Source organism: Subtercola sp. RTI3 (assembly GCF_035018625.1).
GTDB classification, from domain to species: Bacteria; Actinomycetota; Actinomycetes; order Actinomycetales; family Microbacteriaceae; genus Subtercola; species Subtercola vilae.
The window spans coordinates 1-105853 of the sequence record NZ_JASJXO010000007.1; the positions used below are offsets into that span (position 1 = coordinate 1).

Sequence of the window (105853 nt, forward strand, 5' to 3'; positions counted from 1 at the left end):
CAGATGTGTATAAGAGACAGCCCACGATCGCTCCACTGCACGGCGGCGCGCAGTCGGGTGGTTCCGGGCCCGTCGGCACGCTGCCCTCCACGGGACTCACCCCGCCGGCGATCCCCGTCATCGTCGCGGTGTCTGGCGCGATGATCGTCGGTGCTGCCCTCTTCCTGCTGCCTCTTCTCAAGCGCGGTCGTCTGCGAGGCGGCCGTCGCGCCGGTCAGAAGCCGCACGCACGCGCCTGAGCGCAGGCGTCCGCGTTCGCGTACCCGAACGCACGTGCAACCTCACAAAGCGCGCATAGGCTCGAACCATGAGCGTGTTCACTGACGTAGCGGCCGAGGCTATCCTGCTGGCCGGCGGCGGGCGGGCGATCCTGTTGCAGATCGCCCACCCCGCCGTCGGCTACGGCGTCGCCGACCACAGCGACTTCGCCAATCGCCCCCTCGACCGCTTCCACAACACCGTCACGTACACCTACACCACCGTCTTCGGCTCCCCCGAAGAACGCGCCGAGGTCGTCCGCCGCGTCACCGCCGCTCACCTCCCCGTGCACAGCTCCCGCGCCTCCACCTCTGACACCGCCCCCTCATTGGCCTCGCACCCCACCCCCGACACAGCCCTCTCATCACCCCCGCGCCCCACCTCCGGCGCGGCGTCCCTCGCGGCTGCCACCGCAGCCGGCGCCCACGCGCGAAGGAGCGCGGGTACGAATCCGCGGGTGTACAACGCTTTCGACCGGCGGGCACAGCTGTGGGTCGCGGCCACGCTCTACCAGACGGCCGCCCAGGTCTACGAGAGGGTGTTCGGCAAACTCGGCGAGGTGGAGGCCGTCGAGGTCTACCGAGGGTTCGGAGTGCTCGGAACCGCCCTGCAGGTTCCAGCAGAACTCTGGCCGCGCGACCTCGCCGCATTCGAGCTCTACTGGAACACCGCCCTCACCGAACTGCACGTCACCGACGACGCACGCCGAGTGGCGCACGACCTGCTGCACCCGCGCACCGCTCCGCTGTGGTTGCGCGCCGCGATGCCCCTCGTGCGGCTGTTGACCGCGGGCCTGCTCCCACCCGAACTCCGCCGCGCCTTCGTGCTGCCCTGGAGCGCCCGCGACCAGCGACGCTTCGACCGCATCTTCGCCGCCCTCGCGCTCGTCTACCCGCGCCTGCCCCTCAGCGTTCGCCACTTCCCCCGCGACCTGTATCTCCGCCGGCTCCGCGCCTCTCTCTGAACGCCTCCCTGTAACCGCCGCCGCTCCCCCGCCGAGCGCGCAGCGAGGCCACCCGCCGCGGCCGCTGGTTCGACAGCTGAGACCTCTGCGACGAAATGAGACCGATGTGCGCACCTCACTTCGCCGCACCGGTCTCACGAACGGAGGCGAAAGGCGCGCGGGTTACGCGATTTTTTCGATGGGGGCGATTTTGATGAGCAGCTTCTTCGAGCCGGCGGCATCGAACTGCACGTGGGCCACGCGCTTGGTGCCCTCACCGGTGACGGCGTTCACGCGGCCCTCACCGAAGTCGGTGTGCCGGATGCGGTCTCCGGGCTGCAGCTCGAGGTCACCGTTGTCGCGCACCTGCGCAGTGATGCGGTTCGGCCACTCGGCTTTCGTGCGCGGGGCGGGCGGCAGTGATGACTCGCTGAACGAGAGCGAGTCGCTCGCTCGAATAGACGAACGAGTACTGAATCCGCCGGGCCGGTTCGCGTTCAGGGCTCGAGGCTGAGTGCCGCCCCGCGAGGTGGCCATACCCGGAGACTGCCGCCAGTCGATGAGGTCGGCAGGGATCTCCTGCAGGTAACGGCTCGGCATCGCCACAGCAGTCTCGCCGTACTGCGCGCGCGTCATGGCCAGCGACAGGTAGAGCCGCTTTCGGGCACGGGTGATGCCCACGTAGAACAGGCGTCGCTCTTCGGCGGGCCCGCCCGGCTCCGATGCCGACATGCGGTGCGGCAGCAGGTCTTCTTCGACACCCGTCAAGAACACCGCCTCGTATTCGAGCCCCTTCGCGGTGTGCAGGGTCATGAGTGACACCGTTCCGCTGGTGTCGTCGAGTTCGTCGGCGGCGGCAACGAGTGAGACCTCGGTGAGAAAGTCGACCAGCTGGCCGCCCGGATTGTTCTTCGCGAACTCTTTGGTGACGGCGAGCAGCTCTTCGACGTTCTCGGCGCGCGCCTCGTCTTGCGGGTCACGCCCGGCCCGCAACGCAACGACGTAGCCGCTGCGTTCGAGCAGCAATGCCAGAACTTCGCTGACCGGTGCCGGTCCTTCAGCGCGGTCGGGGTCGATGAGGGCCGTGGCCTCGTCGAGCAACACCGCGAGATCGAGGATGGCCGTGGTCACCTTCGGCCCGAGACCGAGTTCACTCGACCGGCGCATCGCATCTCGGTAGCTGACCTCGTTCGTCTCCGCGAAGACCGCGAGTGCCGTCTCGGTGGCGGGCCCGATTCCACGCTTGGGGGTATTCAGAATGCGCCGCAGCGCCATCGCATCGAACGGGTTCGCCACCGCAATGAGGTACGCCAGCACATCTTTGATCTCGGCTCGCTCGTAAAATCGGGTACCACCCAGCACCCGATACGGAACAGCGGCTCTGATGAAGATCTCTTCGAGCGCACGGGTCTGGGCGTTGGTGCGGTAGAACACAGCCACGTCTTTGTACGGGGTGCCGCTCTCGTGCAGCGTCGCGATCTCGTCGGCCACGAACTGCGCCTCGTCGTGCCCGCTGTACCCTGTGAACCCGATGATCTTCTCGCCGTCACCCACGTCGGTCCAGAGTTTTTTGTCTTTGCGGTCGAAGTTGTTCGAGATGACGGCGTTGGCGGCCGTGAGGATGTTCTGGGTCGACCGGTAGTTCTGCTCGAGCAGCACCGTGGTGGCGCCGGGGAAGTCGCGCTCGAACTCGACGATGTTGCGGATGTCTGCACCGCGGAAGGCGTAGATCGACTGGTCGGAGTCGCCCACCACGGTGAGCGAGGCACCGGGCAGCCCTGCGGTTCGCTGGCCGTCGAAGCCGTGCACCAGGGCATAGCTGTCGTCGTCGTTCTCTCCGACCGGCAGGGTGAGCTCGCGAATGAGCGCGTACTGCGCGTGGTTGGTGTCTTGGTATTCGTCGACCAGAATGTGCCGAAACCGTCGCCGATACGTCTCTGCGACGTGCGGAAACGCCCGGAACAGGTAGACGGTCTGCCCGATGAGGTCATCGAAGTCGAACGCGTTGGCCGCGCTCAGGCTGCGGGTGTACTGGCGAAAGATCTCGACGAAGATCTCTTCTTGCGGGTCGTTGAAGTTCGCGGTGCGGGCGTAGCTGTCGGCGTCAGCCAGCTCGTTCTTCAGCTTCGAGATCTTGCCGGCCACACCCGACACGGTGAAACCGAACGTGTCGGCCTGCAGGTCTTTGATGATGCGCTTGATGAGCGTGCGGGAATCGTGCGAGTCGTAGATAGTGAAGCTCTTGGTGAAGCCGAAGTTCTCTGCCTCGCGGCGCAGGATGCGCACGCACGCGGAGTGGAACGTCGAGATCCACATGCCCTCAGCCGTCTGCCCGAGCAGTGCGCCCACACGCTCGCGCATCTCGGCCGCGGCCTTGTTCGTGAAGGTGATGGCGAGAATCTGGCTGGGCCAGGCCTCCCGACTGTCGATCAGCCCGGCGATGCGGCGGGTGAGCACACTGGTCTTGCCAGAACCAGCGCCCGCCACGATGAGCAGCGCCGGCCCGCGGTACTCGACCGCGACACGCTGCTGGGGGTTCAGCCCGTCGAGCAGGGCGTCGTGAAAGCTCGCCCCCCCGCCAGAACCGCCGGCTGCGCCACCCGAACCGGGGCCGCCGACGATGACGGGCGTCGAGCTGTGGGCGTGCGGGTCAGAAGGCGAGTTCATATCCACTCAAGTTTAGGCGACCCCACCGACAGCGACCACCGAGCGTGAAACTCAGGGCGATCGTTAACAGATGTGAACATCCAGCAAATCTGCGGAACCACCCGATAGATTTGTGCCTACACAACGACCGCAGTCGAGGCACCGAGAATGCTCGACGCACTGACACTCGACACACTGACAAGGGGAACCCATTGGCAAGCCAGAATCCGGCCTTTTCACGAAATCCCGTGTTCAACGGTAAGGCGCCGGTGAAGCCCTCGGCCACACTTTCGGCCGACGGCCTGCAGGCGATGTACGACGCGCCTACCGCGACCGCCGCCGACACTGATCGCATGAGCTACGACGATGTCATCGTCAAGACGGGCATCAGCTTCATCGTGCTGCTCGCGTTCGCTGCGGTGGGTTGGCAGATTCCCGCGCTCGCCATCCCTGGCGCGCTCATCGGCTTCGGCCTCGCCATGGTCAACATCTTCAAGCGCGAGCCGTCGGCTCCGCTGATTCTGCTCTACGCGGGCGCCCAGGGTCTGTTCATCGGTGCGATCTCCTCGTTCTTCGAGAGACTGTTCCCGGGTGTGGTTGTTCAGGCTGTCATCGCCACCATCTGCGTGTTCGCCGTGACGCTGGCCCTGTTCGCGAGCGGCAAGATTCGCGCCTCGAAGCGCAACACCAAGATCTTCATGATCGCCCTGATCGGCTACGCGGTGTTCTCGCTCGTGAACTTCGTGCTTGTCATGACCGGCGTGAACAAAGACGCGTTCGGCCTCAGCAGCTCGGTTCATCTCTTCGGCATCCCGCTCGGCGTGGTGCTGGGCGTCGTTGCCACGCTGCTTGCGGCGTACATGCTGGTGCTCGACTTCGACCAGATCAAGACCGGCGTCACTGCGGGTGCGCCCCGCAAGTACGGCTGGTCGGCTGCGTTCGGCCTCGTGGTCACGCTCGTCTTTCTGTACACGCAGCTGCTGCGCATGTTCGCCATCGCACGCAACTAGTCTGCTGCCGCTCACCGGCAACACGAAGGGCCCGTCGGGAGACGGGCCCTTCGTCGTTCGGGGCCGCTCAGTCGCTCAGCGCCGCCGCGAACTGCGCGTTGTACAGGTTCGCGTATGCCCCACCCGCCGCCAGAAGCACCTCGTGCGTTCCCTGCTCGACGATGCGCCCCGCCTCCATTACCAGAATGAGGTCAGCGTCACGAATGGTCGACAACCGGTGCGCGATGACAAAGCTGGTGCGGTCTGCCCGCAGCGCCGACATCGCGCGCTGAACCAGAACCTCGGTTCGCGTGTCGACCGACGACGTGGCCTCGTCGAGAATCAGCACCGACGGCTGAGCGAGAAAAGCCCGCGCGATGGTGATGAGCTGCTTCTCACCCGCGCTCACGTTGTCGGCCTCATCGTTCAGCACGGTGTCGTAGCCCTCGGGCAATGAGTGCACGAAGCGGTCGACGTAGGTCGCCTGCGCGGCGGCCAGAATCTGCTCTTCTGTCGCGGCGGGGTTGCCGTAGGCGATGTTGTCGTGAATCGTGCCACCGAACAGCCAGGTGTCTTGCAGCACCATTCCGGTGCGGCCCCGCAGGTCGTCGCGTGTCATCGAGGCGATGTCTGTGCCGTCGAGTGTGATGCGGCCGGAGTCGAGCTCGTAGAACCGCATGATCAGGTTCACCAGAGTGGTCTTGCCGGCCCCTGTCGGCCCGACGATGGCCACGGTCTGGCCCGGCAACGCGACCAGCGAGAGGTCGTCGATGAGGGGGCGGTCGGGCGTGTAGCGAAACGAGACGTTCTCGAAGACGAGCCTGCCCCGGTCGCCCGCGGGAGTTTCGGCCGGCACCGGGTCAGGTATCTGGTCGTCGGCATCGAGCAACTCGAAGACGCGCTCGGCCGAGGCAACACCCGACTGCAGCACGTTGGCCATCGACCCGAGCTGGCTGAGCGGCTGGGTGAACTGCCGCGAGTACTGGATGAACGCCTGAACGTCACCCAGGCTCAGCGACCCGCTCGCAACCATGAGCCCGCCCACCACAGCGATGGCCACGTAGACGAGGTTTCCAATGAACATCATTGAGGGCATGATGATGCCCGAGACGAACTGCGCCCCGAAGCTCGCCTTGTACAACTCGTCGTTCTTCTGGCGGAACACCTCGGTGATCTCGCGGTGCCGACCGAACACCTTCACGAGCGCGTGGCCGCTGTAACTCTCTTCGATACGCGCGTTCAGGGTACCCGTGTGCTTCCACTGCGCCACGAACAGCTTCTGCGAACGCTTCGCCACCATGGTGGTCACGAACAGCGTCAAGGGAATCGTCACCAGCGCGATGAGCGCGAGCAACGGCGAGATGACGAACATCATTGTGATGACGCCGATGACGGTGAGCAACGACGTCATGATCTGCGACAACGACTGCTGCAGGCTCTGCGACACGTTGTCGATGTCGTTCGTCACGCGGCTGAGCAGCTCGCCGCGCGGCATGGTGTCGAAGTAGCCGAGCGGCAGCGTGTTGATCTTGTCTTCGACGTCGCCGCGAAGACGGAACACGGTGCGCTGCACCACCCCGTTCAGCAGATACGACTGCGCCCAGCTGAACACCGATGCGGCGATGTAGATGAGCAGCACGGTCGTCAGCACCACGCTCAGCTGCGTGAAGTCGATTCCCGCACCGGGCGTGAGCGTCACCCCGCCCAGGAGATCGGCCTGCGACGACTTTCCGGATGCCCGCAGCGCCGCAATGACCTGCGCCTGTGTCTCACCGGCCGGCAGCTGCTTCGAGAGTACTCCCGCGAAGATGAGGTTCGTGGCGCTGCCGAGCATGCGCGGCCCGAGCACCGACAGGGTCACGCTGACGACCGCCAGCAGCGTGACGACCACGATGAGGGCGCGTTCGGGGCGAAGCCGGCCGAGCAGCCGCTTCGCCGACGGCCCGAAGGCCTTCGACTTCTCGGCCGGCATGCCCGCTCCGCCGAAGGGCCCACCCCCGCCCGGCCCACGCCGCACAGGAGTGCGCACGGGCGCGGCATCGTCTGCCGCCGTGCCGCCGGCACCCGCGCTGGTACCGCCACCGACCTCACGAGCAGGCCCACCGGCGCCCGCGCCTGAACCCCGCGCCTCACTCATGCCGCCTCCTCCGCCGTCAGTTGCGACTGAACGATCTCGCGGTACGTCTCCGACTGCTCGAGCAGCTCGGAGTGGGTTCCACGGTCGACGATCTGCCCGTCTTCGAGCACGAGAATCTGGTCGGCGTCAATGATCGTCGAGACGCGCTGCGCTACCACGACCATCGTGGCCCCGCGCACGTCGCGCCGCAACGCCTGCCGCAGCCGGGCATCCGTCGCCAGGTCGAGCGCCGAGAACGAGTCGTCGAACACGTAGATCTCGGGCCGCTTCACGAGCGCCCGCGCAATGGCGAGGCGCTGCCGCTGACCGCCCGACACGTTGGTGCCGCCCTGCGCGATGGGCGCTTCGAGCCCGCCCTCCATCTCGGCGACGAAGCTGCGCGCCTGCGCAGTGTCGAGCGCCGCCCACAGTTCGTCGTCGCTCGCGTCGGGCTTGCCGTAGCGCAGGTTCGAGGCCACCGTGCCCGAGAAGAGGTACGGCTTCTGCGGCACGAGACCGATCTTGCCCCAGAGCAGGTCGGGGTCGAGGTCTCGCACATTCACCCCGTCGACCCGAACCTCACCTTCGGTTGCATCGAAGAGTCGCGGCAGCATGTTCACCAGCGTGGTCTTGCCCGACCCGGTGCTGCCGATGATGGCCGTGGTCTTGCCGGGCGACGCCACGAACGTGAGGTTCAACAGCACCGGCTGGTCTGCTCCCGGGTAAGCGAAGCTCGCATTGTCGAGCTCGATGAGACCGTGCTCGAGAACCGACGTCACCGGATTCGTCGGCAGCACCACGGTTGAGGGGGTGTCGAGCACCTCGGTGATGCGGTCGGCACACACCGACGCCCGCGGGATGAGAATGGCCATGAACGTGGCCATCATGACGGCCATGAGAATCTGCACGAGGTAGGTGAGAAACGCGGTGAGTGTGCCGATCTGCATCGATCCCTCGTCGATGCGAAAGGCGCCGAACCACAGCACGGCCACACTCGACACGTTCATCACGAGCAGAACGATGGGAAACATCAGCGCGAAGAGCCGCCCGGCCCGCAGCGCCGTGTCGGTCACGTCGCGGTTCGCCAGCGCGAAGCGAGACGTCTCGACCCGCTCGCGAACGAACGCTCGAACCACCCGGATGCCCGTCAGCTGCTCACGCAACACCCCGTTCACTGTGTCGATGCGCTTCTGCATCAGCCTGAACAGCGGCACCATACGCACGATGATGAGCGCCAGCACCACCAGCAGAACAGGAACTGCAACCGCGATGATTCCCGACAGGGGAACGTCGAGCGAGAGCGCCATGATGACCCCGCCCACCGCGAGGATGGGGGCCGACACCAGCAGCGTGCAGGTCAGGAGCACCAGCATCTGAACCTGCTGTACGTCATTGGTCGTGCGCGTGATGAGCGACGGTGCACCGAACTGTGACACCTCACGCTCGGAGAACTCCCCCACCCGGGTGAACACCGCGAGCCGCAGGTCACGCCCAAGGGCCATCGCCAGCTTCGCCCCGAAGTACACCGCGACGATGGCGCACACCACCTGCACCAGTGTGATGGCCAGCATGAGGCCGCCGATGCCCAGGATGTACCCCGTATCGCCAGTGGCCACGCCCTGGTCGATGATGTCGGCGTTCAGCGTGGGCAGGTAGAGCGACGCAATGGCCTGGGCAAGCTGAAAGACCACGACACCCACGATGAGGTGCCAGTGCGGCCTGACGTACGCCCAGATGAGGCGGATCAATTTCATGTGATGCTCACTTTCATGCGCTCACTCTAGACCCGGCGTGCGACACCCATCATCACCCCGTGGGAGTACTTCTAGACACCCCCGAAAAACCTCGCCTGTGAGCGAGTGGCTACAGGCCACTCACTCCCACTCGATGGTTCCCGGCGGTTTCGACGTGACGTCGAGCACGACCCGGTTGACCCCGGCCACCTCGTTGGTGATGCGGTTCGAGATGCGCGCAAGCAGGTCGTACGGCAACCGCGTCCAATCCGCTGTCATCGCGTCTTCGCTCGAGACCGGCCGCAATACGATCGGATGCCCATACGTGCGCCCATCGCCCTGAACGCCAACCGAACGAACGTCGGCCAACAGCACCACGGGGCACTGCCAGATCTCGCCGTCGAGGCCGGCCGCTGTCAGCTCGGCCCGCACGATGGCATCGGCCGCACGCAGCAGCTCGAGCCGCTCGAACGTCACCTCGCCCACGATGCGAATGCCGAGACCGGGGCCGGGGAAGGGCTGGCGCCCCACGATGACCTCTGGCAGCCCGAGCTGGCGCCCGATGGCGCGAACCTCGTCTTTGAACAGTGCACGCAGCGGCTCGACGAGCTCGAACTGCAGGTCTTCAGGAAGCCCGCCCACATTGTGGTGGCTCTTGATATTGGCTGTGCCCGTTCCGCCGCCCGACTCGACGACGTCGGGGTACAGCGTGCCCTGCACGAGAAACTTCACCGGCTCACCGTCGGTCGCCGCGGCCTCGAGAACGAGGGCCTCTGCTGCCGCTTCGAAGCTGCGGATGAACTCGCGCCCGATGATCTTGCGCTTCTGCTCGGGGTCGGTGACGCCCGCGAGAGCGTCGAGGAACTGCTGCCGGGCATCCACTGTCACCAGTCGAACGCCCGTCGAGGCAACGTAGTCTTCTTCGACCTGGCGGCGCTCGTCTGAGCGCAGCAGCCCGTGGTCGATGAAAACGCAGGTGAGCTGGTCGCCCACGGCCTCGTGCACGATTGCCGCGGCCACGGCCGAGTCGACCCCGCCCGACAGCCCGCAGATGACCTTGCCCGAACCGACCTGCGCACGGATCAGCGCGATCTGGTCGGCGATGACGTTGCCGCTGTTCCAGTCGGCCGGGATACCCGCGGCCGTGTGCAGAAAGTTCTCGAGCACGTCTTGACCGTACTTCGAGTGCTTCACCTCGGGGTGCCACTGCACGCCGTACATGCGCGTGGCATCGTTGCCGAATGCGGCGACGGGGGTGGATGCACTGCGGGCCAACACCGTGAACCCCTCCGGTGCCTTCGAAACAGAATCGCCGTGGCTCATCCACACCGTCTGGTCGTCGGGCTGGTCGCGCATGAGCACGCCGCCGTCGCCCGTGAGGGTCATGTCTGTGGCGCCGTACTCACGGAGCCCCGTGTTGGCGACCTCGCCGCCGAGCGCCCGTGCCATGACCTGAAAGCCGTAGCAGATGCCGAGCACAGGAACACCGAGTTCGAAGATGGCCGGGTCAAGCCCGGGTGAACCCTCTTCGTAGACGCTCGAGGGCCCGCCGCTCAGCACGATTGCGACGGGTGACTTGGCCGCCACCTCGGCAGCTGTGATGTTGTGCGGCACGATCTCGGAATAGACGCTGGCCTCGCGCACACGACGGGCGATGAGTTGCGCATACTGCGCACCGAAATCGACGACCAGAACCGGTCGGGCGGTGGGGGTGCTAATGGGAGGCCTCCACGGGTTGGGTGGCAGCCGCAGATTCGCGGCCGCTCAGGTAAGCGATGATCTCACGGGCGATGCGACCCTCGAGAAAGTACGACAGCAGCGGGATGATGCCACCGAGTGCCAACAGAATGAAGCGGTTGAAACCCCAGCGCATGCGCGACCAGAGCTGGAAGCACGAGAAGAGGTACACCACATAGAACCAGCCGTGCACGATCAGGATGCCCGTGCTGACGTTGACGCCCTTCACGGTGCCGTCGGGCACGAACGCCAGAAAGCCGTGCGAGCCGCCGAGTTCGAGCTCGACGCCGATGGCCGTGTACTTGAGAATGACCTCGACGCACAGCAGGAGCAACAGGGTTCCCGTGATGATGGAGCAGACCCGGTAGAACGTCAGGCCCGACCGGATGCGCGGAAAATCCTTGCGTTTGGGCTCGAGTGGCATACCTGAATCCTACCTTTGTGTACGCGAGGGCGCGCTGTACGCCTCTTCGAGCTGGCTCTCTTCGGTCTCGCGTTCCCACGCGTCTTTGACCAGCCGATACCAGAAGAAGATGGCGAAGCCGGCGAAGATGACCCACTCGATGGCGTAGAAGATGTTCAGCCAGTTGAGCTCAGTGGTGCGCTGCGGCACCGGTGAGTCGATGGTGGTAAGACCCGCGGGAGGGGTGGATGCGACGATGTAGCCGCCGAAGACGGTGGCCGTGTCGGGAAAGTCGGTCCAGGTGTTGATCAGCGCGGAGATGGCCATGGTGGTCGGAACATATGCTGCGGTGGCCTTCTTCTGGGCATCCGTCACGACCGGCCCGTCGGTGCCAACGTAGCGGCCCACCAACTGGTCGGCGGGGTAGCTCGCGGTCTGGTTCATGCGGTCGGCCGAGGTCTGTGCCGTGGCCTGATCGGATGCCCAGCCCAAGGCCACCGCCACGCTCGTGAGCGGCGCAGAACCCTGCGGCGTGCTCAGGTCGTAACGCCCGACCACCCAGTAACCCTCGACGCCGCCGTTCAGCCGGGTCGACACGATGGAGAAGTCGCCAGAGACGAGGGCCCCGTCGACCGAGACCATCTGGCCGTCTTGTGTCTCGAAGACCGGCTGGCCTGCGGTGGCGATCTGCTCGAGTGGCACGACGACCTCCGTGGTGGCATTCGGGTTCGGTCCGTTCGACGTCACCGCGCGGCTCAGCTGCCACTGGCCGAGGGCCGCGAAGGCTGCCGCGAGAATGAGCGCGAACACCAGTGCCCTGATCCACTTGGGCCGGCGCATCACACTGAACACCGTCAGTGTGCTCTTCGCCTGGCCACGATCGTCACTCACAGGTCACCACTCACTCGCTCTGGTACTCACTCACTGTTGCCCGACGGCAGTTGCCCGACGCGACTTGCCCGACGCGATTTGCTCGACGCCACGTGCTCGACGCCACTTACTGCCCGCCGTCAGTACTCGCCGTTCGTGCCACGGGCCGCGTCGCTGTTTCTGTCGCTGTCGCGGCGGTGCTCGGCGTCGCTCTGGCTGTTGGCCTGCTCGACGACTCGATCAACATACTCCTCGGTTCCTGAGTTCTCGCCGGGGCTGAGCGTGGCCGTGGCCGCTTCGACCAGTGCGATCTCTTCGAGCAGCATCGGGTCGCGCTCCCGCTTCGCCTGCTGCGCCGCCGCTGCCAGACGCTTCTTCTTGGTGCCGAGGAGGGCACCACCGATCTTCTCCGAGTTCGCAGCCAGAATTGGACCCGCCACCGCCATGATGAGCACGTAGAGCCCCGCGAAGGCCTGTATTCGCGGGTCAAGACCGGCCGCCAGGGCAAGCGTCGCCAGAATCAGGGCGAACTCCCCCCGGTTCTGCAGGATGACCGTGGCATTGATGCCCGCCTGAACGCCAAGCCCGTTGAGCTTCGCCACGAACTGCCCGGCGCCGATGTTGAGCAACATGGTCATTGCGACCGCGCCGATGACCGGCCAGATCACTTCGGGAAACTGCGAGGGGTCGAGCCCGAGCCCGAAGTTCAAGAAGAAGAAGGCGCCGAAGACATCGCGCATGGGGATGGCGATGTGCTCGATCTTGTTGCGGTAGCGCGTGGCGCCCAGCACAAGGCCGATGAGGAACGCGCCGATGGCGTCGGTGACGCCGAGGATCTCGCCGATGCCGCCGAACGCGATGGCCAGCCCGAAGAACAGGATGGTGAAGAGCTCATCGTCTTTGGTTCGGAACAGCCGCGAGACCCATTTGCCGCCGAACCGCGCCACCGAGAACATCACCACCAGGAACAGGAACGCGATGCCCAGTTTGCCGATCACCGGCCAGATGGCCGTCTCGCCGCTCAGTACCACCGAGACGATGGCCAGGTAGATGGCGATGAAGATGTCTTCGACCACCGTCACACCGAGAATCATGGGGGTCTCACGGTTCGCCAGCCGGTTGAGCTCGATGAGCAGCTTGGTGACAATGGCGCTCGACGAGGTCGCCGTGATGCCCGCGATGACCAGCGCCTCACGGGTACCCCACCCCACGAGGAAGCCGAACGCGAAGCCCGCGATCATGTTGATCGCAATGTAGGAACCACCCGAGATGATCAGTTTTCCCGCGTTGGCGAAGAACTCGTCTTGATCGAACTCGAGCCCGAGGCTGAAGAGCAGCATGATCAGCCCGAAGACGGCGATCAGTTCGATGTAGTCGGTGTGGATGAAATCGAGGGGAAACAGGTGGAAGTTCGGGCTCGCCAGAAGCCCGACGACCATATAGATCGGGATCGCCGGCAAACCGATCGCTTTGCCGAGGCGACCCAGTACGTACGCAATGACGAACAGGATGCCGAGAACGAGGAGGTCGGGGCCGAAATGCACGGTTACCCCCCGGGCGGAGCGTCGACGACGCTCTTGGTCTTGTACTGGCCACTGCGGAAGAAATTGAAGACCTTCGCCACTTTCTCAGGCGAACCGGCCACCACGAGAGTGTCGCCGGGAAAGACTTTGAAATCAGAGGCGGGTGCTGGGTTTGCCGACTCGCCGCGCACGACGGCGACCACGGTCACACCGACCACGCCCCGGTCGGCGGGGTCGCCGAGCTCCTGGCCCGCTATGTAGTCTTCGTAGTCGACCGTGAACCAGTCGATGCTGAGCCCCGGAATCTGGTCGAGCGCTGTCAACGACTCGGTGATCTGCGTGCCGCCGAGCAGTTCGGCAAGGGTGTGGGCCTCGTCTTCGCTGAGTCGGAGCGACACCTTGGTCGATTCGGCACCGTCTTCTTCGTCGGCGAAGGTGATGAGGTCGCTGTGACCCGAGCGATGGGCGATGACGCCCACTTTGCCGCCGTCGTCGGTCACGAAGGTGTGCAGTACACCGACCCCGGGCAGCTTGACCCGTCGAACGTCAACCATGAAGAAACTCCCTGTTTGTCTGGATCAATTCTACCGGAGCCCTCCTGAGCAAACCCTCAGGAAGCAGGCCCTCAGGGAGCGTACGGCGCGACGACGACCTCGATGCGCTGGAACTCTTTGAGATCTGAGTACCCGGTCGTCGCCATCGAGCGGCGAAGCGCCCCGATGAGGTTCGCAGTACCGTCGGCCACCGGTGACGGCCCGAACAGAATCTGCTCGAGCGGCGCCACAGCGCCCACGTGAACCCGGTTGCCGCGGGGCAACTGCGAATGGTGTGCCTCAGGGCCCCAGTGGTACCCGCCGCCGGGTGCGTCGGTCGCCCGCGCCAGTGCCGAGCCGAGCATCACGGCGTCAGCACCAACAGAGATGGCCTTCACGATGTCGCCCGACGTACCGAGGCCGCCATCGGCGATGACGTGCACGTAGCGGCCGCCCGACTCGTCCATGTAGTCGCGGCGAGCGCCGGCCACATCGGCCACCGCGGTCGCCATGGGCGCGTGGATGCCCAGCGTCGCCCGCGTCGTCGACGCCGCTCCTCCGCCGAAGCCCACCAGCACCCCGGCAGCACCGGTTCGCATCAGGTGCAGTGCCGCTGTGTATGTCGCGGCCCCGCCCACGATGACAGGAACATCGAGCTCGTAGATGAACTTCTTGAGGTTGAGGGGCTCGACGGACTTCGACACGTGCTCAGCCGACACCGTGGTGCCGCGGATGAAGAACAGGTCGACGCCCGCAGCCACGACGGTCTCGTACAGCTCTTGCGTGCGCTGCGGCGAGAGCGCGCCTGCAACGGTGACACCGGATGCCCGGATCTCGGCCAGCCGCGCCGTCACCAGCTCGGGCTTGATGGGCTCGGCGTAGATCTGCTGCATGCGTACCGTGGCCGAGTCGGCCGGCAGCGACCGGATCTCCTCGAGCAGAGGTTCGGGGTTCTCGTACCGTGTCCACAACCCCTCGAGGTCGAGCACTCCGAGGCCGCCGTGCTTGCCCATGGCGATGGCGGTGGCCGGGGAGACCACCGAATCCATCGGAGCAGCGATCACGGGGATCTCGAACTGGTACGCGTCGATCGCCCAGTGAACCGAAACGTCTTGGGGGTCACGGGTTCGACGCGACGGTACAACGGCGATGTCGTCGAATGCGTAGACCCTGCGGCCTCGTTTCGAACGGCCGATTTCTCTTTCCATACTCACCCACCCAGTCTAGGGCGAGGCACCGAACCCGCAGTGGTCGGCCAGCCAGCTGTACACCTCGGCCTTCTCTGCGTCGCCGAGAGGCAGGTAGTACGTTCCCGAAACACCCGCCGGTTGCACCGTCACCGTCAGAGGCAGGTAGGTGCCGCGCTTGTCTTCGGCGATCACGTGCGGCTCGCACCGCCCCGGCTCCACATCGAGCGTGAGCGACGAGGGGGCACTCGCGGCGTCGACCGCCAGCGCCAGCGGCCACGACAGGGCCCCGCCCGCCGGTGCGAGCAGCGTGGTCGGCCCGACACCGTCGATGACCACCGACCCGGCACCACCAGTGGGTGTGAGCGAGAGGTCGATGTGCGCCACACTCGCAGCCCCCGAACCGTCGACGCGCAGGTGCGCCGCCGGAGCGATGTCCACGATGCCGGCCACGCTCTCGGCGAGGCAGTCCTCCCCGTTGATGCGCTTCATCGCCCCGAGCGGGTCAGCCGGCACCACCGTCGACCGGCCGGTCTCGGCGCCCGCCGACCAGTCGAGCGTCACGATCGGCGAAGCAGACCGATCGCCCGAGCACACCGGCGCGGGCAGCAGAACGGGAAAGTCGAGCGAGAGTGCGGGCAGAACGCGCCCGGGCTCGGTGTTACCTACGGGCACCACGAAGTTCGGCGAGCTGAACGTCACATTCGTCACGGCGTAGGGCGTCGCGCCACCGTTCGCGACGCGCACCTGGAGTTGCCTGATGCCGTAGTCCGAGCGCTCCTGCTCGATCTCCACCGACAGATCTGCCGGGAGATCGGCGGGCAGGGGTGTCGCTGCGGCTGACGGGGCCGACGATGACGGCAGAGGGATGACCGCGGTGAACCGCCCCGTCACCGGCTGGCTGCTCGTGCATCCGGTGACCACCGCCACAACGAGCAGAGCGGCACCGGCGCTCCAGAAGAACCGCACGGCACCGCCCCAACCCGCTGGCGTCTAACGCCGATAGTTGGGAGCTTCGACGACCATCTGGATGTCGTGCGGGTGCGACTCCTTCAACCCGGCTGCCGTGATGCGTACGAACTTGCCACGCTGCTTCAGCTCGTCGACCGTGCGGCCACCCACGTAGAACATCGACTGGCGAAGCCCCCCGAGCAGCTGGTAGGCCACGTTCGCCAGCGCGCCGCGATACGGTACCTGGCCCTCGATGCCCTCGGGAATGAGTTTGTCGTCACTTGGCACGTCGGCCTGGAAGTAGCGGTCTTTCGAGTACGAGGTCTTCTCGCCGCGCGTCTGCAGCGCCCCGAGCGAACCCATGCCGCGATAGCTCTTGAACTGCTTGCCGTTGACGAACACCAGGTCGCCCGGGCTCTCGTCGCAGCCGGCGAGCAGTGAGCCGAGCATGACGGTGTCGGCACCCGCCACGAGCGCCTTCGCAATGTCACCCGAGTACTGCAGCCCGCCGTCGGCGATGACCGGAACACCCGTCTCGCGAGCGGCCAGCGACGCCTCGTACACCGCGGTGACCTGGGGCACGCCCACACCCGCGACCACACGCGTGGTGCAGATGGAGCCGGGGCCCACGCCCACCTTGATGGCGTCGACACCCGCGTCGATGAGCGACTGCGCACCCGAACGGGTCGCCACATTGCCGCCGATGATGTCGACACCGGATGCCGCGGGTTCTGCCTTCAGGCGGCGGATGATGTCGAGCACACCCGCGCTGTCGCCGTTCGCGGTGTCGACCACCAGAACGTCGACGCCCGCGTCGACCAGGGTCATCGCGCGCTCCCACGCGTCGCCGAAGAACCCGATTGCGGCGCCGACCCGAAGGCGGCCCTCTTCGTCTTTCGTGGCGTGCGGGTACTTCTCGCTCTTGTCGAAGTCTTTGACCGTGATGAGCCCGCGCAGGTGACCTGCCGCGTCAACCAGGGGCAGCTTCTCGATCTTGTGCTGAGCGAAGATGGCGATGGCCCCATCGGGGTCGATGCCCTCGGGCGCCGTGATGAGCGGAGCCTTCGTCATGACGTCGCGCACCAGCGTGGTGCTCTTCTCCCACGCGGAGACGAAGCGCATGTCGCGATTGGTGATGATGCCCACGAGAATGTTCGCCTCGTCGACGACCGGAAGGCCGGAGACCCTGAACTGCCCGCAGAGCAGGTCGGCGTCGGCCACGGTGGCGTTGGGCGTGATGACCACGGGGTTCGTGATCATGCCCGACTCGCTGCGCTTCACCTGGTCGACGTTCGACGCCTGGTCGTCGATCGAGAGGTTGCGATGGATGACCCCGAAACCGCCCTGGCGCGCCATGGCGATCGCCATGCGTGACTCCGTCACCGTGTCCATCGCGCTCGAGACGAGCGGCGCCGCCAGCGTGATGCGCTTGGTGAGGCGTGAGGAGGTGTCGGCTTCGCTCGGAATCACGTCGGTGTGACCGGGCAGGAGCATCACGTCGTCGTACGTGAGTCCAATGAAGCCGAAGGGGTCGGGCTGATCCATCGTTTCCTCTCAAGCATATAAAGCAGCGGGTAGTCAATCTTAAGTCTTCTGCGGCCCGGGGCATTCCCTCCGAAACAATCTCATGTATCTTTACCTCTCTAGTCAGTTTTCATGATCGAACTGCGCACGAAACATGCTCGACACACTGCCAGCGTAATTTTTCTCACACCGAGGGCATCACAGCAAAGTCGCTGGGTGATCACCACACGCTCGCCGTCACCATGGAGGTTCACCGAAGTGACCACTCGTTCCAGCCCACATTCGCACCGTGCCGTCGTCGGTGCGGCAGTAGCACTGTTGGGAGGGCTGCTCCTCTCCATGGCGCCCCTGTCAGCGACCGCAGCGCCGCTCACGGCCGCTTCGGCGGTCGAGGCACCAGCCAGTGCATCCGTTCGCAGCGCAACAATCGACCCGGCCTCGGCCACCGAGAGCATCGGCGTATGGGTTCGACTCGATTCGAACAAGGCCGCGGTCGCCGGCGTCAAGGTCACGGTCACCGGCAGCGGCGGGTTCAGCTCCGACGTCGTCAGCGGTGCCGATGGCAAGGTCACGGTGGGTCTTCCTGGCGCGGGCGACTACACGGTGAAGCTCGACGAGACCAGCGTGCCAGCCGGAGACGGTGTACCGCGTGCCGGCACCAACCCGCGCACGGTGACCGTGGCTGCGAACAGCACCGGGGTTCCGGCCTACTTCCTGCTCACCACGGCGACCGGCGGCTCCTCGACCAGCGCCCCCGGATCGACAACATCGCCTGGGTCGAGCTCGTCTGATGCCAGCAGCGGCCCGAGTCTGTTCGACCTTCTCGTACCCCGACTCGCCAGTGGGCTCATCTTCGGCCTGCTGCTCGCGCTCGCCTGCATCGGCGTCTCGCTCATCTACGGCACCACGGGCCTGAACAACTTCGCCCACGGCGAGCTGGTCACCTTCGGTGGCCTGATGGGCTGGGTGCTTGCGGGCCCCCTCGGCCTGCCGGGCCCCATCGCCGTCATCGGTGCCCTGGTGTTGGGCGGCGTGATGGGCTACGTGCAAGACCTCGGTCTCTGGCGGCCCCTTCGAAAGAAGGGTGTGGCGCTCATTCCGCTCATGATCGTGAGCGTCGGTCTCTCGCTTGCCCTGCGCTACACGTTCCAGGTCATCTTCGGCCCCGGCACCCTGGTCGCGCCGAACGACACCTCAGCCGCTGTCAACTGGGGGCCCGTGCACCTGCGTTCGAGCGACCTCATCGGTGCGATCGTGTGCATCGTTCTGCTGCTGCTGGTCGCGTTCGTACTGCTGCGCACCCGCATCGGCAAGGCCACCCGCGCGGTGTCTGACAACAAGGCACTCGCCGCGGCATCCGGTATCAACGTCGAACGGGTCATCCGCCTCGTCTGGATCGGCGGTGGGGCGCTGGCCGGCATTGCCGGTGCACTGATCGGCTACTACCAGACCATTCGGTGGGACACGGGGGCGAGCATCCTGCTGCTCATCTTCGCGGCCGTCACCCTCGGTGGCCTCGGCACGGCGTTCGGCGCCCTGGTCGGGTCGATCATCATCGGCCTGTTCATCGAAGTCTCGACCATCTGGCTGCCCGCCAACCTCAAGTTCGTGGCGGCTCTCGTGGTGCTCATCATCATTCTGCTGATCAGGCCCCAGGGCATCCTCGGCAAACGCGACCGGATCGGTTAGGTACGAATCATGGACTTCACCTTCATTCCTCTTGCCTTCGGCCAGCTGCTCTCGCCGCAGACCATCGGTTTCGCCCTCGCCGCACTCGGGCTCGCCGTGCACTTCGGTTTCGGTGGCCTGCTGAACTTCGGCCAGGCCGGCTTCATGTCGGTGGGCGGGTACTTCTTCGCCATCACGGCCGTGAAGTTCGGTTTTCCGTTCTGGCTGTCGCTGGTCGCCGCCATCATCGGCGCGGTGATCTTCGCGTTCATCCTCGGTATCCCCACGCTGCGACTGCGAGCCGACTATCTCAGCATCGTCACCATCGCGGCGGCGGAGATCGTGCGCTACACCGTGCAGACCCCGCAGATCGCGCCCTTCACCGGCGGCTCCGACGGCATCAACGGCTCGAGCGCCGCGTTCGACGCGCTCAACCCCATTCCGCCGGGCCGGTACGGCATAGCGCCGCTGCTCTACAGCGCGAGCGACCTGTGGATCATCATCTGCGGCTGGGGCGCCGTGCTGGTGCTCGGCCTTCTGGTCTGGCAGCTCATGCGGAGCCCCTGGGGCCGCGTCATCAAGGGCATTCGTGAAGACGAGGATGCCGTGCGCAGCCTGGGCAAGAACGTGTACGCCTACAAGATGCAGGCCCTCATCCTCGGTGGTGTGCTCGGTGCGCTGGGCGCTGTGGTGGCGATCATCCCCACCTCACTGCAACCCGAGAACTTCGGCACCCAGACCACGTTCTTTCTGTTCACCATCATTCTGCTCGGTGGCGCGACCACGGTTCTCGGCCCCATCATCGGGTCGATCATCTTCTGGGTCGTGCTGTCGCTCTCCGACGGAATTCTCTCGATTCTCGTCACCAACCACATCGTGCCGCTCAGCACGGTTCAGCAGGGCCCCATCCGGTTCATCATCGTGGGTGTCGCACTGATGCTCCTGGTGATCTTCAGGCCGCAGGGCATTCTCGGCAAGAAACGGGAGACGTATTTCAGTGTCTGATCAGAGCGCAACAACCGACGTGAACGTGAACGACGCAAAACAGATCTATATCGGCGATGTAGGCCCCGGCGTGAAGAAACGCGACCCGATTCTCATCGCCGACTCGGTGACCCGAACCTTCGGCGGCAACACGGCCGTCAACGTGGAGCACGTCGAGATTCCCCGCAACATGATCACGGCTCTCATCGGCCCGAACGGCGCCGGCAAGACCACGTTCTTCAACCTGCTGACCGGCTTCGACAAGCCCAACAGCGGCAACTGGACGTATGACGGCCAGAAGCTCGCCGGTGTGCCCGCCTTCAAGGTGGCCCGCCGCGGAATGGTGCGCACCTTTCAGCTCACCAAGTCGCTTGCTCTGCTGAGCGTCATGGAGAACATGCGCCTCGGGGCCACGAAGCAGAAGGGCGAGAACATCTTTCGCGCCATGCTGCCCTTTCTCTGGCGCGACCAGGAGAAGGCCAACACCGCGAAGGCCATGGAGCTGCTCGGCCGCTTCAAACTCGACACCAAGAAAGACGACTACGCGGCCAGCCTCTCGGGCGGCCAGCGCAAGCTGCTCGAAATGGCGCGAGCCCTGATGAGCGACCCCGACCTGGTGATGCTCGACGAGCCGATGGCCGGGGTGAACCCGGCGCTGACGCAGTCACTGCTGGGGCACATCCTGGGTCTGAAAGACCAGGGCATGACCGTTCTCTTCGTCGAGCACGACATGCACATGGTGCAGACCATCGCCGACTGGGTGATCGTGATGGCCGAGGGCAAGATCGTGGCCGAAGGCTACCCCAGTGTGGTCATGCAAGACCAAGCCGTCATCGACGCCTACCTCGGCGCGCACCACGATGTCGACCTCGGCACCCTCACTGGCCAGCTGGCCGTCGCTGAAGACATCGACCCGCACCTCGTCGAAGAACTGCGCGAAGAGGTGTCGGCCGACCCGGAGCTGGCCGAAGAACTCGCCGAAGAACAGAACCGAACGGAACAGTGACCATGGATATCGTTCTCGAAACCACCGACCTGGTGGCCGGCTACCTGCCAGGCGTCAATATTCTGAATGGTTGCAACGTGTACGTCGAGCGCGGCGAGCTCGTGGGTATCATCGGCCCGAACGGCGCCGGCAAGTCGACACTGCTCAAGGCGATCTTCGGCCAGGTGAACATCCGGTCGGGCACCGTCTCACTGAGCGGCGAGGAGATCACGGGCCTCAAGGCCGACAAGCTCGTCACCAAGGGTGTGGGCTTCGTGCCGCAGTCGAACAACGTGTTTCCGAGCCTGACCATCGAAGAGAATCTGCAGATGGGCACGTATCAGAAGCCGAAGACCTACAAAGAGCGCATCGAGTTCGTCACGAACCTGTTCCCTGAACTCGGAAAACGCCTGAAGCAACGCGCGGGGTCGCTCTCGGGCGGCGAGCGCCAGATGGTTGCCATGTCGCGCGCGCTGATGATGAACCCGTCGCTGCTGCTGCTCGACGAGCCGAGCGCCGGCCTCTCGCCGGTGCGCCAGGATGAGACGTTCATCAACGTGGCGCAGATCAACCGTGCCGGCGTCTCTGTGATGATCGTGGAGCAGAATGCGCGCCGCGCTCTGCAGATCTGCGACCGCGGCTATGTGCTCGACCAGGGCCGCGACGCCTACTCGGGCACGGGCCGCAGCCTGATGAGCGACCCGAAGGTGATCGAGCTCTACCTCGGCACGCTGGCCACCGACCACACCGCCACCACCAGCACGCCCACGCAGGGCGGCTGAAGCCCGTCTCTGCACGCGAGCGCTCGTTGCTCGCGCACGCCTGCTGTTGAGGTACGGATTCTGTGCACTTGACGGGTCTGTGACCGTGCAAAAGCCGTACCTCAATGGGGTGCTCGGTGCACTGCGAGCCGAGCAGGGGCGGGGGGGCGGGGCCGCAGGGACGAAAGAAGGGCCCCAGCCGAAGCTGGGGCCCTTCTTGGTGAGGGTAGCCGCCGCGGGGTACTACTTGCTCAGGTCGCCGAACTCCTGCGACTCGTAGGCGTTCGTGTTACCGGTGCCGTACTTGTAGATCGAGATGTAGGCCTGCTGCGGGTCACCGTTGGCCGCGAACGAAATCGGGCCAGAGAGACCGTCGTAGTCGACATCGGTACCAGCCGCAATCAGCTTGGCCGCATCGGCGAACGACGTTGCCTTCGTTCCACCCTCAGAGACCTTCTGTAGGTTGTTCTTCAGCGTGGTGCCATCGGTCGCCTTGCCCTGCAGAGCAGCGAGTGCAAGCAGCACAACGGCGTCGTATGACTCCGGAGCATAGCTGTACACGCTCAGCGCCTTCGCGCCGTCTTTGCTGGTCTGCGCGGCAAGCTTCGACACGAAGTCATCGCTTGCCTTCACGCCCGGGTTGGTGAACTGCGCGCCGGCGATGTCGACGTTGGTGTACGTCGGGTCGATGACACCGTAGTTGCCGTCAGAACCGTAGAACTTCGTGAAGTCGAAGCCGGCGGTCTTGAACTCGGGAACGATCTGCTTGATCTGGTCGAACGAGATGACGACGACAGCGTCGGGCTTCGGTGCGAGCGTTGCGCCCACCTCTGCCGAGAAGCTGGTGGCCTTCGGGTCGAAGCTGGTGTCAGCCACAATGGTTCCGCCGCCATCGGTGATGGCCTTCGTCACGTTGTCGTGCAGGCCCTGGCCGTACGAGTCGTTCTGCCAGAGGATCGACACGTTCGTCGCGCCGTCTTTCAGAACCTTCTGGCCGAGCACGCGGCCCTGCAGAACGTCAGACGGTGCCGTGCGCCAGTAGAAGTTGTTCGAGTTGTAGGTCGAGAACGTCGGCGACGTATTGGCGGGTGAGATCTCGACAACACCCGCTTTCGCGATCTGGTCGATGACCGTCAACGACACACTCGACGACTCAGCGCCGATGATGGCCGAGACGTTGCTCGCCAGAAGGCTGGTCACCGACTGGGTGGCGATGTTGGTGCTGGTGTCGCCCGAGTCTTTCTGCGTCACGTTCACGGTGATGCCGACGTTCGCCGCGTTGATGTCTGCTGCGGCGAGGTTGACAGCCTCGATGGCGGGCGGCCCGAGGGTTGCCAGTGATCCTGTCTGTGGCAGGATCGTGCCGATGTTCAGCGTCAGACCGGTACCTGCAGAGCTGCTGCTGCTGGTTGTCGATCCACCCGATGCACAACCGCTCAAGACAAGTGCGCTGGCGCCAACGAGTGCGATGGCGCTGAGTGCTGTCTTCAGTGATCGTGAGCGGGGAGCACGCGGTGCCCGAATAAATTCGCTCATGTTACTCCTAGTCGAAATGTGATGAGAACAAAGCTGCGAGCAGCCTGCCTACCCTGTGAGATTAGCCCGAGAATGCACCCAGATGAATACAGCGGCGTTACATCTATGTAACGAGCGCCCGGGGGCGACGCGCACGCACGAGGTCGACGGTGAGCACAATGAGGGCGATCCACACGATGGCGAAGCCGGCGAGGCGCTCGGGGGGCATGGGTTCGCCCAGGATGAACACACCCACCACGAACTGCATTATCGGTGTGAGGTACTGCACGAAACCGAGGTAGACGAGCGGCATGCGCTTCGAGGCCGACGCGAAAAGCAGCAAGGGAGCGGCCGTGACGACACCGGCCCCGACGAGGCCTGCCGTGTGCCAGCCGCCCTGCGAGGCGAACGTCAGCCCTGTGGTGGCCCCGACCACGCTGAGCTGCACGATCATCAGCGGTGCCAACCAGAGCGACTCTAGCGTGAGGCCGTTGATGGCGTCGATGCGGGGGCCGACCTGCTTCTTCAGCAGACCATAGGTACCGAACGACCCCGCAAGGATGAGCGAGATCCACGGAATGGCGCCGTAGCCGATGGTCAGCACCACCACGGCGAGGAGGCTGATGCCAAGGCTCACCCACTGCAGCATCCGGAGCCTCTCGCGCAAGATGAAGACGCCGAGCAGAATCGTCACGATGGGATTGATGAAGTAGCCGAGCGATGCCTCGAGAATCTGGCCGCTCGTGCTGGCGATGACGTACGTCTGCCAATTGATGTAGATCAGAACGCCGGCGAGGCCCATGACCAGCACGAGCCGGGGCTGGCGGAAGACGGCGAGAAAACGCGGCCAGCCGCGCACGACCGTGAGCAGCACGGCGCAGACGGCGAGCGCCCAGATCACCCGCCAGGCCACGATCTCGAATGCGTTGGCGGGCGCAAGCAAGACGAAGTAGAGCGGCAGCAGGCCCCAGATGAGGTAGGCCCCGAGGGCATAAAAAAGCCCGGACCTACTCGGCCCGGGCTTTTTCAGTGAACTCACTATCGAACGATAACAGCCAGCACGTCGCGAGCCGAGAGTACGAGGTACTCTTCGCCGTTGTACTTGACCTCGGTTCCGCCGTACTTCGAGTACAGAACCTTGTCACCGACCGAAACGTCGAGGGGCACGCGGTTGCCGTTGTCGTCGATGCGACCGGGGCCGACGGCTTCGACGACGCCCTCTTGAGGCTTCTCTTTGGCCGTGTCAGGAATGACGAGACCAGACGCGGTCGTCGTTTCTGCTTCGACCTGCTTGATGACGATGCGATCTTCGAGCGGCTTGATGGAGACCGACACTGTTGACCTCTTCTTTCTTCGGTTCAAAAGTCATGTTTTTGGCACACTCACACTGAGAGTGCTAATAGAAGTTTAGGGGGGTTTCTAGCACTCGGTCAACCTGAGTGCCAATGCGTGACGGCTCACGTCTAAACTGACGAGGTGTTGAGAACCGAGCTCGAAACCCTGATGACGGCCGAGGGCTTGCGGCTGCTCGACTCGCTTCCGCCGTACACGACGGGCACCAATATCGTGCGCTCCGTGGCAGATCTGCGAAAGACCGGGCACTCCGCCGCCCTCGTCGGCGCAGTCATGACCCAAGCCCGGCTGCGCGCCAAGGCGGGCGCGAAGTTCGGCGAGTTCGCCGGGCGCATGCTGTTCACCGACGCGGGCCTCGAACAGGCCACCCGGCTGAACGTCGCCGCGCTGCACGCGGGCCGCTTTCGTGCGGCGGGCCTTCACCGTGTGGCCGACCTCGGCTGCGGCATCGGCGCCGATGCGCTCGCCCTCGCCGCACTCGACATCGACGTCACCGCGGTCGAACGTGACGAGGTCACGGCCGCCATCGCGGCGTACAACCTCGCTCCCTTTCCCAGTGCGAGCGTTGAACAGGGCGACGCCGAGGCATTCGACGTCTCGCGCGTCGACGCGGTGTACCTCGACCCGGCCCGCCGAACCGCCGGCCACAACAACACTTCGCGCCTCACCGACCCGAACGACTTCAGCCCGTCGCTCGACTTCGCGTTCGCACTGGCTGAACGGATGCCCGTGGGGGTCAAACTCGGCCCCGGGCTCGATCGCGCTCTACTGCCGGCCGAGGCCGAGGCGCAGTGGGTCTCCGTCGACGGCAGTGTGGTCGAGACGGGGTTGTGGTTCGGGGCACTGGCCCGCCCGGGCATCCGGCGCTCGGCGCTCGTGATCACGGCGAACTCGCATGACGAGCTGACCGCGGGCGCCGACAGCGACGACGTCGAACCGGGGCCGCTCGGTGAGTACCTCTACGAGCCCGACGGCAGTGTGATTCGAGCCCGACTCATCGGCGACCTGGCTCGGTCGCTCGATGCGCGAATGGTGTCGTCGCAGATCGCGTACCTCACGGCAGACGAGCACCGTGCCACTGCGTTCGCGACGGCGTTTCGGGTGCGGGAGGTGCTGCCCTACACGACCGCTGCGCTGAAGCGCGAGCTGCGGGCACGAAAGATCGGCGCGCTCGAGATCAAGAAACGTGGTGTCGACGTCGACCCGGCGCTGCTGCGACCGAAGCTCGCGCTGTCGGGGCCCGAGTCCGCGACGCTCTTCATCACGCGCATCGACGGGAAGCACGTGGCGATACTCGCCGACCGGGTGTGACGCAGAGCCGAGGCCCCGCACCACACCCGCGTCAACAACGCTGTGATCAGTAGGAGTAGGTGCTCGAACTGGACGCGCTCGCAATAATGACGATCAGCACAGTGATCAGAACGATCGACAGCAGAATACCGAAGAAACCGGTGATGATCGCGGTGAGCCAGAAGCCCTTCGCGGCCGGCTCTTTTTTCATTCCGACAAACCCGAGCACCACCGCTGCGACTGAGAAAATGAACCCGCCGATGCCATAGCTGATGAACGAGATCAGAATGCCGACGATGCCCACGATCATGCCGATGATGCTCAGAATCGGCGTCTTGCCTGCCGTCGGCGCCGCATAGCCGATGGGCGGCGCACCGTATGCCGGAGCACCGTACGCAGGAGCGCCGTAGTTCGGCGTGGCGGCGGGAGCGCCGTAGTTCGGCGCGGCAGCCGGGGCACTGTAGGCCGGGGGCGCAGGAGGCGCAGGAGGAACAACACCGTACGTCGGCGGCGCGACGGGGGGCGCGACCGGGGCCACGGGCGGCACGGGCGGTGCAGGTGGCGCGCTGGGCTCGAAATCAGGCGCGGGGGCCGGCGGCGGCGTGTCAGACCCGCCGAGCGGCAGATTCGCGGGGGTGTTCTCGCCTGAGGGTGTGTGTGGATCGGTCATTGAGACGATTCCTTCCGATTGACAAATCGTAGGGCGCTGTCGCTACAGCGCCGCCGTCGACGCGGAGTCTGTGAGTTTCACAGAGCCTCCTATCACCACAGAGCCTAGCGAGCGACCGACGACGAGCGGCACCCCCATCGGCCTTTCTCTACGTTCTCCTCACCTTTTGGCAGCTGGCCGTCGGCGAACGGTGCACGCTCAGTCGACCAGCGCCACCACAGGTTGCAGCCGCACCATGATCGCCTTCGACACGGGAGTGTTGCTCCGATCGGCCGAGCTTGCGAGTGGAATGAGCACGTTCGCCTCCGGAAAGTATGCCGCCGCGCATCCCTTCGCCGTCGGATACGTGACAACGCGGTAGTTGGGCAGCACGCGGTCGGGTTCACCCGGCCACTCGCTGTAGATGTCGACCCGCTGGCCGTCGGTGAGCCCCAGCTCGGCGATGTCGTCGGGGTGCACGAAGATCACGTCGCGACCGTTCTTGATGCCGCGGTACCGGTCGTTGAGACTGTAGATGGTCGTGTTGAACTGGTCGTGCGAGCGCAGGGTCTGCAGAATGAGTCGGCCCTCCGGCCGCACGATGGGCTCGAGGTGGTTGACGGTGATCATGGCCTTACCCGTGGCCGTGTTGAAGGTGCGCGAGTCGCGCGGCCCGTTCGGCAAGACGAAGCCGCCCTTGCGACGCACGTCGGTGTTGAAGCTCTCGAAGCCGGGAACAACGCGCGAGATGTGGTCACGAATGACGTCGTAGTCGGCTTCGAAGCCCGCCCAGCCGATGCTGGTGTTCTCGCCGAGCGTGGCGCGAGCGAGCCGTGTGACGATCGCAACCTCTGACAGGATGCCCGGCGCAACCGGAGGGATCCGCCCGTGCGACCCGTGCACAGCACACACGCTGTCTTCGACCGAGACGAATTGCGCGCCCGAACGTTGCAGGTCGATCTCGGTGCGCCCGAGCGTCGGCAGAATGAGGGCGGCTTCACCCGTGACGACGTGGGATCTGTTGAGCTTCGTCGAGACCTGAACGGTGAGCTCGGTTCCGCGCATCGCGGCCTCCGCCGCCTGGGTGTCGGAGATGGCGCTCACGAAGTTGCCACCCATGGCGAAGAACACAGCGATGTCACCGCGCTGCATTGCCTCGATGGTCTGCAGGGCATCCGTGCCGTGCTTGCGGGGCGGCTCGAAGTCGAACTCGCGGCCGAGGGCGTCGAGAAAGCTGTCGCTCATCTGCTCCCAGACACCCATCGTGCGGTCGCCCTGAACATTGCTGTGGCCGCGGATGGGCGAGGCACCGGCGCCCGGCCGGCCGATGTTGCCGCGCAGCAGCAGCAGGTTGATCAGGTCGCGCAGCGTCTCGACGGCCTTCTTCTGCTGGGTGAGGCCCATCGCCCACGTGATGATCGTGCGGTCGGCGGCGATGTACCGCGCTGCCAGCTCGTCGATCTCCGCCGAGGCGAGCCCTGTCGCCGTGAGCACATCGGCCTCGTCGAGGTCGATGAGGTGCGCTTTCAGCTCTTCGAGCCCGAGCGTGTATTCGGCCAGAAACTCATGGTCGAGCACCGTGCCGGGCGCCCGGTCTTCGGCCTCGAGCACGCGTTTCGCCACTGCCTGCAGCAGGGCCATGTCGCCGCCCGAACGAATCTGCAGAAACTGGTCGGCGAGGGGCGTGCCGTGCCCGACGAGCCCACGAACGGTCTGCGGGTTCTTGTAGCGAAAGAGGCCCGCCTCGGGCAGCGGGTTCACTGCCACGATGGTGGCCCCTGTCTTCTTGGCATCTTCGAGAGCGGTCAGCATGCGGGGATGATTCGTACCCGGGTTCTGACCCATGATGATGATCAGGTCGGTGTGCTCGAAGTCGTCGTACGCAATGGTCGACTTGCCGATGCCGATGGTCTCGCCGAGAGCGGTTCCGGTCGACTCGTGGCACATGTTCGAGCAGTCGGGCAGGTTGTTCGTACCGAACGCGCGCACGAAGAGTTGGTAGATGAATGCGGTCTCGTTGGCCGTACGGCCGCTGGTGTAGAAGGATGCCCGGTCGGGCGAATCGAGCCCGTTCAGCTTCTCGGCGACGATGCTGAACGCGCGCTCCCAGCTGACCGGTTCGTAGTGATCTGAGCCGGCCGGCTTGAACACGGGTTCGGTCAACCGGCCCTGCATGCCGAGCCAGTACTCCGACTTGTCTAGCAGCGAGGTGAGCGAGTTCTCGGCCCAGAACGCCGTCGGTACGGTCACCGGCGTCGCCTCCCACGTCACCGCTTTGGCGCCGTTCTCGCAGAACTCGAGCGCCTTTCGGTTGTCGGGGTCGGGCCACGCGCAACTCATGCAGTCGAAGCCGTCTTTCTGATTGATCGACGTGAGCAGCTTCGCGGTGCGGCTGGGGCCGAGCTTCGTGAGAGCGGGCTCCATCGAGTGGAAGATGCCCGGCAGCCCCACGGCTTCGTGCTTGTTCGGGCCGACCTTCAGGTCGGGGTAGCTCGATCCGTCGTTCAGCGGCTTCTTACTCATGAGATGGCAACCTTTTCTGAGATTATGCGCTCGTCAGAGCTGTAGACGACCATCGAGGGGCCGCGCAGAAACCCGACCACCGTCATCCCGAGCTCTGCGGCAAGTTCGACGGCGAGCGATGACGGGGCTGAGACGGCCGCCAGAATGGGAATACCCGCCATCGACGCCTTCTGGGCGAGCTCGAAGCTCGCCCGACCCGACACCATCAGAACGGTGCTGCGAAGTGGCAGCAGTCCGTTCGTGACGGCCCAGCCCACCACTTTGTCGACCGAGTTGTGCCGGCCGACGTCTTCGCGAAGCACGAGCATCTCACCCGTTGCCGCGTCGAACAGTGCGGCAGCGTGCAATCCGCCCGTCTTGTCGAAGACGTTCTGGCCTTCGCGCAGGCGGCCAGGGAAGGTCGCGAGAAGCGACGCGTCGATCTGTACGGTGTCGCCCGCGACAGTAAACGCCGAGAGCGTGCGAACGGCGTCGATGCTGGCCTTGCCGCAGATGCCGCACGAGCTCGTCGTGTAGAAGTTTCGCTCGAGGCTCGGGTCGGGGGCGGCAACCCCGAATCCCAGGGTGACATCGAGCACGTTGAACGTGTTCTCGCCGTCGACCTCTGCGCCGGCGCAGTACCGAGCCGCCGCGAAGTCGTCACGGCCGGAGATGACACCCTCGGAGACCAGAAAACCGGCGGCCAGATCGAAGTCGTGCCCGGGGGTTCGCATCGTGATCACGAGCGCCCGGCCGCCCACGCGGATCTCAAGCGGCTCTTCAACCGCGAGCACGTCTTCCTGCCGAAGGGCAGCAGCACCGATCGTTATGCGAGTGACTCGTCTTCGTGCCGTGATTCTGCCCATCCTTCATACATATCATTCCCTGCAAGGGGGCACAACGAAACGCAACACACTCTAAAGTTGCTCGCATGAACTTCGACGCCATCGTTCTTGCGGGTGGGCGTTCGTCGCGCCTGGGTGGCGTGCCCAAATCGGGGTTGATGCTGGGTGGGCAGACACTCTTGCAGCGCACTTTCGAGGCGGTACCGGATGCCCGGCGGTGCGTTGTCGTCGGAGACGTCGAGCTGCCATTGTCACCCCGGCTGCTCGTCACTCGAGAGCATCCGGCGTTCGGCGGCCCCGCGGCGGCCATCGCCGCCGGCCTCGACGCGCTCGATGCCGTCGAACGTGTCGATGCGCTCGGCAGTGCTCGCGTGCTGGCCGGGGCCGACGCGGCCTTCGTTCTCGTGCTGGCCTGCGACATGCCGGCCATCGCCGAGGCGGTCGACGTACTGCGGGCCAGCGCTGCCGAGCTGATGCGATCAGAGCCGGCGCAGCAGTCGGAGCCCAACACCGCTGGGCCTGACACCGCTGGCCCCGACGGAGTCGTCGCGATCGACAGCAGTGGTCGCCGCCAGGTGTTGGCCGGTGTGTATCGACGGGCCGCGCTCGCGCGTGCCGTGGTTCACGCACGTGTCGACGGCCCGATCGACGGGCTCTCGGTTCGGGGCCTCCTCGAGGCTCTCTACCTCACGGAGGTGCCGGTGCCCGACTCGTCGACCAGAGACATCGACACCTGGGCCGACGCGACCGCCGCCGGAATCGACCACATCGCATCCAGAACCCCAGGAGTAGACCCTATGAGCACACCCGCAGGCGTTCCCGTAGCTGAAAGAGACCAGGCCGCCCTCGTGAGACGGTGGGTTGCCGACCTCACGCTCGAGCTGCTGGGAGGCGACCCCGAATCGCCCCACCCCGACCTCACGCAACACATCGACGCCATCCTCGCGCTCGCCGGCACCGCCGCCCATGCCGTCGTGCGCCCAGCCGCTCCGCTCACCACCTTCGTCGCCGGCTACGCAGCAGGCCTCGCCGCGCAGTCTGCGGCAGACCCCGTCACCCAGTACGTCGCCGCTGCTGAGGACTTCGCCACGCGCTGGGTCGACTCGACACAGATTCCCCCGGAGCCCCAACCGTGAACCATTCGGCGTCAGACCAACTCGACGCCGATTCGGGCAGCGGCCGCGCAGAACCGCACCGCACGATCGGCTGGCGCGACGCGATGCGAATCGCCACGGACGCGGCCTCGCCGAATGCAAGCGAGTCGATTCCGATCGACGAGGCCCTCGGCCGGGTGAGCGCAGCCGACCTCCACACGATGCAAGCCGTTCCGCACTTCGCCTCGGCGGCCATGGATGGCTGGGCCGTCGCCGGAACCGGGCCGTGGCTCATCGACGACCCCGTCACCGCCCCGGGCTCTGCCTTCACCACTGCCCGCTCCGGCCTCGAGGCGGGCCACGCGGAGGGGATCGTTACGGGTGGCCTCGTTCCGGCGGGCACCACGGCAGTTCTCCGAAGCGAGCACGCTCTGACCCCGTCGGCTCAGCCAGGCCAGCAACGTCATCTCTCTGTCGGCCCGGGCGCGCGCGCCGGCGAACCACTGCCGGGGCAGCACATTCGTTTACCGAGCGAAGAAGCGCGGGCCGGCGAACTCGTCATCGCAGCCGGTACGGTCATCAATCCGGCGCACATCGCGCTGGCCGCCCTGGCCGCACACGATGAAATCTCGGTGATCCGACGCCCACGCGTTCGTTTCGTCTTCACGGGCGACGAGGTCATCGAACACGGAATACCGGAGCCCGGCCGTGTTCGCGATACGTTCGGCCCTCAGCTGCCCGCCCTCCTCCGCTTGCACGGAGCCGAGGTCATCGGCCGGCTGCGCGTCGGCGACTCACTGCCGGCGACGGTCGATGCGCTCGAGCAGAGCCTCTCCGACAGCCAGCTCGTCATCACAACAGGAGGCACCGGCAGGTCGTCAGCCGATCACCTCCGCAGAGCGGTGGGAGCCGTCGGCGGGGCGACTCTGTTCGACGGAATCAACGTGCGCCCGGGCGGCCCCACTCTGCTCGCAATGGCACCGAACGGCAGCGTCATCGTGTGTCTGCCGGGCAATCCGCTGGCAGCGATGGCCGCACTGGTCATCACCGTCATACCTCTGGTGCGGGTGATGGCCGGGCGGGCATCCACCGACCTGATGACTACCGTTGTCGGAGCCGATACTGCGGGGCGCACCGGCTCGACGCTGCTCATGCCGTTCATGCTGGTCGGGGGGCGCGCCTTCACCAGCGCTTGGCAGGGGTCAGCGATGATGCGCGGCCTTGGTGATGCCGATGGCTTTCTCGAAGTGCCGCCTGAGGGCCTCGTTGCCGGCGACCGCGCCAAGGCCATCGCCGTGCCGTGGCGCTGACCCCACACACGGGAGCAGCCGCGCAGCGGCGTCGGCGAATGGCCCGTCTGGGTCAGTAGGTCGAGACGCTGGTTGCTGCGGCGATGACCACGACGATGTAGATCGCACCGATGATGAGTTCGGCGAAACCGACGATGATGGCCGCGATTGCGATGCCCCGGCCGCTCTCGCCGGTCTTCTTGATCTGGTTCAGACCAACGAACCCGAGAATGATGCCGATCACGGTGAACCCGATGATCGAGAGCACGAGGCCGACGATAGCGAGGATGTTCGTCTTCTGCGCCACGGGTGAACCCGAGGTGTACGGCAGCGGTGCAGTCATGGTGCTGGCTCCTTTGTCACGCGCCGGCAATGACCCTGGTGGCATCGCTACGGCGAAGCCCATAGTGGCAGCACGAATGAACTTCTGTCAATTTCTATTGTGAGACGTTAACTTGAATGTCGGTCACCGGCAGGGTCGAGTCGGCGCCGAAGCCCAGCTCTGACGGCGCGTGACCGCGCATGATGAGCTGCGCGCCGAGGGCAGCAATCATCGCTCCGTTGTCGGTGCAGAGCTCCAGCGGCGGAATGCGCAGCGTCACGCCGGCCGCAGCCGCTCGTTCAGCGGCAAGTTCGCGAATACGAGCGTTCGCAACGACGCCCCCGCCCAGCAGCAGCCGCGGCACCTGCAGGTCGGCACAGGCTGCGAGCGCCTTCGTCAGCAGCACATCGGCCACCGCCTCACGAAAACTCGCCGCCACATCGGCCGCAGAGAACTCTTCGCCGCGGTCACGCCGCGCCTCGACCCACCGCGCCACGGCCGTCTTCAGCCCCGAGAACGAGAAGTCGTAGCGGTGCGCCGCCATGTCTTTGGGCAGGCTGAGCCCGCGCGGAAACCGGATCGCCTTCGGATTGCCGCCCACCGCCACCCGGTCGATGTGTGGGCCGCCGGGATAGGGCAGGCCGAGCACGCGCGCCACCTTGTCGAACGCCTCCCCCGCCGCGTCGTCGATCGTCTCACCGAGCAGCTCGACGTCAGACACCAGGTCGCGCACCAGCAGCAGCGAGGTGTGGCCACCCGAAACCAGAAGCGCGATGGTCGGGTACTCGAGCGGCTCAGAGTCGGGGGTCACCAGGTCAACGCCAACGTGCCCCACCAGATGATTCACCGCGTACAACGGCTTGCCCGTCGCGAGTGCCAGCCCCTTCGCCGCCGCGACGCCCACCATGAGCGCGCCCGAGAGCCCGGGCCCGCAGGTCACCGCGATGGCGTCGATGTCGCTCCACCCGAGCCTCGCTTCGGCGAGGGCCGAGTGGATGGTCGGGGCCAGAGCCTCGAGATGCGCACGCGCCGCTATCTCGGGTACGACTCCCCCGTACCGCGCGTGCTCGTCCATCGACGAGGCGATCGCGTTGGCCAGCAGCGTGGTGCCGCGCACGATGCCGATGCCCGTCTCGTCGCACGACGTCTCGATGCCGAGCACGACGGGCTCGCGGGGTGCGGGTTCTGGCCGTTCGGTCACGTCTGTCATGAGGATGCTCCTGCCGGCAGGTCGAGGCGCATCACGATGGCGTCGACGTTGTCGGGTTGGTAGTAACCCCGCCGCACACCGATGGGGAGAAAGTCGAGCGTCTCGTAGAGGTGCTGGGCGCCCGGGTTGTCGGCACGCACCTCGAGAAAGAGTCGCTTGGCGCCGCGGAGGGTCGCTTCGGCGATGAGGGTGGTCATGAGGGTTCGGCCGAGACCGTTCCGCCGGGCATCCGGAGCCACGGCAATGGTCTGGATGTCGGCGTCTGCTGCTCCCCGAGGGCTCAGCAACCCGGCATAACCGAGCAGAGGCCCGCCGTCGGGCGGCTCGGCGACGAGGTAGTGGCAGTGCGACAGCTCGAGGTCTTGGCGCATCATGCCCACCGACCAGGCGTCGGTGCCGAACGTGCTGGTCTCGAGGGCCATGATGGCGTCAAGGTCGGCCGGGCCGGCGACGCGCAGCTGTGGGGCGGGGGCGTCGGGGTGCACTTCGTCACCGGCTGGCACCGCGCTCACTGCGTCACCCGCTTCGCGCCGGCCGAGAGCGTCACATCGGGCGAACGCAGGTACAGGGCTTGGTCACCGGCGAACTCGCCGCCGCTCGTGAGCAGCTCGAGCGCCACGAGGCCGAGGGAGCCTGCGGAGACGCGTGAGGAGTCCTCTGCCGCCTCGAGAGCGAGTGCGTGCGGGTGCGGCAGGGCATCCGGTTTCGCCAGCCCCGGCCCGTCGACGCGCACAGGAGCGCCCTGGTTAGCCGCCAGGCGGTAGAGCGACCAGTACACCTCGCGGCGGCGCGCGTCGGTGACAACGAGCAGGTCACCCGTGACGCCCGCCTGCGCCTGACTGAACGCAAGAGCGTCGTGGCTCACCACGGAACGCAGCGGCACGTCGGCGCCCAGGGCGAACGCGCGGGCCGCGGCGATGCCGACACGGAGCCCGGTGAACGGCCCCGGGCCCATCCCGGCGACCACACCGGTCAGCTCACTGACAACCACACCGGCCTCGGCGAGCGCCCGCTCGATGAGCAGCCCGATCACCTCGGCGTGCTTCATCGTGTCGAGTTCAGTGGCTTCGCTGAGCACCCGTCGCCCGCCGACCCGTTCGCCGCGCACGACGGCCACACTGGTTCCTGACGACGTGTCGATGGCCAGCAGCAGTTCGCCCCCGGCACTCATGCGCGGCCGCCCCGACGGTAGAGCGTCACCGTGCGCGGCTCGATGGGCTCCTCACCCGCGTCGAACTTTTCGCCCCCGTCGCCGCGCTCGCCCCCGGCACCGCCGCCCACCCCCGCACCACGCGGCCGGTCGATCACCAGCTCGTAGTAGTCGTCGACGAGGTTCTCGACCATGCCCGCTCCCCACTCGACCACCACGATTGACCCGTCGAAGTCGATGTCGAGGTCGTCGAGCTCAGCCGCACTGCCGAGCCGGTACGCGTCGACGTGCACCAGCGCAACCCCGCTCTGGGCATTCGGATGCGTGCGCGCGAGCACGAACGTCGGGCTCGTCACCGATCCACGAACCCCCAGCCCTTCGCCGAGCCCGCGGGTGAAGGTGGTCTTGCCGGCTCCGAGCTCGCCGGTCAGTACGAGCAGGTCTCCGGCCCCCAGCCGCTCGGCGAATCGCACTCCGAACTCGTGCATCGCCTCGGGGTCGGCGATGACCCATCGGTCTGCGTACTCATCGACCGCCAGCGCGTCGCCCGCCACCCCGTCGCTCGCCAGCGCGTCGGCCGCCAGCGCGTCGGCCGCCCGCCCATCGCCGTCGCGCACATACACCCGCTCAACCCGGTGCCCGATGCGCGCCACAATCTCATCGCCGATGGTGCGCGCCCAGCCGGCCCACTCCTCCGCGGTCGGCACGGCACCAGCACCAGCAACACCAGCACCAGCACCAGCACCAGCACCAGCACCAGCACCAGCCGGAGTCTCCCCGAAAACCACCACCTCATCGCCGAGCCCTACCGGCGCCTGCCCCACGTCGACCACGAACTGATCCATCGCCACGCGCCCCGCGATCGGGTACCGCAACCCGGCAATACTCACCTCGGCACGCCCACTCGCCGCCCGCGGAACCCCGTCGGCATATCCGAGCGGCACCAGCACCAGCGTCGTCTCCTCGTCGGTACGGTAGTCGAACCCGTACGACACCCCGTGCCCGGCTGGCACCCTCTTCACCGACACCACCGGAGCGACCAGCGTCATCACCGGCCGAAGGCCCAGCTCGAGCGCCGTCTCATCGTCGAACGGAGTCACACCGTACGCCGCAATACCGAATCGAACCATGTCGAACCGAGCTTCGGGCATCCGGATGCCCGCCGAACTGGCCGCGAGATGCAACCGGGTGAACCGTGCACCGAGCCCCTCAGCGACACTCACCGCCTGCCTGAACTGCCCGAGTGCGGCTTCGTCGTCGGCCGCAGACGCATCAGCCAAGTGCGACCACGCCGCGAACAACTTCACCGAGCCCGCCGCATCGGCCGCCAGTGCCGCCCGCACAAGCCCCGGCCACTGCTCCACCGTGGCGCCGTTGCGGTGCAGCCCGGTGTCGATCTTGAGATGTACCCGCGGCGCGATGCGCGAGCCGGCCGCCGCGATCGCGTCGAGCTGCCAGATCGCCGAGATACCGAGGTCGAGGTCGGCGTCGGCTGCAGCGCCGAAGTCGGCGTCGGGCGCGTGCATCCACGCGAAAATGGGCGCCGTGATGCCGGCCGCGCGCAGCTCGAGCGCCGCCGGAATGTCGAGTACGGCCAGAGACGCCGCCCCCGCCTCGAGTGCGGCGCGGGCCAGAACCACCATGCCGTGCCCGTACGCGTCGGCCTTCACCGCGAGCATGGTCTCGGCCGGCGCGGCGAGCGCCGCCAGCACCCGCACATTGTGCTCGAAGGCGTCGAGGTTGACCCGAGCGACCCGCTCGGGAGCAGCGCCAGAGCGAGCTTGTAGCCGGTCGACACTCACCCGGGCATCCGATTCTGGCGCGATCATGAAACGTACCGCCGTTCGATGCGACGCCCGATGCGCGTCACGATCTCGTAGTTGATGGTCTCGGCGCTCTCGGCCCAGTCGTCGGCCGACGGATGCCCGGCCCCCGCATCACCGAACAACACCACTCGGTCGCCCACCGCCACCGCGGTGTCGCCCACATCGACCACGAACTGATCCATCGCGATGCGCCCCGAGACGCGAAAGCGCCCGCCGTTGATACTCACCGGAGCCCGATTCGACCCCAGCCGCGCAATACCGTCGGCGTAGCCGAGCGCCACCAGCGCCAGCGTCGCCGCACCTTCGGTGCGATACGTGTAGCCGTAAGACACCCCGCTGCCGGGCGCGGCCCGTTTCACCGAGATCACCCGCCCCTCGAGGGTCATGGCCGGTCGCAGGCCGAGCTCGCCCGAGGTCACCCCCTCGAACGGCGACAGCCCGTACATCCCGATGCCGATACGCACCAGCGAGAACCGGGTCGTGGGCAGCCTGAGCGCGGCGGCCGTCGACGCCAAGTGGATGACCGTGGGCGCCAACCCCGCCTCCCGGGCCTCAGCGAGCGCCCGTTCGAACCGGCCGAGCTGCGCCAGGTCTTCGGCATCGTTCGCATTCGACAGGTGGCTGAAGAACCCCACCACGTCGATGCGGCTGGTGCGCTGCAGCTCCGCGGCCCGTGAGAAGAGGGCTCGCCAGTGACTCTCGTCGGCTCCGTTTCGCCCAAGCCCTGTGTCGACCTTGAGGTGAACCCGTGCCCGAGTGGCCTCGCCGAGAGACGGCGCTGTCGCCGCCTCTGAATCTGCGACCGCGACCGCGGCAGCCACCGCGGCCAGTTGCGCCACCGAGCTCACGCCCACATCGATACCGCGGCGTACAGCGACCTCGAAATCTGCCTGAGGCCCGTGCAACCACGCCAGCACGGGGGCCGTGAGACCGGCATCCCGAAGCTCCACCGCCTCGTCGAGGTCGGCCACACCGAGCCAGGTCGCGCCGGCATCGAGCGCCGCCCGGGCGACCTCGACCGCTCCGTGCCCGTACCCGTTCGCCTTGACCACGGCCATCACGTCGGCCCCGCCCACGGCCGTGGCGATCGTCTTCACGTTGTGCGCAATCGCCCCCAGGTCGATCGTCGCCAGCCGCAGCGGCACCGCAGTCGTCATTGTTCGTCTCCCTCGCCGGCCCCGGCTCCCTCGGCGACCACGAACGCGCAGGCAGAGTCGCCGTCGTGGCTCATCGACAGGTGCAGCGTCGAAACGCCGTGCTGCTTCACCGTCTCTGCCGTCAGCCCGCTCAACACGTACCGCGGCCTGCCGGCCTCATTCGTCACGATCTCGATGTCGTGCCAGCGAAAGCCGTTCGGGCCCCCGACGGCTTTGACGAGAGCCTCTTTCGCGGCGAAACGAGCGGCCAGCGAGCGCACCGCCAGACCACGTTCGCTCACAGCGAACAACCGCTCGACGAGAGCGGGTGTGCGCTCGACCTGCCGTTTGAACCGCGGCACATCGACGATGTCGACGCCGACCCCGACGATCATCGGCCGAAGCCGCTACTCAACGGTCACCGATTTCGCCAGGTTGCGGGGCTGGTCGACGTCGAGACCCTTCGCTGTGGCGAGCTCCATCGCGAAGATCTGCAGCGGAACCACCGCAAGCAGCGGCTCGAACAGCGCGCCCGCGAGCGGAATCGGAATGACCTCGTCGGCGAACGGCAGCACCGCCGCGTCACCCTGCTCAGCAACCGCGAGAATACGGGCGCCGCGCGCGCGGATCTCCTGGATGTTCGACACCACTTTGGCATGCAGGGAGTTCGGGTCCCGGGGGCTCGGCACCACCACGAACACGGGCTGGCCCGGCTCGATGAGAGCGATCGGCCCGTGCTTCAGCTCGCCCGCAGCGAAGCCCTCGGCATGGATGTACGCCAGCTCTTTGAGCTTCAGCGCACCCTCCAACGCGACCGGGTACCCCACGTGCCGGCCCAGGAAGAGCACGGCGCGGGTGTCGGACATCCACTTCGCCAGCTCGGTGATGCGCGTCGACGTGAGCAGTACCTGCTCGAGCTTGGCGGGGATGGCGCTCAGCTCGCCGAGCGCCTCACCGATCGCCTCGGGAGAAAGCGTGCCGCGCACCGCCGCGAGGTGCAGACCGAACAGGTAGAGAGCGGCGATCTGGGCGACGAACGCCTTGGTCGACGCCACCGCCACCTCGGGGCCGGCGTGCGTGTAGATGACAGCGTCAGACTCACGGGCGATGGTCGCGCCCTGGGTGTTGCAGATCGAGAGTGTCTTCGCCCCGGCCTCGATGGCGTACTTCACGGCCATCAGCGTGTCCATCGTCTCGCCCGACTGGCTGATCGAGATGACCAGCGTGGTGGGGGTGAGAACGGGCTCGCTGTAGCGGAACTCGTGCGAGAGCTGCACCTCGATGGGCAGGCGCGCCCACTTCTCGATGGCGTACTTGCCGAGCATGCCCGCATAGCTCGCTGTACCGCACGCGATGATCACGATGCGGTCGACGTCGGCGAGCTCGGCATCGAGCTCTCCGAGGTCGGGTAGCACCACGGCGCCGTCGACGATGCGGGTGCGCAGGGTGTTCGCCACAGCCTCGGGCTGCTCGCTGATCTCTTTCGCCATGAAGCTCGACCAGCCGCCCTTTTCGGCCGCTGACGCATCCCACGACACCTGGAACTCACTTGCCTCGACCTCGGTGCCGAAGAAGTCGGTGACCAGCACGCTCGTCGGGGTGATGGTCACGATCTGGTCTTGCCCGATGGCCACCGCGCGGCGGGTGTGCTCCACGAACGCTGCCACATCTGAGCCCAGAAAGTTCTCGCCGTCGCCCAGCCCGATGACGAGTGGCGAGTTGCGACGCGCGCCGACCACCACACCGGGCTCGTCTTTGTGCAGCGCAAGCAGGGTGAATGCCCCCTCGAGGCGCACCACCACACGGCCGAGCGCCGCGGCGAGGCCGTCGCCCTTGTCGTATTCCCGGCCGAGCAGCTTTGCCGCCACCTCGGTGTCGGTCTCGCTCTCGAACGTGTAGCCGTCGGCCAGCAGCTCGGCCTTCAGTACAGAGAAGTTCTCGATGATGCCGTTGTGAATGAGGGCGAGTTTGCCGTCACGGCTGAGATGCGGATGCGCGTTCTGGTCGGTGGGCCCGCCATGGGTCGCCCACCGGGTGTGCCCGATGCCCGTCGAACCGTCTTCGAGCGCGTCGGCTTTCAGATCGTCGACCAGCACCGCCAGCTTGCCGGCACGCTTTCGCGTGACAAGGTCACCGCCGGCCGTGATGATGGCCACTCCCGCAGAGTCGTACCCCCGATATTCGAGACGCCCAAGGCCTCCGAGAAGAACCTCCAGGCTTTTTGGTCGTCCGACATAGCCCACGATTCCGCACATGGTTTCGATTTTACAGGGGAGCACCCGTGTTGAGGCACAATAGAAGACCTATGGCTGATTCTCTGTCGATTCCCGCCGTGGGTCAGACCACTCCATTTGTCGAGATCGACCGCGCCGAATGGGCCGCCCTGGCTCCAGCCACCCCGCACCCGCTGCTCGAAACCGAGATTGTACAGTTGCGGGGCCTCGGCGAGCCGCTTGACATCACAGAGGTCACCGAGGTCTATTTGCCGCTCAGCCGGCTGCTCAACCTCTATGCCGCGGGTTATCACAACCTGCACCGTTCGACCAGCGCATTTTTGGGTGAGAAGGCCCGCAGTACACCCTTCGTCATCGGTGTCGCCGGCTCAGTCGCGGTGGGCAAGTCGACTATCGCGCGGCTGCTCCGCGAACTGCTCGCCCGGTGGGAAGACACCCCACGCGTCGAACTCGTCACCACCGACGGTTTTCTGCTGCCCAACCGCGAACTCCTGCGCCGCGGCATCATGGAACGCAAAGGTTTTCCCGAGAGCTACGACCGTCGTGCCCTGTTGCGCTTCGTCAGCGCCGTGAAGAGCGGTGCAGAAGAGGTACGCGCACCCTTCTATTCTCACCTCAGCTACGACATCGTGCCCGACGCGCAGATCGTGGTGCGCCAGCCCGACATTCTCATCGTCGAAGGTCTCAACGTTCTGCAGCCGCCCGCGGCGGGCAACAACCTCGCCGTCAGCGACCTGTTCGACTTCACCATCTACGTCGATGCCCGTACCAGCGACATCGCCCACTGGTACGAAGAGCGGTTCTTGAAGCTGCAGCGCGGCGCATTCGCCAACCCCAGCTCGTATTTTCACCGCTATTCGAGCCTCACCGAAGACGAGGCCCGGCACACCGCCCAAACGATCTGGGCCTCGATCAACGAGCCGAACCTGCTGCAGAATGTACTGCCCACCCGTTCGCGCGCCACCCTCGTGCTGCAGAAGGGCGCGAATCACGCCGTACGCCGAGTTCTGCTGAGAAAGCTCTAGCAGCACTCCGCGCGACCAGGTCGGGGTGGAACCCGAACCCGAACTGCCCGGCCGACTAGACCGTGGGCTGCAGCGCCAAGCGTGTGCGCACGACGTCAGCGAGCCTCTCGGCGATGCGGTCGGCCGTGGCCTGGTCTGCCGCTTCGACCATGACGCGCACCAAGGGCTCGGTTCCGGATGCCCGCAGAAGCACTCGGCCCGACTCACCCAGTTCGTCGGTGGCGACCTTCACCGCCTCGGCGACCACCTCATCGGTCGACGCCGCATCACGGTCGACGCCGCGCACGTTGATGAGGGTCTGCGGGTACACCGTCATCACTGAGGCCAGTTCGGCAAGGGTCTTGCCCGTCGCTGCCATGTGGCTCACCAGCTGCAGCCCGGTGAGAATACCGTCACCCGTCGTGGCGTAGTCGCCGAAGATGATGTGGCCCGACTGCTCGCCGCCGAGGTTGTAGCCGTTGGCATTGATCGCCTCGAGAACGTAGCGGTCGCCCACCTTTGTCTCGAGCATCCGGATGCCCTTCTCGGCCATCGCTACGCGAAGCCCGAGGTTGCTCATGACCGTGGCCACGAGCGTGCGGTCTTTCAACGCACCTCGCGCATCGAGAGCCGTAGCCAGAATGGCCATGATCTGGTCACCGTCGATGATGGCACCCGTGTGGTCGACAGCGAGGCAGCGGTCGGCGTCACCGTCATGGGCGATGCCCACGTCGGCCCCGAGTTCGAGAACGGTGTCGATGAGGGCCTGCATGTGGGTCGAACCCACACCGTCGTTGATGTTGTCGCCGTCGGGGTCGTTGCCCATGACGGTGACGGTCGCACCGGCCACAGTGAAGACCTCGGGCGAGACGCCCGCTGCAGCTCCATGAGCGCAGTCGAGTACCACGTGAATGCCGTCGAGCGGGTGGGGAAGAGTGCCGAGAAGGTGCACCACATAACGGTCTTCTGCGTCGGCGAAACGCCGGATGCGACCCACGTCTCGGCCGAGCGGCGCGAGGAAGGGCCGGCTCAGCGCGACTTCGATCTGCTCTTCGATCTCGTCGTCGAGCTTCTTGCCGGCGCGAGCAAAGAACTTGATGCCGTTGTCAGCGGCAGGGTTGTGCGAGGCCGAGATCATGCAGCCGAAATCGGCGTCGAAATCAGCGACAAGGTACGCAGCAGCGGGGGTCGGAATCACCCCGGCGTCGTAAACATCGACCCCAGAACTGGCAAAACCGGCTGCGACCGCTGCGGCGATGAAATCACCGGAGGTACGCGGGTCTCGTGCGAGAACCGCCACTGGTCGACGCCCGGCAGCACGTGCTGGGGCTCCGAGCACCACTGAGGCGGCCTGGGCTACGCGAAGGGCCAGATCTGCCGTGACATCTCTGTTCGCGAGCCCACGCACACCATCGGTGCCGAAAAGGCTAGGCATAGACGAAGTCTAGACGCGAGAAGCGGCGGGCAGTGCCAAAAGTCACGGCCCACCCGCCTGCTAGCGCTTCGAGAACTGAGGAGCCTTACGAGCCTTCTTGAGACCGGCCTTCTTGCGCTCTTTCACGCGTGCGTCGCGGCTCAGGAAGCCGGCCTTCTTCAGGATTGCGCGGTTGTTCTCTTCGTCGATCTCGTTGAGGGCACGAGCGATGCCGAGGCGCAGTGCGCCGGCCTGGCCCGAGGGGCCGCCACCCGAGATCTTGGCGATGACGTCATAGCTGCCGAGCAGGTCGAGCAGCTTGAACGGGTCGTTGATCAGCTGCTGGTGCAGCTTGTTCGGAAAGAAGTTCTCGAACTCGCGGTTGTTCACCGTGATCGAGCCGGAGCCCGGCGTGAGGCGCACGCGGGCGATGGCCTGCTTGCGACGGCCGACGGCTGCGCCGCCGACACTGAGAACGGGGCGAGTCGCCTGAGGCGCCTCGACCGTGGGGGTCTCGGTCGAGTAGCTCTCGGGAGCTACGTCAATCTGATCTGAAATCTTCGCCACTTTGGTTACGAATCCTTTGTCTAAAGTCTGTTGGAGGTGACCGGCGAGCGCTACTGCGCGACCTGGTCGAACGTGTAGGGAACGGGCTGCTGAGCAGCGTGAGGGTGCTCAGTGCCGGTGTACACCTTGAGCTTGGTCAGCTGCGAACGGCCGATCGAGTTCTTGGGCAGCATGCCGCGGATCGCCTTTTCGACGGCGCGGGTGGGGTTCTTCTCCAACAGCTCGGCGTAGGTGACCGCCGAGAGGCCGCCCGGGTAACCCGAGTGGCGGTAGGCCTTCTTCTGCAGCGCCTTCGAGCCGGTCAGTGCGACCTTCTCGGCGTTGATGATGATGACGAAGTCGCCACCGTCGAGGTGCGGGCTGAAGGTGGGCTTGTTCTTGCCGCGAAGGATGATCGCTGCGTGGCTCGCAAGGCGGCCCAGCACGACGTCAGTCGCATCGATGATGACCCAATTGCGAACGAGTTCGCTCACTTTGGGAGAATAGGTACGCGTCACAGTGATAGTGCTTTCTTGGTCGAAATGAGGTGTTCGTGAAATCCCGCTCCGTGGCAGGTTCTGCACCGCAAGAAACGGGCGAACGTGCCGGTGGAGGGCTCAACTTCGGGCGGCACAGATTGCTGATGCACACCAAAGGTCGAGACTAGCCTATTTCTGCCACTCTCGCCAGTCGCTGGGCGGCGACGGCCTCGCGGCTGCGGCGTGCGCGCGTCTCCTCTGCTCGCCGCGCGAGGCCTGCGGCATCGGGGTAGCCCACCTCCATCAGAGTCAGCCCTCGAGCCGGCATCACTTTGAAGGCGCTGGTGCGCTCGAGCGCCTCGCGGAGCCCGACCACCTCGGCAACGCCGAGCCGCCCCTCACCCACAGCCACAGACGCCCCCACAAGAGCCCGCACCATGCTGTGACAGAACGCATCGGCTGTCACAGTGGCAGAGACCACACCGTCGGCGTCCCGCTTCCATTCGAAGTACTGCAGAGTGCGGATGGTCGTGGCGAACGGCCTCGGCTTGCAGAAAGCTGCCCAGTCGTGCAGCCCCAGCAGTTCGGCGCAGACCTCCTGCATGGCATCGATATTCAACACCTTCGTCGTCCATGCCGTGTTGTGCCGGGTCAGCGGATTTCGAGCAAGCAGCGTGTCGGCGATGCGGTATTCGTAGTGCCGCCAGAGCGCCGAGAAGCGGGCATCGAACCCTTCGTCGGCCACCGAGGTCTGGCGAACGACAATGTCGGTGCGCCGCCCCAGCACGCCATTCACGCTGAGGGCGATGCGGCTCACCTCGATCTTCGAGGCCTGCTCGGCCGTCAGATCGAGGTGAGCCACCTGGCCACGGGCATGCACTCCGGCATCAGTGCGCCCCGCCACGACAATGTTGGGCAGCTCGCCGAGCCCCGAGTAGAGAGCCTTCAGCGCCTTCTCAACCTCGCCTTGAACCGTGCGGAGCCCCGGCTGGCGTGCCCACCCGGCGAACTCGGTGCCGTCATACGCCAGATCGAACCGTACCCGCACTGCCCTGAACCTCTCAAACAGCGACCGATTCGCCGTCGGCCGGAAGTGTGTCGAAAATACGACATGCAAAGTCGTCGGTGTCGACAGTACCAAGCCCCAGCAGCGTTTCTGTTCGCAGGATACCCGGAAGCTCGGGAATGCGGTCGAGAATCAGTTCGCGAAGATGGCCCTGGTCAGCGATACGAAAACGCGCAGTGAGGTCGTATCGGCCCGTCACAACGGTGAGCTGCTCGAGTTCGACCATCGCGGTGAGCGCGTCGACCACCGCCTGGCGGTCTTGCGCGGGCCGCAGGGTGAGATTGACGATGGCGACAACGCCGAGGCCCAGGCGCTCCCAGTCGATGGCGACCGAATACTGCTTCACCACCCCGGTTCGCTCGAACCGTGCCAGGCGCTCCGCCACGGCCGGGGGTGACATACCGACTTTTCGGCTGAGCGCCCGCTGCGACTGTCTCGAGTCACGCGACAGCTCGCGCAGCAGTGCGATGTCTCTGCTGTCGAGGTCTACCTCGGGCTGCTCGAAGCGCGCGCCGACATAGCTCGAGAACGGATTACGTTTTTTCATTGATACTCCACGATTGGCCCCGAGCTTTCATTATATGAGCATTCGTCGCCTCATGCGGCAACAAAAAACCCCGGTGGCCACAACGGGCTACCGGGGTTTCAGTGAAGCATGAGCTTCGGGCGCTGCTACTTGGCGTCGTCAGCCTTCTCAGCGGCGTCTGCCTCGACCTCGGCGGCCTCAGTTGAGGGCGCCTCGTCGGCGATGGGCTCGCTGGTCTCGACCGTGTCGGTCTCTTCAACGGGCACTTCGGCGTCGGCTTCGGCCACGACGGGCTCGTCGACCGACACAGCGGGCGCGGCGGCAGCCGAGCTCGTTGCACGGGTCGAGCGCACCTTCGGGGTCACGGGCTCGAGAACGAGCTCGATCTGCACCATCGAAGCGTTGTCACCCTTGCGGAAACCGAGCTTCGTGATGCGGGTGTAGCCGCCCTCACGCTCGGCGACCAGGGGGGCGATCTCAGTGAAGAGCTCGTGAACGACGCTCTTGTCACCGATGGTGGCGAGAACCCGTCGACGAGCGTGCAGGTCGCCGCGCTTGGCGAACGTGATCAGGCGTTCGGCCACGGGGCGAAGGCGCTTGGCCTTCGTCTCGGTGGTCTTGATGCTCTTGTGCGTGAACAGGGCCGCAGCCAGGTTCGCAAGAAGCAGGCGCTCGTGCGCCGGCCCGCCGCCGAGGCGGGGCCCTTTAGTGGGGGTAGGCATTTCGTATTCTCCAGTGAGTGAGTCGTGAATCAGTTCGGCCGGGGCCGAAGCGAAGACAAGTGGGGGTTAGATGTTCTCGTCGTCGTAGCCGCCGTAGAAGTGTGCACCGTCAAAGCCGGGCACAGTATCTTTCAGCGACAGACCAAGCTCAACGAGCTTGTCTTTGACCTCATCCACGGACTTCTGACCGAAGTTACGGATGTTCATGAGCTGGGTCTCGCTCAGCGCAACGAGCTCGCTGACCGTGTTGATACCCTCGCGCTTGAGGCAGTTGTACGAACGAACCGACAGATCGAGGTCTTCGATCGGCACGGCGAGTTCGCTCGAGAGCACGGCGTCGACAGGAGCCGGGCCGATCTCGATGCCCTCGGCAGCAGTGTTGAGCTCGCGCGCCAGACCAAACAGCTCGGTCAGGGTGCGACCAGCCGAGGCAATCGCGTCGCGAGGCGTGATGGCCGGCTTGGTCTCGACATCGACCACGAGGCGGTCGAAGTCGGTGCGCTCACCGGCACGAGTTGCCTCGACGCGGTAGGTGACCTTGAGCACGGGCGAGTAGATCGAGTCGATCGGAATCTGACCGGCTTCGCTGAACTCGCTGCGGTTCTGGGTCGACGAGACGTAGCCGCGGCCACGCTCGATGATGAGCTCGAGCTCGAACTTCGCCTTGTCGTTCAGGGTGGCGATGACCAGCTCGGGGTTGTGGATCTCGACGCCGGCAGGAGCAGAGATGTCGGCGGCCGTGACCTGGCCCGACGCGTGCTTGCGAAGGTAGGCCGTGATCGGCTCGTCGTGCTCGCTCGAGACGACGAGGCCCTTGATGTTCAGGATGATCTCGGTGACGTCTTCTTTCACACCGGGGATGGTGCTGAACTCGTGCAGAACGCCGTCGAGACGGATGCTCGTGACAGCCGCTCCCGGGATCGACGAGAGCAGGGTGCGACGAAGGGAGTTGCCGAGGGTGTAACCGAAGCCGGGTTCGAGCGGCTCGATGACGAACCGCGAACGGAACTCGGAGATGTTTTCTTCTGTGAGCGTTGGACGCTGTGCAATAAGCACTGTTGATTCCTTTCAGCCAGGTGTCCGCTATATGACACCCGCGTTTGCGAGGTTTTGAGTTTTCGAAGGTGAACGGCCTCAGCGGCGTGACGCAACCAGTGCGTCACGCCGCTGGGGCACGAAAGGAATCGGTTATACGCGGCGACGCTTGGGCGGGCGGCAACCGTTGTGCGCCTGCGGGGTGACGTCGTTGATCGAACCCACCTCGAGGCCAGCGGCCTGAAGTGAACGGATCGCGGTCTCGCGGCCCGAGCCGGGGCCCTTGACGAAGACGTCGACCTTCTTGACACCCTGCTCCTGCGCCTGGCGGGCAGCAGACTCGGCAGAGAGCTGCGCGGCGAACGGGGTCGACTTGCGCGAACCCTTGAAGCCGACGGTTCCTGACGAAGCCCAGCTCAGCACTGCGCCCGACGGGTCGGTGATGGTCACGATGGTGTTGTTGAACGTCGACTTGATGTGGGCCTGGCCCACGGGAACGTTCTTCTTCTCTTTACGACGCGGCTTACGAGCGGCCGATTTTGGTGCTGCCATGATGTTCTCCTAAAACGTTTATGGCGATGCCTCAGCTGAAACCCGGGCGGTGGCCCTGGGCGACAGAAGTGTTGGCTATCGGGCCTTCTTCTTGCCTGCAACGGTGCGCTTCGGGCCCTTGCGGGTGCGAGCGTTGGTCTTGGTGCGCTGGCCGTGAACCGGAAGGCCGCGACGGTGGCGAATACCCTGGTAGCTGCCGATTTCGACCTTGCGGCGAATGTCTGCTGCAACCTCGCGGCGGAGGTCGCCCTCTACCTTGTACTCGCCTTCGATGTGCTCGCGGAGTGCAAGCAGCTGCTCGTCAGTGAGGTCTTTGACGCGAACGTCGCCCGAGATTTCGGTGTCGGCGAGGGTTTTGAGGGCCCTCGTGCGGCCGACGCCGTAGATGTACGTAAGTGCGACCTCCACGCGCTTTTCGCGCGGAATGTCTACTCCTGCAATACGTGCCATGGTGGCATGCTCCTGTTAGTGAGTGGAGGTCTGTAGCAGTGCCTGTGCCGCGGCCTCCAACCGCGGGTGTCCCCCGACCGCCTCTCGCGAGACAGCCAAGTTTCTGGCCCTGCTATCTGTGCTTGCTGTTTGAGAAGCGACAGGCGCTTCTCAAAACCTTTGTTTCTGCTGCTTAGCCCTGGCGCTGCTTGTGGCGCGGGTTCGACTTGCAGATGACCATGACGTTGCCGTTGCGACGAATGACGCGGCAGTGCTCGCAGATCGGCTTGACGCTGGGGTTGACCTTCATTGTTCTTTTCCTATCGCTGTCTTCGTACTGGCCGTGTGCGGCCAGCCGTTACTTTCCAGCGCTCGTTACTTGTAGCGATAAACGATTCGGCCCCGGGTGAGGTCGTAGGGGCTGAGCTCCACGATCACGCGGTCCTCAGGGAGGATGCGAATGTAGTGCTGTCGCATCTTGCCCGAAATGTGGGCAAGAACTTTGTGTCCGTTGGTCAACTCAACACGAAACATCGCATTGGGAAGAGCCTCGACCACTGCGCCCTCGATCTCGATGACACCGTCTTTTTTTGCCATAACTCGCTAACGTATAAGTAATTGATTGCTGGTCGTGCGTTCGATGTCGGCGCGCTGAAACAGCCCCGAGACACCAAAGGTCGAGCCTAGCACAAAAGCGGGTGTATATTACCCGCGCTTATGCGTTCGACTGCACCGACACGACGACGCGCCGTACCATTTCGAAGAGCGGATGCTCAGCACCGAGACCGGTGATGCGTTCCGTCGCCTCGGCGGCGCCCAGTGTCGCCAGAATGCCCTGCAACTCGACGGCCTCTTCGTCACCGGCGAAGTCGAACCGCAGTGCAGCACGCACGGCTTCGAGCAGCGCTACGGGTTCGACGCCGCGTTCGGCCAGCTGCGAAGCCGGCCCGATGAAGCGTTCGGTGCGGCTGAGCTTTCGAAGCGGCGCGCGGCCGACCCTGTCGACCGTATCGGGCAGGTACGGGTTGGCGAAGCGCGCGAGGTTCTTCTCGAGGTACGTCTCTTGCACCGCCTCGTCGAACTCGTGCTTCTCGACGAGCAGATCGCGCGTCTCGTGCAAGACCGCCTTCACGGCAGTGAAGATCTCGGGAACGCTGATTGCTTCGGCGATCGTTGCCACACCGTGCTCGTAGCCCAGGTAGGCCGTCGCTGCGTGGCCGGTGTTCACGGTGAAGAGTTTGCGCTCGATATACGGCGCCAGGTCGGGCACGAAGTGAGCTTCGGCGATCTGGGGCACGGCGCCGCCGAACGGCGGGCTCTCGATGGCCCACTCGAAGAAGTCCTCAACGGTGACGTCGAGCCCGGCATCCGGAGCCTGACCGGGAACGATGCGGTCGACGGCGGTGTTCGCGAAGATCGCTTTCGCCTCGACCTCGGCGAAGGCGTCGGCACCGAGCGAGGCCACGATGTGCCCCCGCAGAGCATCCGTTGCGTTGATGGCATTCTCGCAGGCCATCACCTGCAGCGGCGGCAGGTCAGCCGAGCGCGCCTGCAGTGCCCGCCCGATGACTGGGGCGACGAAGCGCAGGATGTTCGGGCCCACGGCCGTCGTCACGATGTCGGCTGTGGCGATCTCGGCCACCACCTCGGCCTCGTGTGTCGCACTATTGAGGGCGCGATAGTTGTCGACCGTCCACGTGCGGGGCGACATGCCCACCTCGAACACCTGATAACTGGTGCTCGAGGCGAGCGCATCGATCAGCTCCGCGTTGACGTCGGCGAAAACCACTTCATATGCGGCGTTGTGCAGGATCAGCCCGACAAACCCTCGACCGATGTTTCCTGCTCCGAAATGAACGGCTTTCACGTGGTGCTTCCTTACTTGGGTGGTTGTCAGTCTTCGTTCACCTGCGACAGCAGCGCGTAGATCGCTTCGTCGCTCGGCGCGTGCAGCAGCTTCTCGACCTCGTCTTCATCGCTGAAGATGATGGCGATCTTGCTGAGCAGGTCGAGGTGCCCGCCGTCTTTGCCGGCGATGCCGACCACGAAGCGCACCTCTTCTCCATTCCAGTCGATCGGTTTGGAGTACCGCACGAACGAGAGCGCTGACGCGAGAATCTCGTCTTTGCCCTCGTTCGTGCCGTGCGGGATAGCCAGGTAGTTGCCCATGTACGTCGAAACCGAGGTTTCGCGCTCACGCATCGAGGCGAGATAGCCGCCCGAAACCGCGCCGGCTGCCAGGAGTAGATCGTTCGCCTCGGCGATCGCCTCATCCTTGGTTTTGGCCGTTCCGTTGATCTTGATCGACGTGAGACTCAATACGTTTTCGCTCATGAGAACTGTGACTTCCTCTATCCGGCGTTTGTTACGCCTTTTCCGTTTCACTCTGACGCTGCAGCAGCGCGACGATCTCGTCGTACTTCGGGCTCGACATGAAGTTGTCGACCGAGAAGTGCTCTGCACTCGGCGTCTTCTCCCTGGCCCGCGCCGTCAGATCCTGGTGTGTGATCACAAGGTCGATGTCGTCGGTCAGGTTGCTGATCGCCTTATTCACCACAGTAACGTCAGCGATGCCGGCCTTCTTGATCTTGTTTCGAAGAACCGAGGCACCCATAGCGCTCGAGCCCATTCCGGCGTCGCAGGCGAACACGATGTTGTGCACGGCTGCCCGGCCCTGTGCCTCCTGGCTGCGCTGAATCTCTTCGACCGTGTCGGCACCGGCGTAGGTGCCAACGTTCAGAAGGGCATCCTTCTCATCGGCGAGGCCGTCGGCCTGCAGGCGGCCGAGCACGGAGCTCGCCTTGCCCTTATTGGCCTCGGTCTGGGCGATGGCGGCGCTCAGGTCACCAGCGTTCTCGCTGGCCAGATCGCGCTTGCGGCTGGCCCGCAGAATGATGCCGGTGACGATGAACGACACGGCGGCGGCAGCTATCACCGAGAGAATGACGCCCACGTAACTGTCAGGTGCCGTCTCTATCAGAATGGCGAAGATCGACCCAGGAGACGCAGGAGCCCGCAGACCGGTGTGAAAGATCACGTTGACGAACACGCCGGTCATGCCACCGAGAATCGCGCCGATGATGACGAGGGGCTTCATGAGAACGTACGGGAAGTAGATCTCGTGAATACCACCCAGGAACTGGATGATGATGGCGCCGGGAGCACTCGACTTCGACAGGCCGACACCGAACAGCGCGAACGCCGTCAGAATGCCGAGGCCGGGGCCGGGGTTGGCCTCGATGAGGAACAGAATCGACTTGCCCGACTCCTGCACCTGCTGCACGCCCAGGGGGGGTGAACACGCCGTGGTTGATGGCGTTGTTCAGGAAGAGCACCTTTCCGGGCTCGACCAGTATCGATGCGAGCGGCAGAAGGCCGGCGCTGACGAGCCAGTTCACTGCGGTCTCGAGGGCGTTGCTGAGGCCGGTGATGACCGGGGCGATCAGGTAGAACGCACCGACGGCCAGCAGGGCACCGAGAATACCGCCCGAGAAGTTGTCGACGAGCATCTCGAAACCGGGGCGGATCTTGCCGGCCCACAGCTTGTCGACCTGCTTCATGAGCCATGCTGCGAGCGGGCCCATGATCATGGCGCCGATGAACATCGGAACCGAGCTGCCCACGATGACACCCATGGTGGCGATGACCGCGATCACGCCGCCTCGGGTGCTGTAGATCATCCGGCCACCGGTGTTGGCGATGAGCAGTGGCAGCAGGTACGTGATCATCGGGCTGACGAGCCCGATGTTCAGCGTGCCGTCAGCACTCGGGAACCCACCGATGGCCGGCACCAGAATGCCGAACTGGGCAAGCCAGCCGGTCTGGATGAACACGGCGGTGATGAGGCCCCACGCGATGAATGCCGCGATGTTGGGCATGATCATGCCGCTCAGGAAGGTGCCGAATCGCTGAACCGCGACGCGCCCGCCTCCCTTGGTGGCGGGCGCACTGCCCGCCGCTGGTTGTGACAACGTTGTCATTGCCTCTCTCCTTTTCTGACTCTGTGAGTGTTGGTGGTGCTGGGTTGGGTGATGGATGCTCGGGCGCACACGCGCGCCCCGCTAGGTGTCACGTTGTGCGGCCTGCGCCTCGAGTACCGCAGCTCGGGCTTCGAAGGCCGAATTGGCGGCGAGCGCGGTGAGCGCGAACGCCTTCGCCTCGTCAAGGGTGTGAAGCAGAAGCTCGGCGCGTACATCTGACAGCGCCGCGGGCGACATCGACAGCGTGGTCACGCCGAGACCCACCAGAACGACCGCGAGCAAAGGGTCGGCCGCGGCTTCACCGCAGACTCCCACCGGCTTGCCGAGGGTCTGGCCGGCGCGGCCGACCTCGCCCACCAGGCGGAGAACCGCAGGGTGCCACGGGTCTTGGAGCGCGGCGACCGAACCGAGCAACCGGTCTGCGGCGAGCGTGTACTGGGTGAGGTCGTTCGTACCGATGCTGGCGAAGTCGGCATCGGCGAGGATGCGGTCGGCGAGGAGGGCGGCCGACGGCACCTCCACCATCACGCCGAGCGTCTTGAGCCCGAGTTCGCGGCCGAGGGCGGTGAAGTACCGCGTCTCCTCGACCGTCGACACCATCGGAGCCATCACCCAGAGGTCAGCCTCGGTTTCGGCATCGGCGTTGGCGAGGGCTGTGAGCTGGTCGCGCAGAATCTGCTCGTTCGCACGCAAGGCCCGCAGCCCGCGAAGACCGAGCGCCGGGTTCTCTTCGGCTGAGTCGTTCAAGAAACTCAACGGCTTGTCAGCGCCGGCATCGAGCGCCCTGACGACGACCTTCTTGCCGGGGAACGCAGCGAGCAGACGGGTGTACTGCTCCTGCTGAGCTTCTACCGTCGGCGCCGACTGCGCATCGAGAAACAGAAACTCGGTACGAAAAAGGCCAACCCCTTCGGCGCCCTTCGCCACGGCGTCAGCCGCTGCGTCGGCCGAACCGAGGTTTGCCAGCAGCGGGATGCTCGTTCCGTCGGCCAAGGCACCTGCGCCTGTCGGCGCGGCCGGCCGGGCGAGGCGTTCGGCGCGGGTCGTCTCTGCCGCCGCCACTTCGTCTGCACTGGGTGCGCTCGTGACGGTTCCGGTCGAGGCGTCGACGATGACCGTCTCACCCTCGGCCAGCTCGAGCGCCCCAGAAACGCCCACGACGGCGACAATGGCCTTGTCACGAGCAAGAATGGCGGTGTGCGAGGTGGGGCCACCATCACTCGTGATGAGTGCCAGCACCTTGTCGAGGTCGAGCAGTGCCGTGTCGGCCGGTGCGAGATCACGGGCGACCAGCACGAAAGGGTAGTCGGGGTTGGGGATGCCCGGCGCCTTCACTCCCTGCAGGTGCGCGACGACGCGCTGCGACACATCGTTCAGATCGGTCGCCCGCTCCCCCATGTAGCCGCCCATGTTCAGCAGCAGGTCGCGAAAACTCGCGAATGCCTCGTGCACCGCACGCTCGGCAGTGAGACCGGTCTCGAGGCGCGCCTCGACGTCGGCCTCGAGGGTGGGGTCTTCGGCCATGAACGCCTGCGCCTCGAGCACGTCACGCGCGGCGCCGCCGGCCCGAGCACCACGGTCACGAATGTCGACGGCGGTGGCAGCAAGGGCAGTGGATGCCCGGGTGAGCTCAGCCGCTGCGGTGAGCGTCGAGGCAGTGGTGGCCGGTTCTGGCAGAGGATCGGGCATCCGGAGCACCCGGCCGACGGCGAGGCCGCGACCGATGCCGGCGCCGTGCAACCGGGCCGTGAGAGTGTGAGTCGACATGGTGTGCTCGCTACTCGGCGTCGAGGTCGCGCTCGAGCATGCCGACGAGGTCATCGAGCACGCTGGTGGCCTCGGCGGAATCGGTGCTGAGGGTGACCGTGTCACCGTTCTCGATGCCGAGCGAGATGACGCCCAGAATACTTGCCGCGTTCACAGCCTTGCCTTCGGCCTTTGCGATGGTCACTTTCGCACCTGATTTGGCCACGGCCTGGGTGAAGAGTGAGGCCGGCCGCGCGTGCAGGCCGTGCGAAGAGGCGATCAGGGCGGTTCGTTCGGTCATGACTGTTCCTTGAATGTTGACGGGGCAGGGGCGAATGAAGCGGGGGCCGGCAGCAGCAGTGAGACGGCGAGGTCGAGGGCACTGTTCTGGCCACCCGCGCTGAACACGGTTTCGGGCAGGAGCGCCGCCCGAACGCCGTGCAGTGCCGCCGTATCGCGAAGCGCTTCGAAGTCGGCGGCGAGGTGCGGCCCGACCAGGAGTGCGTGAATGCCGGCGAGGCTCGAGACGAGAGCGTCTTGGCTGGCGGCAGTGATGGTGACCTCGAGGTGGCGCGATGTGGCGGCTTTGCGCATGCTGTGCGCGAGAAACGTGCTCGACGCTCCGGCGCCGCACACGACAAGAATGTTCTTCACGTCTCTCGCCTCCTTGCGCGATCGTGCTGGGCTGCCTTTCGGCCACCCGAAGTTCTCTGTACAGATGTAAGTGTCTTCGCTTGGGGCGCGGGCTTCCACCACAAAAATTTCCGCACCCGCGGAAACCTGCTTAGAGTTACCCCAATGACTGATCGACGCCAGCAACTCCTCGACTATCTCGCCGGCTCTGACGGCTGGGTCAGCTCGGGCCAGCTTGCCGACCGTCTGGGCGTCACCACCCGCAGCGTCAGAACGTACGTCACTTCGGCCAAATCGGCTGCCGAACCGCTCGACATCATCAGTTCGTCGGCGGAGGGTTACCGGCTGAACCGCACCGCCTATGCGGCGTTCGTCGCCGCCCGTGCTGTCGCCCGCGGGTCGGTTTCGAGCAGTGAGAATGAGACGCCGAAAGACCGGTTGGCCGTCATCGTTCGGCGGCTCATCGACGCGGCCGACGGTCTCGATGTGCACGAACTCGCCGACAGCCTCTTTGTGAGCGAGTCGACCATCGAAGCAGACCTCCGCAAGGCGAAGACACTGTTCGACGAGTCGGCCCTCACCGTGGCCCGACAGGGCAGCCGTGTCACGGTCGCCGGTAGCGAGCAGAGTCGTCGCGGCCTGATCAGCCGGCTGTTCAGGGCAGAGAGCGTTCGCGGTTTTGTCGAAGTCGACAGCATTCAGACCGCGTTCGACTCTGAGAACCTGAAGACGTTCAAAACCGATCTGATAGCGCTGCTCGATGGCGCCGGCTACTTCGTCAACGAGTACGGTCTCGACAGCGTGCTGCTGCATGTGGCGATCGCGGTCGATCGCATCTCGAAAGACCGCTTTCTCGAGTCGGCGACAGCGACGGGATCAGCGACGGCGCCTGAGCGCGGCGACCTGGCTGAGGGCATCCTGACCCTCGTCGACCGCCACTTCACACTGTCACTGCCCGACGCAGACCTCGACCACCTCGTGCTGCTGCTCACCACACGAGTCATCACCCCGGGGCACGATCTGCCGATCGACGCGCAGACCGACGAACTCGGTCTCACCGACGATGTCGCGTTCATTCGCCAGGTCGCCCGGCAGGCCAGCGAGCAGTACCTCATCGACCTCGACAACGATGAGTTCACCGTGCGGCTCGCTCTGCACGTGCGCAACCTCGTGGCTCGGGCGAAGGTGAGCTCGTTCTCGCGAAACCCCATGACCCGCTCGATCAAGAGCTCGTACCCGATGACCTACGAACTCGCAGTGTTCATCGCCAGCGAGATCGCCCGCAAAGAGTCGATCACCATCAACGACGACGAGATCGCGTACATCGCACTACACGTGGGATCGCACCTCGAGCGGCAGGCCCGACGCGAAGAGATGGTCACGTGCACCCTCGTGTTTCCGAACTACTACGACATCCACCTCATGATGCTGCGGTGCCTCGAGCGGGCGCTCGGCGATGACGTGCGGGTCGACAAGATCATCACGCGAACCGACATCGATCGCTCAGCGATCAGCACCGATCTGCTCATCACCACGGTGCCGACCCTCGCGCTCGGCGACAACGCCGTGTTGGTTCAGCCGTTTCTGACCGACACCGACATCGACAACGTGCGCAAAGCGGTGAGCCGGGTTCGCCGGGTTCAGCGGCGCACGCAGCTGAAAGACAGCCTGCTGCTCTACTTCAGCGAAGAACTGTTCGTTCGAAACCTCGAGGCACCCGACGAGTTCGCCATGATCCAGCAGCTGGGGTCACGCCTGCTCGAGCAGGGCATCGTCGATTAGGGCTACATCGACGCCGCTCTCGACCGTGAGCGCATGTCGTCGACCGCCTTCACCGACTCGGTGGCGGTGCCGCACTCGATGCTCATGACGGCAAATTCGACCGCCATCGCCATCGCCGTGAACGAGACCCCGGTGCCGTGGGGCGAGAACAGGGTGAATGTCATCGCTCTCGTGGCGTTCAGCAACGCCGGCCGCAGCTCGTTCCAGACGATTTTCGACCAGTTCGTCGAGGTCTTCTCCGATCACGACGACGTTCAGCAGCTCATCAAGGGGTCACTCACGTTCACGTCGTTCATCGAGGAACTCGTGCACCTCATGGACTCCTGAACCCACTCGTCAGGCTGATCTGCCTCGTCAGGCCGGGCGCACCGGTGTGATGCCGAATGCGGCGAGACCGGATGCCCCACCGTCGGCAGCCGTCAGCACCCAGATTCCGTCGCGGTGCACCGCTACGGAGTGCTCCCAGTGCGACGCAATACTGCCGTCGGCTGTCGCCACGGTCCAGTCGTCGTCTCGGGTGATCGTCTCGATGGTGCCGGCCGTGATCATGGGCTCGATCGCCACCACCAGACCTGGCTTCACCTCAGGGCCCCTCGCACGAACCCGGTAGTTGAACACCGGCGGCTCTTCGTGCATGCTGCGCCCGATGCCGTGACCGATGTAGTCGGTCAGAATGCCATAGGTTCCCTGCGACTCGACGAAGTCTTCAATGGCCTCACCGACCTCATTGAGATACCGCGCCACAGCAAGCCGGGCGATGCCGTGCCACAGCGAACCTTCGGTCACGTCGCTCAGGTTCTGGCGTGCGGCGACCATCTCGGGCCTGCTCGCGTCGGGAACCACCACCGTGATCGCGGAGTCACCGCTCCAGCCGCCAACGTCGGCTCCCGAGTCGATCGACACGATGTCGCCGGGTTCGAGCGGTCTCGAGTTCGGGATACCGTGCACGACATCGTCGTTCACCGAGGCGCAGATGGTGTGCCGATACCCCGGCACCATCTTGAAGTTCGAGACCCCACCCCGGGCATGGATAGCCGCCCCAGCAATTCCGTCGAGATCGAGAGTCGTCGCGCCCGGGCGAATCGCAGCCCTGACGGCGTCGAGAGACGCCAGCGTGACGAGCCCGGGTTCGACCATCAGGCGAAGTTCAGCCGGCGTCTTGTAGAACGACTTGCGAAAGGCCATAGCTCAGTTCAGTACGAGCGCAATACCGCGCTCGTCGAGTGCCGCCGTGATGCGAGCGGTGACCTCGTCGACGCTGCCCAGCCCGTCAACCTCGACTACCAGCCCACGATTCGAATAGATGTCGATGAGCGGGGCCGTCTGCTCCTCGTAGACATCGAGGCGGTGACGAATCACTTCCTCGGTATCGTCGCTGCGACCCTGCTCGAGAGCACGTTTCGACAGTCGCGAGACGATCTCATCGGAGTCGGCCACCAGCAGCACCACAACGTCGAGCGAGTGGCCGCCGGCTGCGAGGATGTCGTCGAGTTCGTCGACCTGGGCCGCCGTACGGGGGTACCCGTCGAGCAGGAACCCACCCGCGACGTCGGCCTCGTGCAGCCGACTTCGCACCAGATCGTTCGTGAGGGTGTCGGGAACATAGCGCCCGGCATCCATGAACGCCTTCGCTTTCACACCGAGCTCCGTGCCCTCTGACACATTCGAGCGAAAAATGTCGCCCGTCGAGATGGCCGGAACAGCACATGCCTCCGACAGCCGAACCGCCTGGGTGCCCTTGCCAGCACCGGGAGGCCCGATGAGCAGAAGCCTCGTCACCGCAGGAGACCTTCGTAGTGCCGCTGCTGCAACTGCGAGTCGATCTGTTTCACGGTCTCGAGACCGACACCGACGATGATGAGAATCGAGGCCCCACCGAACGGGAAGTTCTGGTTCGCACCGATCAGCGAGAAAGCTGCGAGCGGTATGAGCGCGATCAACCCGAGGTAGATAGAACCCGGCAGGGTGATGCGAGTGAGCACGTAGTCGAGGTACTCAGCCGTGGGGCGACCGGCACGGATGCCCGGGATGAACCCGCCGTACTTCTTCATGTTGTCGGCGACCTCTTCAGGGTTGAAGGTGATCGCAACGTAGAAGTAGGTGAACCCGACAATGAGCAGGAAGTAGAGCAGCATGTAGAGCGGGTGATCGCCCTTCGTGAGGTAGTTCGTGACCCACGTCACCCAGGCTGCAGGCTCTTGACCGGCGGCAGGCTGGTTGAACTGCGCGATGAGCGCCGGCAGGTACAGCAGCGACGAGGCGAAGATCACGGGCACAACGCCAGCCATGTTGACCTTGATGGGAATGTACGTGTTGTTGCCACCGTACGTTCGCCTGCCGACCATACGCTTGGCGTACTGCACCGGTATTCGCCGCTGGGACTGTTCCACGAACACCACCAGCGCCATTGTGGCGATACCGATGATGATGACGACGATCAGCACCTCGATGCCCTGCTGCTGCTGGATGGCGCTGAGCGAGCCGGGGAAGCGGGCTGCGATCGAGGTGAAAATCAGCAGCGACATGCCGTTGCCGATGCCGCGCTCGGTGATGAGCTCGCCCATCCACATGATGAGGCCGGTGCCGGCGGTCATGGTGACGACCATCAGCATGATGGCGTACCACGAGTCGTTCGAGATGAGCTGCGTGCACTGCGTCGTGGTGCTCGTACCGAAGAGCGCGCCACTGCGGGCAACGGTGATGAGTGTGGTCGACTGCAGAACACCCAGAGCAATGGTGAGGTAACGCGTGTACTGCGTCAGCTTGCTCTGGCCGGCCTGACCCTCTTTGTAGAGGGTTTCGAAGTGAGGAATGACCACGCGCAGCAACTGCACGATGATCGAAGCCGTGATGTACGGCATGATGCCGAGCGCGAAGATCGACAGCTGCAGCAGGGCGCCACCACTGAACAGGTTGACGAGCTCGTAGAGACCCGACGTGTTCTGGTTGGCTGCGAGGCACTGCTGCACGTTGCCGAAGTCAACGAAGGGCGCAGGAATGAACGACCCGAGGCGAAAGATCGCCACGATGCCGAGCGTGAACAGAATCTTCCGGCGGAGATCCGGAGTACGGAAAATCCTGCCGACGGCTCTAAACAAAAAAAGGCCTCCTGCTAGGTAATTACGAGACGTGCACGAGCAGAGTCTTCGCAGGAAACAATTCCCACGAAGACTCTACTCGAAGCGTGCAGTCTTACTTGACGGAGCCACCCGCGGCAACGATCTTCTGCTCAGCTGAGCCAGAGACCTTGTCGACGGTGACGTTCAACTTGACTGCGATATCCCCATCGCCGAGAACTTTGACCTTCTCGTTGTCGCGCACGGCACCCTTGGCCACGAGGTCAGCAATCGTGACCTCACCGCCGGTGGGGTACAGCTCGGCCAGTCGGTCGAGGTTGACGACCTGGTACACGATTTTGAACGGGTTCTTGAACCCACGCAGCTTCGGTGTACGCATGTGCTGCGGCATCTGGCCACCCTCGAACCCGAGGCGCACTTTGTAGCGCGCCTTCGTGCCCTTGGTACCACGGCCCGCAGTCTTACCCTTGGAACCTTCACCGCGGCCCACGCGCTGGCGGGCCTTCTTCGCACCCTCGGCGGGGCGGAGGTGGTGAACCTTCAGCACCTGCTCACGGGCGACAGCCGGCTCAGCAACGGTCTTGGCGGGCGCAACGGCCGCTTCAGACTTCGCCGGAGCCTTCTTAGCAGGAGCCTTTTTGGGGGCCGCTGCCTTCTTGGGAGCCGTAGCTTCTACGGTCTCAGTGGTTTCTTCAGCCATTAGTCAATCTCCTCGACTTTCACCAGGTGAGCGACGTGGCGAACATAGCCGCGGTTCTGCGAGTTGTCTTCGCGCACAACGAACTGGCCGATGCGGTGAAGACCGAGGCTACGCAGGGTGTCGCGCTGGTCTTGCTTTTCGCTGATCTTGGATTTGATCTGCGTGATCTTGAGGCTCGTAGCCATCAGGCACCTGCCTTTGCGAGAGCGGCGGCCGAATCGGCGTCAGCCTGGGCACGAAGCAGACGTGCGGGCACGACCTGCTCGAGCGTCAGGCCACGACGTGCTGCCACGGCGCGGGGCTCTTCGAGCTGCTTGAGCGCTTCAACGGTCGCGTGAACGATGTTGATGGTGTTCGACGAACCGAGCGACTTACTCAGAACATCGTGGATGCCCGCGCACTCCAACACGGCGCGAACAGGGCCGCCGGCGATAACACCGGTACCTGCTGCAGCCGGGCGAAGCAGTACAACACCGGCAGCCGCTTCACCCTGAACGGGGTGCGGAATGGTGTTGCCGACGCGAGGAACGCGGAAGAAGTTCTTCTTCGCCTCTTCGACGCCCTTGGAGATCGCGGTAGGCACCTCGCGGGCCTTGCCGTAGCCGACGCCGACCAGACCGTTGCCGTCGCCGACGACAACGAGAGCGGTGAAGCTGAAGCGACGACCACCCTTCACCACCTTCGACACGCGGTTGATGGTCACGACGCGCTCAAGAAACTGGCTCTTGTCAGAGTCGCGTGCGCCGCGGTCTTTGTTCGGGTTGCGCTCACGGCCACCACGACGAGCCTCGCGGGGCTCGTTCTGGGCGGCTGCAGTGCTTTCAGTTGTGGGTGCCTCAGTCGCCTGGACCTCAGCGCTCGTAGCGTCTGCCACGGTAGCTTCCTTTGCTTTTTCGTCGGTCACAGGTCCAGCCCACCCTCTCGGGCGCCGTCGGCGACAGCCGCGACGCGACCGGCGTAACGGTTTCCACCGCGGTCGAATACGACTGCTTCGATGCCAGCAGCCTTGGCGCGCTCGGCAACGAGTTCGCCGACCTTGCGTGCCTTGGCCGACTTGTCGCCGTCGAAGGTACGCAGGTCTGCTTCAAGAGTCGATGCCGAAGCGAGGGTGAATCCCTTGCTGTCGTCGACGACCTGAACGAACACGTGGCGGGCCGAACGGGTGACGACCAGGCGGGGGCGCGCTTCGGTACCCTCGATCTTCTTGCGAAGACGGTCGTGACGGCGGCCGCGTGCGGCAGCCTTGCTCTTGCCTCTAGTTCCAGTTCCCATGATTACTTACCGCTCTTTCCGGCCTTGCGACGAACAACTTCGCCGGCGTAGCGCACACCCTTGCCCTTGTAGGGCTCAGGCTTGCGCAACTTACGAATGTTTGCGGCTACTTCGCCAACGGCCTGCTTGTCGATGCCGCTGACAGTGAGCTTGTTGACGCCCTCCACCGTGAAGCTGATGCCCGCGGGCGGCTCAACGGTGATGGAGTGTGAGTAACCGAGTGCGAACTCGACGTTCGCACCCTTGGCAGCGACGCGGTAACCGGTACCAACGACCTCGAGGCCCTTGGTGTAACCCTCGGTCACCCCGATGATCTGGTTCGCGATGAGCGTGCGGGTCAGACCGTGCAGCGAACGCGACTCGCGCTCGTCGTCGGGGCGGGTGACGAGCACCTGGCCGTCTTCGACCTTCGCCTCGATGGGAGCCTTGACGACGAGCGAAAGCTCACCCTTGGGGCCCTTGACGGTGACGGCCTGGCCGTCGATCTTCACGTCGACCCCGGCAGGGATCGCGATGGGAAGTCTTCCAATACGTGACATCGGTGATCACCAAACGTAAGCGAGGACTTCCCCACCTACGCCCTTCTTTGAGGCCTGTCGGTCGGTCAGCAGACCCGACGACGTTGAGAGAATGGCGACGCCGAGGCCACCGAGAACGGTGGGGATCTCGGTCGACTTTGCGTAGACCCGAAGACCCGGCTTCGAAACGCGCTTGATGCCCGCGATGGAGCGCTCACGGTTCGGGCCAAATTTGAGGGAGAGCGTCAGAGTCTTGCCGACCTCTGCGTCTTTGACATCCCAGGCTGCAATGTAACCCTCAGCCTTGAGAATGTCTGCGATGTGTGACTTGAGCTTGCTGTGCGGCATCGACACGGATTCGTGGAAAGCCGAGTTAGCGTTGCGCAGTCTGGTCAGCATGTCTGCGACCGGATCTGTCATTGTCATGACGGTTTGTGCCTTTCTGGCCTGGTTTCGACACCCCGTACACGGGATGCCGACCTGTGGTCTCGACGGGTTCAGCCGAATTGCTGAACCCGTTGTACTGCAGTGAAGCGGTGAAGCGGTGAAGCGGGTGTTGCAGGTACTACGCGTTCTCGGCGGTGCGGAACGGGAAGCCCAGCGCCTTGAGCAGCGCGCGGCCTTCCTCGTCGTTCTTCGCCGTGGTGACGACAGTGATGTCGAAACCGCGAACGCGGTCGATCTTGTCCTGGTCGATCTCGTGGAACATCGACTGCTCGGTCAGACCGAACGTATAGTTTCCCTGGCCGTCGAACTGGCGGTCGGAGAGACCACGGAAGTCGCGAATACGGGGAAGAGCGAGCGACAGGAGCCGGTCGAGGAACTCCCAGGCACGGTCGCCACGAAGCGTGACGTGGGCGCCGATGGGCTGGCCCTCACGAAGCTTGAACTGGGCGATCGACTTGCGAGCCTTGGTGACCTGAGGCTTCTGGCCGGTGATGGCAGTCAAATCTTTGACGGCGCCATCGATGATCTTGCCGTCGCGGGCTGCCTCACCGACACCGGTGTTCACAACGACCTTGATGAGGCCCGGAACCTGGTGGATGTTCGTGAAGCTGAAGTCCTTCGTGAGCTGGGGAACGATCTCGCTCTGGTACTTCTGCTTCAGGCGCGGCTGGGGCCGTGCAATAGACGCAGCGCCAGCCGGCGATGCGGTTGCGGTGTCAGTCATTACAGGTCCTTTCCACTCTTCTTGGCGTACCGAACGCGAACGTTCTTGGTCACGCCATCTTTGGTGACCTGCTCGACGCGGAAGCCGACGCGAGTGGGCTTCTTGGTCTCGGGGTCGATGAGCGCCACGTTCGACACGTGGATCGGGGCCTCGACGGTCTCGATTCCACCGGTCTTGGTGCCGCGCTGGGTCTGGCCGACGCGAACGTGCTTCTTGACGAAGTTGATGCCTTCGACGATGACACGGTTCTTCTCGACCTGAACCTCGATGACACGACCCTGCTTGCCGCGGTCTCCGCCGCGGGCCTGGGTTGCGCCGGTGATGACCTGAACGACGTCACCCTTTTTGATGTTCGCCATGATTAAATGACCTCCGGTGCCAGCGAGATGATCTTCATGAAGCTCTTGTCGCGAAGCTCGCGGCCAACCGGGCCGAAGACGCGAGAGCCGCGAGGCTCCTTGTCGTTGGCGCGCAGGATGACTGCTGCGTTCTCGTCGAACTTGATGTAAGAACCGTCAACGCGACGAGTTTCTTTTTTGACGCGCACGATGACCGCCTTGACGACATCTCCACGCTTGACGGTGCCACCGGGGATGGCATCTTTGACGGTGGCGACGATGACGTCACCGAGGCCCGCGTAACGACGCCCTGATCCACCGAGTACACGGATGGTCAGCAGCTCTTTGGCGCCGGTGTTGTCGGCAACCTTGAGCCTGGATTCCTGCTGAATCACTTCTACTCCTTACGTAAGTAAGCGCGGGGCGCTTACTTGGCCTTTTCGAGGATCTCGACCAGGCGCCAGCGCTTCGTGGCGCTCAGCGGACGGGTCTCGGAGATGAGCACCAGGTCGCCGACACCGGCAGCGCCGGCCTCGTCGTGCACCTTCACCTTGGAGGTACGGCGGATGACCTTGCCATACAGGGGGTGCTTCACGCGGTCTTCGACCTCAACGACAATGGTCTTCTGCATCTTGTCGCTGGTGACGTAGCCACGACGGGTCTTGCGGTAACCGCGCTCCTCGGCAACTGCCTCGGCCGGGGTCTCGACGGGTGCAGCGGTTGCTGCCTCAGTCTTAGCCATTATTTGGCCTCCTCAGTTGCTTCGACCTCGGGCTCGGCTGCATCTTCTGCAACCGGCTCTTTGGCCTTTTTGGTCTTCTTGGGCGCTGCCGCGGCTGGTGCGACCTCGACGACGACGGGCGTGGCACGAATGCCCAGCTCGCGCTCGCGCAGGATCGTGTAGATGCGGGCAATGTCGCGCTTCACGGCGCGCAGGCGGCCGTGGCTCTCGAGCTGGCCGGTGGCCGACTGGAAGCGCAGGTTGAACAGCTCTTCCTTTGCCTTCCGCAGCTCTTCTGCGAGACGTGAATCTTCGAATGTGTCGAGCTCGACGGGGGTGAGCTCTTTAGAACCGATCGCCATTATGCGTCGCCCTCCTCGCGCTTGATGATGCGTGCCTTCAGAGGCAGTTTGTGAATTGCACGGGTGAGCGCCTCACGAGCGACGACGTCAGAGACGCCGGAGAGCTCGAAGAGAACGCGACCGGGCTTGACGTTCGCGATCCACCACTCGGGGCTACCCTTACCGGAACCCATGCGGGTTTCGGCCGGCTTCTTCGTGAGCGGGCGGTCGGGGTAGATGTTGATCCACACCTTTCCACCACGCTTGATGTGACGCGTCATGGCGATACGAGCGGACTCGATCTGGCGGTTTGTCACATAGGCCGGCGTGAGGGCCTGAATGCCCCACTCGCCGAACGAGACGGTGGTGCCACCGGTTGCCTGGCCGCTACGGCCGGGGTGGTGCTGCTTGCGGTGCTTGACTCTGCGGGGAATCAACATGGTTATGCCTCAACTCCTGCTGCTGCCACGGGGGCAGCATCTGCCTTGGGCGCGTCAGACCGCGGTGCCGACGTGCGCGGGGGGCGACGATCGTCGCCGCCACGGCGGTCGTCACGACGCTCGGGACGCGATGACTTCTGGTTGGCCTGCTCGCGAGCAAGCTCCTTGTTGGTGATGTCGCCCTTGTAGATCCAGACCTTCACACCGATACGGCCGAACGTCGTCTTGGCCTCGTAGAAGCCGTAGTCGATGTTGGCACGCAGCGTGTGCAGAGGCACGCGACCTTCGCGGTAGAACTCTGAACGGCTCATTTCTGCGCCACCCAGACGGCCCGACACCTGGATGCGAACACCCTTGACGGTGGGCAGGCGCTGTGCGCCCTGCAGGCCCTTGCGCATTGCACGACGGAACGCCACACGGGCGCTCAGCTGCTCGGCGATACCCTGGGCGACCAGCTGAGCTTCGGCTTCGGGGTTCTTGACCTCGAGGATGTTCAGCTGGATCTGCTTCTTGGTGAGCTTCTCGAGGTCGGCACGGATGCGCTCGGCTTCGGCGCCGCGGCGACCGATCACGATGCCCGGGCGGGCGGTGTGAATGTCGACACGAACACGGTCACGGGTGCGCTCGATCTCGATGCGGGCAACGCCTGCACGGTCAAGGCTCTTCGTGAGCAGGGTGCGGATCTTCACGTCTTCGGCGACGAAGTCGCTGTAACGCTGGCCTACTTTGGTGCTGTCAGAGAACCAACGCGACACGTGGTCGGTCGTGATGCCCAGACGGAAACCGTAGGGGTTTACTTTCTGGCCCATTACTTCTTTCCTGCCTTCTTGGAACCCTGTGCAACGGCGGCGGCCTCATCGGGCGTCGAGAGAACGACAGTGATGTGGCTGGTGCGCTTCAGGATCTGGAATGCGCGTCCCTGTGCACGGGGCTGAAAACGCTTGAGGGTCGTACCCTCATCGACAAAAGCGCTCGAGACGAACAGGTCTTGCTCGTCGAGGTAGCTGTTGCTTGCATCGGCCTTGACCTTGGCGTTCGCGATGGCAGATGCAACGAGCTTGTAGACAGGCTCGCTTGCGCCCTGCGGGGCGAACTTCAGGATGGCCAGGGCCTCCATGGCCTGCTTGCCGCGAATCAAGTTGACGACGCGACGAGCTTTCATGGGGGTGACGCGGATGTGACGCACGCGTGCGGTCGACTCCACCATTTCTCTCCTCCTTTTCGCCACCGCGTTAGCGGCGACGACCCTTCTTGTCGTCTTTCACGTGGCCGCGGAAGGTACGCGTCGGCGAGAACTCGCCGAGCTTGTGACCGACCATGGTCTCCGTGATGAACACGGGGATGTGCTTGCGACCGTCGTGAACGGCGATCGTGTGGCCCAGCATGGCTGGGATGATCATCGACCGGCGTGACCAGGTCTTGATGACGTTCTTCGAACCAGCTTCGTTCTGTACGACAACCTTGCGAAGCAAGTGGTCATCAACGAAGGGGCCCTTCTTGAGACTGCGTGGCATCTTCTCGACTCCTACTTACGCTTCTTGCCGACATTACGGCGACGAACGATGAGCTTGTCGCTCTCTTTGTTGATGTGGCGGGTGCGGCCTTCTTTTTGACCCCACGGGCTGACCGGGTGACGACCACCGGAGGTCTTGCCCTCACCACCACCGTGCGGGTGGTCGACAGGGTTCATCGCGACACCACGAACGGTTGGGCGGATGCCCAACCAGCGCTTGCGGCCGGCCTTTCCCCAGTTGATGTTCGACTGCTCGGCGTTGCCGACCTCGCCGATCGTTGCGCGGCAGCGAGCATCCACATTGCGGATCTCACCGCTGGGCAGACGAAGCTGGGCGTAGGGGCCGTCTTTTGCCACGAGACGAACGGATGCACCGGCTGAGCGTGCCATTTTGGCACCGCCGCCCGGCTTCAGTTCGATCGCGTGGATGACCGTACCCACGGGGATGTTGCGAAGGGGCAGGTTGTTGCCCGGCTTGATGTCAGCGCCGGCACCCGACTCGATGATGTCGCCCTGGCTCAGCTTGTTCGGGGCGATGATGTAACGCTTGGTGCCATCGACGAAGTGCAGCAGTGCGATGCGAGCCGTGCGGTTCGGGTCGTACTCGATCTCGGCGACCCGGGCGTTCACGCCATCTTTGTCATTGCGCTTGAAGTCAATGACGCGGTACTGGCGCTTGTGGCCACCACCGATGTGACGGGTCGTGATGCGGCCGGCGTTGTTACGACCACCGGTCTTGGGAAGCGGGCGGAGCAACGACTTCTCGGGCGTGGTACGGGTGATCTCGGCGAAATCCGAGACCGAAGAACCGCGACGACCCGGGGTAGTCGGCTTGTATTTGCGAATAGCCATGTTTTTATCCTCTGGATTCCGACTTAGCCAACAGCCGTGAAGATGTCGATGGTGCCGGACTTCAGGGTGACAATGGCACGCTTGGTGTCTTTGCGCTTACCCAGGCCGAACTTGGTGCGACGCGTCTTGCCGATCTTGTTCATCGTGTTGACCGAAGCCACCTCGACGTTGAAGATCTTCTCGACCGCGAGCTTGATCTCGGTCTTGTTCGACGTGGGAGCAACGATGAACGTGTACTTACCCTCGTCGATCAGGCCGTAGCTCTTCTCGGAGACGACCGGCGAGATGATGATGTCGCGGGGGTCTTTGTTGTTGCCGCTCATGCTGCAACCTCATCTTTCTTGGACTTCGAGGAGATGAAGCCGTCGATCGCACCCTTGGTGAAGACGATGTCGTCGCTCACCAGCACGTCGTAGGCGTTCAGCTGGTCATAGGTCAGCACGTGAACCTCAGGAACGTTGCGAACGCTCTTCACGGCGATGTCGTCGCCGCGCTCGACAACCACGAGAACGTGCTTGCTGGTCGCTATCTGCTCGAGCAGGGCCATGGCCGTCTTGGTCGACGGAACCGGGCCGAGCGTGAGCGAGTCGACGACGTGAACGCGGCTGCCACGGGCACGGTCAGAGAGTGAACCCAGCAGAGCTGCCGCGATCATCTTCTTGGGGGTGCGCTGGTCGTAGCTGCGGGGAGTCGGGCCGTGCACGATGCCACCACCGGTCATCTGGGGAGCGCGGATCGAGCCCTGGCGGGCGCGACCGGTTCCTTTCTGCTTGAACGGCTTGCGGCCGGCACCGGAGACCTCGCCACGGCGCTTGACCTTGGAAGTACCCTGGCGTGCGGCAGCGAGCTGCGCGACGACGACCTGGTGGATGAGCGGGATGTTGGTCTGCACATCGAAGAGCTCAGCGGGCAGCTCAACCGAGCCTGCCTTCTGGCCATTCGCGTCGATGATGTCGACTGAAGTGTTGGCACCAGAAGTTGCCGAATTGGCGTCATTGGTGAGTGTCATGGACTACGCCCCCTTCACTGCGGTACGAACGAAAACGAGACGGCCACGGCCACCGGGAACGGCGCCCTTGACGAGGATGAGGTTCTTCTCGGCGTCAACCGAGTGCACGACGAGGTTCAGCACGGTGACGCGCTCGCCACCCATACGACCGGCCATGCGCATGCCCTTGAAGACACGGCTGGGGGTCGACGAAGCACCGATGGAACCGGGCTTGCGGTGGTTGCGGTGCGAACCGTGAGACGACGAGACACCCTTGAAGTTGTGACGCTTCATGACACCGGAGAAGCCCTTGCCCTTGCTGGTGCCGACGACGTCGACCTTCTTGCCGGCTTCGAAGACACCGTCGACGGTCAGTTCTTGACCGACGGTGTACTCAGCGGCGTCAGCGGTGCGGATCTCGGTGACGTGACGGCGAGGCGTGACGCCAGCCTTGTCGAAGTGACCGGTCGCGGGCTTGTTCACCTTGCGGGGGTCGATCTGGCCGGCCGCGATCTGAACGGCTTCGTAGCCGTCGACCTCGGGGGTACGGATCTGGGTCACGACGTTCGGGGTGACCTGAACGACGGTGACGGGGATGAGACGGTTGTTCTCATCCCACACCTGGGTCATGCCGAGCTTGATGCCCAGCAGGCCCTTGGAAGTCTTTGTAGAAGTTGCCATGTGAATTCTTAGCTCCCTAGCCGGCTCAGAGCTTGATCTCGATGTTGACATCGGCCGGAAGGTCGAGGCGCATCAGTGAGTCGACAGCCTTGGGCGTCGGGTCGATGATGTCGATGAGGCGCTTGTGGGTGCGCTTCTCGAAGTGCTCGAAGCTGTCTTTGTACTTGTGAGGCGAACGGATGACCGCGATGACGTTCTTCTCGGTCGGCAGCGGCACGGGGCCCACTACGGTTGCACCTGCACGCGTGACTGTGTCGACGATCTTGCGCGCCGAGCTGTCGATGACCTCGTGGTCGTACGACTTAAGTCGAATGCGGATCTTTTGTCCCGCCATGTTTGACTCGTCTCTCTTGTCTTGCGTCTTACGCTCGGGCAATTGGCCCTCGTCGCATTGGACGCGATTACACTGTTCTTGTTTCAAAAGCCCAGCCCGAAGCGCGCAACAGTAATCGCGCGTTGGGGAGGGGATTTATCAAGCTGTGTTCTGCCACCCGCGGCCTAGCCCTACAAGACCTGAAGGCCTATAGCTATGCACTGCCTGGTGGTGATGCGGGCACAGTTCACTCGCAATACCGAACTAGAAGATTCTGCCACAGGTTGAGGGGTACGTGCAACCCGGGCGTGTCGCGGCGGCGTGTCGCGCCAGCGCTGGCATCGGAGGGGCAGACCTGGTTACGCGGTGAGGCCTGCGGCGAGCATCCGGAGCCGCCAGTCTACGACAGCCAGAACCCCGACGACCAGGGCCAGAACGCCCACGATGGGCGACACGACATCGACTGAAACGGTGAGGGTGAGACTGGTTGCTATGAGGCCTGCTCCGACGGCGGTGAGCGCCTGAAAGAGATACGACACGAGGTAGACGCCCGAGAGCGTCGCGCCCCGGTGGCGGGGTTCGGAGGTCTTGTTGACGAGGGCGAGGCCACCCATGAACGCCAGAGAATAGCCCGCGCCGCCGACGATGCACCAGAGCAGAAAGAGAACGAGCGAGCCCGATCCTGCGGTCAATTCGAGCAGCGCCAGGCCCGCGAGGCTCAGCACGGCCCCCAGAATGACGGCGACGTGCGAATGGATGCGCTGCAGCACCAGGGCGGTCAGACCGATCATCACCGCCGAGACGGCGAGCAGCCCGCCGACCGCCAGCAGGTTCGTGGTGCCCGTCAGGTCGCGAGCGATCGAGGCGCCGAGCGAGAGGAAGAGGGCGCCCACCGAGTAGGCCAGCGACACCGAGAGAGCAGAGACCACGAATACGCGGCGCACTCCGACGGGCACATGGATCGCCTGCGGGCGCCAGGGCTTTCGGGCGCCAGCCGGCCGGCGCGGGGTGAGGTACACCGCGACGAAGACCGCGGCACTCAGAGCGATCAGCAGAATGTAGCTGAGCTCCTGCGGCAGCGGAGCGTACTGGGCGAGGGCGCCCGAGAGCACGAGCGCGAGGGTCAGGCCGAGCGCCGTGGAGACCGTGGTCAGCGAGCTTGGCAGGCGCGTATTCGACGAGGTGTTGTTCTCGACGAGCGAGGCGCTGGCGGCGCCGATGGCGAAGCCGGCCCCGGCGCCCTGCAATGCCCGGCCGACGTACAACCAGAGCACATCGGGGGCGAGCACGAAGGCGAAGGCCGAGATGAGAATCAGGCCGACTCCGATCAGCATGGCGTTTCGGCGCCCGATGGTGTCGGAGATGCTGCCGAAGACGAGCAGAACCACCAACAGCGCCACAGGGTACGTCGCGAAGACCGTGGTGATGACCGCCGCCGACAGGTGCCACTCGGCCGCGTACGACGGGTACAGCACCGACGGCGCACCACTCGCCCAGAGGCAGAGCGCCAGCACCGAGGCAGATGCCCAGAAGGTTCCCCTCTTCGACAGTGTGCGTTTTCTCGGGGTCGTGTGCAGAGCGGTCATGAGCTGAGCCTATGACCCTCAGTTGGAATTGCCAAGTTAGGGCATCGGATCTATTGTTGGGTCATGGCTTCCCCCCGTTCGACTCGCCCGGCGACAGAACACGCGTGCTCCATCCATCGGAGCCTCGACCTGCTCGGTGAAAAGTGGTCGCTGCTGATCATTCGCAACGCCCTGCGCGGGCAGAGCAGGTTCTCCGAGTTCCGGGATGAGCTGGGCATCCCGAGCGATGTGCTCACGGCACGCCTCGGCACTCTGGTCGAGGCTGGTGTGCTCGAGCGCCGTTCGTATCGAGAGGAGGGGGCCCGTGAGAGGTTCAGCTACCACCTCACCGAGCGTGGGCGATCGCTGAAGCTGGTGTTGATCGCGCTTCAGCAGTGGAGCGACGAGTACAACCCGTTCCCGGGCGGAGTGGTGTCAGTGGTGCAGGAGGTCGGCACCGGTCGGCACGCATCCCTGGCCCTCGTCTCCGACGATGGCGACCTCCTCGACGAGGCGGCGGTCGAAATCGCCCGGGGCCCCGCCGCCCGCACCTGGTAGCCCCCCACCCCGCTCGCTGAGTTAGGGTACGGGTTTCGCCCGCCGCCACGGCCGGAAACCGGGCAAGTGCCGTACCTCAATCGACCACTTCGGCCGTTCCGAGCGCCGGCCTACTCGAAGAGCAGCGCGCGCAGCTCCGATTCGACCGAACCGAGGCGCGCCGGGTCGATCGTACGACCCTCGGCGAACCTGTCGACGAGGCGCGGGTCGACGTAGCTCGCGCGCGCGATCGTGGGCGTATTGCTGAGTACGCTCGCCGCATCGCGCATGGCCTGCGACAGTGCCGCACTACGGGCCCTGGCACTCTGCTGCGGGCCCGACTTCGCGAGACTCACTGCGGCAGCGGCGGTTCCGTGCAGGGTGCGAAAGTCTTTCGCCGTGAACTCTCCCCCGGTCTGCGCGCGCACATACTCGTTGATGTCCGGGCCGGAAACCGGGTGCCAGCGCCCCTTCTCCTTGAACGCCAGCAGATGCGCGTGCGGCCCGCGCCGCTTCAGGCCCCGGATGACCGCCGCAAGCTCGGCGTCGCGAATGTCTGACGCCCAGTCTTTGCCACTCTTCGCAGGAAACTCCAGATGGATCGTGTCACCGTGCACCGAGGCGTGCGCGCACAACAGGGTCGACAGGCCCCGGCTGCCGTGTTCGGCGGCGTAGCGCTCGCTTCCTACCCGCAGAGAGCCAGTGTCGAGCATCCGGAAGCCCGCCGCCAACGCACGTTCTCGGTCGGGTTGTTCGCGGCGCAGATCGAGGGTCACTTTGCGTCTCGCCGTCGGCAGCGCCTCGGCCAGGCTCAGCGCCCTGTCGAACTTGATGCGGTCTTTCTGCTCGCGCCAGGTCGGATGATAGATGTACTGCCGCCGCCCCGCGCCATCGATACCGGTCGCCTGAATGTGGCCGTTCGGGTGGGGTGCGATCCACACGTCCTCCCAGGCCGGCGGTATGCCGAGGCTCCGGATGCGCTCCCGCAGCTCGGCGTCGCGCAGAACCTCACCACTCGGGTCTCGATACGTGAACCTCGTGCCGGCCCGCACCCGCCGGAAGCCTTTGCCTGCCAGGTCGCTCCGCCGGAGCCTCATTTCGCACTCACCACCCCTTCACGCTACCCCTATACCCTCACCTCCGGCCGGTACCCGGAAACGCGAAGAAGGGCCGCACCCCCGGAGGAGTGCGGCCCTTCTTGAGCTACAAGAGCTGTTGGTGTCGCCCGAAGGGCGAACCATTTACGCAGGAACTACTTGGTGACCTTGGTCACCGTGCCGGCGCCGACGGTGCGGCCACCCTCACGGATAGCGAAGCCGAGGCCCTCCTCCATAGCGATGGGCTGAATGAGCTCAACGCTGATGTCGGTGGTGTCGCCGGGCATGACCATCTCGGTGCCCTCGGGCAGCGTGATGACGCCGGTGACGTCGGTGGTGCGGAAGTAGAACTGCGGGCGGTAGTTCGTGTAGAACGGGTTGTGACGGCCACCCTCGTCTTTCGACAGGATGTACGCGGTGCCCTCGAAGCCGGTGTGCGGGGTAACCGAACCGGGCTTGACGACGACCTGGCCGCGCTCGACATCTTCGCGCTTGGTGCCACGAAGAAGCAGACCACAGTTCTCGCCGGCCCATGCCTCGTCGAGCTGCTTGTGGAACATCTCGATACCGGTGACCGTGGTCTTCTGCGTCGGGCGGATGCCGACGATCTCGACCTCGGAGTTGATGGCGAGGGTTCCGCGCTCGGCGCGGCCGGTGACGACGGTTCCACGACCGGTGATCGTGAACACATCCTCGATCGGCATGAGGAAGGGCTTGTCTTTGTCGCGGATCGGATCGGGGATGGAAGCGTCAACCGCGTCCATCAGCTCTTCGATCGACTTGGTCCACTCGGGGTCGCCCTCGAGCGCCTTGAGTGCCGACACCCGGATGACCGGAGCGTTGTCGCCGTCGAAGTTCTGGCTCGAGAGGAGCTCGCGAACCTCGAGCTCAACGAGCTCAAGGATCTCTTCGTCGTCAACAGCGTCAGCCTTGTTCAGGGCGACGAGCAGGTACGGAACGCCGACCTGGCGAGCAAGAAGAACGTGCTCACGAGTCTGAGCCATCGGGCCGTCAGTGGCCGCGACGACGAGAATCGCGCCATCCATCTGAGCAGCACCGGTGATCATGTTCTTGATGTAGTCAGCGTGACCGGGGGCGTCAACGTGCGCGTAGTGGCGCTTCTCGGTCTCGTACTCGATGTGCGAGATGTTGATCGTGATGCCGCGCTGCTTCTCTTCGGGAGCAGAGTCGATCTGATCGAAGTTGAAGGTTTTGTTAAACGCCGGGTACTTGTCAGCCAAGACCTTGGAAATCGCCGCGGTGAGCGTGGTCTTTCCGTGGTCAACGTGACCGATTGTTCCGACGTTTACGTGCGGCTTTGTCCGCTCGAACTTGGCCTTGGCCACTGGGTCCTCCTCAGGACTCTCATGCTGAGCGGCCGATCGATGGTTTCGACCGGCTGCTCGGCGGGGTGTTATGTAGATATATTACTAGGCCCGGGAGGGCCAGATAACGGTAGGGCTACTCGCCCTTGTTCTTCTGGATGATCTCGTCGGCAACTGCCTTCGGAACCTCCGCGTAGCTGTCGAACGTCATCGAGTACACGGCGCGCCCTGAGGTTTTGCTCCTCAGGTCGCCCACGTAACCGAACATCTCGCTCAGCGGGACATTTGCACGGATGACCTTCACGCCGGTGGCGTCATCCATTGACTGGATCTGCCCACGGCGCGAGTTCAGGTCACCGATGACGTCACCCATGTACTCCTCAGGAGTACGAACCTCAACAGCCATCAGCGGCTCGAGAAGAACGGGCTGCGCCTTGCGGGCAGCCTCCTTGAATGCCATCGTTCCGGCGATCTTGAACGCCATTTCTGACGAGTCGACATCGTGCGAGGCACCGTCGAGGAGAATTCCCTTGACACCGACCATCGGGTAACCGGCGAGCACACCGACGGCCATTGCCGCCTGGAAGCCCTGGTCAACCGAAGGAATGTACTCGCGCGGCACGCGGCCACCCGAGGTCTTGTTCACGAACTCGTAGATCGTGTCGGCGGTGACCTCAAGAGGCTCGATCGAGATCTGGATCTTGGCGAACTGGCCCGACCCACCCGTCTGCTTCTTGTGGGTGTAGTCGTGCTTGTCGACGATACGACGAATCGTCTCGCGGTACGCAACCTGGGGCTTGCCGACGTTCGCCTCGACGTTGAACTCGCGGCGCATGCGGTCGACCAGGATATCGAGGTGAAGCTCACCCATACCCTTGATGACCGTCTGGCCGGTGTCCTGGTTCTGCTCGGTGCGGAAGGTCGGGTCTTCTTCGGCCAGCTTCTGGATGGCCAGGCCCAACTTCTCCTGGTCAGCCTTCGTCTTCGGCTCGATGGCCACCTCGATGACGGGCTCGGGGAACGTCATCGACTCGAGCACGACGGGGTGCTGCGGGTCGGCGAGGGTGTCACCCGTGGTCGTGTCTTTCAGACCGATGACCGCGTAGATGTGACCCGCGGTGACCGAGGCCACCGGGTTCTCCTTGTTCGCGTGCATCTGGAAGATCTTGCCGATGCGCTCTTTCTTGCCCTTGGTCGCGTTGATGATCTGCGCGCCAGAGTCAACGTGACCCGAGTACACGCGAATGTACGTCAGGCGGCCGAAGAACGGGTGAACCGCGACCTTGAACGCGAGAGCCGCGAACGGGTCGGTCGAGTTCGCACCGCGGGAGATGATGATCTCCTCGTCGCGAACGTCATGACCTTCGACACTCGGCACGTCGAGCGGGCTCGGCAGGTAGTCGACGACGGCATCGAGCATGGGCTGCACGCCGCGGTTCTTGAACGCCGAACCACACAGCACCGGGTAGATCTCGCTGTTGACGGTGAGCTTGCGGATGGCCGCCTTGATGTCTGCGACCGAGAAGTCGACGTCGCCGACGAGGTAACGCTCGAGCAGCTCGTCGCTGGTCTCAGCAACGACCTCGATGAGCTTCTCGCGGTACTCCGCGGCGAGCTCAGCCAGGTCGGCGGGGATCTCTTCGATCTCGTACTTCGCACCGAGCTCGACGTCACCCTTGGAGTCGCCGCGCCAGGTGAGTGCACGCATCTCGACCAGGTCGACGACGCCTTCGAAGTTCGACTCAGCACCGATGGGCAGCTGAATGACCAGCGGGCGGGCGCCGAGGCGCTTCACGATGGTATCGACGGTGAAGTAGAAGTCGGCGCCCAGCTTGTCCATCTTGTTGACGAAGCAGATGCGGGGCACGTCGTACTTGTCGGCCTGACGCCAGACGGTCTCCGACTGGGGCTCGACGCCCTCTTTACCGTCGAAGACAGCGACCGCGCCATCGAGCACGCGAAGCGAGCGCTCGACCTCGACCGTGAAGTCGACGTGGCCGGGGGTGTCGATGATGTTGATCTGGTTGTTGTTCCAGAAACACGTGGTAGCTGCAGACGTGATGGTGATGCCGCGCTCTTGCTCCTGCGCCATCCAGTCCATGGTGGCTGCACCATCGTGGACTTCACCGATCTTGTGAGTGATACCCGTGTAGAACAGGATGCGCTCGGTGGTGGTGGTCTTGCCGGCATCGATGTGGGCCATGATGCCGATGTTGCGGACCTTGTTCAGGTCGGTAAGCACGTCCTGTGCCACGGATTTCCTCCGATTGGATTGCTAAAGGATAAAGCGCCAGTGGAGCTTTATACGTGTTTGGTTCGCCCAGCGCCGCCGGGCGAACCAAACACAAATGGAACTGTCTACCAGCGGTAGTGCGCGAAAGCCTTGTTCGACTCGGCCATCTTGTGGGTGTCTTCACGGCGCTTGACTGCCGCTCCGAGCCCGTTCGAGGCGTCGAGAATCTCGTTGGTGAGACGCTCGGTCATGGTCTTCTCACGACGACCCTTCGCGTAGGTGGTGAGCCAACGCAGAGCCAGGGTGTTTGCACGGTGAGGCTTGACCTCGACGGGCACCTGGTAGGTCGAGCCACCGACGCGGCGGCTCTTGACCTCGATGGTCGGGCGCACGTTGTCGAGCGCCTTCTTCAGGGTGACGACAGCGTCGGCACCGTTCTTGCTCGAAACGCCTTCGAGTGCGTCGTAGACGATGCGCTCGGCGAGGCCCTTCTTGCCATCAAGAAGAATCTTGTTGACGAGCTGGCTGACGATGGGTGCGCCGTAGACGGGGTCAGCGACAACGGGACGCTTGGGAGCTGGTCCTTTGCGAGGCATTACTTCTTCTCCATCTTCGCGCCGTAACGGCTGCGAGCCTGCTTGCGGTTCTTGACAGCCTGGGTGTCGAGGGCGCCGCGAACGATCTTGTAACGCACGCCGGGCAGGTCTTTCACACGACCGCCGCGAACGAGCACCATCGAGTGCTCCTGCAGGTTGTGGCCTTCACCGGGAATGTAGGCCGTGACCTCAGTACCGTTGGAGAGCTTGACGCGAGCAACTTTGCGAAGAGCCGAGTTCGGCTTCTTGGGCGTGGTGGTGTACACACGGGTGCACACGCCGCGCTGCTGCGGGTTCGACTTGAGAGCAGGCGCTTTGGTCTTCGTGACCTTGCGCGTTCGGCCCTTACGGACCAGCTGCTGAATGGTAGGCACTACATAACTCCTTGTGTTTACTGCACGGTGACAGCTGCTACTGATTAGCATTCGAACGCGGCGAAGCTTTCGCCTCGTGTGTCGAGTTCATTTGGACCTACTTGCAGACCGCGGAGCCTCTGCAAAGAGACTCTTCAGAATGTCGGGGGTAGGTATGCCGTGGGGGCTGGTCATTCGAACTGAACGATCACGCCCTGCTTTGCGTGAAGATGTCTGGCCCGGAACCGAGATCAGTTCTTGGATAAGAACCGGGCACGGCACGAGAGCACGACAAAGCGCACACTCAAAGAATATTAGCCGCTGGGTAGCCTCGGGTCAAATGACAGCGGCTCCGGATGCCCGGCGTTCGCTAACCGCGATACCCGGCGTTGGTGACGGTGACCGCCTTATTCAGTTTACCCCCGGGGCCGACAAGCGTGACGGTGTACGTCTGCGTCAACTCGGGGCACGGAAACTCGAGCGAAGTACTGCCTGAGGGGGGCACCTCGGCGTACGGCGCGGCCTGGGCATCCGGTGTGTCGACGCCGACGAAAGCGCTGGTGGCACCCGCGCTCTTCCACCCCAGCGAGACCATCGGAGAGGATGCCGTACCGCCGGCCGGGCCCGCCCCGACCACCGGGCAGGTGACCGAGGGCGACGCAGACCACGAGGTGAAGACGGGGGCAGCGGAACTACTGGTTGCTGCGACAGTCGAGCCCGGTGCATCCGGTGCCGTACCCGCCTTCGTCGCTGTCGTCGCTGTCGAGGGTGCAGCTGTCGAGGGTGCAGCTGTCGATGATGCAGCTGTGGAGGCAGGCGCGGTGGACGCCAGCGCCGATGGCGCGCTCGTGGGTTCGCGCGTCACGGGCGACAGGGTGAGCGAGAGCACAACGAGCACAGCGACGACCACGACCACGGCCGCGCCAATGATGATGACCTTCTTCACGCGCTCAGCATAGCGCAGTAATGAGGCTTTGTCGGTTATGCGGTGTACTGCCCGTTTGCGTACACAGCTGAGGCTTGCGCCTGCTGCTCGGCAGCGTCGGCGACCGCGCGGTCGTACTCTTCACGGTCAGCTGCATTGCGTGCTTTCAGTTTGCGGCCGCGCGAGCTGATCCACGCACCCACCCAGATGGGAACCTCACGGGCGACGATCGCCGCAGCGAGGGTGAGCGGATCCATCACGAGCGACCGTACGAACGCGGCGGCCTGGTCGGCGCTGAACGTCCAGGCCTGAACGGCGAGCAGGGCACCCAGGATGGCTGCTCCGTACACGACCACTGCGACGAGGAAGCCGCCCAGGACATACGCCCACCAGTTCGCGCGATTGACGATCAGCACGACCAGGATGAGAGCGATTGCGAAGAAGATCACCGGCACGAAGAAAGCGGGGCTGCTGACGAACTGGCTCATGACTTCGGGCAGCCGCGTGGTGGTGACCGTGAAAGCGAGGATGACCGCGCCGACCAGCGCGTAGACGATCGCGAAAACGAGGGCGCCGATGAGCGCGATGAGTGTGCCGGCGGCGCGGTTGCTGCGCTTCTTCGGGGGCGTCAGCACGGGCGTCATGACGGTGGTCGGAGCGACGTAGCCCGGTGGGAGGTACGAGGCCTGGGGCTGCGCACCGGCGGAGCCAGGAGGCACGGGAGCGCCAGGTGATCCCAGCGCTTCGGTGGGCTGGGGCTGAGCGTAGGCAGCGGGCGAAACGGGGGCAGGAGCGATGGGCGGTGAGCCGGCACCGTTCACGGCGGCGCCAATAGCACCGGCACCGGTGGCTCCGGCCCCGGCAGCACCAGCTGTGCCAGTTGCGACGGCCGCTGCCGCAGCAGCGCCGGCGGCGGGGTACGGGTTCGCTGGCGGCCGGACGTACGCCTCCGCCGGGTACGCCACGGCGTGTTCTTCGGGTGCGGGTGTCGCCCAGCGCGGCGCGACAGCCGGTGCGCTGGGCACCTCGAACACTTCGCTGGCCGGCGCGAGCGGCTCGGCGATCGGTGCGTCAGCCATCGGTGCATCAGCCATCGATGCGCCAGCCACCGGAGCGTCAGCCATCGATGCGCCAGCCACCGGAGCGTCAGCCATCGGAGCGTGGCTTCTTGGAGCCTCAGCCTCACGCCCGTCGGTCGGTGCGGCCGGCGCGGCCTCAGTCGACTCCGCGGGCGCCACCGGCGCGGCCTCAGTCGACTCCGCGTGCGACTCCGCGTTCGACTCCGGCACAGCAGGCTCTCCCGGTGCAGCCAGCTCCGTGCCAGCCGGGGTAGACGCCGTAGACGCCGGGTCGTAGCGGGGAGCATCCGCATCAGGGAACGCCGAGGGCTCGGAAGCAGAGGGCTCGGAAGCGGCGGGATGCGTGGGGTGCTCGCCTGCGGTCGAGGCGGCGTCGGAGGCGCTTCTGTCGTCGGTGCTCATGGTGCAACTCCTTCACGGGCCGCGGGGGCCGCTGGGCGTCGGCAGGTGTGCCGCAGCCACACTCTAACAATTCGGGGCCGCTCCGGCCGGGATTCACGCGCGGCTCGGCTGCGAAGAGGCGACGAGCCGTTCTCGACCGCGGCATCCCAACGCGGCATGCGACTGCGACCCGGCACCGCTCCCGCGCGGCTAGGCTCGATTCGTGGGCACCGAACCGACTCTGACGCTCTCGCCGAGCGGCCTGACCGCCGTGATCACGCCCGACACCTTCGCCTCGGGCGGGTTCACCCTGTTGGTCGACGGCCTCCCCCAGTCGCACGTGTTCGTTGCCGACCAGACGCGGCTGTTGTACGACTACCTGCGCCGCATCGCGAATGTGAGCGACCTGCTGAAGCCCCCGGGGCAGCCGATCCGGGTGTTGCACCTGGGAGCCGGTGCGCTCAGTCTGGCGCGGTACATCGGGGGCACTCGGCCCGGCTCCGAGCAGTTCGTGCTCGAGCGCGAGGTGAACCTGGTTCCGTTCGTGCTGGCGTCTCTGCCGCTCGACCCCGGCACCCGGGTGTCTGTACGAACCGATGACGCACGCGCGGGCCTGGTGTGGGCATCCGGAGTCGCACCGTTCGACCTCATTGTGGTCGACGTGTATTCGGGCGCCACGACTCCTCCCCAGGTACGCACGGTCGAGTTCTTCGAACAGGTCGTCGCACTGCTCACCGACGAGGGTGTCGTCGCTGTCAATGTGGCAGACGACGAAGGAATGGCCATCGCGCGCGCGCAGACGGCAACACTGTTGGCAGTGACACCGAACGTTCTCGTGCTCGGCCCCACCGATGTCGTCAGCAACGGCGCAGAGGGCAACGCCGTGGTCGTCGCCTCGCGAGGTGAGCGTCTGCTCGACCTGCGCTCCACACTGCGCTCAGCCGGACCACACCCCAGCGGCCTCACCGGCCCGCCCGACCTCGACCACTTCATCGCCGGTCACATCCCCATGACCGACGCTGCCACGAACCCGCCCTGCCCGACCACCAGCCGCCACCCCGCCGCTCTCGCCCACGCACAGAACGCATGTGCGCCCACCGTCGCCGATGCCTCGCGCCCGGCTCTGATCTCCGGCGAGGTTCCGGCTCCCGTACCATTTCCGACTCCCGCTCCCGCTCCGGCTCCGGATGCCCGTGCCTGAGCCCACCGCGGCCGAGCAGCCTCCCAGCGCAGCCTCCCCCGGGCCGCACGCCCACCCTTCACCGCACCCTGACCGTGCGGGCAGACCCGCCACTCTCCCTCGCAGCGCCCGCGTCGTCATCGTCGGAGCAGGCCAGGCCGGCCTCTCGGTGGCCTACCATCTGCGCCGCCGCGGGCTCACCCCGGGCACCGACCTGGTGCTGCTCGACCGCGGGCCAGGCGCTGGCGGCGCGTGGCAGTTCCGTTGGGAGTCGTTGCGCCTCGGAACCGCGCACCGGGTCAACGACCTGCCCGGCATGAGCGAGCTCGGTCTGAGCTTCGACACGGCTGACCACGGCCGCGCCGCGCGCGATGTAGTGGGCGAGTACTACCGACGGTATGAGGAGTTCTTCGGCCTCGCGGTGTTCCGCCCCGTCGAAGTGACGAGCGTCACCGACGCGCCCGATGAGAGCCGCCGCCTCCGCATCCACGTCTCTACCGACCGCGACACCATCGACACCGACGTGCTCGTGAACGCCAGCGGAACCTGGGCAACTCCCTTTCGCCCGTACTACCCGGGAGCCGAAACCTTTGCGGGCGAACAGATCGGCACCCCTCAGTTTCGCGACGCCCAGCATTTCGCCGGCAAACGGGTGATCGTGGTCGGTGGCGGCACCTCCGCCACCGGATTCGTGCTCGAACTCGAGGGCATCGCGGCGCACACAACGTGGGTGACACGGCGCCCGGTCGAGTTTGTCGACGACGACAAGAACCTCGAGGGCCGACTCGCGGCCGTGGCCGAACAAGACGAGGCAGCGCGGGCGGGGCGGGTGCTGCCGAGCATCATCAGCGGCACCGGGCTGCCGGCCACCGAACGCAACCGAGCTGCCGTCGCACGCGGCACCCTTGTGGCACGCCCCCCGTTCAGCCGCATCGAATCCGGCGGTGTGCACTTCGCAGACGGCAGCTTCGAACCGGCCGATGCCATCATCTGGGCCACCGGGTTTCGGGCCGAACTCTCGCATCTCGCGCCGCTGAAGCTCCGCGAGCAGAGCGGAGGAGTCGCTGTCGAACGGGGTCGTTCGCTTCGCGACCCCCGCGTCTTTCTCGCGGGCTACGGGCCCCAGGCCTCGACCATTGGGGCAAATCGGGCCGGGCGGCTGGTTGCGCTGCAGGTTCTGGATGCCCTGCAGCACCCCGGGCATCCGGAACCCGCCTGATGCACAGAACAACAACTGACGTACAGAACAACAGAGGGCCCCTCCGCCGAAGCGAAGGGGCCCTCTGTGTGCAGACTACGACCGGTTAGTTGTACGTACCGGGGGTGTAGTCGTCGCTCGAGAAGCTGTCGAAGTCGACGAACGACAGATCAGCTTCGGAGAACACCGCGTCATCTGTGAAGATGCGGTTCGGGTAGCGCTCGGCCTTGGCCTCTTCGGTTGCCTCAACGGTGACGTTGCGGTACTTCTGAAGGCCGGTTCCGGCCGGGATGAGCTTTCCGATGATGACGTTCTCTTTGAGGCCGACCAGCGGGTCGCTCTTGCCCTCCATGGCGGCCTGCGTGAGAACACGCGTGGTCTCCTGGAAGGAAGCGGCGCTCAGCCATGACTCGGTCGCGAGCGAAGCCTTGGTGATACCCATGACTTCTTGACGGGCCGAAGCGGTCTTGCGACCCTCGGTCAGTGCCTCGCGGTTGAGGATGTTGTAACGCTGGCGGTCAACGAGCTCACCCGGCAGCAGATCGGTGTCACCGTGGTCGACGACGGTCACCTTGCGGAGCATCTGTCGAACGATGACCTCAATGTGCTTGTCGTGGATGGGCACACCCTGCGAGCGGTAGACACCCTGAACGCCACCGACGAGGTGCTCCTGCACGGCGCGAACGCCACGCACTCGCAGAACCTCTTTCGGGTCGATCGCGCCGACGTGCAGCTGCATGCCGAGCTCGACGTGATCGCCGTCTTCGATGAGAAGGCTGGCACGCTTCAGAACCGGGTAGGCAATTGCTTCGTCGCCGTTGTCGGGCGTCAGAATCAGCTTGCGGCTGCGGTCGGTGTCTTCGATGGTGATGCGGCCCGAAGCTTCTGCGATGGGCGACGCACCCTTGGGGGTACGCGCTTCGAAGAGCTCCTGAACGCGAGGCAGACCCTGCGTGATGTCATCAGCCGATGCAGAACCACCCGTGTGGAAGGTACGCATGGTCAGCTGGGTGCCGGGCTCACCGATCGACTGTGCGGCGATGATGCCGACGGCCTCTCCGATGTCGACCAGCAGACCAGTGGCGAGCGAGCGACCGTAGCAGGCAGCACACACACCGACGGCCGACTCGCAGGTCAGAACCGAGCGCACCTTGATGTTCTCGACACCAGCCTCGACGAGCTTGTCGATGAGCACGTCACCGATGTCTTCGCCGGCTTCGGCCACGACCGTACCCTGGGCATCCACTGCGTCTGCAGCGAGGCTTCGGGCGAACACCGAGTTCTCGACGTTCGAGTCGGCGACCAGCACGCCCGACGCGTCGAGCGCGGCGATCGGCAGGTCGAGACCCTTGGTGGTGCCACAGTCGTCTTCGCGAATGATGACGTCTTGCGAGACATCGACCAGACGACGGGTGAGGTACCCCGAGTCAGCCGTACGCAGAGCAGTGTCAGCCAGCCCCTTGCGAGCACCGTGCGTCGCGATGAAGTACTCAGCAACTGAGAGGCCTTCACGGTACGACGAGATGATCGGGCGAGGGATGATCTCACCCTTCGGGTTGTTCACCAGGCCACGCATACCCGCAATGTTGCGGATCTGCAGCCAGTTACCACGAGCACCAGAGGTCACCATGCGGTTGATGGTGTTGTCGGCCGGGAAGTTCGCCTGCATGGCCTCGGCGACGTCTTCGGTCGCTTTGGTCCAGATCTGGATGAGCTCCTGGCGACGCTCGGCGTCGGTGGTGAGGCCCTTCTCGTACTGCGACTGCACCTTGGCGGCGAGCTTCTCGTACTGCAGAACGATCTCGCGCTTGTTCGGCGGGGTGAGAACGTCAGAGAGAGCAACGGTGACGCCTGAGCGGGTAGCCCAGTAGAAACCGGCATCCTTGATGCGGTCGAGTGCAGCAGCAACTTCAACCTTCGGGTAGCGCTCAGCGAGGTCGTTGACGATGGTCGAGATGTGACCCTTGTCGGCGACTGCTTCGACGTAGGGGTACCCCACGGGGAGCGTCTCGTTGAACAGCGCGCGGCCGAGTGTGGTCGTCACCAGGGTCACGCCGGGAGCGTGGTTGCCTTCGGCCAGCAGGGCGCCTTCGGGAACCTCCCCCTCGGCGAACGTGATGTTCGTGAGGCGGATGCGCACCTTGGCGTTGAGGTCGAGCGTGCCTTGGTCGTTGGCCAGAATCGCCTCGGCGACGCTCGAGAATGCACGGCCTTCGCCGGTCACTCCCTCTTTCAGCGTCGTGAGGTGGTGCAGGCCGATGATCATGTCCTGCGTGGGCAGGGTCACGGGGCGACCGTCAGAGGGCTTCAGGATGTTGTTCGACGCGAGCATCAGGATGCGCGCCTCGGCCTGGGCCTCGACCGACAGCGGAAGGTGGACGGCCATCTGGTCGCCGTCGAAGTCTGCGTTGAACGCGGTGCAGACGAGCGGGTGCAGCTGGATGGCCTTACCCTCGACGAGCTGAGGCTCGAACGCCTGGATACCCAGACGGTGAAGCGTGGGTGCACGGTTCAGCATGACCGGGCGCTCACGGATGATCTCTTCGAGAACATCCCACACCTGGGGACGGCTGCGCTCGACCATACGCTTCGCGGCCTTGATGTTCTGAGCGTGGCTCAGGTCTATCAGGCGCTTGATGACGAACGGCTTGAACAGCTCGAGTGCCATCTGCTTGGGCAGACCACACTGGTGCAGCTTGAGCTGAGGGCCACCGATGATGACCGAACGGCCCGAGTAGTCGACGCGCTTGCCGAGCAGGTTCTGGCGGAACCGACCCTGCTTTCCCTTGAGCATGTCGCTCAGGGACTTCAGGGCGCGGTTGCCCGTACCCGTGACGGGGCGGCCACGACGACCGTTGTCGAACAGGGCATCCACAGCCTCTTGCAGCATGCGCTTCTCGTTGTTCACGATGATCTCGGGGGCACCGAGGTCGAGCAGGCGGCGAAGGCGGTTGTTGCGGTTGATCACGCGGCGGTAGAGGTCGTTGAGGTCAGACGTCGCGAAACGCCCACCGTCGAGCTGAACCATCGGGCGAAGCTCCGGCGGGATGACAGGCACCACGTCGAGAACCATCGCGGCCGGCGAGTTGCCGGTGATCAGGAACGAGTTGACGACCCGGAGGCGCTTGATGGCGCGGATCTTCTTCTGGCCCTTGCCCTCAGAGATCTGCAGGTGCAGCGTGTCTGATTCGGTGGCGAGGTCGAAGGCTTCAAGGCGCTTCTTGATCGCCTCGGCGCCCATGTAGGCCTCGAAGTACTGTCCGTAGCGGTCTTGAAGCTCGTGGAAGACGGAGTCTTCGGGCTTCAGTTCGCCGACCTTGAGGCTGCGGAAGTCTTCCCACACGCGCTCGAGCTGGGCGATCTGCTCGTCGAACGACTTGCGGGCCTGACCCATCTCCTTCTCGGCTGCATCTTTGGTGCGGCGCTTCTGGTCACTCTTGGCGCCTTCTGCCTCGAGGGCAGCAAGATCGGTCTCGAGCTTCTGGAGGCGGTCGGCAATGCGGCTGTCGCGCTGGTCAGACAGGGCCTTGATCTCGAGACGCAGTTCGTTCTCGAGGCCGGGCATGTCTTCGTGACGAGCATCGACGTCGACCGAGATGATCATGTAGGCAGCGAAGTAGATGACCTTCTCGAGGTCTTTCGGAGCCATGTCGAGCAGGTAGCCCAAACGGCTCGGAACGCCCTTGAAGTACCAGATGTGAGTAACGGGGGCAGCGAGTTCGATGTGACCCATGCGCTCACGGCGCACCGACGACTTCGTGACCTCTACACCGCAGCGCTCACAGACGATGCCTTTGAAGCGCACTCGCTTGTACTTGCCGCACGAGCACTCCCAGTCACGGCTCGGGCCGAAGATCTGTTCTCCGAAGAGACCGTCTTTCTCGGGCTTGAGCGTGCGGTAGTTGATCGTCTCGGGCTTCTTGACCTCACCGTGCGACCACTTGCGAATGTCGTCTGCCGTAGCGAGACCGATTCGCAGTTCGTCAAAAGTTGTAACGTCGAGCAATGTTTTCTTCTCTCCTGAAGTAGGAAATTACAGATTTCGTCGGGTGATCGATTCGCGGTTCGCGAATCACATCATTAGCTAGCTCAGATGTCGTCGATGGACGAGTTCTCGAACCGAGTGGAGATGTTGATGCCCAGTTCTTCTGCAGCGCGGAAGACCTCATCATCGGTGTCGCGGAGGCTGACCGCAGTACCGTCGGCAGACAGCACCTCGACGTTCAGGCAGAGCGACTGCATCTCTTTGATGAGCACCTTGAAGCTCTCGGGAATACCGGGCTCCTGGATGTTCTCACCCTTGACGATGGCCTCATACACCTTCACGCGGCCGAGGATGTCGTCTGACTTGATCGTCAGAAGCTCCTGCAGGGCGTAAGCGGCCCCATAGGCCTCGAGTGCCCACACTTCCATCTCACCGAAGCGCTGGCCACCGAACTGCGCCTTACCACCCAGCGGCTGCTGCGTGATCATGGAGTAGGGGCCTGTGGAGCGAGCGTGGATCTTGTCGTCGACAAGGTGGTGCAGCTTCAGGATGTACATGTAACCGACCGAGATCGGGCGCGGGAACGGCTCGCCTGAGCGGCCGTCGAACAACGTCGCCTTGCCGGTGCCGTCGATGAGACGGTCGCCGTCGCGGGTGGGGAGGGTCGAGTCGAGCAGACCTGCGATCTCCTCCTCCAGCGCGCCGTCGAACACGGGGGTCGCAACCTTCGTGTTGGCCGGAGCCTGGTGAGCTGCCTCGGGAAGACGGCCGGCCCACTTGTTGTTCTTACCCTCGACCTGCCAGCCCTGCTTGGCGATCCAGCCCAAGTGAATCTCCAGCACCTGGCCGAAGTTCATTCGTCCCGGAATACCGAGCGGGTTCAGCACCACGTCGACGGGGGTACCGTCAGCGAGGAACGGCATGTCTTCGACGGGCAGGATCTTCGCGATGACACCCTTGTTGCCGTGACGGCCGGCGAGCTTGTCACCCTCGGTGATCTTGCGCTTCTGGGCGATGTAGACCACAACACGCTGGTTGACGCCAGAGCCCAGCTCATCGTCGTTCTCGGCAGAGAACTCCTTGACGGCGATGATGGTTCCGCGCTCACCGTGGGGCACCTTGAGGCTGGTGTCGCGAACTTCGCGGCTCTTCTCGTTGAAGATCGCACGCAGCAGCCGCTCTTCGGCGCTCAGCTCGGTCTCACCCTTGGGTGTGACCTTGCCGACGAGGATGTCGCCGGGGCGAACCTCGGCTCCGATGCGAATGATGCCGCGCTCGTCGAGGTCGGCGAGCAACTCGGGGCTGACGTTCGGGAGGTCACGGGTGATCTCCTCTTTGCCGAGCTTCGTGTCGCGGGCATCGACCTCGTACTCTTCGATGTGAATCGAGGAGAGAGTGTCGTCTTTCACCAGGTTCTGGCTCAAGATCATCGCGTCTTCGAAGTTGTAGCCCTCCCACGGCATGAATGCCACGAGCAGATTCTTGCCGAGTGCGAGCTCGCCGTTCTCGGTGGCGGGGCCATCAGCGATGACCTGGCCGACCTCGATGCGCTCGCCCTCGTTGACGATGACGCGCTGGTTGTAGCTCGTGCCCTGGTTCGAGCGGTCGAACTTACGGAGGTAGTAGGTTTCGACTCCACCCTCATCGAGCAGGATGCTGACGACCTCAGCCGAGACCTCCTGAACGACACCCGCACGGTTGGCCGTGACCACGTCGCCGGCGTCGATGGCTGCAAAGCCCTCCATACCGGTTCCGACCAGCGGGCTGTCGCTCATGAGCAGAGGAACGGCCTGGCGCTGCATGTTCGCACCCATGAGGGCGCGGTTCGCATCGTCGTGCTCGAGGAACGGGATGAGGCTCGTCGCAACCGACACCATCTGGCGCGGCGAGACATCCATGTAGCCGATGTCTTCGATCGGGAAGAGGTCGACCTCGCCACCCTTCTTACGTGCGAGCACGCGGGGGTCGGCGAAGCGGGCGTCTTTGGTGAGGGGCGCGTTGGCCTGGGCCACCACGTACTCGTCTTCTTCGCTCGCGGTCAGGTAGTCGATGTTCTCGGTGACCACGCCGTCGACGACGCGACGGTACGGGGTCTCGATGAAACCGAACGAGTTGATGCGGGCGAACGAGGCCAGCGAACCGATCAGGCCGATGTTCGGGCCTTCAGGGGTCTCGATGGGGCACATGCGGCCGTAGTGGCTGGGGTGCACGTCTCGAACCTCGACGCCGGCACGCTCGCGTGACAGACCACCCGGGCCCAGCGCGGAAAGGCGACGCTTGTGCGTCAGGCCCGCGAGGGGGTTGTTCTGGTCCATGAACTGGCTCAGCTGCGAGGTACCGAAGAACTCCTTGATCGCGGCGACGACGGGGCGCACGTTGATCAGGGTCTGCGGGGTGATCGCTTCGATGTCTTGCGTGGTCATGCGCTCGCGAACGACACGCTCCATCCTGCTCAGACCCGTGCGGACCTGGTTCTGGATGAGCTCGCCGACGGCACGGATGCGACGGTTGCCGAAGTGGTCGATGTCGTCGATGTCGAGACGGATGTCGACGGCCTTGCCACCGCGGGTGCCAGGAAGTGTGGTCTGGTTCTCGTGGAGAGCGACCAGGTACTTGATGGTGGCGATGATGTCTTGGTTGGTGAGAACCGAGTCAGACAGGGCCGACTCGAGGCCGAGCTTGCGGTTGATCTTGTAACGACCGACCTTCGCGAGGTCGTAGCGCTTCGAGTTGAAGTAGAAGTTGTCGAGAAGCGCGCGTGCGGCTTCAGCGGCAACCTGCTCGCCCGGGCGGAGCTTGCGGTAGATGTCTTTGAGCGCCTCTTCTTTGGTGAGGATCGAATCCTTCTCCAGAGTGGCTTCGATGCTGGAGTAGCCCTTGAACTGCTCGAGGATCTCTTCGCTCGTAAGGCCGAGGGCCTTCAGGAACACTGTGACGCTCTGCTTGCGCTTGCGGTCGATGCGAACGCCGACCTGATCACGCTTGTCGATCTCGAACTCGAGCCAGGCACCGCGGCTCGGAATGATGCGCGCCGAGTAGATGTCTTTGTCGCTGGTCTTCTCGAGCTGGCGGTCGAAGTACACACCGGGGCTACGAACGAGCTGCGACACGACGACGCGCTCGGTGCCGTTGATGATGAACGTGCCCTTCTCGGTCATGAGCGGGAAGTCGCCCATGAAGACCGTCTGGGTCTTGATCTCACCGGTGAGGTGGTTCATGAACTCGGCCTCGACGTACAGCGGGGCGGCGTAGGTCTTGCCGCGCTCCTTGCACTCGTCGATGGTGTACTTCTCGGGCTCGAGGAACGGGCTCGTGAAGCTGAGCTGCATGGTCTCGCCGAGGTCTTCGATCGGGGAGATCTCCTCGAAGATCTCATCGAGGCCGGAGTGCTCGGGAAGGTCTTGACGACCCTGCTTCTTGGCCTCGGCAACACGCGTCTTCCACGCGTCGTCACCGACAAGCCAGTGAAAGCTCTCGGTCTGCAGTGCAAGCAGATCGGGGACAGTCAGGTTGTCTGAAATTTTGGCGAACGAGAGTCGCGATGCTCCGCGACCGTTCTTGGGTGTGGTGGTGGTTGCGTTGCTCGCAGCAGCCAAGGAAATAACCTCCGTGGACCCCGTCGGGTCAGTACTGGGTTTACTTTTGGTCGAACTCGCCAGACCCTCGAATAGAACCCTGTTGGTTGCATTTTGATGTGCACAGGAGTTCTAGAGTGATGCTGCGGTTTCATCGGACGAAGACGATTCTGCAGCGCGAGCCAACCGCAATATGAAGGCATAGGAGTACTGGGAGCGCAAAGAACAACTATATGCCGCTTGAACCTCGGTGTCTAGTCTGCGCCTTGACCAATTTTCGGTCTTCGGGTATAACCGGCTGGCCGTGCCCCGCGACGGGCACAGGCAGGGCCGGCGAGCGCAGGTAGGGTCGGAGGGTGAGCGAAAACAGGGGGCGACGGCGCGGCGAGGGCGACGAGAACGCGGCGGTCACGCTGTCGAACGGGTTTCGCGCGGTGGTCGAGGCCGACCGGCACCAACCAGGGGCGTTCACGCTCGTGGTCGACGGAACCCCGCAGTCGCACGTGGCACTCGACGACCCCACCTACCTGAGCTTCGAGTACGTGCGGCGCATCGGCCACGCCATCGACCTGGTCGCGGTAGAGGGCCAACCGATCACGGCCGTGCACCTCGGCGGTGGCGCGTTCACGCTGCCCCGCTACATCGCATCCACCCGCCCGGGCTCACGCCAGCAGGTGGTCGAGCTCGAGAGCGACCTGGTCGACTTCGTGCGCGAGAATCTGCCGCTTCCGCGCGAGGCGCAGATCCGCATCCGGCACGGCGACGCCCGCGAGGTGCTGGCGAAGCTTCCACTGGGGCTGAAGGGAACGGTCGACTTTCTCGTCGTCGACGTGTTCTCTGGTGCACGCACGCCCGCGCACGTGACGAGTATGGAGTTCTATACGATCGCTGCGGGCCTGATGGCGGGCGAGGGCATTCTCGCGGCGAATGTGGCCGACGGTGCCGGGCTGGCCTTCGCACGCAGCCAGGCCGCGACGCTGTCGGCCGTGTTCGCGCATGTCGCGCTGGTGGTTGACCCGCAGGTGCTGAAGTCGCGCCGGTTCGGAAACGTGGTGATGTTCGCCTCTGACGCCGAGCTTCCGTTCGACAGGTTGCCACGGCTGGTTGCGAGCGATCCGACGCCCGCGAAGGTCGTCGAGGGTGCCGAGCTGAAAGCGTTCATCGCGAGCGCGCCCGTTGTGACAGACCAGACGGCCATCCCCTCCCCTCCCCCGGCCCGAAGCATCTTTCAGGTGAAACCGGGCAGCGCGAGCTGAGGGTTGGTGCGAGCCAGCGTTCGATGCGGGCATCCGGATGCCCGGGGCTTCGTCTTTGCGGCACCGAGGTTGCCCAGCGTGGCGCAGGTGCGGCCGGGCTGACCGGCGATTAGGCTGAAACGCAGCTGCACTTCGCATGCCCGATTCGCACGCCTGAGTTCTGGAGCACGTTCTGAGTATCATCACCGGTTACGACCCGAAGACGCTGCGCGAGACCATCGACGTGGCCGCTGCGGAGAGCCGTCTTACCGATATAGGCACCCTGCGGAGCCTCACAGCCTTGAACGAGAAGGTCAGCCTGCTACGGCTGCTGGGCCGCATCGACGAGGCCTGGGACATCGCGAACGAGGCGCTGCGCCAGGCCCGTTTCTCTGGCGACCGTGAGCAGGCGCTCGCCGCACGCATTCGCCGTGCGCAGGTTCAGCAGTACCAGGGCAAGCTGGCTGCGGCCCTCACCGACCTCACCATCTGCGTCGAAGAGGCGCGCGGGCACGAGTGGGGGGCGCTCGAGGCGACCGCGCTGCACAACCGCGGCAAGGTCTACTTCGACCAGCGCGACTACGTGGATGCCCTGGCCGATTTCAAGGCCGCGGTGTTCCTCTGGGAGAAGACAGGCGCGTCGATCGACCAGCTCGAGGGTTCACTCATTGCCATCGGCGTTGCGGAAGCGTTCGTCTGAGGTGCGCGGCGGTGACGGGGCGCACTGCGCCCCTGCCCGCACCGCCACGGGCCTGTGGATAACTTCTGCGCGGTGTCGCACGAGTGATTTAGGATCTGGGCGTGGCTGAACTTCTCCGTGTGCGCTCCTGGGCCAATGCCCTCATCACCCTTCACCTCGACCCGGCGATCTGGTCGTTCGGGTTCGACAACGCCAAGACGCGCGCCGGGCAGTGCAACTACACCCTGAAGCACATCTCGGTGTCGCGGTACCTGGCGGCGCGGTACGAAGACGACGAGATTCACCAGGTACTGCTGCACGAGATCGCGCACGCCATGGCGGGCTCCCGCGCTGGCCACGGGCCGAAGTGGCGGGCGGTGGCTAAAGAGCTCGGTTACGAGGGCAAACGCCTTCACATCGGCGAGACAGCCAGCGAACTCGCGCCGTGGCTCGGCACATGCCCGGCTGGGCATCTGTACTACCGTTTTCGAAAGCCCGCGCGGGCGACGACGTGCTCGGTGTGCTCGCCGAGGTTCGACCGCGCGCACGTCATCGACTGGCACAAGCGCGAGATCAGCGCGGCGTCACGCCGGGCGGCGGCGACGCCGCGCTGAAGGGTGCGGGGCTCAGCGTGGCGCGGGCGACGAGCTACTCGGTGACGTCGACCTCTTTCCAGAACGCGACGTAGTTGCTGAAGTCTTTGCCGACCCGGTCGAATGCGGTGGGGTACGGGGTGGGGTAGCTCCACGCGCGGTCTTTGAGGCTGGCGTCGCCCGACTTCACGCTGAAGTACTGGCACTCGCCCTTCCACGGGCACGTGTACGGCGTCGAACTCTCGACGAGGTACTCGCTCTTGACGCTCGCCGGCGGAAAGTACCAGTTGCCCTCGATGGCGATCAGGTCTTCTTTGGGGGCTTCGGCGATGACCTCGCCGTTGACTACTGCCTTCATGGTGTTCCTCCAGAAATCGTGCGGCCGGCACGTTCGCCGACCTCTTCCTTCAGCTAACAGCAGTGAGCTGGGAATCAATACCCCTGGCGCCGAACACGATCGGCGCCCGCTTCACGAGCCGACGACGGCCGCGGCCGCCACGTCGTCGCCATGGCCTGCAGCTATGAGGTCGCGGCCTGAGACGGATGCGCTGAACAGGTGCCCCACCGCCCGCTCGAGGGCGGTGAACGACGCACAGACGACGGCCGCCTCTGGCGAGCTGAAGTCGATTCCGAGGCCGGCGAGTGCATCGATCACGGCACCGGCAGCGAGGGTGTCTTCGACGGTGTCGTGCGCTGCGATGACCGCGACCGAGACACGGCTGCCGGCCGCGACCTGGTGGGCGAGCATCCACTCGGCCGCACGGGTGCGCGTGCGCAGGCCTGCGAGGAACAGGGGTGGGGCAGCGGGTGCGGGCAGCTCGGAGAAGGGAGGAAGCGCGGGGGGCACGAGGGTTCCGTCTGCGGAGAGGGAGGGCAGGGCATCCACCCAGACGACGACATCGGCGTGCGCGCCGACCTCAGCGAGCCCCGACGCGCCACGGCCGAACCGCACCTGGTAGTGCGTCTGGGCCGCGACGGGAGCAAAAGCAGCCGCATCGGCGGGAGCTGCAACAACAACGGCAGATTCAGGAACGGCAGAAGACGGGCTCGATGTCACCCCCCAATCGTAAACGGGCACGGCGCGCGCAAAACGACGAGACTGGACCCATGAAGGTGATGCTGAAACTCGTGCTCGACACTGATCCGGATGCCGCGTGGCGGGCACTGCAGAGCCCCACGGTCTTTCGTGAGGTCTCTGCGCCGCTGCTGTCGGCGCGATCGCTCGAGGCCGGTGGGTTTCAGACGCAGTGGCCAGAGGGCGCGAACCGCGTGGCGATGTCGGCACTGGGGCTCATCCCGGTGGGCAAGCAGGTCATCGACATCGATCGCACGCACACGCAGCACGAGGGGGTGCGCATCATCCGCGACCACGGGCACGGGGTGTCTGGCGCGCTGAAGTTCACGACGCTGTGGGATCACCGCATGGCCGTCTCGGCCGACCCCGCCGGCACGGGCAAGACGCTCTACCGCGACCGACTGCTGATCGGTGCGGGGTTGATGACGCCGGCCGTCTGGGCGAGCCTGTGGGCCTTCTGGCAGCTGCGCGGGTTGCGCATGCAGCACCTTGCGCCGGGCTGGGCCTTCGACCCTGAGCTGATGGGGCCGGATGCAGCTGAGGAGGCTGCCCATCGGGCCGCCTACCCGGCAGGTGGCGGCGACCAGGGTCGCGGAGCAGGCGCCGCCGATGGTGCCCCTGGTGGTGCCCCTGAGCGTGACTCGCACGAAGCTGAGAGCCCGGCCGAGATTCTGGCCGAACCACCGATGCCCGACTCTGACGTGTTGGGCATCGACCCCGATCTGGCCGCGTCGTGAGCGGGGCAGGCAGCGCAGGCAGTGCGACCAGCGCCAGCTGGGCGACCAGCCCTAGCAGTGCGTCCAGCGCCATCGAGGTCGCCGACTGGCGCCAGCGTGTGTTCGGCATCTACGCAGAGGTGCGGCGGCTGGTTTCAGCTGACGCAGCCGCCGCGCACCGCTTCTGGCGCGACGCCCGCGACGAGCTGTTCGCCACGCATCCGCAAACCCCCCTCCTGCCCGAAGACCGGGCGGGTTTCAGCGGGCTGCCCGTCGCCGACTACGACCCGGCCTGGCGGTTCGAGGTCGCTCTCACGGCCCCGGCCGAGCCCGGGCACTTCGACTTCGAGACCGGAACCGACGGGGTTGTTCCGTTCGGGCTCATCGGCCGCGCCGAGGTGCCGGGCGTGGGCACGCTCGATGTCTGGCGGCTTGAGACGTACGGCGGCGGAATCTTCCTTCCGGTTCGGGACGCACTGGCCGGGCATCCAGGCGGAACCTACGGTGGCGGCCGCTACCTGCTCGACACCGTGAAGGGTGCACACCTCGGCGAAGGAAGCGCGCCGGGGTCGCTGGTGCTCGACTTCAACTTCGCATACAACCCTTCGTGCGCGTACGACCCGGCGTGGGCGTGCCCGCTGGCTCCGGCGGGCGACCGGGTGGGCGTCGAGATTCCGGTGGGCGAGCTGTACCACTGAGGGTGATGGACTGATGGTGGCGGGGCGCACACACCCTCATACTGGGCCGGGACGCGGCCGTTCAGCGCCTCCTGCTATAGTGGAACTACTTGCGAGCGCAAATGCGCGCTCCCTGCGTCGTAGAACGCACATCTTCACTGAGGCTCATATCGCCCGACTCCGGTCTGGTGGTGGCGCTCGGGAAGATAAATTCTCACGGCGAACGGATGTGCCCACCGGCACCTTCGCCACACTTCCACCGGAGTTCGGCACCGCTGCGTCGCAGCGCGTCGAGTTGAGATTGCGCAGACGCAGTTCGTACGGGTAGCACCCGCAGATCATCCACTGGTCTGGTGCCACGTACACGCGCAGTTCACGAGGGTGGAACCGATGCCTGGAAGGCACCGAAACCCATGACCGTAGAAACACCCACATTCAGCGCCCTCGGCGTGCCCGCCCCTCTGGTGGCGAAGCTTGCAGCCGATGGAATCGATTCACCGTTCCCCATTCAGATCGACACCCTGCCCGACACCCTCGCCGGGCGCGACGTGCTCGGTCGCGGCAAGACGGGCTCGGGCAAGACCCTGGCCTTCTCGCTGCCGATGATCGCACGCCTCGGCGGAGCGCTCGCCGGCGGCAAGCGTCGCCCGGGTCGCCCGGTGGGCCTCGTGCTCGCACCGACCCGCGAGCTCGCCACCCAGATCACCGCCGTTCTTCAGCCACTCGCTGACGCCTACGGCCTCCGTACGACCACCATCTTCGGTGGCGTCTCACAGCAGCGCCAGGTCGCCGCTCTCAAGGCCGGCGTCGACATCGTGGTGGCCTGCCCCGGCCGCCTCGAAGACCTCATGAAACAGGGCTTCGTGTCACTGGATGCGGTCGAGATCACCGTGCTCGACGAGGCCGACCACATGGCCGACCTGGGCTTTCTGCCGGTTGTCACGCGCATCCTGTCGAAGACGCCCGAGAACGGGCAGCGCCTGTTGTTCTCGGCGACGCTCGACAACGGTGTTGACAAGATCGTCAACCGGTTCCTCCACAACGAGGTTCTGCACTCGGTCGACGAAGCCAACTCGCCCGTCGCCGCCATGACGCACCACGTGTTCGAGGTCAACGACGCCGAAGCGAAGACCGCCCTTGTGCGCAAGCTCGCCTCAGGTACCGGCCGCCGCATTCTGTTCATGCGTACGAAGCACCACGCCAAGAAGCTGGCTCGCCAGCTCATCGAGGCGGGCATCCCGGCCGTCGACCTGCACGGCAACCTGTCGCAGGTTGCCCGTGACCGCAACCTCGCCGCGTTCAGCGCTGGCGACGTGAGCGTTCTGGTCGCGACCGACGTTGCCGCCCGTGGCGTGCACGTCGACGACATCGAGCTCGTCATCCACGTCGACCCGCCGGCCGAGCACAAGGCATACCTGCACCGCTCGGGCCGCACGGCTCGTGCCGGCAGTGCGGGCGACGTTGTGACGGTCATCCTCGCCAGCCAGCGCAAAGACCTCGAGCAGCTTATGCGTAAGGCAGCCATTCAGGTCACGCCCGAGCGAGTGTCGCTCGACTCCCCCTCGGTGAACGCCCTCGTCGGCGAAGTCGCCGCATACGTGAAGCCGTCGGATGCTCCCGTCACCCTCACCGGTGGCGGCCGTGCATTCGGTGGAGGTAACGGCGGCAACGGCGGCGGCGCTCGTCGCGGTGGCCAGGGCGGCTCGCAGGGCGCGAACGCCCAGCGCAAGCGTGCTGTGCGCGATGGTGCTGGTGCAGGCGCTGGTGCGGGTTCTGATCGCCCGCGTCGTGACCGTTCGGCACAGGGCGCAGGGGCCGGTGCCGCGGGCGGCGCTCGCCGTTCGGGCTCCGGTGCAGGCGCTGGCGCTGGTGGCCGCAGCGGTGGATCGTCGACCGTGTGGTCGAGCGCCGGTGGCTCAGCTGCCGCAGCTCCGCGCGCGCACCGTTCAGCGCCGCGCCGCGCACAGGGCTAGTCAGGCTTGCCCGGGCCGGTCGCCGCTTGACAGTGGCGGCCCGGCCCGGTAGCTCGCGCACAATCCGCTTGCGGGTGGTGTTCTCCACAGGTTTCATCGCCTGTCGGGAACGCCGCCGGAAAGCGGATATTTTTATGGGTATGCCTACTGACTCACTCCTCTCGCCCGATTCCGCTCCCGGGGCTGCACCGGTCTCCGTACTGCTCGACGTCGACACCGGCGTCGACGACGCGCTGGCTATTCTGTTCGCGGTGGCGCACCCGGGCATCAACCTGCTTGGCGTGAGCTGCGTGGCGGGCAATGCTGCGCTGCCGCAGGTGATGATCAACACGCTGAAGGTGCTCGATGCGGCTGGCGCGGGCGACATTCCCGTTGCCGGCGGCGCTTCGCGGCCGCTGCTCGCGCCCGCGCGTGACGCATCGCACGTGCACGGGGCCGACGGCCTCGGCGGGGTCGAGCTTCCTGAGACGAACCGCCGCGCGCTCGACATCGGCGCAGTTGAGATGCTGCGCCAGCAGCTCGAAGCGGCCGCCGAGCCGGTGACCATCATCGCGCTGGCGCCGCAGACGAACCTCGCCCTGCTGCTTCGCACGTACCCCGAGGTGGCACCGAAGATCGCCCGGGTGATCTTCATGGGCGGCTCGGCGAGTGTGGGCAACGCCACCGCTGTGGCCGAGTTCAATGTGTGGCACGACCCCGAGGCGGCCGCGATCGTACTCGATTCGGGCATCCGCACGTTCATGTATGGCCTCGACGTGTTCAACCTCGTGTCGGTGCCCCAGCAGACGGCGGTAGCGCTGCAGTCGAGCGACTCACGGGCCGAGCGGCTGGCCGGCAACCTGCTGGCCCACCGCATCGGTGTGGGTGCCGACAAGGAGCCGGTCTACACGGGGCTCATCGGCGACGCGGGCGCGGTGTGCGCGCTGGTCGACCCCGATGCACTCGTCATCGAGCGCCTGCCCGTCTTCGTCGAGCTCGGCGGCACCAGCCGCGGCCAGACAGTCGTCGACCGCCGCCAGTTTCCGGGCGAAGACGCGCTGCACGGCCTGCACGCGCAAGTCGGCCTCACCGACGTCGCACTGAAGGTCGACGCCGAACGCTATGTCGAGCTGTTCCTGAGCACGATCGCCACGCTCGACTGACGCTGATGCTGATGCTGACGCTGAGACTGAGGCTAGGTCAGGAGAGGCGACCCACCGATGCGAGGGCGGCCCGCAGCAGTGCGCCGCGACCGCCCTCCATCTCGGCGTGCACGGCGTCGCTGGTGGCCTCCTGCGGGGTCATCCATGTGAGTTCGAGGGCGTCTTGGCGCGGATCGCAGGTTCCGGTGACGGGGATGACGTAGGCGAGAGACACAGCGTGCTGACGGTCGTCGGTGAAGGCGCTGACGCCCGGCAGCGGGAAGTACTCCGCCACCGAGAACGGAATCGGGCTCGTCGGCAGTTGAGGAAACGCCATCGGGCCGAGGTCTTTCTCGAGGTGCCGGAACAGAGCGTCGCGGAGGGTCTCGCCGTACATGACGCGGCCCGAAACGATGGTGCGTGTCATGTTGCCGCTTGGCGACACACGCAGCAGAACGCCCACCTCGGTGACCTGGCCGAGCCCGTCGACACGCACCGGCACCGCTTCGACGTACAACAGCGGCAACCGCCGCCGGATCTCCTCAAGTTCCTGATCGCTCAACCAGCCGGAATTCGGGTCGGGGGTGCGCACGCTCATGCTTCATTCTTACCCACTTCTGGCCGATTCCCGACCCACTCTCAGCCGGAACCGTCTGAGTGTCGGTGGTATGGGTGAAGATTGAGGGCAAACATGAAGAGAACAGCAACTCCCACAGTCAGTGCCCCCGACGGGCCAGCCACGACGCTGGCCCGATTCTCGCCGGCAACCCGTGAATGGTTCGCGGGGGCCTTTGCCGCGCCCACTGACGCACAGATCGGTGCCTGGAACGCTGTCTCCGAGGGCGCGCACGCGCTCGTGGTCGCCCCCACCGGCTCCGGCAAGACGCTCGCCGCGTTTCTATGGGCCATCGACCAGCTGCTGACGGCGCCCCCGCGCACGCAGCCCGAAGCCAAGCGGGCGCATCCCAAGGCTGACGACACCACCCCCGCACAGGCAGAGCCGCCGGTCGGCACGCGCGTGCTCTACATCTCGCCGCTCAAGGCGCTGGCCGTCGACGTCGAGCGAAATCTCCGGGCCCCCCTGGTGGGCGTCACGCAGACCGCGAAACGCCTCGGCACGATTCCTCCGCAGATCACGGTGGGGGTGCGCTCGGGCGACACCAGCGCCTCAGACCGGCGCACCATGATCAAGAACCCGCCCGACATCCTCATCACCACTCCCGAGTCGCTCTTTCTCATGCTCACGTCGGCAGCGCGCGAGACGCTGGCCTCGGTCGAGACGGTCATCATCGACGAGGTACACGCCGTTGCCGCCACCAAGCGCGGTGCGCACCTCGCCGTGAGCCTCGAGCGACTGGATGCCCAGCTCGAGACTCCTGCGCAACGCATCGGTCTTTCAGCAACCGTGCGGCCGCCCGAAGAGGTGGCGCGCTTTCTCGCCGGCGGGGCTCCCGTGACGATCGTGGCGCCCACGTCGACGAAGAAGTTCGACCTGCACGTCGTGGTGCCGGTCGAGGACATGAGCGACCTGGGGCAGGCTCCGGCCCTCGAGGGTTCGGCCGCTGCAGCCACGCCGCAACACGGGTCGATCTGGCCGCACGTCGAAGAGAGCATTGTCGACCGGGTACTGAAACACCGCTCATCCATTGTCTTCGCGAACTCACGCCGGCTCGCCGAACGTCTCACGGCCCGGCTCAACGAGATCTACGCCGAGCGGCTCGGTCTGGCACAGGAGCGCGAGCTGGCCGGCACCGGCAGCGGCACGAGTGCACACGCAAACACCGCCACCGCCCCCGCCCAGGTGATGGCGCAGAGCGGGCAGACCGAAGGGGCCGAACCACTGCTCGCCCGTGCCCATCATGGCTCGGTGAGCAAAGAGCAACGCGCCATCATCGAAGACGACCTCAAGACCGGTCGCCTGCGCTGCGTGGTCGCCACGTCGAGCCTCGAGCTCGGCATCGACATGGGCGCGGTCGACCTGGTCGTGCAGGTGGAGTCGCCGCCCTCGGTGGCGAGCGGGCTGCAGCGCGTCGGCCGGGCCGGGCATCAGGTCGGCGAAGTTTCGCGGGGTGTTATCTATCCCAAGCACCGGGCAGACCTCATTCACTCTGCGGTGGCGGCGCAGCGGATGACAGAAGGGCTCATCGAAAGCCTCGCTGTACCGAAGAACCCGCTCGACATCCTCGCCCAGCAGACCGTGGCGGCGTGTGCCCTCGAGAGCATCGACGTCGAGGAGTGGTTCGACACGATCAAACGCAGCGCGCCCTTCTCGAGCCTGCCTCGATCGGCCTACGAGGCGACGCTCGACCTTCTCGCAGGGCGCTATCCGTCTGACGAGTTCGCCGAACTGCGGCCGCGCATCGTGTGGGACCGCGACGCCGGCACCCTCACGGGTCGACCCGGGGCCCAGCGGTTGGCCGTGACGAGCGGCGGAACCATCCCCGACCGCGGCCTGTTCGGGGTGTTCATGGTGGGCGAGAAGGCCTCGCGTGTCGGTGAGCTCGACGAAGAGATGGTCTACGAGTCGCGGGTGGGCGACGTGTTCGCGCTGGGGGCGACCAGCTGGCGCATCCAGGAGATCACACACGACCGGGTTCTGGTGACGCCGGCATTCGGCGAACCGGGGCGGCTGCCGTTCTGGCGCGGCGACGGGCTGGGGCGCCCGGTGGAGCTGGGGCGGGCCATCGGTGAGTTCACGCGAACCGTGGGTGGGGCATCCGGTGACCGTGCGCTCGATTTGGCCCGGGCGGCGGGGCTCGACGAGAATGCGGCGACGAACCTCGTGAACTTCATTGTGGAGCAGCGGGAGGCGACCGGGCACGTTCCGAGCGACACGACTTTGGTGGTCGAGCGCTTTCGCGACGAGCTCGGCGACTGGCGCGTGGTGTTGCATTCCCCGTATGGCATGCAGGTGCATTCGCCGTGGGCGCTGGCCATCGGCGCGCGCATTCGGGAGCGGTTCGGGGTCGACGGCGGTGTGGTGGCGAGCGACGACGGCATCGTGGTTCGGCTGCCCGACACCGAGAGCGAGCCCCCCGGCGCCGACCTGTTCGTGTTCGACGCTGACGAGCTCGAGACGATCGTCACAACCGAGGTGGGCGGCTCGGCGCTGTTCGCCTCGCGCTTTCGGGAGAGTGCCGCTCGCGCCCTGCTGCTGCCGCGGCAGAACCCCGGCAAGCGCTCGCCGCTCTGGCAGCAGCGCCAGCGTTCGGCCCAGCTGCTCGAGGTGGCCCGGCGTTACCCCACGTTTCCCATCATTCTCGAGACGGTTCGGGAGTGCCTGCAAGATGTCTATGATCTGCCCTCGCTGAAGGCGCTGGCCGGTGAGATAGAGAACCGGCGAATCCGCATCGTCGAGACCGAGACGCCCGAGCCGTCGCCGTTCGCGCGGTCGCTGCTGTTCGGCTACGTTGCGTCGTTCGTCTACGAGGGCGACAGCCCGCTCGCCGAGCGACGGGCAGCCGCGCTCTCGCTCGACCCGACGCTGTTGGCCGAACTGCTCGGCCGCGCAGAGTTGCGCGAACTCCTCGACCCCGGCGTTCTCGAGCAGACCGAACGAGAACTGCAGCGGGTCGCACCGGGCAGGCAGGCGACGGGCGTCGAAGGTGTTGCCGACCTGGTTCGGATGCTCGGGCCGCTCTCTGCGCCCGAACTGGCCGAGCGGCTGACCGACGGCGCCGACGTCGAAGCGCACCTGGCTGTGCTGCTCGACACTAAACGTGTGCTTGCTGTCACCGTGGCGGGCGACGCCCGCTGGGCCGCGATCGAAGACGCGAGTCGCCTTCGCGACGCGCTCGGTGTTCCGATTCCGTTCGGGGTGCCCGACGCGTTCATCGAACCCGTCGAAGACCCCCTGGGCGACCTGATCGGTCGCTACGCGCGAACGCACGGGCCGTTCACTGCAGTCGAGGTAGGCCAGCGGCTGGGGCTCGGCAGCCAGGTGGCGCACGAGACCCTCAAACGGCTTGAATCGGCACGCCGCGTGGTCGAAGGGGAGTTTCGGCCAACCGGCGACCCGGTGGGTGCGGCCCACCCGGCAGCGTCCACGGAGTGGTGCGACACCGAAGTACTGCGGCGACTGCGCAGCCGCTCGCTCGCCGCGCTACGGCACGAGGTCGAGCCCGTCGAGGCGTCGGCATTCGGTCGCTTTCTGCCTGTGTGGCAGCACGTCGGCGGAACTCTCCGCGGAATCGACGGAGTGCTCACGGTGATCGAGCAGCTGGCGGGCGTGTCTGCGCCTGCTTCGGCGTGGGAGACGCTGGTGCTGCCGTCTCGGGTCTCCGACTACAGCCCGGCGATGCTCGACGAGCTCACGGCCTCGGGCGAGATCGTCTGGTCGGGCAACGGTTCGCTGCCGGGCAGTGACGGCTGGGTCTCGCTGCACCTTGCCGATGCCGTGCGGGTCACGCTTCCTGAGCCGCAGCCATTCGAACCCACCGACGTGCAGAACGCCATCCTCGGAGTACTTGCCGGAGGCGGTGCCTACTTCTTTCGCAACCTCGCTGATGCGGTGGGTGGGGTGCTGGCCGCCGGGGCGGCGGCGCTTGCTGCCGCAGCGACTCCCACTGTTACGACCCCACTCGCAGTGATCCCGCCCGCAGTGACCCCACCCGCAGTGACCCGACCCATTGTCACCCCCATCGATGCGCCTCCCGTCATGGCGGCGCCGATCGTCGCGCCCACCGGCTTCGTCAGCGACGATCAGCTCGTCACGGCGCTCTGGGATCTGGTGTGGGCCGGCCGCCTCACGAACGACACGTTGGCACCGCTGCGCACGCTCACCGGCGGCGGAACCAAGGGCAGCTCCGCGCACACGGCGAAACGGTCGGCGCCACGGGGGCGCACGTACCGCGGCCGGGCCTACGCTCGGCCCACGATGGCGACCCGGGTTGGCCCGCCGACGGTGGGCGGTCGCTGGTCGCTGCTGCCGCGCGCCGAATCCGACCCAACGGTGCGCGCGCACGCCATGGCCGAATTCCTGCTCGACCGCTACGGCGTGGTGACGCGCGGGTCAGTGATGAGTGAGCACATGCCGGGCGGATTCGCGTTGGCGTACCGGGTGTTGAGCCAGTTCGAAGAGACCGGCCGGTGCCGCCGCGGGTACTTCATCGAAGGGTTGGGGGCTGCGCAGTTTGCAGCGGGGGCGACGGTCGACCGACTGCGGTCGTTCGCGGCCGATATCTCGGGAGCGTCGAGTGGTGGGGAGGCGAGCGACCCACCCCGCGCGGGCGAAGCTGGCGCAGGCTCGGGCCGCGGGATGCTCGGCCACGACCCCCGCGTCACGACTCGTGGCGCGGCCGGGGGCGCGGAACGAGCATCCGCGCGCCTGAAAAAGACACGGGCACTCACTCTCGCGGCCAGCGACCCCGCGAACCCGTATGGGGCAGCCCTGCCGTGGCCGCAGGGCGAGGGGCATCGGCCAGGGCGGAAGGCGGGCGCGCTGGTGGTTGTCGTCGACGGCGACCTCGTTCTCTACATCGAGCGGGGCGGCAAGACCGTGCTGTCATTCACTCGCGACGAACAGGTGCTCGTTGAGGCGTCGGCGTCGCTGGCCTTCGCTGTGACGTCTGGCCAGGTCGATCGGCTGACAATCGAGAAGATCGACGGCGAATTCTCTGTCGGTTCGACGGTCGGCCGGATGCTCGAGAGCGCTGGTTTCAGCAATACGCCTCGCGGGCTGAGGTTGCGCAGTGCCTGAGGGCGACACCGTCTACCGCACGGCTGAGCACCTCAACGCGGTATTGGCGGGGCGGGTGCTGACGGGGTGCGACATCCGCGTGCCGAAGTTCGCCACCGTCGACCTGACCGGCGAAACCGTGCACGACGTGGTGAGCCGCGGAAAACACATTCTGATGCGGGTGGGCGAGTTCAGCATCCATTCGCACCTCAAAATGGAGGGAACCTGGCACATCTACCAGCCTAAGACGCGATGGCGAAAGCCCGCGTTCAAAGCGCGGGCGATTCTGCGAACGGCTGAGCATACGGCCGTCGGGTTCGAACTGGGACTGCTCGAGGTTCTGAACCGTGCTGACGAAGGCGATGCGGTCGACTACCTCGGGCCTGACCTGCTGGGGCCCGACTGGGATGCCGGCGAGGCCGAGCGGCGGCTCGCGAGCGACCCGCTGCGGGAGATCGACGTCGCACTGCTTGACCAACGCAACCTAGCTGGACTCGGCAACGTCTTCGTGAACGAACTGTGCTTTCTGCGCGGGGTGCTGCCCACTCGCCCGGTCGCCGAAGTGCCGCGCCTCGACGCGGTCGTTCAGCTGGCGCACCGCCTGATCACGGCCAACCGCGACCGAGTGGAACGCACCACCACCGGCGATACCCGCCCGGGCAAGCAGGTGTTCGTCTACAACAGGGCCGGGCAGCCGTGCCGGCGGTGCGGAAACCGCATTCAGAGCGGCAAGCTCGGTGCGAACGCTCTCTCATTGCGCGACACGTACTGGTGCCCGTACTGCCAGACGTAGAGCATTCGCGACGCAGACGTGATGCTTTCGCTCGTCGCATTCGCGCGCCGTATTCTTGACTCGTGATCGAAGACATCAAGAAGCGAGCCCTGCACCGCACGCGCATTCTGGAAGGCCAGATGCGGGGGCTCGAGAAGATGATCGAGAACGAGGACTACTGCATCGACATCATCACGCTGTCGCTCGCTATTCAGAAGTCACTCGGTTCGCTGAACAAGCTCATGGTTGAGAACCATCTGAAGACCCACGTCTCCGAGATGTTCGATGAGGGCGGGCAGCAACGCGAGAAGGCCATTGAGGAGCTTGTTCGCATCTTCGAGTTGAGCCGCAACCGGGGCGACTGACGGCCCTCTGCCGATGCCCCCAAACGGGAACTGGTAGGTTCATTGCACAGCTACCTTTCGACTTGTCTCGCTTCACAAACTGAAGGAGAATCGTGACCGATTCGACACGCCGCGCTCTCATCAACGACGCAGTTGTCGTGTGGTCGGTCTCGACCGAAGACCTCGCCGCGAAGCTGCCGACCAGCCCGCTCGTCATCATCATGCACGGCTACGGTTCGCACGAGAACGATTTGATCTCCCTGGCGCCCCTTCTGCCCGAGGGCACCATCGCGGCGTCTTTGCGTGCGCCGCTGCTCGCACCGCACCCCGTGGAGAACGGCTTCGCCTGGTTCACCATCGGCGAGCCCGGCAACCCTCGTATTGCCGGTGTCGACGACGCCACCACCGCTGTGCTCGACTGGCTCGACCGGGTTGAAGCCACCTACGGGACCCCGGCGAGCATCTCCACTCTCGGGTTTTCGCAGGGCGGGGCCATGGCTGTGCACCTCATGCGCACGGCGCCCGAGCGCTTCACTGCTGCGGTCAACCTCTCGGGGTTCGTTGTGTCCGGGCAGGTTCACGGCGATCGGGCCATGGCAGAGCTCGGCCCGCCCGTCTTCTGGGGGCGTGACGTCGCCGACCCCGTCATCACTGCCGACGCGGTCGCGCGCACCGAAGAGTGGCTGCCTCAGCATTCCTCGTTGACCGCGAAGCTGTACCCGGGCATTCAGCACGGCGTCTCTCAAGAAGAGATCACCGATGTAACCGAGTTTCTGCAGGCGGCATTTGCTTCGACGAGCGAGGTCACCGCGGTCTGAGGCGGCGGTTTCGCCTGCAACTCGGGTGGTGACATTCATGGCTAAGACGGCAAAATCTTCGAGCGGGGCAGGCGGGGCTTCGGGTCACGGCGGCACGTCGGGCCCGACTACTGCGGCGACCGTTGCTCTGCTGCGGGCTGGCGTGGCTTTCACCCCGCACGCATACCAGCACAACGATGCTGCGACTGATTTCGGGGCGGAGGCCGCCGCCGCGCTCTCGATCGAACCCGGTCGCGTGTTCAAAACGCTGATGGTCGAGACCGACAAAGGCCTGGCCATCGGCATAGTTTCTGTTTCGTCGATGCTCGATGTGAAAGCTCTGGCTGGGGTTCTGGGCGCCAAACGTGCTTCGATGGCCGACAAAGCGGTGGCGGAACGTAAGAGCGGCTATGTGGTCGGTGGCATCAGCCCGTTTGGGCAGAAGACTCCCCTGCCGACGGTTCTGGATGCTCTGGCCCTCGACTATCCGACCATCTACGTCTCGGGCGGGCGTCGGGGGTTCGACGTCGAGGTTGCTCCAGCAGATCTGCTCTCGGTCACTGGGGGGATCACTGCAGTCATTCGCCGGTAGCGCCGCAATTCGGAGGGTGCGCCGTCATTCGGAGGGTGCGCCGCCATTTGGGCGGTGCGCCGTCATCCGCAGGTTGCGCGCTATCGCTTGCTGCCCCGTTTCGATTGCTCGCAAACAAGCAGTACCTGTGCGTTCAGGTTGTGTATGGTCGTGGTTGTCTGACCCATGGTGGTAGTGGTGCGGTGGGCAAGGGTCCGCGTCGTCTGGATCTGATTTGACTGCATGGTCTGGGGGTTTGTTCCCAGTCGATGCTTTTCGGTGGGATCAAAACGGGGACGCCGTTCTGCATGGCAAGTTTCCACTCAGAGGAATGCACATGTGTGTGGTGGAAATGGCACAGCAGTGCCCCGTTATCGATATCTGTACGGCCTGGTGCATAGGTTTGGTGTTTCCAGTCGTCGACGTGGTGGCTTTCGCACCACGACGGGCCTCGGTCGCAGCCCGGCCACACACACCCACCATCCCGCGCGGCCATAGCGGCCCGTTGCGCGGTCGTGAACAGGCGTTT

105 protein-coding genes and 1 pseudogene are annotated in these 105853 nt (G+C 65.1%); 28 read left to right on the forward strand and 78 right to left on the reverse strand.

Features of this window, described 5'->3' with window-relative positions; all coding sequences use genetic code 11:
* Together QN358_RS04325 and QN358_RS04330 are read left to right on the forward strand one after the other, a co-directional pair.
* A partial coding sequence (locus QN358_RS04325; protein ID WP_323511707.1) for a hypothetical protein occupies positions 1-239 on the forward strand: 239 nt, incomplete at its 5' end.
* Positions 240-307: 68 nt separating this feature from the next.
* Positions 308-1222, forward strand: a complete 915-nt coding sequence (locus QN358_RS04330) for an oxygenase MpaB family protein (protein WP_323511708.1) — start codon at positions 308-310, stop codon at positions 1220-1222.
* A 162-nt stretch (positions 1223-1384) separates the two neighbouring features.
* On the opposite strand, the gene QN358_RS04335 is transcribed toward QN358_RS04330, so the two are convergent.
* Complete coding sequence (locus QN358_RS04335; RefSeq protein WP_323511709.1) at positions 1385-3868, reverse strand: ATP-dependent helicase; 2484 nt, start codon at positions 3866-3868, stop codon at positions 1385-1387.
* Positions 3869-4059: 191 nt separating this feature from the next.
* On the opposite strand from QN358_RS04335, the gene QN358_RS04340 reads away from it, so the two are divergent.
* Positions 4060-4857 (forward strand): Bax inhibitor-1/YccA family membrane protein, encoded by a 798-nt coding sequence (locus QN358_RS04340; RefSeq protein ID WP_136641157.1) that lies wholly within the window; start codon positions 4060-4062, stop codon positions 4855-4857.
* A 67-nt stretch (positions 4858-4924) separates the two neighbouring features.
* Here the strand turns inward: QN358_RS04340 and QN358_RS04345 are convergent, their stop codons facing one another.
* The 10 genes from QN358_RS04345 to guaB all read right to left on the reverse strand — a co-directional run bounded on the left by QN358_RS04345 (position 4925) and on the right by guaB (position 17434).
* Complete coding sequence (locus tag QN358_RS04345; protein ID WP_136641156.1) at positions 4925-6973, reverse strand: ABC transporter ATP-binding protein; 2049 nt, start codon at positions 6971-6973, stop codon at positions 4925-4927.
* A complete protein-coding gene (locus tag QN358_RS04350; protein ID WP_323511710.1) occupies positions 6970-8706 on the reverse strand; it encodes an ABC transporter ATP-binding protein in 1737 nt (578 codons plus the stop codon). The genes QN358_RS04345 and QN358_RS04350 overlap by 4 nt, the downstream gene beginning before the upstream one ends.
* A 120-nt stretch (positions 8707-8826) precedes the next feature.
* The gene (gene guaA / locus QN358_RS04355) at positions 8827-10404 is read right to left on the reverse strand and encodes a glutamine-hydrolyzing GMP synthase (RefSeq protein WP_136641154.1); all 1578 of its coding nucleotides are present in this window, start codon (positions 10402-10404) and stop codon (positions 8827-8829) included.
* A complete protein-coding gene (locus tag QN358_RS04360; RefSeq protein ID WP_136641153.1) occupies positions 10400-10846 on the reverse strand; it encodes a DUF3817 domain-containing protein in 447 nt (148 codons plus the stop codon). Before QN358_RS04360 ends, guaA begins: the two co-directional genes overlap by 5 nt.
* A 9-nt stretch (positions 10847-10855) precedes the next feature.
* Positions 10856-11716: an SURF1 family cytochrome oxidase biogenesis protein gene (locus QN358_RS04365; protein ID WP_136641152.1), complete on the reverse strand. Its 861-nt coding sequence runs from the start codon at positions 11714-11716 to the stop codon at positions 10856-10858.
* A 119-nt stretch (positions 11717-11835) separates the two neighbouring features.
* Entirely contained in the window at positions 11836-13239 is a 1404-nt protein-coding gene (locus QN358_RS04370) for a cation:proton antiporter (RefSeq protein WP_323511711.1), read from the reverse strand.
* Positions 13240-13241: 2 nt separating this feature from the next.
* Positions 13242-13772 carry a cation:proton antiporter regulatory subunit gene (locus QN358_RS04375; RefSeq protein WP_136641150.1) on the reverse strand — a complete coding sequence of 177 codons (531 nt, stop codon included), beginning with the start codon at positions 13770-13772 and terminating at the stop codon, positions 13242-13244.
* Between the two features lie 71 nt (positions 13773-13843).
* Complete coding sequence (locus QN358_RS04380; protein ID WP_136641174.1) at positions 13844-14959, reverse strand: GuaB3 family IMP dehydrogenase-related protein; 1116 nt, start codon at positions 14957-14959, stop codon at positions 13844-13846.
* Positions 14960-14974: 15 nt separating this feature from the next.
* Positions 14975-15907: a hypothetical protein gene (locus QN358_RS04385; RefSeq protein WP_323511712.1), complete on the reverse strand. Its 933-nt coding sequence runs from the start codon at positions 15905-15907 to the stop codon at positions 14975-14977.
* Positions 15908-15931: 24 nt separating this feature from the next.
* The gene (guaB, locus tag QN358_RS04390) at positions 15932-17434 is read right to left on the reverse strand and encodes an IMP dehydrogenase (RefSeq protein WP_323511713.1); all 1503 of its coding nucleotides are present in this window, start codon (positions 17432-17434) and stop codon (positions 15932-15934) included.
* A gap of 237 nt (positions 17435-17671) precedes the next feature.
* Here guaB and QN358_RS04395 point away from each other — a divergent pair, with 237 nt between their 5' ends.
* From QN358_RS04395 to QN358_RS04410, 4 genes are read left to right on the forward strand one after another with little or no spacing between them, the layout of a single operon-like run.
* Complete coding sequence (locus QN358_RS04395; RefSeq protein WP_237280265.1) at positions 17672-19102, forward strand: branched-chain amino acid ABC transporter permease; 1431 nt, start codon at positions 17672-17674, stop codon at positions 19100-19102.
* Between the two features lie 9 nt (positions 19103-19111).
* Positions 19112-20086 carry a branched-chain amino acid ABC transporter permease gene (locus QN358_RS04400; RefSeq protein ID WP_136641147.1) on the forward strand — a complete coding sequence of 325 codons (975 nt, stop codon included), beginning with the start codon at positions 19112-19114 and terminating at the stop codon, positions 20084-20086.
* A gap of 19 nt (positions 20087-20105) precedes the next feature.
* Positions 20106-21071 carry an ABC transporter ATP-binding protein gene (locus QN358_RS04405; protein WP_136641172.1) on the forward strand — a complete coding sequence of 322 codons (966 nt, stop codon included), beginning with the start codon at positions 20106-20108 and terminating at the stop codon, positions 21069-21071.
* Positions 21072-21073: 2 nt separating this feature from the next.
* Complete coding sequence (locus tag QN358_RS04410) at positions 21074-21832, forward strand: ABC transporter ATP-binding protein (protein WP_136641146.1); 759 nt, start codon at positions 21074-21076, stop codon at positions 21830-21832.
* Between the two features lie 222 nt (positions 21833-22054).
* Here QN358_RS04410 and QN358_RS04415 read toward each other — a convergent pair whose 3' ends face one another.
* The 3 genes from QN358_RS04415 to groES form a co-directional block, all read right to left on the reverse strand.
* A complete protein-coding gene (locus QN358_RS04415; RefSeq protein ID WP_136641145.1) occupies positions 22055-23347 on the reverse strand; it encodes an ABC transporter substrate-binding protein in 1293 nt (430 codons plus the stop codon).
* Positions 23348-23450: 103 nt separating this feature from the next.
* Entirely contained in the window at positions 23451-24365 is a 915-nt protein-coding gene (rarD, locus tag QN358_RS04420) for an EamA family transporter RarD (RefSeq protein ID WP_136641144.1), read from the reverse strand.
* Positions 24365-24661: a co-chaperone GroES gene (groES, locus tag QN358_RS04425; RefSeq protein ID WP_116283854.1), complete on the reverse strand. Its 297-nt coding sequence runs from the start codon at positions 24659-24661 to the stop codon at positions 24365-24367. Before groES ends, rarD begins: the two co-directional genes overlap by 1 nt.
* A 141-nt stretch (positions 24662-24802) precedes the next feature.
* On the opposite strand from groES, the gene QN358_RS04430 reads away from it, so the two are divergent.
* Positions 24803-25990 carry a class I SAM-dependent methyltransferase gene (locus QN358_RS04430; protein ID WP_136641143.1) on the forward strand — a complete coding sequence of 396 codons (1188 nt, stop codon included), beginning with the start codon at positions 24803-24805 and terminating at the stop codon, positions 25988-25990.
* A 46-nt stretch (positions 25991-26036) separates the two neighbouring features.
* On the opposite strand, the gene QN358_RS04435 is transcribed toward QN358_RS04430, so the two are convergent.
* From QN358_RS04435 to fdhD, 3 genes are all read right to left on the reverse strand, one after another.
* Complete coding sequence (locus QN358_RS04435) at positions 26037-26639, reverse strand: hypothetical protein (RefSeq protein WP_136641142.1); 603 nt, start codon at positions 26637-26639, stop codon at positions 26037-26039.
* A 198-nt stretch (positions 26640-26837) separates the two neighbouring features.
* On the reverse strand, positions 26838-29141 hold the full coding sequence (locus QN358_RS04440) for an FdhF/YdeP family oxidoreductase (RefSeq protein ID WP_323511714.1): 2304 nt from the start codon (positions 29139-29141) through the stop codon (positions 26838-26840).
* Positions 29138-29986: a formate dehydrogenase accessory sulfurtransferase FdhD gene (gene fdhD, locus QN358_RS04445; RefSeq protein ID WP_323511715.1), complete on the reverse strand. Its 849-nt coding sequence runs from the start codon at positions 29984-29986 to the stop codon at positions 29138-29140. Before fdhD ends, QN358_RS04440 begins: the two co-directional genes overlap by 4 nt.
* 65 nt (positions 29987-30051) lie before the next feature.
* Here fdhD and QN358_RS18830 point away from each other — a divergent pair, with 65 nt between their 5' ends.
* Together QN358_RS18830 and QN358_RS04460 are read left to right on the forward strand one after the other, a co-directional pair.
* Entirely contained in the window at positions 30052-31101 is a 1050-nt protein-coding gene (locus tag QN358_RS18830; protein ID WP_416351953.1) for an NTP transferase domain-containing protein, read from the forward strand.
* Positions 31098-32369: a molybdopterin molybdotransferase MoeA gene (locus QN358_RS04460; protein ID WP_323511716.1), complete on the forward strand. Its 1272-nt coding sequence runs from the start codon at positions 31098-31100 to the stop codon at positions 32367-32369. Before QN358_RS18830 ends, QN358_RS04460 begins: the two co-directional genes overlap by 4 nt.
* Positions 32370-32421: 52 nt before the next feature.
* On the opposite strand, the gene QN358_RS04465 is transcribed toward QN358_RS04460, so the two are convergent.
* The 8 genes from QN358_RS04465 to glmS all read right to left on the reverse strand — a co-directional run bounded on the left by QN358_RS04465 (position 32422) and on the right by glmS (position 40247).
* Positions 32422-32691, reverse strand: coding sequence for a DUF4190 domain-containing protein (locus QN358_RS04465; RefSeq protein ID WP_136641137.1), 270 nt, complete (start codon positions 32689-32691; stop codon positions 32422-32424).
* Between the two features lie 94 nt (positions 32692-32785).
* Positions 32786-33880: a tRNA (adenosine(37)-N6)-threonylcarbamoyltransferase complex transferase subunit TsaD gene (gene tsaD / locus QN358_RS04470; RefSeq protein ID WP_323511717.1), complete on the reverse strand. Its 1095-nt coding sequence runs from the start codon at positions 33878-33880 to the stop codon at positions 32786-32788.
* Entirely contained in the window at positions 33877-34392 is a 516-nt protein-coding gene (gene rimI / locus QN358_RS04475) for a ribosomal protein S18-alanine N-acetyltransferase (protein WP_323511718.1), read from the reverse strand. Before rimI ends, tsaD begins: the two co-directional genes overlap by 4 nt.
* On the reverse strand, positions 34389-35051 hold the full coding sequence (gene tsaB, locus QN358_RS04480; RefSeq protein WP_237280263.1) for a tRNA (adenosine(37)-N6)-threonylcarbamoyltransferase complex dimerization subunit type 1 TsaB: 663 nt from the start codon (positions 35049-35051) through the stop codon (positions 34389-34391). The genes rimI and tsaB overlap by 4 nt, the downstream gene beginning before the upstream one ends.
* Positions 35048-36859: an alanine racemase gene (gene alr, locus QN358_RS04485; protein WP_323511719.1), complete on the reverse strand. Its 1812-nt coding sequence runs from the start codon at positions 36857-36859 to the stop codon at positions 35048-35050. The genes tsaB and alr (QN358_RS04485) overlap by 4 nt, the downstream gene beginning before the upstream one ends.
* Complete coding sequence (gene alr, locus QN358_RS04490; RefSeq protein ID WP_323511720.1) at positions 36856-38013, reverse strand: alanine racemase; 1158 nt, start codon at positions 38011-38013, stop codon at positions 36856-36858. The genes alr (QN358_RS04485) and alr (QN358_RS04490) overlap by 4 nt, the downstream gene beginning before the upstream one ends.
* On the reverse strand, positions 38010-38387 hold the full coding sequence (locus QN358_RS04495) for a holo-ACP synthase (protein ID WP_136641134.1): 378 nt from the start codon (positions 38385-38387) through the stop codon (positions 38010-38012). Before QN358_RS04495 ends, alr (QN358_RS04490) begins: the two co-directional genes overlap by 4 nt.
* Positions 38388-38399: 12 nt before the next feature.
* The gene (gene glmS / locus QN358_RS04500; protein ID WP_323511721.1) at positions 38400-40247 is read right to left on the reverse strand and encodes a glutamine--fructose-6-phosphate transaminase (isomerizing); all 1848 of its coding nucleotides are present in this window, start codon (positions 40245-40247) and stop codon (positions 38400-38402) included.
* A gap of 50 nt (positions 40248-40297) precedes the next feature.
* Between glmS and coaA the strand changes: the two genes are divergently transcribed.
* Positions 40298-41251, forward strand: coding sequence for a type I pantothenate kinase (coaA, locus tag QN358_RS04505; RefSeq protein WP_136641132.1), 954 nt, complete (start codon positions 40298-40300; stop codon positions 41249-41251).
* 55 nt (positions 41252-41306) lie between these two features.
* On the opposite strand, the gene glmM is transcribed toward coaA, so the two are convergent.
* The 17 genes and pseudogenes from glmM to QN358_RS04590 form a co-directional block, all read right to left on the reverse strand.
* Positions 41307-42665, reverse strand: a complete 1359-nt coding sequence (gene glmM / locus QN358_RS04510; RefSeq protein WP_136641131.1) for a phosphoglucosamine mutase — start codon at positions 42663-42665, stop codon at positions 41307-41309.
* A 60-nt stretch (positions 42666-42725) separates the two neighbouring features.
* Positions 42726-43211 carry a 30S ribosomal protein S9 gene (gene rpsI, locus QN358_RS04515; protein ID WP_136641130.1) on the reverse strand — a complete coding sequence of 162 codons (486 nt, stop codon included), beginning with the start codon at positions 43209-43211 and terminating at the stop codon, positions 42726-42728.
* A gap of 50 nt (positions 43212-43261) precedes the next feature.
* Positions 43262-43708: a 50S ribosomal protein L13 gene (rplM, locus tag QN358_RS04520; RefSeq protein WP_136641129.1), complete on the reverse strand. Its 447-nt coding sequence runs from the start codon at positions 43706-43708 to the stop codon at positions 43262-43264.
* Positions 43709-43853: 145 nt separating this feature from the next.
* Complete coding sequence (gene truA / locus QN358_RS04525; protein ID WP_323511722.1) at positions 43854-44717, reverse strand: tRNA pseudouridine(38-40) synthase TruA; 864 nt, start codon at positions 44715-44717, stop codon at positions 43854-43856.
* A gap of 13 nt (positions 44718-44730) precedes the next feature.
* On the reverse strand, positions 44731-45282 hold the full coding sequence (locus QN358_RS04530; protein WP_136641127.1) for an Lrp/AsnC family transcriptional regulator: 552 nt from the start codon (positions 45280-45282) through the stop codon (positions 44731-44733).
* A gap of 125 nt (positions 45283-45407) precedes the next feature.
* Positions 45408-45983, reverse strand: coding sequence for a 50S ribosomal protein L17 (rplQ, locus tag QN358_RS04535; protein ID WP_136641126.1), 576 nt, complete (start codon positions 45981-45983; stop codon positions 45408-45410).
* A gap of 66 nt (positions 45984-46049) precedes the next feature.
* Positions 46050-47039, reverse strand: coding sequence for a DNA-directed RNA polymerase subunit alpha (locus tag QN358_RS04540; protein ID WP_116283869.1), 990 nt, complete (start codon positions 47037-47039; stop codon positions 46050-46052).
* 132 nt (positions 47040-47171) lie between these two features.
* A complete protein-coding gene (gene rpsK, locus QN358_RS04545) occupies positions 47172-47570 on the reverse strand; it encodes a 30S ribosomal protein S11 (protein ID WP_136641125.1) in 399 nt (132 codons plus the stop codon).
* A gap of 75 nt (positions 47571-47645) precedes the next feature.
* Positions 47646-48020 (reverse strand): 30S ribosomal protein S13, encoded by a 375-nt coding sequence (rpsM, locus tag QN358_RS04550; RefSeq protein WP_136641124.1) that lies wholly within the window; start codon positions 48018-48020, stop codon positions 47646-47648.
* Positions 48021-48192: 172 nt separating this feature from the next.
* The gene (gene rpmJ / locus QN358_RS04555) at positions 48193-48309 is read right to left on the reverse strand and encodes a 50S ribosomal protein L36 (protein ID WP_104242511.1); all 117 of its coding nucleotides are present in this window, start codon (positions 48307-48309) and stop codon (positions 48193-48195) included.
* Between the two features lie 65 nt (positions 48310-48374).
* On the reverse strand, positions 48375-48596 hold the full coding sequence (gene infA, locus QN358_RS04560; RefSeq protein ID WP_022883252.1) for a translation initiation factor IF-1: 222 nt from the start codon (positions 48594-48596) through the stop codon (positions 48375-48377).
* Between the two features lie 118 nt (positions 48597-48714).
* The gene (locus QN358_RS04565; RefSeq protein ID WP_323511723.1) at positions 48715-49866 is read right to left on the reverse strand and encodes a mannitol-1-phosphate 5-dehydrogenase; all 1152 of its coding nucleotides are present in this window, start codon (positions 49864-49866) and stop codon (positions 48715-48717) included.
* A gap of 26 nt (positions 49867-49892) precedes the next feature.
* Positions 49893-50333, reverse strand: coding sequence for a PTS sugar transporter subunit IIA (locus QN358_RS04570; RefSeq protein WP_136641122.1), 441 nt, complete (start codon positions 50331-50333; stop codon positions 49893-49895).
* A gap of 31 nt (positions 50334-50364) precedes the next feature.
* A pseudogene (locus QN358_RS04575) lies at positions 50365-51979 on the reverse strand (PTS mannitol transporter subunit IICB).
* Positions 51980-52060: 81 nt separating this feature from the next.
* Positions 52061-53746 carry a phosphoenolpyruvate--protein phosphotransferase gene (gene ptsP, locus QN358_RS04580; protein WP_323511724.1) on the reverse strand — a complete coding sequence of 562 codons (1686 nt, stop codon included), beginning with the start codon at positions 53744-53746 and terminating at the stop codon, positions 52061-52063.
* Positions 53747-53756: 10 nt separating this feature from the next.
* Positions 53757-54026, reverse strand: coding sequence for an HPr family phosphocarrier protein (locus QN358_RS04585; RefSeq protein ID WP_136641119.1), 270 nt, complete (start codon positions 54024-54026; stop codon positions 53757-53759).
* Positions 54023-54379, reverse strand: coding sequence for a PTS sugar transporter subunit IIB (locus QN358_RS04590; RefSeq protein ID WP_323511725.1), 357 nt, complete (start codon positions 54377-54379; stop codon positions 54023-54025). Before QN358_RS04590 ends, QN358_RS04585 begins: the two co-directional genes overlap by 4 nt.
* 144 nt (positions 54380-54523) lie before the next feature.
* Between QN358_RS04590 and QN358_RS04595 the strand changes: the two genes are divergently transcribed.
* Entirely contained in the window at positions 54524-56140 is a 1617-nt protein-coding gene (locus tag QN358_RS04595; RefSeq protein ID WP_323511726.1) for a BglG family transcription antiterminator, read from the forward strand.
* Between the two features lie 6 nt (positions 56141-56146).
* Complete coding sequence (locus QN358_RS04600; protein WP_323511740.1) at positions 56147-56467, forward strand: PTS sugar transporter subunit IIA; 321 nt, start codon at positions 56147-56149, stop codon at positions 56465-56467.
* 27 nt (positions 56468-56494) lie between these two features.
* On the opposite strand, the gene map is transcribed toward QN358_RS04600, so the two are convergent.
* The 24 genes from map to QN358_RS04720 form a co-directional block, all read right to left on the reverse strand.
* The gene (gene map / locus QN358_RS04605; RefSeq protein WP_323511727.1) at positions 56495-57325 is read right to left on the reverse strand and encodes a type I methionyl aminopeptidase; all 831 of its coding nucleotides are present in this window, start codon (positions 57323-57325) and stop codon (positions 56495-56497) included.
* Positions 57326-57328: 3 nt separating this feature from the next.
* Complete coding sequence (locus QN358_RS04610) at positions 57329-57919, reverse strand: adenylate kinase (RefSeq protein ID WP_136641116.1); 591 nt, start codon at positions 57917-57919, stop codon at positions 57329-57331.
* On the reverse strand, positions 57916-59238 hold the full coding sequence (gene secY / locus QN358_RS04615) for a preprotein translocase subunit SecY (RefSeq protein ID WP_136641115.1): 1323 nt from the start codon (positions 59236-59238) through the stop codon (positions 57916-57918). Before secY ends, QN358_RS04610 begins: the two co-directional genes overlap by 4 nt.
* Before the next feature lie 94 nt (positions 59239-59332).
* Positions 59333-59917 (reverse strand): 50S ribosomal protein L15, encoded by a 585-nt coding sequence (gene rplO, locus QN358_RS04620; RefSeq protein ID WP_136641114.1) that lies wholly within the window; start codon positions 59915-59917, stop codon positions 59333-59335.
* Positions 59917-60102 carry a 50S ribosomal protein L30 gene (rpmD, locus tag QN358_RS04625; protein WP_104242488.1) on the reverse strand — a complete coding sequence of 62 codons (186 nt, stop codon included), beginning with the start codon at positions 60100-60102 and terminating at the stop codon, positions 59917-59919. The genes rplO and rpmD overlap by 1 nt, the downstream gene beginning before the upstream one ends.
* Entirely contained in the window at positions 60102-60791 is a 690-nt protein-coding gene (gene rpsE, locus QN358_RS04630; RefSeq protein ID WP_201799224.1) for a 30S ribosomal protein S5, read from the reverse strand. The genes rpmD and rpsE overlap by 1 nt, the downstream gene beginning before the upstream one ends.
* A 26-nt stretch (positions 60792-60817) precedes the next feature.
* Complete coding sequence (rplR, locus tag QN358_RS04635) at positions 60818-61189, reverse strand: 50S ribosomal protein L18 (protein WP_323511728.1); 372 nt, start codon at positions 61187-61189, stop codon at positions 60818-60820.
* 2 nt (positions 61190-61191) lie between these two features.
* Entirely contained in the window at positions 61192-61728 is a 537-nt protein-coding gene (gene rplF / locus QN358_RS04640; protein ID WP_136641111.1) for a 50S ribosomal protein L6, read from the reverse strand.
* 6 nt (positions 61729-61734) lie between these two features.
* Positions 61735-62133 (reverse strand): 30S ribosomal protein S8, encoded by a 399-nt coding sequence (gene rpsH / locus QN358_RS04645; RefSeq protein WP_136641110.1) that lies wholly within the window; start codon positions 62131-62133, stop codon positions 61735-61737.
* Between the two features lie 139 nt (positions 62134-62272).
* Positions 62273-62878: a 50S ribosomal protein L5 gene (gene rplE / locus QN358_RS04650; protein ID WP_136641109.1), complete on the reverse strand. Its 606-nt coding sequence runs from the start codon at positions 62876-62878 to the stop codon at positions 62273-62275.
* Positions 62878-63237: a 50S ribosomal protein L24 gene (rplX, locus tag QN358_RS04655; RefSeq protein WP_136641108.1), complete on the reverse strand. Its 360-nt coding sequence runs from the start codon at positions 63235-63237 to the stop codon at positions 62878-62880. The genes rplE and rplX overlap by 1 nt, the downstream gene beginning before the upstream one ends.
* 2 nt (positions 63238-63239) lie before the next feature.
* Positions 63240-63611, reverse strand: coding sequence for a 50S ribosomal protein L14 (rplN, locus tag QN358_RS04660; protein ID WP_136641107.1), 372 nt, complete (start codon positions 63609-63611; stop codon positions 63240-63242).
* A gap of 32 nt (positions 63612-63643) precedes the next feature.
* Positions 63644-63958 (reverse strand): 30S ribosomal protein S17, encoded by a 315-nt coding sequence (gene rpsQ / locus QN358_RS04665; protein WP_136641106.1) that lies wholly within the window; start codon positions 63956-63958, stop codon positions 63644-63646.
* A complete protein-coding gene (rpmC, locus tag QN358_RS04670; RefSeq protein ID WP_136641105.1) occupies positions 63958-64299 on the reverse strand; it encodes a 50S ribosomal protein L29 in 342 nt (113 codons plus the stop codon). The genes rpsQ and rpmC overlap by 1 nt, the downstream gene beginning before the upstream one ends.
* A complete protein-coding gene (rplP, locus tag QN358_RS04675) occupies positions 64299-64718 on the reverse strand; it encodes a 50S ribosomal protein L16 (RefSeq protein ID WP_136641104.1) in 420 nt (139 codons plus the stop codon). The genes rpmC and rplP overlap by 1 nt, the downstream gene beginning before the upstream one ends.
* A gap of 2 nt (positions 64719-64720) precedes the next feature.
* Positions 64721-65527 (reverse strand): 30S ribosomal protein S3, encoded by an 807-nt coding sequence (gene rpsC / locus QN358_RS04680; protein ID WP_136641103.1) that lies wholly within the window; start codon positions 65525-65527, stop codon positions 64721-64723.
* Positions 65527-65925, reverse strand: coding sequence for a 50S ribosomal protein L22 (gene rplV / locus QN358_RS04685; protein ID WP_136641102.1), 399 nt, complete (start codon positions 65923-65925; stop codon positions 65527-65529). Before rplV ends, rpsC begins: the two co-directional genes overlap by 1 nt.
* 25 nt (positions 65926-65950) lie before the next feature.
* Positions 65951-66232: a 30S ribosomal protein S19 gene (gene rpsS, locus QN358_RS04690; RefSeq protein WP_104242462.1), complete on the reverse strand. Its 282-nt coding sequence runs from the start codon at positions 66230-66232 to the stop codon at positions 65951-65953.
* Positions 66233-66243: 11 nt separating this feature from the next.
* Positions 66244-67083 (reverse strand): 50S ribosomal protein L2, encoded by an 840-nt coding sequence (gene rplB / locus QN358_RS04695; RefSeq protein ID WP_136641101.1) that lies wholly within the window; start codon positions 67081-67083, stop codon positions 66244-66246.
* 23 nt (positions 67084-67106) lie between these two features.
* Positions 67107-67406 carry a 50S ribosomal protein L23 gene (gene rplW / locus QN358_RS04700; RefSeq protein ID WP_136641100.1) on the reverse strand — a complete coding sequence of 100 codons (300 nt, stop codon included), beginning with the start codon at positions 67404-67406 and terminating at the stop codon, positions 67107-67109.
* Entirely contained in the window at positions 67403-68092 is a 690-nt protein-coding gene (gene rplD, locus QN358_RS04705) for a 50S ribosomal protein L4 (protein ID WP_136641099.1), read from the reverse strand. The genes rplW and rplD overlap by 4 nt, the downstream gene beginning before the upstream one ends.
* A gap of 3 nt (positions 68093-68095) precedes the next feature.
* Positions 68096-68752: a 50S ribosomal protein L3 gene (gene rplC / locus QN358_RS04710; RefSeq protein ID WP_136641098.1), complete on the reverse strand. Its 657-nt coding sequence runs from the start codon at positions 68750-68752 to the stop codon at positions 68096-68098.
* A gap of 25 nt (positions 68753-68777) precedes the next feature.
* Positions 68778-69086 carry a 30S ribosomal protein S10 gene (gene rpsJ / locus QN358_RS04715; RefSeq protein ID WP_104242452.1) on the reverse strand — a complete coding sequence of 103 codons (309 nt, stop codon included), beginning with the start codon at positions 69084-69086 and terminating at the stop codon, positions 68778-68780.
* Between the two features lie 338 nt (positions 69087-69424).
* A complete protein-coding gene (locus QN358_RS04720; protein ID WP_237280261.1) occupies positions 69425-70651 on the reverse strand; it encodes an MFS transporter in 1227 nt (408 codons plus the stop codon).
* Positions 70652-70714: 63 nt separating this feature from the next.
* Here QN358_RS04720 and QN358_RS04725 point away from each other — a divergent pair, with 63 nt between their 5' ends.
* The gene (locus QN358_RS04725) at positions 70715-71188 is read left to right on the forward strand and encodes a winged helix-turn-helix transcriptional regulator (protein WP_136641097.1); all 474 of its coding nucleotides are present in this window, start codon (positions 70715-70717) and stop codon (positions 71186-71188) included.
* A gap of 110 nt (positions 71189-71298) precedes the next feature.
* Here QN358_RS04725 and QN358_RS04730 read toward each other — a convergent pair whose 3' ends face one another.
* The 7 genes from QN358_RS04730 to QN358_RS04760 form a co-directional block, all read right to left on the reverse strand.
* Complete coding sequence (locus QN358_RS04730; RefSeq protein ID WP_136641096.1) at positions 71299-72264, reverse strand: DNA topoisomerase IB; 966 nt, start codon at positions 72262-72264, stop codon at positions 71299-71301.
* A 155-nt stretch (positions 72265-72419) separates the two neighbouring features.
* Positions 72420-73610, reverse strand: coding sequence for an elongation factor Tu (tuf, locus tag QN358_RS04735; RefSeq protein ID WP_136641095.1), 1191 nt, complete (start codon positions 73608-73610; stop codon positions 72420-72422).
* A 115-nt stretch (positions 73611-73725) separates the two neighbouring features.
* A complete protein-coding gene (fusA, locus tag QN358_RS04740; RefSeq protein ID WP_136641094.1) occupies positions 73726-75843 on the reverse strand; it encodes an elongation factor G in 2118 nt (705 codons plus the stop codon).
* Positions 75844-75947: 104 nt separating this feature from the next.
* A complete protein-coding gene (gene rpsG / locus QN358_RS04745; protein ID WP_136641093.1) occupies positions 75948-76418 on the reverse strand; it encodes a 30S ribosomal protein S7 in 471 nt (156 codons plus the stop codon).
* Positions 76418-76792 (reverse strand): 30S ribosomal protein S12, encoded by a 375-nt coding sequence (gene rpsL, locus QN358_RS04750; protein ID WP_104242432.1) that lies wholly within the window; start codon positions 76790-76792, stop codon positions 76418-76420. Before rpsL ends, rpsG begins: the two co-directional genes overlap by 1 nt.
* 349 nt (positions 76793-77141) lie before the next feature.
* Complete coding sequence (locus tag QN358_RS04755) at positions 77142-77717, reverse strand: hypothetical protein (protein ID WP_136641092.1); 576 nt, start codon at positions 77715-77717, stop codon at positions 77142-77144.
* 35 nt (positions 77718-77752) lie between these two features.
* The gene (locus tag QN358_RS04760; protein WP_323511729.1) at positions 77753-79177 is read right to left on the reverse strand and encodes a hypothetical protein; all 1425 of its coding nucleotides are present in this window, start codon (positions 79175-79177) and stop codon (positions 77753-77755) included.
* Between the two features lie 202 nt (positions 79178-79379).
* On the opposite strand from QN358_RS04760, the gene QN358_RS04765 reads away from it, so the two are divergent.
* A complete protein-coding gene (locus QN358_RS04765; RefSeq protein WP_136641090.1) occupies positions 79380-80357 on the forward strand; it encodes a spermidine synthase in 978 nt (325 codons plus the stop codon).
* Positions 80350-81555, forward strand: coding sequence for an FAD-dependent oxidoreductase (locus tag QN358_RS04770; RefSeq protein WP_237280260.1), 1206 nt, complete (start codon positions 80350-80352; stop codon positions 81553-81555). The genes QN358_RS04765 and QN358_RS04770 overlap by 8 nt, the downstream gene beginning before the upstream one ends.
* A gap of 85 nt (positions 81556-81640) precedes the next feature.
* On the opposite strand, the gene QN358_RS04775 is transcribed toward QN358_RS04770, so the two are convergent.
* Positions 81641-85540 (reverse strand): DNA-directed RNA polymerase subunit beta', encoded by a 3900-nt coding sequence (locus QN358_RS04775; protein WP_136641088.1) that lies wholly within the window; start codon positions 85538-85540, stop codon positions 81641-81643.
* Positions 85541-85623: 83 nt separating this feature from the next.
* The gene (gene rpoB, locus QN358_RS04780) at positions 85624-89115 is read right to left on the reverse strand and encodes a DNA-directed RNA polymerase subunit beta (protein WP_136641087.1); all 3492 of its coding nucleotides are present in this window, start codon (positions 89113-89115) and stop codon (positions 85624-85626) included.
* A 335-nt stretch (positions 89116-89450) separates the two neighbouring features.
* Here rpoB and QN358_RS04785 point away from each other — a divergent pair, with 335 nt between their 5' ends.
* The 3 genes from QN358_RS04785 (at position 89451) to QN358_RS04795 (ending at position 91622) form a co-directional block, all read left to right on the forward strand.
* Positions 89451-90350 carry a fused MFS/spermidine synthase gene (locus tag QN358_RS04785; protein ID WP_323511730.1) on the forward strand — a complete coding sequence of 300 codons (900 nt, stop codon included), beginning with the start codon at positions 89451-89453 and terminating at the stop codon, positions 90348-90350.
* Positions 90351-90630: 280 nt separating this feature from the next.
* Positions 90631-91029: a tetratricopeptide repeat protein gene (locus tag QN358_RS04790; protein ID WP_237280259.1), complete on the forward strand. Its 399-nt coding sequence runs from the start codon at positions 90631-90633 to the stop codon at positions 91027-91029.
* Positions 91030-91130: 101 nt separating this feature from the next.
* Positions 91131-91622: a SprT-like domain-containing protein gene (locus tag QN358_RS04795; protein WP_136641084.1), complete on the forward strand. Its 492-nt coding sequence runs from the start codon at positions 91131-91133 to the stop codon at positions 91620-91622.
* 34 nt (positions 91623-91656) lie between these two features.
* Here QN358_RS04795 and QN358_RS04800 read toward each other — a convergent pair whose 3' ends face one another.
* Together QN358_RS04800 and QN358_RS04805 are read right to left on the reverse strand one after the other, a co-directional pair.
* Entirely contained in the window at positions 91657-91959 is a 303-nt protein-coding gene (locus QN358_RS04800; RefSeq protein ID WP_323511731.1) for a DUF427 domain-containing protein, read from the reverse strand.
* A 111-nt stretch (positions 91960-92070) separates the two neighbouring features.
* Entirely contained in the window at positions 92071-92658 is a 588-nt protein-coding gene (locus QN358_RS04805; RefSeq protein ID WP_323511732.1) for a hypothetical protein, read from the reverse strand.
* Positions 92659-92708: 50 nt separating this feature from the next.
* Here QN358_RS04805 and QN358_RS04810 point away from each other — a divergent pair, with 50 nt between their 5' ends.
* From QN358_RS04810 to QN358_RS04825, 4 genes are all read left to right on the forward strand, one after another.
* Positions 92709-93413, forward strand: coding sequence for a hypothetical protein (locus tag QN358_RS04810; protein ID WP_323511733.1), 705 nt, complete (start codon positions 92709-92711; stop codon positions 93411-93413).
* Complete coding sequence (locus QN358_RS04815; protein WP_323511734.1) at positions 93410-94090, forward strand: DUF1684 domain-containing protein; 681 nt, start codon at positions 93410-93412, stop codon at positions 94088-94090. Before QN358_RS04810 ends, QN358_RS04815 begins: the two co-directional genes overlap by 4 nt.
* Positions 94091-94482: 392 nt before the next feature.
* On the forward strand, positions 94483-96042 hold the full coding sequence (locus QN358_RS04820) for a DEAD/DEAH box helicase (RefSeq protein ID WP_136641081.1): 1560 nt from the start codon (positions 94483-94485) through the stop codon (positions 96040-96042).
* A 140-nt stretch (positions 96043-96182) separates the two neighbouring features.
* Positions 96183-97184, forward strand: a complete 1002-nt coding sequence (locus tag QN358_RS04825; protein WP_323511735.1) for a nucleoside hydrolase — start codon at positions 96183-96185, stop codon at positions 97182-97184.
* 37 nt (positions 97185-97221) lie between these two features.
* Here QN358_RS04825 and QN358_RS04830 read toward each other — a convergent pair whose 3' ends face one another.
* Positions 97222-97761 carry an NUDIX hydrolase family protein gene (locus QN358_RS04830; RefSeq protein ID WP_136641079.1) on the reverse strand — a complete coding sequence of 180 codons (540 nt, stop codon included), beginning with the start codon at positions 97759-97761 and terminating at the stop codon, positions 97222-97224.
* A 93-nt stretch (positions 97762-97854) separates the two neighbouring features.
* Here QN358_RS04830 and QN358_RS04835 point away from each other — a divergent pair, with 93 nt between their 5' ends.
* The 5 genes from QN358_RS04835 (at position 97855) to QN358_RS04855 (ending at position 105345) form a co-directional block, all read left to right on the forward strand.
* Entirely contained in the window at positions 97855-102861 is a 5007-nt protein-coding gene (locus tag QN358_RS04835; protein ID WP_323511736.1) for an ATP-dependent helicase, read from the forward strand.
* Positions 102854-103633 carry a DNA-formamidopyrimidine glycosylase family protein gene (locus QN358_RS04840; RefSeq protein WP_323511737.1) on the forward strand — a complete coding sequence of 260 codons (780 nt, stop codon included), beginning with the start codon at positions 102854-102856 and terminating at the stop codon, positions 103631-103633. Before QN358_RS04835 ends, QN358_RS04840 begins: the two co-directional genes overlap by 8 nt.
* Positions 103634-103695: 62 nt before the next feature.
* Positions 103696-103977 (forward strand): metal-sensitive transcriptional regulator, encoded by a 282-nt coding sequence (locus QN358_RS04845; RefSeq protein ID WP_136641076.1) that lies wholly within the window; start codon positions 103696-103698, stop codon positions 103975-103977.
* Positions 103978-104069: 92 nt separating this feature from the next.
* Positions 104070-104774: an alpha/beta hydrolase gene (locus QN358_RS04850; RefSeq protein ID WP_237280258.1), complete on the forward strand. Its 705-nt coding sequence runs from the start codon at positions 104070-104072 to the stop codon at positions 104772-104774.
* 37 nt (positions 104775-104811) lie between these two features.
* The gene (locus QN358_RS04855; protein WP_323511738.1) at positions 104812-105345 is read left to right on the forward strand and encodes an aminoacyl-tRNA deacylase; all 534 of its coding nucleotides are present in this window, start codon (positions 104812-104814) and stop codon (positions 105343-105345) included.
* Positions 105346-105853: the final 508 nt, after the last annotated feature.

Coding starts and splice junctions, on each gene's coding strand:
- QN358_RS04330 (WP_323511708.1), top strand. CDS start 308: ATGAGCGTGTTCACTGACGTAGCGGCCGAGGCTATCCTGCTGGCCGGC.
- QN358_RS04335 (WP_323511709.1), bottom strand. CDS start 3,868: ATGAACTCGCCTTCTGACCCGCACGCCCACAGCTCGACGCCCGTCATC.
- QN358_RS04345 (WP_136641156.1), bottom strand. CDS start 6,973: ATGAGTGAGGCGCGGGGTTCAGGCGCGGGCGCCGGTGGGCCTGCTCGT.
- QN358_RS04350 (WP_323511710.1), bottom strand. CDS start 8,706: ATGAAATTGATCCGCCTCATCTGGGCGTACGTCAGGCCGCACTGGCAC.
- QN358_RS04360 (WP_136641153.1), bottom strand. CDS start 10,846: ATGCCACTCGAGCCCAAACGCAAGGATTTTCCGCGCATCCGGTCGGGC.
- QN358_RS04375 (WP_136641150.1), bottom strand. CDS start 13,772: ATGGTTGACGTTCGACGGGTCAAGCTGCCCGGGGTCGGTGTACTGCAC.
- QN358_RS04380 (WP_136641174.1), bottom strand. CDS start 14,959: ATGGAAAGAGAAATCGGCCGTTCGAAACGAGGCCGCAGGGTCTACGCA.
- guaB (WP_323511713.1), bottom strand. CDS start 17,434: ATGGATCAGCCCGACCCCTTCGGCTTCATTGGACTCACGTACGACGAC.
- QN358_RS04400 (WP_136641147.1), top strand. CDS start 19,112: ATGGACTTCACCTTCATTCCTCTTGCCTTCGGCCAGCTGCTCTCGCCG.
- QN358_RS04410 (WP_136641146.1), top strand. CDS start 21,074: ATGGATATCGTTCTCGAAACCACCGACCTGGTGGCCGGCTACCTGCCA.
- QN358_RS04415 (WP_136641145.1), bottom strand. CDS start 23,347: ATGAGCGAATTTATTCGGGCACCGCGTGCTCCCCGCTCACGATCACTG.
- QN358_RS04435 (WP_136641142.1), bottom strand. CDS start 26,639: ATGACCGATCCACACACACCCTCAGGCGAGAACACCCCCGCGAATCTG.
- QN358_RS04440 (WP_323511714.1), bottom strand. CDS start 29,141: ATGAGTAAGAAGCCGCTGAACGACGGATCGAGCTACCCCGACCTGAAG.
- fdhD (WP_323511715.1), bottom strand. CDS start 29,986: ATGGGCAGAATCACGGCACGAAGACGAGTCACTCGCATAACGATCGGT.
- QN358_RS18830 (WP_416351953.1), top strand. CDS start 30,052: ATGAACTTCGACGCCATCGTTCTTGCGGGTGGGCGTTCGTCGCGCCTG.
- QN358_RS04465 (WP_136641137.1), bottom strand. CDS start 32,691: ATGACTGCACCGCTGCCGTACACCTCGGGTTCACCCGTGGCGCAGAAG.
- tsaD (WP_323511717.1), bottom strand. CDS start 33,880: ATGACAGACGTGACCGAACGGCCAGAACCCGCACCCCGCGAGCCCGTC.
- tsaB (WP_237280263.1), bottom strand. CDS start 35,051: ATGAGTGCCGGGGGCGAACTGCTGCTGGCCATCGACACGTCGTCAGGA.
- alr (WP_323511719.1), bottom strand. CDS start 36,859: ATGATCGCGCCAGAATCGGATGCCCGGGTGAGTGTCGACCGGCTACAA.
- alr (WP_323511720.1), bottom strand. CDS start 38,013: ATGACGACTGCGGTGCCGCTGCGGCTGGCGACGATCGACCTGGGGGCG.
- QN358_RS04495 (WP_136641134.1), bottom strand. CDS start 38,387: ATGATCGTCGGGGTCGGCGTCGACATCGTCGATGTGCCGCGGTTCAAA.
- glmS (WP_323511721.1), bottom strand. CDS start 40,247: ATGTGCGGAATCGTGGGCTATGTCGGACGACCAAAAAGCCTGGAGGTT.
- coaA (WP_136641132.1), top strand. CDS start 40,298: ATGGCTGATTCTCTGTCGATTCCCGCCGTGGGTCAGACCACTCCATTT.
- glmM (WP_136641131.1), bottom strand. CDS start 42,665: ATGCCTAGCCTTTTCGGCACCGATGGTGTGCGTGGGCTCGCGAACAGA.
- QN358_RS04530 (WP_136641127.1), bottom strand. CDS start 45,282: ATGAAAAAACGTAATCCGTTCTCGAGCTATGTCGGCGCGCGCTTCGAG.
- rplQ (WP_136641126.1), bottom strand. CDS start 45,983: ATGCCTACCCCCACTAAAGGGCCCCGCCTCGGCGGCGGGCCGGCGCAC.
- rpsK (WP_136641125.1), bottom strand. CDS start 47,570: ATGGCAGCACCAAAATCGGCCGCTCGTAAGCCGCGTCGTAAAGAGAAG.
- rpsM (WP_136641124.1), bottom strand. CDS start 48,020: ATGGCACGTATTGCAGGAGTAGACATTCCGCGCGAAAAGCGCGTGGAG.
- rpmJ (WP_104242511.1), bottom strand. CDS start 48,309: ATGAAGGTCAACCCCAGCGTCAAGCCGATCTGCGAGCACTGCCGCGTC.
- infA (WP_022883252.1), bottom strand. CDS start 48,596: ATGGCAAAAAAAGACGGTGTCATCGAGATCGAGGGCGCAGTGGTCGAG.
- QN358_RS04570 (WP_136641122.1), bottom strand. CDS start 50,333: ATGAGCGAAAACGTATTGAGTCTCACGTCGATCAAGATCAACGGAACG.
- ptsP (WP_323511724.1), bottom strand. CDS start 53,746: ATGTCGACTCACACTCTCACGGCCCGGTTGCACGGCGCCGGCATCGGT.
- QN358_RS04585 (WP_136641119.1), bottom strand. CDS start 54,026: ATGACCGAACGAACCGCCCTGATCGCCTCTTCGCACGGCCTGCACGCG.
- QN358_RS04595 (WP_323511726.1), top strand. CDS start 54,524: ATGACTGATCGACGCCAGCAACTCCTCGACTATCTCGCCGGCTCTGAC.
- map (WP_323511727.1), bottom strand. CDS start 57,325: ATGGCCTTTCGCAAGTCGTTCTACAAGACGCCGGCTGAACTTCGCCTG.
- rplO (WP_136641114.1), bottom strand. CDS start 59,917: ATGGCTGAAGAAACCACTGAGACCGTAGAAGCTACGGCTCCCAAGAAG.
- rpmD (WP_104242488.1), bottom strand. CDS start 60,102: ATGGCTACGAGCCTCAAGATCACGCAGATCAAATCCAAGATCAGCGAA.
- rplR (WP_323511728.1), bottom strand. CDS start 61,189: ATGGGAACTGGAACTAGAGGCAAGAGCAAGGCTGCCGCACGCGGCCGC.
- rplF (WP_136641111.1), bottom strand. CDS start 61,728: ATGTCACGTATTGGAAGACTTCCCATCGCGATCCCTGCCGGGGTCGAC.
- rpsH (WP_136641110.1), bottom strand. CDS start 62,133: ATGACAATGACAGATCCGGTCGCAGACATGCTGACCAGACTGCGCAAC.
- rplE (WP_136641109.1), bottom strand. CDS start 62,878: ATGACTGACACCGCAACCGCATCGCCGGCTGGCGCTGCGTCTATTGCA.
- rplX (WP_136641108.1), bottom strand. CDS start 63,237: ATGGCGAACATCAAAAAGGGTGACGTCGTTCAGGTCATCACCGGCGCA.
- rpsQ (WP_136641106.1), bottom strand. CDS start 63,958: ATGGCTAAGACTGAGGCAGCAACCGCTGCACCCGTCGAGACCCCGGCC.
- rpmC (WP_136641105.1), bottom strand. CDS start 64,299: ATGGCGATCGGTTCTAAAGAGCTCACCCCCGTCGAGCTCGACACATTC.
- rplP (WP_136641104.1), bottom strand. CDS start 64,718: ATGTTGATTCCCCGCAGAGTCAAGCACCGCAAGCAGCACCACCCCGGC.
- rpsC (WP_136641103.1), bottom strand. CDS start 65,527: ATGGGCCAGAAAGTAAACCCCTACGGTTTCCGTCTGGGCATCACGACC.
- rplV (WP_136641102.1), bottom strand. CDS start 65,925: ATGGTGGAGTCGACCGCACGCGTGCGTCACATCCGCGTCACCCCCATG.
- rpsS (WP_104242462.1), bottom strand. CDS start 66,232: ATGCCACGCAGTCTCAAGAAGGGCCCCTTCGTTGATGACCACTTGCTT.
- rplB (WP_136641101.1), bottom strand. CDS start 67,083: ATGGCTATTCGCAAATACAAGCCGACTACCCCGGGTCGTCGCGGTTCT.
- rplW (WP_136641100.1), bottom strand. CDS start 67,406: ATGAGCGGCAACAACAAAGACCCCCGCGACATCATCATCTCGCCGGTC.
- rplD (WP_136641099.1), bottom strand. CDS start 68,092: ATGACACTCACCAATGACGCCAATTCGGCAACTTCTGGTGCCAACACT.
- rplC (WP_136641098.1), bottom strand. CDS start 68,752: ATGGCAACTTCTACAAAGACTTCCAAGGGCCTGCTGGGCATCAAGCTC.
- rpsJ (WP_104242452.1), bottom strand. CDS start 69,086: ATGGCGGGACAAAAGATCCGCATTCGACTTAAGTCGTACGACCACGAG.
- QN358_RS04720 (WP_237280261.1), bottom strand. CDS start 70,651: ATGACCGCTCTGCACACGACCCCGAGAAAACGCACACTGTCGAAGAGG.
- QN358_RS04725 (WP_136641097.1), top strand. CDS start 70,715: ATGGCTTCCCCCCGTTCGACTCGCCCGGCGACAGAACACGCGTGCTCC.
- QN358_RS04730 (WP_136641096.1), bottom strand. CDS start 72,264: ATGAGGCTCCGGCGGAGCGACCTGGCAGGCAAAGGCTTCCGGCGGGTG.
- rpsG (WP_136641093.1), bottom strand. CDS start 76,418: ATGCCTCGCAAAGGACCAGCTCCCAAGCGTCCCGTTGTCGCTGACCCC.
- QN358_RS04760 (WP_323511729.1), bottom strand. CDS start 79,177: ATGAGCACCGACGACAGAAGCGCCTCCGACGCCGCCTCGACCGCAGGC.
- QN358_RS04800 (WP_323511731.1), bottom strand. CDS start 91,959: ATGAAGGCAGTAGTCAACGGCGAGGTCATCGCCGAAGCCCCCAAAGAA.
- QN358_RS04810 (WP_323511733.1), top strand. CDS start 92,709: ATGAAGGTGATGCTGAAACTCGTGCTCGACACTGATCCGGATGCCGCG.
- QN358_RS04820 (WP_136641081.1), top strand. CDS start 94,483: ATGACCGTAGAAACACCCACATTCAGCGCCCTCGGCGTGCCCGCCCCT.
- QN358_RS04825 (WP_323511735.1), top strand. CDS start 96,183: ATGCCTACTGACTCACTCCTCTCGCCCGATTCCGCTCCCGGGGCTGCA.
- QN358_RS04830 (WP_136641079.1), bottom strand. CDS start 97,761: ATGAGCGTGCGCACCCCCGACCCGAATTCCGGCTGGTTGAGCGATCAG.
- QN358_RS04835 (WP_323511736.1), top strand. CDS start 97,855: ATGAAGAGAACAGCAACTCCCACAGTCAGTGCCCCCGACGGGCCAGCC.
- QN358_RS04855 (WP_323511738.1), top strand. CDS start 104,812: ATGGCTAAGACGGCAAAATCTTCGAGCGGGGCAGGCGGGGCTTCGGGT.